The 112,095-nt window shown below is 67.4% G+C and carries 98 protein-coding genes and 1 riboswitch (1 of these 99 only partly in view); of the genes, 50 read left to right on the plus strand and 48 right to left on the minus strand.

Annotated elements, in window-relative coordinates; translation table 11 throughout:
* The 5 genes in view from ACM0M4_RS02060 to ACM0M4_RS02080 are tightly spaced (at most 36 nt apart) and all read right to left on the minus strand, a layout consistent with a single transcriptional unit that may run on beyond the window.
* Positions 1–91: the start of a hydrolase gene (locus ACM0M4_RS02060; protein ID WP_014602383.1), read on the minus strand. Its footprint begins 908 nt before the window's first position; only the first 91 of its 999 coding nucleotides appear in the window; the start codon lies at positions 89–91; its stop codon lies beyond the left edge, outside the window.
* A 36-nt stretch (positions 92–127) separates the two neighbouring features.
* Positions 128–694, minus strand: a complete 567-nt coding sequence (locus tag ACM0M4_RS02065; protein ID WP_003084491.1) for a hypothetical protein — start codon at positions 692–694, stop codon at positions 128–130.
* 2 nt (positions 695–696) lie between these two features.
* Positions 697–1,293, minus strand: coding sequence for a 16S rRNA (guanine(966)-N(2))-methyltransferase RsmD (gene rsmD, locus ACM0M4_RS02070; protein WP_221345477.1), 597 nt, complete (start codon positions 1,291–1,293; stop codon positions 697–699).
* On the minus strand, positions 1,293–2,780 hold the full coding sequence (locus tag ACM0M4_RS02075) for a M16 family metallopeptidase (protein ID WP_221345478.1): 1,488 nt from the start codon (positions 2,778–2,780) through the stop codon (positions 1,293–1,295). Before ACM0M4_RS02075 ends, rsmD begins: the two co-directional genes overlap by 1 nt.
* Positions 2,773–4,170 (minus strand): M16 family metallopeptidase, encoded by a 1,398-nt coding sequence (locus ACM0M4_RS02080; RefSeq protein WP_003084498.1) that lies wholly within the window; start codon positions 4,168–4,170, stop codon positions 2,773–2,775. The genes ACM0M4_RS02075 and ACM0M4_RS02080 overlap by 8 nt, the downstream gene beginning before the upstream one ends.
* A 120-nt stretch (positions 4,171–4,290) precedes the next feature.
* On the opposite strand from ACM0M4_RS02080, the gene ftsY reads away from it, so the two are divergent.
* From ftsY to ACM0M4_RS02105, 5 genes are all read left to right on the plus strand, one after another.
* Complete coding sequence (gene ftsY / locus ACM0M4_RS02085; protein WP_283903183.1) at positions 4,291–5,634, plus strand: signal recognition particle-docking protein FtsY; 1,344 nt, start codon at positions 4,291–4,293, stop codon at positions 5,632–5,634.
* Positions 5,631–6,302 (plus strand): cell division ATP-binding protein FtsE, encoded by a 672-nt coding sequence (ftsE, locus tag ACM0M4_RS02090; RefSeq protein WP_003084505.1) that lies wholly within the window; start codon positions 5,631–5,633, stop codon positions 6,300–6,302. Before ftsY ends, ftsE begins: the two co-directional genes overlap by 4 nt.
* On the plus strand, positions 6,302–7,309 hold the full coding sequence (gene ftsX / locus ACM0M4_RS02095; RefSeq protein WP_003084508.1) for a permease-like cell division protein FtsX: 1,008 nt from the start codon (positions 6,302–6,304) through the stop codon (positions 7,307–7,309). Before ftsE ends, ftsX begins: the two co-directional genes overlap by 1 nt.
* 113 nt (positions 7,310–7,422) lie before the next feature.
* Positions 7,423–8,277, plus strand: coding sequence for an RNA polymerase sigma factor RpoH (gene rpoH / locus ACM0M4_RS02100; RefSeq protein ID WP_003084510.1), 855 nt, complete (start codon positions 7,423–7,425; stop codon positions 8,275–8,277).
* 64 nt (positions 8,278–8,341) lie between these two features.
* Positions 8,342–8,947 carry a hypothetical protein gene (locus tag ACM0M4_RS02105; RefSeq protein ID WP_003084511.1) on the plus strand — a complete coding sequence of 202 codons (606 nt, stop codon included), beginning with the start codon at positions 8,342–8,344 and terminating at the stop codon, positions 8,945–8,947.
* Positions 8,948–8,951: 4 nt separating this feature from the next.
* Here the strand turns inward: ACM0M4_RS02105 and mtgA are convergent, their stop codons facing one another.
* Complete coding sequence (gene mtgA, locus ACM0M4_RS02110; protein ID WP_003100972.1) at positions 8,952–9,683, minus strand: monofunctional biosynthetic peptidoglycan transglycosylase; 732 nt, start codon at positions 9,681–9,683, stop codon at positions 8,952–8,954.
* Positions 9,684–9,719: 36 nt separating this feature from the next.
* Here mtgA and ACM0M4_RS02115 point away from each other — a divergent pair, with 36 nt between their 5' ends.
* From ACM0M4_RS02115 to ACM0M4_RS02135, 5 genes are all read left to right on the plus strand, one after another.
* Entirely contained in the window at positions 9,720–10,097 is a 378-nt protein-coding gene (locus tag ACM0M4_RS02115) for a DUF423 domain-containing protein (protein WP_003084513.1), read from the plus strand.
* Between the two features lie 102 nt (positions 10,098–10,199).
* On the plus strand, positions 10,200–10,400 hold the full coding sequence (thiS, locus tag ACM0M4_RS02120) for a sulfur carrier protein ThiS (RefSeq protein ID WP_003084514.1): 201 nt from the start codon (positions 10,200–10,202) through the stop codon (positions 10,398–10,400).
* A gap of 58 nt (positions 10,401–10,458) precedes the next feature.
* The gene (locus tag ACM0M4_RS02125) at positions 10,459–11,256 is read left to right on the plus strand and encodes a thiazole synthase (RefSeq protein ID WP_003142630.1); all 798 of its coding nucleotides are present in this window, start codon (positions 10,459–10,461) and stop codon (positions 11,254–11,256) included.
* A 153-nt stretch (positions 11,257–11,409) separates the two neighbouring features.
* A complete protein-coding gene (gene trmB, locus ACM0M4_RS02130; RefSeq protein ID WP_221345566.1) occupies positions 11,410–12,081 on the plus strand; it encodes a tRNA (guanosine(46)-N7)-methyltransferase TrmB in 672 nt (223 codons plus the stop codon).
* A 162-nt stretch (positions 12,082–12,243) separates the two neighbouring features.
* Positions 12,244–13,590 (plus strand): DUF1329 domain-containing protein, encoded by a 1,347-nt coding sequence (locus ACM0M4_RS02135; protein ID WP_034082444.1) that lies wholly within the window; start codon positions 12,244–12,246, stop codon positions 13,588–13,590.
* Positions 13,591–13,602: 12 nt separating this feature from the next.
* On the opposite strand, the gene ACM0M4_RS02140 is transcribed toward ACM0M4_RS02135, so the two are convergent.
* The 12 genes from ACM0M4_RS02140 to ACM0M4_RS02195 all read right to left on the minus strand — a co-directional run bounded on the left by ACM0M4_RS02140 (position 13,603) and on the right by ACM0M4_RS02195 (position 23,096).
* Positions 13,603–13,860: a hypothetical protein gene (locus ACM0M4_RS02140; RefSeq protein WP_003084524.1), complete on the minus strand. Its 258-nt coding sequence runs from the start codon at positions 13,858–13,860 to the stop codon at positions 13,603–13,605.
* A 61-nt stretch (positions 13,861–13,921) separates the two neighbouring features.
* Complete coding sequence (locus ACM0M4_RS02145; protein WP_003084525.1) at positions 13,922–14,245, minus strand: DUF3392 domain-containing protein; 324 nt, start codon at positions 14,243–14,245, stop codon at positions 13,922–13,924.
* 80 nt (positions 14,246–14,325) lie between these two features.
* Positions 14,326–15,480, minus strand: a complete 1,155-nt coding sequence (gene hemW / locus ACM0M4_RS02150; protein ID WP_023115711.1) for a radical SAM family heme chaperone HemW — start codon at positions 15,478–15,480, stop codon at positions 14,326–14,328.
* 121 nt (positions 15,481–15,601) lie between these two features.
* Positions 15,602–16,195 carry an RdgB/HAM1 family non-canonical purine NTP pyrophosphatase gene (gene rdgB / locus ACM0M4_RS02155; protein ID WP_003084527.1) on the minus strand — a complete coding sequence of 198 codons (594 nt, stop codon included), beginning with the start codon at positions 16,193–16,195 and terminating at the stop codon, positions 15,602–15,604.
* Entirely contained in the window at positions 16,192–16,611 is a 420-nt protein-coding gene (locus ACM0M4_RS02160; protein WP_003084528.1) for a DUF4426 domain-containing protein, read from the minus strand. The genes rdgB and ACM0M4_RS02160 overlap by 4 nt, the downstream gene beginning before the upstream one ends.
* Positions 16,612–16,742: 131 nt before the next feature.
* Positions 16,743–17,363 (minus strand): methionine biosynthesis protein MetW, encoded by a 621-nt coding sequence (gene metW, locus ACM0M4_RS02165; protein WP_003084530.1) that lies wholly within the window; start codon positions 17,361–17,363, stop codon positions 16,743–16,745.
* Between the two features lie 7 nt (positions 17,364–17,370).
* Positions 17,371–18,510, minus strand: a complete 1,140-nt coding sequence (gene metX / locus ACM0M4_RS02170) for a homoserine O-succinyltransferase MetX (protein WP_003084535.1) — start codon at positions 18,508–18,510, stop codon at positions 17,371–17,373.
* A gap of 88 nt (positions 18,511–18,598) precedes the next feature.
* Entirely contained in the window at positions 18,599–20,566 is a 1,968-nt protein-coding gene (locus ACM0M4_RS02175) for a dynamin-like GTPase family protein (RefSeq protein WP_003084539.1), read from the minus strand.
* 107 nt (positions 20,567–20,673) lie between these two features.
* Positions 20,674–20,970: a DUF167 domain-containing protein gene (locus ACM0M4_RS02180; protein ID WP_031628111.1), complete on the minus strand. Its 297-nt coding sequence runs from the start codon at positions 20,968–20,970 to the stop codon at positions 20,674–20,676.
* On the minus strand, positions 20,967–21,560 hold the full coding sequence (locus tag ACM0M4_RS02185) for a YggT family protein (RefSeq protein WP_003084544.1): 594 nt from the start codon (positions 21,558–21,560) through the stop codon (positions 20,967–20,969). Before ACM0M4_RS02185 ends, ACM0M4_RS02180 begins: the two co-directional genes overlap by 4 nt.
* A gap of 10 nt (positions 21,561–21,570) precedes the next feature.
* Positions 21,571–22,392 carry a pyrroline-5-carboxylate reductase gene (gene proC / locus ACM0M4_RS02190; RefSeq protein WP_003084546.1) on the minus strand — a complete coding sequence of 274 codons (822 nt, stop codon included), beginning with the start codon at positions 22,390–22,392 and terminating at the stop codon, positions 21,571–21,573.
* Between the two features lie 11 nt (positions 22,393–22,403).
* Positions 22,404–23,096, minus strand: coding sequence for a YggS family pyridoxal phosphate-dependent enzyme (locus tag ACM0M4_RS02195; protein ID WP_003084549.1), 693 nt, complete (start codon positions 23,094–23,096; stop codon positions 22,404–22,406).
* A 214-nt stretch (positions 23,097–23,310) separates the two neighbouring features.
* Here ACM0M4_RS02195 and pilT point away from each other — a divergent pair, with 214 nt between their 5' ends.
* Positions 23,311–24,345 carry a type IV pilus twitching motility protein PilT gene (gene pilT / locus ACM0M4_RS02200; RefSeq protein ID WP_003084552.1) on the plus strand — a complete coding sequence of 345 codons (1,035 nt, stop codon included), beginning with the start codon at positions 23,311–23,313 and terminating at the stop codon, positions 24,343–24,345.
* A 177-nt stretch (positions 24,346–24,522) separates the two neighbouring features.
* Positions 24,523–25,671 carry a type IV pilus ATPase PilU gene (pilU, locus tag ACM0M4_RS02205; RefSeq protein WP_003100959.1) on the plus strand — a complete coding sequence of 383 codons (1,149 nt, stop codon included), beginning with the start codon at positions 24,523–24,525 and terminating at the stop codon, positions 25,669–25,671.
* A gap of 7 nt (positions 25,672–25,678) precedes the next feature.
* Here the strand turns inward: pilU and czcD are convergent, their stop codons facing one another.
* The gene (gene czcD, locus ACM0M4_RS02210) at positions 25,679–26,578 is read right to left on the minus strand and encodes a CDF family zinc transporter CzcD (protein WP_003100957.1); all 900 of its coding nucleotides are present in this window, start codon (positions 26,576–26,578) and stop codon (positions 25,679–25,681) included.
* Positions 26,579–26,732: 154 nt separating this feature from the next.
* Here czcD and ACM0M4_RS02215 point away from each other — a divergent pair, with 154 nt between their 5' ends.
* The 3 genes from ACM0M4_RS02215 (at position 26,733) to ACM0M4_RS02225 (ending at position 29,934) form a co-directional block, all read left to right on the plus strand.
* Positions 26,733–27,137 (plus strand): NINE protein, encoded by a 405-nt coding sequence (locus ACM0M4_RS02215; protein ID WP_003084560.1) that lies wholly within the window; start codon positions 26,733–26,735, stop codon positions 27,135–27,137.
* A gap of 242 nt (positions 27,138–27,379) precedes the next feature.
* On the plus strand, positions 27,380–28,753 hold the full coding sequence (locus ACM0M4_RS02220; RefSeq protein ID WP_003100955.1) for a pyridoxal-phosphate dependent enzyme: 1,374 nt from the start codon (positions 27,380–27,382) through the stop codon (positions 28,751–28,753).
* The gene (locus ACM0M4_RS02225; RefSeq protein WP_003110017.1) at positions 28,750–29,934 is read left to right on the plus strand and encodes a cystathionine gamma-synthase; all 1,185 of its coding nucleotides are present in this window, start codon (positions 28,750–28,752) and stop codon (positions 29,932–29,934) included. The genes ACM0M4_RS02220 and ACM0M4_RS02225 overlap by 4 nt, the downstream gene beginning before the upstream one ends.
* A gap of 226 nt (positions 29,935–30,160) precedes the next feature.
* Here ACM0M4_RS02225 and ACM0M4_RS02230 read toward each other — a convergent pair whose 3' ends face one another.
* The 7 genes from ACM0M4_RS02230 to gshB form a co-directional block, all read right to left on the minus strand.
* On the minus strand, positions 30,161–31,432 hold the full coding sequence (locus ACM0M4_RS02230; protein WP_003114891.1) for a dihydroorotase: 1,272 nt from the start codon (positions 31,430–31,432) through the stop codon (positions 30,161–30,163).
* Positions 31,429–32,433 (minus strand): aspartate carbamoyltransferase catalytic subunit, encoded by a 1,005-nt coding sequence (locus ACM0M4_RS02235; RefSeq protein ID WP_003084569.1) that lies wholly within the window; start codon positions 32,431–32,433, stop codon positions 31,429–31,431. The genes ACM0M4_RS02230 and ACM0M4_RS02235 overlap by 4 nt, the downstream gene beginning before the upstream one ends.
* 23 nt (positions 32,434–32,456) lie before the next feature.
* Positions 32,457–32,969: a bifunctional pyr operon transcriptional regulator/uracil phosphoribosyltransferase PyrR gene (gene pyrR / locus ACM0M4_RS02240; protein ID WP_003084574.1), complete on the minus strand. Its 513-nt coding sequence runs from the start codon at positions 32,967–32,969 to the stop codon at positions 32,457–32,459.
* 111 nt (positions 32,970–33,080) lie between these two features.
* Positions 33,081–33,515, minus strand: coding sequence for a Holliday junction resolvase RuvX (gene ruvX, locus ACM0M4_RS02245; protein ID WP_003084575.1), 435 nt, complete (start codon positions 33,513–33,515; stop codon positions 33,081–33,083).
* Positions 33,515–34,084, minus strand: a complete 570-nt coding sequence (locus ACM0M4_RS02250) for a YqgE/AlgH family protein (RefSeq protein ID WP_003100947.1) — start codon at positions 34,082–34,084, stop codon at positions 33,515–33,517. The genes ruvX and ACM0M4_RS02250 overlap by 1 nt, the downstream gene beginning before the upstream one ends.
* 48 nt (positions 34,085–34,132) lie before the next feature.
* A complete protein-coding gene (locus ACM0M4_RS02255; protein WP_003162015.1) occupies positions 34,133–35,026 on the minus strand; it encodes an energy transducer TonB in 894 nt (297 codons plus the stop codon).
* A 146-nt stretch (positions 35,027–35,172) separates the two neighbouring features.
* Positions 35,173–36,126: a glutathione synthase gene (gene gshB / locus ACM0M4_RS02260; protein ID WP_003100943.1), complete on the minus strand. Its 954-nt coding sequence runs from the start codon at positions 36,124–36,126 to the stop codon at positions 35,173–35,175.
* A 254-nt stretch (positions 36,127–36,380) separates the two neighbouring features.
* Here gshB and pilG point away from each other — a divergent pair, with 254 nt between their 5' ends.
* The 10 genes from pilG to ACM0M4_RS02310 all read left to right on the plus strand — a co-directional run bounded on the left by pilG (position 36,381) and on the right by ACM0M4_RS02310 (position 51,302).
* Positions 36,381–36,788, plus strand: coding sequence for a twitching motility response regulator PilG (gene pilG / locus ACM0M4_RS02265; protein WP_003084583.1), 408 nt, complete (start codon positions 36,381–36,383; stop codon positions 36,786–36,788).
* A gap of 46 nt (positions 36,789–36,834) precedes the next feature.
* Positions 36,835–37,200, plus strand: coding sequence for a twitching motility response regulator PilH (pilH, locus tag ACM0M4_RS02270; protein ID WP_003084587.1), 366 nt, complete (start codon positions 36,835–36,837; stop codon positions 37,198–37,200).
* Positions 37,201–37,250: 50 nt separating this feature from the next.
* Positions 37,251–37,787, plus strand: a complete 537-nt coding sequence (locus tag ACM0M4_RS02275; RefSeq protein WP_003084590.1) for a chemotaxis protein CheW — start codon at positions 37,251–37,253, stop codon at positions 37,785–37,787.
* A gap of 84 nt (positions 37,788–37,871) precedes the next feature.
* Positions 37,872–39,920 (plus strand): chemotaxis chemoreceptor PilJ, encoded by a 2,049-nt coding sequence (pilJ, locus tag ACM0M4_RS02280; protein ID WP_003100940.1) that lies wholly within the window; start codon positions 37,872–37,874, stop codon positions 39,918–39,920.
* Between the two features lie 60 nt (positions 39,921–39,980).
* Complete coding sequence (pilK, locus tag ACM0M4_RS02285; RefSeq protein ID WP_003100938.1) at positions 39,981–40,856, plus strand: type 4 fimbrial methyltransferase PilK; 876 nt, start codon at positions 39,981–39,983, stop codon at positions 40,854–40,856.
* Positions 40,857–40,867: 11 nt separating this feature from the next.
* A complete protein-coding gene (gene chpA / locus ACM0M4_RS02290) occupies positions 40,868–48,286 on the plus strand; it encodes a chemotaxis signal transduction system protein ChpA (RefSeq protein WP_434323977.1) in 7,419 nt (2,472 codons plus the stop codon).
* Entirely contained in the window at positions 48,279–49,310 is a 1,032-nt protein-coding gene (locus ACM0M4_RS02295; protein WP_003106117.1) for a chemotaxis protein CheB, read from the plus strand. Before chpA ends, ACM0M4_RS02295 begins: the two co-directional genes overlap by 8 nt.
* Positions 49,307–49,813, plus strand: coding sequence for a chemotaxis protein CheW (locus tag ACM0M4_RS02300; RefSeq protein WP_003106119.1), 507 nt, complete (start codon positions 49,307–49,309; stop codon positions 49,811–49,813). Before ACM0M4_RS02295 ends, ACM0M4_RS02300 begins: the two co-directional genes overlap by 4 nt.
* A 7-nt stretch (positions 49,814–49,820) precedes the next feature.
* Entirely contained in the window at positions 49,821–50,615 is a 795-nt protein-coding gene (locus tag ACM0M4_RS02305) for an AraC family transcriptional regulator (protein WP_003106121.1), read from the plus strand.
* Positions 50,616–50,690: 75 nt separating this feature from the next.
* Positions 50,691–51,302 (plus strand): LysE family translocator, encoded by a 612-nt coding sequence (locus tag ACM0M4_RS02310; protein ID WP_003084610.1) that lies wholly within the window; start codon positions 50,691–50,693, stop codon positions 51,300–51,302.
* Positions 51,303–51,309: 7 nt separating this feature from the next.
* Here ACM0M4_RS02310 and ACM0M4_RS02315 read toward each other — a convergent pair whose 3' ends face one another.
* From ACM0M4_RS02315 to ACM0M4_RS02325, 3 genes are all read right to left on the minus strand, one after another.
* Positions 51,310–52,725: a hypothetical protein gene (locus tag ACM0M4_RS02315; protein WP_004346594.1), complete on the minus strand. Its 1,416-nt coding sequence runs from the start codon at positions 52,723–52,725 to the stop codon at positions 51,310–51,312.
* A gap of 34 nt (positions 52,726–52,759) precedes the next feature.
* Positions 52,760–53,482, minus strand: coding sequence for a 16S rRNA (uracil(1498)-N(3))-methyltransferase (locus tag ACM0M4_RS02320; protein WP_023086910.1), 723 nt, complete (start codon positions 53,480–53,482; stop codon positions 52,760–52,762).
* 92 nt (positions 53,483–53,574) lie between these two features.
* Complete coding sequence (locus ACM0M4_RS02325) at positions 53,575–54,978, minus strand: adenosylmethionine--8-amino-7-oxononanoate transaminase (protein WP_003117900.1); 1,404 nt, start codon at positions 54,976–54,978, stop codon at positions 53,575–53,577.
* A gap of 173 nt (positions 54,979–55,151) precedes the next feature.
* Between ACM0M4_RS02325 and ACM0M4_RS02330 the strand changes: the two genes are divergently transcribed.
* The 3 genes from ACM0M4_RS02330 to ACM0M4_RS02340 all read left to right on the plus strand — a co-directional run bounded on the left by ACM0M4_RS02330 (position 55,152) and on the right by ACM0M4_RS02340 (position 57,979).
* On the plus strand, positions 55,152–56,642 hold the full coding sequence (locus ACM0M4_RS02330; RefSeq protein ID WP_009315065.1) for a flavin monoamine oxidase family protein: 1,491 nt from the start codon (positions 55,152–55,154) through the stop codon (positions 56,640–56,642).
* 180 nt (positions 56,643–56,822) lie between these two features.
* The gene (locus tag ACM0M4_RS02335) at positions 56,823–57,392 is read left to right on the plus strand and encodes a cytochrome b (RefSeq protein ID WP_003106133.1); all 570 of its coding nucleotides are present in this window, start codon (positions 56,823–56,825) and stop codon (positions 57,390–57,392) included.
* A gap of 11 nt (positions 57,393–57,403) precedes the next feature.
* Positions 57,404–57,979, plus strand: a complete 576-nt coding sequence (locus ACM0M4_RS02340; protein WP_003084626.1) for a YceI family protein — start codon at positions 57,404–57,406, stop codon at positions 57,977–57,979.
* 68 nt (positions 57,980–58,047) lie between these two features.
* On the opposite strand, the gene mexR is transcribed toward ACM0M4_RS02340, so the two are convergent.
* On the minus strand, positions 58,048–58,491 hold the full coding sequence (gene mexR, locus ACM0M4_RS02345; protein ID WP_003114897.1) for a MarR family transcriptional repressor MexR: 444 nt from the start codon (positions 58,489–58,491) through the stop codon (positions 58,048–58,050).
* 274 nt (positions 58,492–58,765) lie between these two features.
* On the opposite strand from mexR, the gene mexA reads away from it, so the two are divergent.
* Genes mexA through oprM form a run of 3 tightly spaced genes read left to right on the plus strand, consistent with a single transcriptional unit; the run spans position 58,766 to position 64,532 of the window.
* Positions 58,766–59,917, plus strand: coding sequence for a multidrug efflux RND transporter periplasmic adaptor subunit MexA (mexA, locus tag ACM0M4_RS02350; protein WP_003118819.1), 1,152 nt, complete (start codon positions 58,766–58,768; stop codon positions 59,915–59,917).
* A gap of 15 nt (positions 59,918–59,932) precedes the next feature.
* Positions 59,933–63,073, plus strand: a complete 3,141-nt coding sequence (gene mexB, locus ACM0M4_RS02355; RefSeq protein WP_003107312.1) for a multidrug efflux RND transporter permease subunit MexB — start codon at positions 59,933–59,935, stop codon at positions 63,071–63,073.
* A gap of 1 nt (position 63,074) precedes the next feature.
* The gene (gene oprM / locus ACM0M4_RS02360; protein ID WP_003084633.1) at positions 63,075–64,532 is read left to right on the plus strand and encodes a multidrug efflux RND transporter outer membrane channel subunit OprM; all 1,458 of its coding nucleotides are present in this window, start codon (positions 63,075–63,077) and stop codon (positions 64,530–64,532) included.
* Between the two features lie 95 nt (positions 64,533–64,627).
* Here oprM and ACM0M4_RS02365 read toward each other — a convergent pair whose 3' ends face one another.
* From ACM0M4_RS02365 to ahcY, 5 genes are all read right to left on the minus strand, one after another.
* Complete coding sequence (locus tag ACM0M4_RS02365; RefSeq protein ID WP_003099895.1) at positions 64,628–66,547, minus strand: DEAD/DEAH box helicase; 1,920 nt, start codon at positions 66,545–66,547, stop codon at positions 64,628–64,630.
* 250 nt (positions 66,548–66,797) lie between these two features.
* Positions 66,798–67,868, minus strand: coding sequence for a hypothetical protein (locus ACM0M4_RS02370; RefSeq protein WP_003084637.1), 1,071 nt, complete (start codon positions 67,866–67,868; stop codon positions 66,798–66,800).
* Positions 67,869–67,937: 69 nt separating this feature from the next.
* On the minus strand, positions 67,938–68,786 hold the full coding sequence (gene metF, locus ACM0M4_RS02375) for a methylenetetrahydrofolate reductase [NAD(P)H] (RefSeq protein WP_003084639.1): 849 nt from the start codon (positions 68,784–68,786) through the stop codon (positions 67,938–67,940).
* 66 nt (positions 68,787–68,852) lie between these two features.
* On the minus strand, positions 68,853–69,407 hold the full coding sequence (locus ACM0M4_RS02380) for an HD domain-containing protein (protein WP_003118822.1): 555 nt from the start codon (positions 69,405–69,407) through the stop codon (positions 68,853–68,855).
* Positions 69,408–69,447: 40 nt separating this feature from the next.
* Positions 69,448–70,857: an adenosylhomocysteinase gene (gene ahcY / locus ACM0M4_RS02385; RefSeq protein WP_003099900.1), complete on the minus strand. Its 1,410-nt coding sequence runs from the start codon at positions 70,855–70,857 to the stop codon at positions 69,448–69,450.
* 22 nt (positions 70,858–70,879) lie between these two features.
* Positions 70,880–70,985: riboswitch (S-adenosyl-L-homocysteine riboswitch) on the minus strand.
* Positions 70,986–71,163: 178 nt separating this feature from the next.
* Here ahcY and ACM0M4_RS02390 point away from each other — a divergent pair.
* From ACM0M4_RS02390 to ACM0M4_RS02405, 4 genes are all read left to right on the plus strand, one after another.
* Positions 71,164–71,580: a DUF2946 family protein gene (locus tag ACM0M4_RS02390; protein ID WP_283903184.1), complete on the plus strand. Its 417-nt coding sequence runs from the start codon at positions 71,164–71,166 to the stop codon at positions 71,578–71,580.
* 125 nt (positions 71,581–71,705) lie between these two features.
* Positions 71,706–73,898 carry a TonB-dependent receptor gene (locus ACM0M4_RS02395; protein ID WP_003117910.1) on the plus strand — a complete coding sequence of 731 codons (2,193 nt, stop codon included), beginning with the start codon at positions 71,706–71,708 and terminating at the stop codon, positions 73,896–73,898.
* A gap of 10 nt (positions 73,899–73,908) precedes the next feature.
* A complete protein-coding gene (locus tag ACM0M4_RS02400; protein ID WP_003117911.1) occupies positions 73,909–75,387 on the plus strand; it encodes a PepSY domain-containing protein in 1,479 nt (492 codons plus the stop codon).
* An 84-nt stretch (positions 75,388–75,471) separates the two neighbouring features.
* On the plus strand, positions 75,472–76,092 hold the full coding sequence (locus ACM0M4_RS02405) for a TetR/AcrR family transcriptional regulator (RefSeq protein WP_003084655.1): 621 nt from the start codon (positions 75,472–75,474) through the stop codon (positions 76,090–76,092).
* A gap of 36 nt (positions 76,093–76,128) precedes the next feature.
* Here the strand turns inward: ACM0M4_RS02405 and ACM0M4_RS02410 are convergent, their stop codons facing one another.
* The 5 genes from ACM0M4_RS02410 to hydA all read right to left on the minus strand — a co-directional run bounded on the left by ACM0M4_RS02410 (position 76,129) and on the right by hydA (position 82,997).
* Complete coding sequence (locus ACM0M4_RS02410) at positions 76,129–77,400, minus strand: cytosine deaminase (protein ID WP_003084657.1); 1,272 nt, start codon at positions 77,398–77,400, stop codon at positions 76,129–76,131.
* On the minus strand, positions 77,390–78,640 hold the full coding sequence (gene codB / locus ACM0M4_RS02415) for a cytosine permease (protein WP_003084659.1): 1,251 nt from the start codon (positions 78,638–78,640) through the stop codon (positions 77,390–77,392). Before codB ends, ACM0M4_RS02410 begins: the two co-directional genes overlap by 11 nt.
* A 181-nt stretch (positions 78,641–78,821) precedes the next feature.
* Positions 78,822–80,099, minus strand: coding sequence for an NAD-dependent dihydropyrimidine dehydrogenase subunit PreA (gene preA / locus ACM0M4_RS02420; protein ID WP_003118829.1), 1,278 nt, complete (start codon positions 80,097–80,099; stop codon positions 78,822–78,824).
* Positions 80,096–81,463: an NAD(P)-dependent oxidoreductase gene (locus ACM0M4_RS02425; protein ID WP_003114904.1), complete on the minus strand. Its 1,368-nt coding sequence runs from the start codon at positions 81,461–81,463 to the stop codon at positions 80,096–80,098. The genes preA and ACM0M4_RS02425 overlap by 4 nt, the downstream gene beginning before the upstream one ends.
* A 94-nt stretch (positions 81,464–81,557) precedes the next feature.
* Complete coding sequence (gene hydA, locus ACM0M4_RS02430) at positions 81,558–82,997, minus strand: dihydropyrimidinase (RefSeq protein WP_003099919.1); 1,440 nt, start codon at positions 82,995–82,997, stop codon at positions 81,558–81,560.
* A gap of 615 nt (positions 82,998–83,612) precedes the next feature.
* On the opposite strand from hydA, the gene ACM0M4_RS02435 reads away from it, so the two are divergent.
* Positions 83,613–85,103 carry an NCS1 family nucleobase:cation symporter-1 gene (locus ACM0M4_RS02435; RefSeq protein ID WP_003084674.1) on the plus strand — a complete coding sequence of 497 codons (1,491 nt, stop codon included), beginning with the start codon at positions 83,613–83,615 and terminating at the stop codon, positions 85,101–85,103.
* A gap of 58 nt (positions 85,104–85,161) precedes the next feature.
* On the plus strand, positions 85,162–86,445 hold the full coding sequence (locus ACM0M4_RS02440) for a Zn-dependent hydrolase (protein WP_003084676.1): 1,284 nt from the start codon (positions 85,162–85,164) through the stop codon (positions 86,443–86,445).
* A 210-nt stretch (positions 86,446–86,655) separates the two neighbouring features.
* Here the strand turns inward: ACM0M4_RS02440 and ACM0M4_RS02445 are convergent, their stop codons facing one another.
* The gene (locus ACM0M4_RS02445) at positions 86,656–87,879 is read right to left on the minus strand and encodes a CaiB/BaiF CoA transferase family protein (RefSeq protein WP_003084679.1); all 1,224 of its coding nucleotides are present in this window, start codon (positions 87,877–87,879) and stop codon (positions 86,656–86,658) included.
* Between the two features lie 119 nt (positions 87,880–87,998).
* Complete coding sequence (locus ACM0M4_RS02450; protein WP_003084682.1) at positions 87,999–89,180, minus strand: acyl-CoA dehydrogenase; 1,182 nt, start codon at positions 89,178–89,180, stop codon at positions 87,999–88,001.
* A gap of 220 nt (positions 89,181–89,400) precedes the next feature.
* On the opposite strand from ACM0M4_RS02450, the gene ACM0M4_RS02455 reads away from it, so the two are divergent.
* Both ACM0M4_RS02455 and ACM0M4_RS02460 read left to right on the plus strand, forming a co-directional pair.
* Positions 89,401–90,309, plus strand: coding sequence for a LysR family transcriptional regulator (locus ACM0M4_RS02455; protein WP_003109731.1), 909 nt, complete (start codon positions 89,401–89,403; stop codon positions 90,307–90,309).
* Positions 90,310–90,460: 151 nt separating this feature from the next.
* A complete protein-coding gene (locus ACM0M4_RS02460; RefSeq protein ID WP_003084686.1) occupies positions 90,461–90,865 on the plus strand; it encodes an acyl-CoA thioesterase in 405 nt (134 codons plus the stop codon).
* 42 nt (positions 90,866–90,907) lie between these two features.
* Here ACM0M4_RS02460 and ACM0M4_RS02465 read toward each other — a convergent pair whose 3' ends face one another.
* On the minus strand, positions 90,908–92,530 hold the full coding sequence (locus ACM0M4_RS02465) for an inorganic phosphate transporter (protein WP_119522746.1): 1,623 nt from the start codon (positions 92,528–92,530) through the stop codon (positions 90,908–90,910).
* 379 nt (positions 92,531–92,909) lie between these two features.
* On the opposite strand from ACM0M4_RS02465, the gene ACM0M4_RS02470 reads away from it, so the two are divergent.
* From ACM0M4_RS02470 to ACM0M4_RS02480, 3 genes are all read left to right on the plus strand, one after another.
* On the plus strand, positions 92,910–94,241 hold the full coding sequence (locus tag ACM0M4_RS02470) for an NfeD family protein (protein WP_115288945.1): 1,332 nt from the start codon (positions 92,910–92,912) through the stop codon (positions 94,239–94,241).
* Positions 94,238–95,032 carry a slipin family protein gene (locus ACM0M4_RS02475; protein ID WP_034045491.1) on the plus strand — a complete coding sequence of 265 codons (795 nt, stop codon included), beginning with the start codon at positions 94,238–94,240 and terminating at the stop codon, positions 95,030–95,032. Before ACM0M4_RS02470 ends, ACM0M4_RS02475 begins: the two co-directional genes overlap by 4 nt.
* A 107-nt stretch (positions 95,033–95,139) precedes the next feature.
* The gene (locus tag ACM0M4_RS02480; protein WP_003099929.1) at positions 95,140–95,871 is read left to right on the plus strand and encodes a substrate-binding periplasmic protein; all 732 of its coding nucleotides are present in this window, start codon (positions 95,140–95,142) and stop codon (positions 95,869–95,871) included.
* On the opposite strand, the gene yccS is transcribed toward ACM0M4_RS02480, so the two are convergent.
* Together yccS and dbpA are read right to left on the minus strand one after the other, a co-directional pair.
* A complete protein-coding gene (gene yccS / locus ACM0M4_RS02485) occupies positions 95,868–98,069 on the minus strand; it encodes a YccS family putative transporter (RefSeq protein WP_434323990.1) in 2,202 nt (733 codons plus the stop codon). The genes ACM0M4_RS02480 and yccS overlap by 4 nt on opposite strands.
* Before the next feature lie 261 nt (positions 98,070–98,330).
* The gene (gene dbpA, locus ACM0M4_RS02490; RefSeq protein ID WP_054375861.1) at positions 98,331–99,707 is read right to left on the minus strand and encodes an ATP-dependent RNA helicase DbpA; all 1,377 of its coding nucleotides are present in this window, start codon (positions 99,705–99,707) and stop codon (positions 98,331–98,333) included.
* A gap of 347 nt (positions 99,708–100,054) precedes the next feature.
* Between dbpA and ACM0M4_RS02495 the strand changes: the two genes are divergently transcribed.
* Together ACM0M4_RS02495 and ACM0M4_RS02500 are read left to right on the plus strand one after the other, a co-directional pair.
* Positions 100,055–100,264 carry a cold-shock protein gene (locus ACM0M4_RS02495; RefSeq protein WP_003084710.1) on the plus strand — a complete coding sequence of 70 codons (210 nt, stop codon included), beginning with the start codon at positions 100,055–100,057 and terminating at the stop codon, positions 100,262–100,264.
* 150 nt (positions 100,265–100,414) lie between these two features.
* Complete coding sequence (locus tag ACM0M4_RS02500) at positions 100,415–100,939, plus strand: ATP-dependent zinc protease (protein ID WP_003099931.1); 525 nt, start codon at positions 100,415–100,417, stop codon at positions 100,937–100,939.
* Here the strand turns inward: ACM0M4_RS02500 and ACM0M4_RS02505 are convergent.
* On the minus strand, positions 100,933–101,307 hold the full coding sequence (locus tag ACM0M4_RS02505; protein ID WP_003099935.1) for a YkvA family protein: 375 nt from the start codon (positions 101,305–101,307) through the stop codon (positions 100,933–100,935). The genes ACM0M4_RS02500 and ACM0M4_RS02505 overlap by 7 nt on opposite strands.
* A 1-nt stretch (position 101,308) precedes the next feature.
* Positions 101,309–102,742, minus strand: coding sequence for a multidrug transporter subunit MdtD (mdtD, locus tag ACM0M4_RS02510; protein WP_003084717.1), 1,434 nt, complete (start codon positions 102,740–102,742; stop codon positions 101,309–101,311).
* A gap of 373 nt (positions 102,743–103,115) precedes the next feature.
* On the opposite strand from mdtD, the gene clpG reads away from it, so the two are divergent.
* Positions 103,116–105,914 (plus strand): AAA family protein disaggregase ClpG, encoded by a 2,799-nt coding sequence (gene clpG / locus ACM0M4_RS02515; protein ID WP_003117917.1) that lies wholly within the window; start codon positions 103,116–103,118, stop codon positions 105,912–105,914.
* Between the two features lie 101 nt (positions 105,915–106,015).
* Positions 106,016–106,594 carry a DUF2780 domain-containing protein gene (locus tag ACM0M4_RS02520; protein ID WP_003084725.1) on the plus strand — a complete coding sequence of 193 codons (579 nt, stop codon included), beginning with the start codon at positions 106,016–106,018 and terminating at the stop codon, positions 106,592–106,594.
* A 273-nt stretch (positions 106,595–106,867) separates the two neighbouring features.
* Here ACM0M4_RS02520 and ACM0M4_RS02525 read toward each other — a convergent pair whose 3' ends face one another.
* Positions 106,868–107,755: an acyltransferase gene (locus tag ACM0M4_RS02525; protein WP_003099939.1), complete on the minus strand. Its 888-nt coding sequence runs from the start codon at positions 107,753–107,755 to the stop codon at positions 106,868–106,870.
* Positions 107,756–107,897: 142 nt separating this feature from the next.
* Between ACM0M4_RS02525 and ACM0M4_RS02530 the strand changes: the two genes are divergently transcribed.
* The 4 genes from ACM0M4_RS02530 to creD all read left to right on the plus strand — a co-directional run bounded on the left by ACM0M4_RS02530 (position 107,898) and on the right by creD (position 112,065).
* Positions 107,898–108,407: an ATP-dependent zinc protease gene (locus ACM0M4_RS02530; RefSeq protein WP_003084733.1), complete on the plus strand. Its 510-nt coding sequence runs from the start codon at positions 107,898–107,900 to the stop codon at positions 108,405–108,407.
* 84 nt (positions 108,408–108,491) lie between these two features.
* Positions 108,492–109,181 (plus strand): two-component system response regulator CreB, encoded by a 690-nt coding sequence (gene creB / locus ACM0M4_RS02535; RefSeq protein ID WP_003084734.1) that lies wholly within the window; start codon positions 108,492–108,494, stop codon positions 109,179–109,181.
* Positions 109,181–110,605 carry a two-component system sensor histidine kinase CreC gene (gene creC / locus ACM0M4_RS02540; protein ID WP_003099942.1) on the plus strand — a complete coding sequence of 475 codons (1,425 nt, stop codon included), beginning with the start codon at positions 109,181–109,183 and terminating at the stop codon, positions 110,603–110,605. Before creB ends, creC begins: the two co-directional genes overlap by 1 nt.
* Positions 110,606–110,706: 101 nt before the next feature.
* On the plus strand, positions 110,707–112,065 hold the full coding sequence (gene creD / locus ACM0M4_RS02545; RefSeq protein WP_003099944.1) for a cell envelope integrity protein CreD: 1,359 nt from the start codon (positions 110,707–110,709) through the stop codon (positions 112,063–112,065).
* Positions 112,066–112,095 lie beyond the last annotated feature (30 nt).

Here is a 112,095-nt window from a genome sequence, read left to right on the forward strand (position 1 = left end):
TCGACCCGCGGCGGAAGAACGGGCTCCACAGGGTCTGCAGGTGCGGATTGGGCAGCCACCAGGCGGGCTGGAAGGTCGGGGACGCGGTCATGCGCAGGTCATGGGCGGTGGTGGTGTGGCCACCAGCTTACCAGCCGAACTCGTCGGCGAGGTCCTCCGCCCGCTGGCGCGAACCGAGGATCGGTTGCAGTTCGTCGACGAGCTGCTGCCGATAGCGGGGCGCGACGCTGCAGTCGTCCAGCAGGATGTCCTCGCCGGCGCCGCTCCAGACCTCGCCGAAGCAGGCCAGGCTGGCCGCCATCTGCCACAGGTCGTCGAAGCACGGCGCCGGGTCCCAGCCCCTGCCGCCATGCAGGTCGAAGAGTATGCGCCCGCTGCCGGTCTCGAGGATGAACGGGTCGGCGCCCTGGTCGGCCACCACCAGCCAGTCGTCCTGCCAGCCCGACAGGCGCTCGCCGCTGATGCCGTGCCAGCGATAGCCGGCCTGGCGCTGCCAGAGGCGGGCCAGGGACGGCAGGAAAAATGGGTTGCCGGCACTCTCCAGGGTGCAGTCGAGTGGGCCGACCTCGCGGTAGAAACGCTCCAGCTCGGCGGGCAGGGCGATATCGCCCTGCCAGTCGGCGGCGGGTTGCGCCGCGCAAGGCTCGCCAAGCGCCAGCAGGCGTTGGCGAATGCTCGCGGAAGCCGGGCTCATCCTCAGGCTCCCCGCTGCCAGAGCGCGTAATGTACGTTGCCGGCTTTCTTTTCCCGGTGCAGCCGCCAGTTTCCGGGCAGGCCGAGGGACGAGGGGACGCTCTCGCTCTCGGTATAGATCCAGGCGTCGGGGTTCAGCCAGCCGCGGGTTTCGAGCAGGCGGCAGGCGTCCTGCAGCAGGTTCTGATGGAACGGCGGGTCGAGGAACACCAGGTCGAAGGTGCTCGGAGCCTGGTTTCCCAGGTAGCGCACGGCATCGCCGAGGACCAGTTGGGCGGTGCCGCACTTGAGCGCGTCGAGGTGGTTGCGCAGGGCCGCCACCGCTTCGCCGTTGGTATCCAGGGCCAGCCCTTCGCGGGCGCCGCGCGACAACGCCTCGAGGAACAGCGCGCCGCTGCCGGCGAAGGGATCGAGCACCCGTGCGCCTTCGACATAGGGTGTCAGCCAGTTGAACAGGGTCTCGCGGACCCGGTCCGGGGTCGGTCGCAGGCCGGGCCCGTCGGGAAAGACGAAACGCCGGCTGCGCCATTCGCCACCGATGATCCGCAGCTGTCCCTGGCCGCCGTGGCGGCCGGGGGCTTTCGCAGTAGGTTTACTCATCAATGCTCCGGAACGCCGCTGGGTTGCTGGGCCGGCTTGGTGGTGGGTGGCGGCAGGGGTTTCTGCGGCACGCTCGGGCCGGCGCTGACGATGACGAAGGCGTCGGCGTCCAGGTGCTTGGCCATGGCGGTCCTGACCTGTTCGACGCTGAGTCCCTCGACCTGCTTGAGGAAGCTTTCCAGGTAGTCCAGCGGCAGGCCGTAGAAACCGATGGCGCCGAGCTGGCCGACGATGTCGGCGTTGCTCGCGGTGGACAGCGGGAAGCTGCCGGCCAGTTCGCGCTTGGCGTCGTCCAGTTCCTTCTGGGTCGGGCCGTTGGCCAGGTAGTCGCGGACGATGTCCTGGACCAGCTTCAGCGCCCCCTCGCTGAGTTCGGCGCGGGTCTGGAAGTTGATCATGAACGGACCGCGTGCCTGCATGGCGGTGAAGCCGGAATAGATGCCGTAGGTCAGGCCGCGCTTTTCTCGCACCTGGTCCATCAGGCGGGTGCCGAAGCCGCCGCCGCCGAGGATCTGGTTGCCCAGGTAGAGCGCCGCGTAGTCGGGATCCTGGCGGTCGATGCCAAGCTGGGCGAGCATCAGGTGGGTCTGCTCGGAGGGGAAGTCGATGTGCGTCAGGCCGGGCTTGGGCGTTTCCGGCTGGACGGTCTTGGCCAGCGCCGGGCCCTGGGGCAGCGCCTTGGAGACTTCCGCGGCGATCGCTTCGGCCTCCTGCCGCGAGAGGTCGCCGACCAGCGCGATGACCACGTTGCCGGCGGCGTAGGCCTTCTTGTGGAACGCCTGCAATTGTTCGCGGCTGATCGTTGGAACGGACTTTTCGTCGCCGTCGCTGGAGTGCGCGTAGGGATGCTCGCCATAGAGGCGCTTGAACAGCTCCAGGCCGGCCAGCTTGCCGGGGTTCTGCTTCTGGTACTCGAAACCGGCCAGGACCTGGTTCTTGATGCGTGCCAGGGCGTCCTCGGGGAAGGTCGGCTGGCCGATCACCTGTTCGAACAGCTTCAGCGCCTGGGTCCGCTTGTCGGCGTCGGACAGGCTGCGCAGGCCGGCCACCGCCATGTCGCGGTAGGAGCCGTTGCTGAACGAGGCGCCGAGGTCCTCGAAGCCGGCGGCGATGGCAGTGGTGTCCTTGCCTGGCACGCCTTCGTTGAGCATGGCGTTGGTCAGCATCGACAGGCCGGGGGTGCCGGCGTCCTGGCTGCTGCCGGCGGCGAAGGTCAGGCGCAGGTCGAACATCGGCAGTTCATGGGCCTCGACGAACAGCACCTTGGCGCCTTCGGCGGTCTTCCATTCCTGGATGTCCAGCTTGCGATGGACCGGCGCCTGCTTGGCGACGTCCTTCAGCGACTGCAACTGGTTTTCCTCGACCGCCGCGGCATGGGCCGCCGCCGGGGTCTGGGTGGGACGCGCGACGAAATAGGCCAGCGCGGCCAGCAACACGATGACGATCAGGCCGAGCAGGCCATAACGCAGCCCTGTGCGCTCACTCATGACGGGCCTCCTTTTCCTCGGCCTTCACAGGCAGCACTTGCGCCAGGGTCAGGCGCGACGGGGTGAAATAGGTGCGGGCGGCTTTCTGGATATCGTCCGGAGTCACTGCCTTGAGGGCCTCCAGGTCCTGGTCGATCAGCTTCCAGGACAGGCCGACGCTTTCCAGCTGGCCGATGCTGCTGGCCTGGGCGGCGATGGAGTCCTTCTCGTAGACCATCCCGGCGATCATCTGCGCGCGCACGCGCTCGATCTCCGCGGCGCTGGGCGGGTTCTGCTTGAGGTCGTCGAGCTGCTTCCACAGACCGGCCTCGACCTGCTCGAGGGTCTTGCCCTTCTGCACGTTCGGCGTGGCCGAGAGGACGAACAGGCTGTCGCCGCGGTTGAACGCGTCATAGTAGGTGGAGGCGCCGGCGACCAGCTCCTCGCCGCGCTCCAGGCGCGAGGCCAGGCGGGCGCTGTAGCCGCCATCGAGCAGCGCGCCGATCAGGCGCAGGGCGTTGACTTCGCGAGGGTTCTCGCTGCTGCCCAGGCTGGGCACGTTGAAGCCCATGATCAGGTTCGGCAGCTGGGTGCGTACGTACAGCTTGAGCCGGCGCTCGCCGGGCTCGGCCAGTTCCAGCGGCTTGCGCGCCGGCGGCAGCTGGCGCCAGGGGATCTCGCCGAAGTAGCGCTTGGCGAGGGTCTTGACCTCGTCGGCGGTGACGTCGCCGACCACTACCAGGGTGGCGTTGTTCGGCGCGTACCAGGATTCGTACCAGTGGCGCAGGTCGTCGATGGTCATGCGCTGCAGGTCGGCCATCCAGCCGATGGTCGGGGTGTGGTAGCCGCTGGCCGGGTAGGCGGCGGCCTTGAAGCGCTCGAAGGCGAGGGCGTTGGGATTGTCGTCGGTGCGCAGGCGGCGCTCCTCCTTGATCACCTCGATCTCGCTCTTGAACTGGTCGGCCGGCAGGCTCAGGTGGGCCATGCGGTCGGCTTCCATCTCCAGCGCCACCGGCAGGCGGTCGCGGGCCAGGACCTGGTAATAGGCGGTGTAGTCGTCGGTGGTGAAGGCGTTCTCTTCCGCACCCAGGTCGCGCAGCACCCGCGAGGCTTCGCCCGGGCCGAGCTTGCGGCTGCCCTTGAACATCATGTGTTCGAGGGCGTGGGACAGGCCGGTGAGCCCGGGTGTCTCGTAGCTGGAGCCGATCCTGTACCAGAGCTGGGAAACCACCACCGGGGCGCGGTGGTCTTCACGCACTATGACCTTCAGGCCGTTGTCGAGGCTGAACTCGTGGGTGGGCTGGGTTTCCGCCGCCTGGGCGAAAAGCGGGAGACAAAGGCTGGCTAGGAGCAGGCCGACGCGGCGGCGAGCTGGGGTTTTCATGGTGATCTGGACCTTTCGTGCCGCCACCGGGGTCTCAGGTCACTGCGGGGCAGGACCCTTAGCCCCGTCGGGCGAGGAGATGCTAGGATACCCATCCGTTTTCCGGGCGGCCACGTCCCGTGCCGCTCCCTTGAGATACAAGCATTCATGTTTGGTTCCAACGACGACAAGAAGGCCCCGCAGGGCGGGGAAAAGAAAGGTCTGTTCGGCTGGTGGCGGAAAAAGCCGCAAGCCGGCGAGCAGCCTGTCGAGCCGGTCTCCGAGACAGCGGCCGCCGAGCAGCGCGCGCCTGCCGATGACGTGGCGCAATCCCTGACAGAACAGCCAGGTCGGCAGCAGCCCTCCGCTGCCGAGCCGGCCGAGCCGCCGGCGCCGGTTGCCGAAGCGCCGCTCGCCGGTGACGAGCCAGCGTCGGCCGAGGAGCATTCGCCCCGCCCCGAGGCGCCCGTCGCACAACCCGAGCCTATCCTCGCTGCCGAGCCCGAGCCCGAGCCCGAGCCCGAGCCCGAGCCCGTTGCGCCGCTGGCCGCCGCTCCGGCAGTCAGCGAGCCGGCGACCAGGCCGGGCTTCTTCGCCCGCCTCCGGCAGGGACTGTCCAAGACCAGCGCCAGCATCGGCGAAGGCATGGCCAGCCTGTTCCTCGGCCGCAAGGAAATCGACGACGACCTGCTCGACGACATCGAGACGCGCCTGCTGACCGCCGACGTCGGCGTCGAGGCCACCACCCTGATCGTGCAGAACCTGACCAAGCGCGTGGCGCGCAAGGAGCTGGCCGACAGCGGCGCGCTGTACAAGGCGCTGCAGGAAGAGCTGGCCAGCCTGCTGCGCCCGGTGGAGCAGCCGTTGCAGGTCGACGTCGCGCGCGAGCCCTATGTGATCCTGGTGGTCGGGGTGAACGGCGTGGGCAAGACCACCACCATCGGCAAGCTGGCGAAGAAGCTGCAACTCGAGGGCAAGAAGGTCATGCTGGCCGCCGGCGACACCTTCCGCGCCGCCGCCGTGGAGCAGTTGCAGGTCTGGGGCGAGCGCAACCGCATCCCGGTGATCGCCCAGCACACCGGCGCCGACTCCGCCTCGGTGATCTTCGACGCGGTGCAGGCCGCCAAGGCCCGCGGCATCGACGTGCTGATCGCCGATACCGCCGGACGCCTGCATACCAAGGACAACCTGATGGAGGAGCTGAAGAAGGTGCGCCGGGTGATCGGCAAGCTGGACGAGACGGCGCCCCATGAGGTCCTGCTGGTGCTCGACGCCGGCACCGGGCAGAACGCCATCAACCAGGCCAAGCAGTTCAACCTCGCGGTGGAGCTGACCGGCCTTGCCCTGACCAAACTGGACGGCACCGCCAAGGGCGGGGTGATCTTCGCCCTGGCCAAGCAGTTCGGCCTGCCGATCCGCTATATCGGTGTCGGCGAGGGGATCGACGATCTCCGTACCTTCGAGGCCGACGCCTTCGTCCAGGCACTCTTCGCAGAGCGGGAGAACGCATGATCCGCTTCGAGCAGGTCGGCAAACGCTATCCCAACGGCCACGTAGGCCTGCACGAGGTGTCCTTCCGCGTGCACCGTGGCGAGATCCTCTTCGTCACCGGCCACTCCGGCGCCGGCAAGAGCACCCTGCTGCGCCTCATCCTGGCGATGGAGCGACCGACCAGCGGCAAGCTGTTGCTCGGCGGCCAGGACCTGGGGCGCATCACCACCGCGCAGATCCCTTTCCTGCGCCGGCAGATCGGCGTGGTGTTCCAGAACCACCAACTGCTCACCGATCGTACGGTGGCGGACAACATCGCCCTGCCGCTGCAGATCCTCGGCATGCCCAAGCCGGAGATCGCCAAGCGCGTGGCCTCGGCCCTGGAGCGGGTGAACCTGAAGGAAAAGGGCGAGGCGTTGCCTTCCGACCTTTCCACCGGCCAGCAGCAGCGGGTCGGCATTGCCCGCGCCATCGTCCACCAGCCGGCCCTGCTGCTGGCGGACGAACCCACCGGCAACCTCGACCCGCGACTCGCCTCGGAAATCATGGGTGTGTTCGAGGATATCAATCGCCTGGGCACCACCGTACTGATCGCCAGCCACGACCTGGCCCTGATCGCCCGTATGCGCCATCGCATGCTGACCCTGCAGCGTGGCCGGATCATCGCTGACCGTGAGGATGAGGCCTGATGAGCGCCAACGATCTTCCCCGTGGCCCCGAAGAGGGCGCACCGGAACGCAAGACCCGCGAGAAACCGAGCCAGGAGCAGACCGACTGGAGCGGCTCGTTCAGCGCCTACCTGGAAAGCCATCGCGCCAGCCTGGTGGACAGCCTGCGCCGGTTGTTCGGCCACCCGTTCGGCAGCTTCTTCACCTGCCTGGTGATGGGTATCACCCTGAGCCTGCCGATGGGCCTCTCGCTGCTGCTGAACAATGTCGAACGGCTCGGCGGCTCCTGGCAGCGGGCGGCGCAGATCTCCCTGTTCCTCGACCTGAAGACCAGCGAAAACCAGGGCCAGGACCTGCGCGAGCAGATCGAGCGCCTGCCGGACGTGATCGAGGCCCAATTGATCAGCCGCGAGCAGGCGCTCAGCGAATTGCAGGAACAGTCCGGCCTGGGCGAAGCGCTCAAGGAGCTGCCGGAGAACCCGCTGCCGCCGGTGATCTCGGTCACGCCCAAGCAGATCGACCGGGCCGGCCTGGAGGCACTGCGCCAGCAGCTCGCGGAGCTGCCTCATGTGCAGCAGGCGCAGCTCGACCTGGTATGGGTCGAGCGCCTGAGCGCGATCCTCAAGCTCGGCGAACGCTTCGTCTTCGGCCTGACCATCCTGCTGGTGCTGACCCTCTTGCTGGTGGTGGGCAACACCATCCGCCTGCACATCGAAAATCGCCGTAACGAAATCGAGGTGATCAAGCTGGTCGGCGGGACGGACGGATACGTGCGCCGGCCATTCCTGTACATGGGCGCGTTGTACGGCCTGGGCGCGGGCATCCTGTCCTGGGCGCTGCTGGCCTATTCGCTGAACTGGCTGAACGGTTCGGTGGTCAACCTTTCAGGGCTGTACGGCAGCGACTTCGGCCTGCAGGGCGTGCCGCTGGACGACGGCCTGTCGCTGACCGTGGGCGCGGTGCTGCTTGGCTGGGTCGGCGCCTGGCTGGCCGTGGCCCGCCACCTGCGCGAGCTGGCGCCGCGCTGAGGACAGGGGGATCACGACCGGCCAGCGGGTCGCTGTAAAGGAACTTATACACCCGCTTGCAGTCAGATATCCGAGTGCTACACTGCGCGAGTTTCGTGAATCGGAGGATTCGCATGACCACTTCTTTGCAACCTGTACATGCCTTGGTTCCAGGCGCAAACCTGGAAGCCTACGTGCACTCGGTGAACAGCATTCCGCTGTTGTCGCCGGAACAGGAGCGTGAACTGGCCGAACGCCTCTTCTATCAGCAAGACCTGGAAGCGGCGCGGCAGATGGTGTTGGCGCACCTGCGCTTCGTTGTTCATATCGCCAAGAGTTATTCGGGGTACGGCCTGGCCCAGGCCGACCTGATCCAGGAAGGCAACGTCGGCCTGATGAAGGCCGTGAAGCGTTTCAACCCGGAAATGGGCGTTCGCCTGGTGTCCTTCGCCGTGCACTGGATCAAGGCGGAGATCCACGAGTTCATCCTGCGCAACTGGCGGATCGTCAAGGTCGCCACCACCAAGGCGCAGCGCAAGCTGTTCTTCAACCTGCGCAGCCAGAAGAAGCGCCTGGCCTGGTTGAACAACGAGGAAGTCCATCGCGTCGCCGAGAGCCTGGGGGTCGAGCCCCGCGAAGTGCGCGAGATGGAAAGCCGCCTGACCGGCCAGGACATGGCGTTCGACCCGGCCGCCGACGCGGACGACGAGAGCGCCTACCAGTCGCCGGCGCATTACCTCGAAGACCACCGCTACGACCCGGCGCGCCAGTTGGAAGACGCCGACTGGAGCGACAGCTCCAGCGCCAACCTGCACGAGGCGCTGGAAGGCCTCGACGAGCGCAGCCGCGACATTCTCCAGCAGCGCTGGCTGTCCGAGGAGAAGGCCACGCTGCACGACCTGGCGGAAAAGTACAACGTTTCCGCCGAGCGTATCCGGCAGCTGGAAAAGAACGCCATGAGCAAGCTGAAAGGGCGGATTCTCGCCTGATCGCCGCGCCTCGCGAAAACCGCACCCCGCAAGGGTGCGGTTTTTTTCTGCCCGGAGGAATCCCATGCCGCGCAATACCCGCTGGCTGTTCTACCTGTCGCTGGCGGTCCTGACCTTCGTCGTCGGCGCCTGGCTGGTCCGTACGCCGGAACCGGCACGGCCGTTGCCGTGGCTGGCCGACTGGCAGGAGCAGGTGCTGGCGCCGTTGGCGGACAACGCCTTGACCCTGCGCCAGCTGCACGACGCGGTGGATGGCGAGTTGTGGGTGGACCCGCGCCTGGATGGCGTGCGCCTGGCCTTCCGTGGCCGCCTGCTGGGCGACGGCGGCCCCTGGCAGGTGGAAGGCGAGCTGGGCCTGAGCGCCGAGGAGCAACTGAGCCTGCAGCGGGCATCTGCGTTGCAGCCTGGCAGCGCGCCGCAGCCATTGAGCGCCGGATTGGAAGGACAGTTGGGCGACAAGCCGATCGTGGCGCTGAGCATGATTCCCGAAGGCAGGGTCGGTGCCGAGCGGCTGCTGGCCAGTCTCGGCCAGCCGCGCCTGCGCCTGCAACTGGCCCAGGGCGAGGCCTGGGTCTATCCGCAACTGGGCCTGACCGCGCACCTGCCGGACGACGACTTGCGACTGATGCTCGCGGTGCCGCGCCAGGCCCTGGAAAAACCGCCGCGTTGAGCTTTCAGCGCTCCAGGCGCAGCAGGTAGTCGTCGCCGCCCAACTGCCACATCTGCTGGCGAATCCAGGCCGCGCGCTGGCGCACGTAGGGGCCCGGCCTGGCCGCGCTCCATTTCAGCGGGCTGGGCAGCACCGCGGCGAGCTGGCTGGCCTGGGTGCGGCTCAGGCGCTCGGCGTCGAGGCCGAAGTGATAGCGTGCCGCAGCCTGCGCGCCGAAGACGCCCGGGCCCCATTCGGCGCTGTTCAGGTAGACCTCGAGAATCCGTTGCTTGGTCCAGAGCGTCTCGATCAGCAGGGTGAACCAGGCCTCCAGGCCCTTGCGCAGCCAACTGCGCCCGGACCAGAGGAAGACGTTCTTCGCCACCTGCTGGCTGAGCGTACTGGCGCCGCGGATACTGCCGCCGCGCTCGTTGTGCGCGAGGGCCTGCTGGATGGCCGGCAGGTCGAAGCCGTGGTGCTCGGCGAAGTGCTGGTCCTCGCCGGCGATCACCGCGACCTTCAGGCTGTCCGGCAACTGCTCCCAGGAGCGCCAGTCGCGCTGCAGGTCGATGGGCTGGCCGTCGACCCAGGAGCCGACCTTGCGTTCGACCATGACCATGGTCCCCGGTGGCGGCACCCAGCGCAGGACCGCGACCAGCACGACGCTGGCGGCCATGAACCAGAGCAGGTACTTGAACAGGCGGCGGAACAGGGATCGCAACATGCGCGGCTTGGCTTGGAAGAAGGGGGCGGCCATTATAGCGGGCTGGATGCTATCACCGGAGTCTTGTCCATGCTTCGTCCCTTCCTGTTGTTGGCGGCATTTTTCGGTTTCACCGGCGTGGCCCTCGGGGCGTTCGCCGCCCACGGCCTGAAGAAGCAGCTGAGCGCCGAGTACCTGGCGGTATTCCAGACCGGCGTGCACTACCAGTTGATCCATGCCCTGGCGCTGTTCGGCGTGGCGCTGCTCGCCACCCGCCTGGACGGCCGCCTGGTGAGCGCGGCGGGTGGCCTGTTCACGCTGGGCATCCTGCTGTTCTCCGGCAGCCTCTACCTGCTGACCCTCAGTGGCATCGGCAAGCTCGGCATCGTCACCCCGTTCGGCGGCGTCTCCTTCCTCGCCGGCTGGCTGTGCCTGGGGCTGGCCGCCTGGCGCCTGGGCAACGCCTGAGACCAGTTGCCTCAGGCGGCGCACTTGTCGACAAGGCGCCTTGGTCATCGGGGTGGATCGGGCTAGAATGCCGCTCCCTTTCACTTTCGTGACCGTCCAGCCATGCAGATTCAACTGAACGGCGAGCCCTTCGAGCTGCCCGACGCGCAGAGCGTCGCGGACCTGCTGGCCCGCCTGGAGCTTGGCGGCCGCCGCGTGGCCGTCGAGCTGAACCTGGATATCGTGCCGCGCAGCCAGCACGCCAGCACCGCGCTCAAGGATGGCGATCGCGTGGAGATCGTCCACGCCATCGGCGGCGGCTAGGCCTGGCCCCCGAACCCTTCCATCGGCCCCGCAAGCCTTTCCATCCAGGAGTCATCCGATGAGCCAAGCATCCAGTACCGATACCCCCTTCGTCATCGCCGGCCGTACCTATGGCTCGCGCCTGCTGGTGGGGACCGGCAAGTACAAGGACCTCGACGAGACCCGCCGGGCCATCGAGGCCTCCGGAGCGGAGATCGTCACGGTGGCGGTGCGGCGCACCAACATCGGGCAGAATCCCGGCGAGCCGAACCTGCTGGATGTGATCCCGCCGGATCGCTATACCATCCTGCCGAACACCGCCGGCTGCTATGACGCGGTCGAGGCCGTGCGCACCTGCCGCCTGGCCCGCGAGCTGCTGGACGGGCACAACCTGGTCAAACTGGAAGTCCTCGCCGACCAGAAGACCCTGTTCCCCAACGTCGTCGAGACCCTCAAGGCCGCCGAGCAACTGGTGAAGGACGGCTTCGACGTGATGGTGTACACCAGCGACGACCCGATCATCGCCCGCCAGCTGGCCGAGATTGGCTGCATCGCGGTGATGCCGCTGGCCGGCCTGATCGGCTCCGGCCTGGGCATCTGCAACCCCTACAACCTGCGCATCATCCTCGAGGAAGCCAAGGTCCCGGTGCTGGTCGACGCCGGCGTGGGCACCGCTTCCGATGCAGCGATCGCCATGGAGCTGGGTTGCGAGGCGGTGCTGATGAACACCGCCATCGCCCATGCCAAGGACCCGGTGATGATGGCCGAGGCCATGAAGCACGCGATCGTCGCCGGTCGCCTCGCCTACCTGGCCGGACGCATGCCGCGCAAGCTGTATGCCAGCGCCTCGTCGCCGCTGGACGGCCTGATCGACTGATACCGACTACCTGGGGCGGGCTGTCCGCCGGATGCGGGAAGCGTCCGGCAGGCAGCCCGCCCTTCTGTCTCTAGCAAGGTTTTCTTTTCCATGAGCGATACCCCGCAATCCCCGGCCCAGGACTCCCTGGCGGAACACGACGAAGCACGGCCGATGCGCACCGTGAAGAGCTTCGTGATGCGCGCCGGGCGCATGACCGAAGGCCAGCAGCGTGGCCTCGACCTGGGCTGGCCGAAGTTCGGCCTGGAACTGAGCGATGAGGTTCAGGACTTCGACGCGATCTTCGGTCGCCAGGCGCCGCGGACTTTCGAGATCGGCTTCGGCATGGGCCATTCCACCCTGGAAATGGCCGCCGCCGCGCCTGACATCGACTTCATCGGCGTCGAGGTGCACAAGCCGGGCGTCGGTGCGCTGCTCAACGGCCTGCTGACCCAGGGCCTGGGCAACGTGCGGGTGTATAGCTGCGACGCGCTGGAAGTGCTGCGCCACTGCGTGGCCGACGCCAGCCTCGATCGGCTGCTGCTGTTCTTCCCCGATCCCTGGCACAAGAAGCGCCACCACAAGCGGCGGATCGTCCAGCCGGAATTCGCCGAACTGGTGCGGCGCAAGCTGAAGGTCGGCGGCGTGCTGCACATGGCCACCGACTGGGAGCCCTATGCCGAGCACATGCTGGACGTCATGAGCGCGGCGCCGGGCTACCGCAACCAGGCCGAAGTCGGCCGCTTCGTGCCGCGCCCGCAAGAGCGTCCGGTGACCAAGTTCGAGCGGCGCGGGGAGCGCCTGGGACATGGCGTCTGGGACCTCAAGTTCGAGCGCGTCGACTGATCCACCGCACCAGCGACGTACCCCTGGCGCCGAACCGGCGCCGGGACTCCAAGCAGACCGGGAACACCCGGCGGACCTCACCTTCAAGCTGCACGTTTCCCGGCTTCGGCCGGATCCAATAATAAGAGCGGCACGGCTCGGCCGGCTGCAAAGGAGACTGCTGTGTTGAAGAAACTGGGCATCCTGTTGCTCGGGGCCGGTTGCGCCTGGGCGGCGCAGGCCAAGGTAGACGAAGTCCAGGTCGCACGCCTGGACCAGGACCTGACCCCGTTGGGAGCGGAGCGGGCCGGCAACGCCGATGGCAGCATCCCGCCCTGGACCGGCGGCATCACCCAGGCGCCGGCCGGCTACCGGCCCGGCATGCATCACCTCGACCCGTTCGCCGCCGATCGTCCGCGCCTGGTCGTCGACAGCCGCAACATGGCCGCCTACCAGGCGCTGCTGACGCCGGGCACCCAGGCCTTGCTGCAGGCCAACCCGGACTACCACCTGCGGGTCTTCCCCACCCGCCGCAGCGCATCCCTGCCGCAGCGCCTGTACGACGCTACCCGCGCCAACGCCAGCCGCGCCGAGCTGATCGCCGACGGCAACGGCGTGCAAGGCGCTGCCGCCGGCGTGCCCTTCCCCCTGCCGCAGAGCGGCCAGGAAGCGATCTGGAACCACATCATGCGCTACCGCGGCGAGCAACTGCACCTGCAGACCAACCAGGCGGCGGTGCTGGCCAACGGCAGCTACAACCTGCTCAAGCTCGACCGCTACCTGTACTTCGTCTATGGCCGCGAGGGGATGATCCCGGAGAACCTCGACAACACGTTGTTCTACTACAAGTACAAGGTGGTCGCGCCGGCGCGCCTGGCCGGTTCGGCGCTGGTGGTGCAGGAAACCCTCGACCAGGTGTTGTCGATCCGCAAGGCCTGGCGCTTCAACCGTGGCGAGCGGCGCGTGCGGCGCTTGCCGACCCTGGCCTACGACAGCCTGCAGCCGGATACCAACGGCATGGCCACGGCGGACACCGTGGATGTCTACAACGGCGCACCGGACCACTACGAGTGGGCGTTGCTCGGCAAGCGCGAGATGCTGGTGCCTTACAACAGCTACGCGGTGCACCAGAAGGGCCTCGCCTATGGCGACATCCTCAAGAGCCGCTTCATCAATCCCGACCTGCTGCGCTACGAACTGCATCGCGTCTGGGTGGTCGAGGCGACCCTGCGCAAGGGCTTCAGCCATCCCTACGCCAAGCGCCGCTTCTACCTCGACGAAGACAGCTGGCAAATCCTCGCCGCCGACATCTACGACAAGGATGGCGTGCTGACCCGGGCCCAGGAGGTCCATCCGATCAACTACTACGATGTGCCGCTGGTCTCCAGCACCCTGGAAGCGATCTACGACTTCAAGGGCGGCCGCTACTTCGTCGATGGGCTGGACAACAACGAGCCGATGTACGACTTCGGCGTGCAGGTCGGGCCGCGCGACTTCACCCCGCAGGCGCTGCGCCGGGAGGGTAACTGAGGCGGACGGCCCTCAGACGATCAGCTCGGCGCCGCGCAGCGTGCCGTCGTCGTCCAGGCGCGCCGGCGCCGGGCTGATCTGCAGATACTTGATGCTGTCCCGCGGAATCAGCAGCAGGTCGCCGTCGACCTCGACGCTGAGATAGGGCGTGTCCAGCTGCTGGCGGATACTGCGGGCGACCTCGGCCGGGTCGTCCTGCTGGCGCGGGAAGCGCAGCGACAGGCGCTGGCCGTCGGTGAAATGCAGGTAGAGGTGCTTGATCGGTTTCATGCGGGCTCCCGGAGGCCATGACGCTCTTGGGGACGGCGCTGGCCGCCGGGAGACCGGGGGCTCAGCTGCGATCGGCGATCATGCCGATCACGAAGAACACTAGCAGGAGCACGGGCGCCAGGGTGTAGTTGTTGAAGTAGCCGAGGCCCTTGGCCAGCCAGGGGGTGACGAAGACCATCGCCAGGCCGTAGCCGACCGCGCAGATCAGCACGAACAGCAGGGTGCGGAAGACGAAGTTGAGGCTGCCGATGCGCTGCTGTACCCAGGCGTTGATCGCCGGGCCGAACAGCACCAGCAGGGTGGCCATGATGGCCAGGGAAATGTCCGACAGGTGGCTGCGGCTCCAGCGCGACAGGGTGGCGATCAGGTCCAGCGCGTAATCCATCGAGGGTTCCTTGTAACGAATCGGCGTGTCGGTCGGCGGAGTTTACCTGCCTGCCGGCACGGATGGGCGTGCATCCGTCGTCACGGCAGGAAATGTTGCAGCAGGTCGTTGAGGAACAGCTGGCCGCGTTCGCTGGGACGCAGGCGCTGCGGGTCGTCGGCGAGCAGCCCGGCGTCGCGCGCGGCGGCGCAGGCATCGGCGATCGCCGCCAGCGGCTGGCCGGTGCGCTGCGGGTAGAGCGCGGCGGGGACGCCGTCGACCAGGCGCAGCACGTTCATCATGAACTCGAATGGCAGGTCGGCCGCTTCCAGCGGGCGCTCGCCGGCCTGGAAGGCCTTTTGCGGGTTGAGGTAGTCCTTCGGCAGGCGGGTCTTCCAGGTCCGCACGATGCGTCCGTCCGGCGCGCTCAGCTTGGCGTGGGCGCCGGCGCCGATGCCGAGGAAGTCGCCGAAGCTCCAGTAGTTCAGGTTGTGCCGGGCGCGCAGGCCGTCGCGGGCGTAGGCGGAGGTCTCGTACTGACGGTAGCCGTGCGCGTCGAGCAGGGCCTGGCCGGCTTCCTGGATGTCCCAGAGGATGTCGTCCTCGGGCAGCTCCGGCGGCTGGCTCCAGAACACCGTGTTCGGCTCCATGGTCAGTTGGTACCAGGAGAGGTGCGTGGGGGCCAGGGCGAGGGCCTGGCGCAGGTCGGCCAGGGCGTCGTCGAGGCTCTGCCCGGGCAGGCCGTGCATCAGGTCGAGGTTGAAGTTGTCGAAGCCGGCCTGGCGCGCCATGTCGGCGGCGCGCACTGCCTCGGCGCCGTCGTGGATGCGCCCCAGGGCCTGCAGCTTGTCGGCCTGGAAGCTCTGCACGCCGATGGACAGGCGATTGATGCCGAGGCGCCGGTAGTCGGCGAACTTGACCTGTTCGAAGGTGCCGGGATTGGCTTCCAGGGTGATCTCGATGCCGTCGGCGAAGCCGACCCTGCGCTCGACGCCTTCCAGTAGCCGGCCCAGGGCCTTGGCCGAGAACAGGCTGGGCGTGCCGCCGCCGAAGAAGATCGAACCCAGGCGCCGGCCGTGGACATGGCGCAGGTCTTGCTCCAGGTCGGCGAGCAGGGCGTCGACATAGGCCTCTTCGGGCAGCTCCGGGCCAGCGGCGTGGGAGTTGAAGTCACAATACGGGCACTTGCGCACGCACCAGGGGATATGCACGTACAGGGCCAGGGGCGGGAGCTGGAACGGGGTGGCTTGGGTCACGGCGGGGCGGGGCGAGGACGGTTTCGGGGCGCTATCGTGGCATGAGTTCGGCCAACCTCCAAGGCGGCCGGACGAAACGCCGTGCCGACGCCGCCCGGGGGCGGCAGCCGGCGGCTGCGGCTCAGAGACCCAGGCGCTGCTTGAGCAGGGCCATGGCGCGGGCCCGGTGGCTGAGGCGGTTCTTCTCCTCGGGCGCTAGCTCGGCGCTGGAGCAGTCGCGTTCCGGCACCCAGAACAGCGGGTCGTAGCCGAAGCCGTGGGCGCCGCGGGCTTCGCGGAGGATGCGGCCTTCCCAGATGCCCTCGCAGAGGATCGGCAGCGGGTCGTCGGCGTGGCGCACCAGCGCCAGCACGCTGACGAACTGTGCGCCGCGCTCGGCGTCCGGGACATCCTTCATGGCCTCCAGCAGCTTGGCGTTGTTCGCCGCGTCGCCCCGGCCGTCGGCATAGCGCGCCGAGTAGATGCCCGGCGCGCCGCCGAGGAAGTCCACCGCCAGCCCGGAGTCGTCGGCCAGCGCCGGCAGGCCGGAGAGGCGTGCGGCGTTGCGTGCCTTGAGGATGGCGTTCTCGACGAAGGAAAGACCGGTTTCCTCCGGTTCCACCTGGCTGAACTCGCCGATCGAGCGCACCTTCACGCTGGCGCCGAGCATGGCCTGGAGTTCCTTGAGTTTGCCGGCATTGTGGCTGGCCAGCACCAGCTGTTCGAGCTTGATCATTCGTCCGGGAAGATTTCCTTGTTGAAACTGAAGGTTTGCGCAGGTTCGCCCTTGGCCTCGACCTTGATGGTGAAGACCAGGGTCTCGCGCTGGCTGATCGGGAACTGCGCCAGGTTGTAGATGGCGCCTTCCTCGCTGACCCGGCGGAACTCCAGGGGGATGACCTTGCCGGTCAGGTCCTTGGCGGAGCCGGTCACGCTGGCCTCCACCGGCTTGCCTTTCTCCATCGGCACCACGTTGATCACGCCCTGCGCCTTGCTGCGTACCAGGCCGACCGCGCTGGCCACGTTGGGTTGGAGGAAGCTGGAGTTGAACACGTTGTAGTGGACGTCCAGGTCGCCGAAGCGCTGCACCTGCTCGGCGAGGACCGGCAGGCTCAGGCAGAGGCCGAGGACGAAAGCGGTGAAGCGGCGCATGGTGGTTTCTCCTGAAAGGTGGCATGGACGTTGTCCATGGTCTGCTGCCGGCGGCCTTGGCCGGCTTCGGCAGCGCTCTCCCGAGGACGAGCGGAGGGGCGCCCGGCCCTGGCCCGCAGCCTGGCGCGTTCCTAGACGGCGAGGTTGCGGGTCTGCACTCCGGGTCCGGTGACCCGGTAGATTCCAATCTCACCCAATAGATTAGGCCACAGCCGGCTGGCCCAGCCATGCCGGTGGTCACGGTCCACGGCCAGGCGGTCGAGCACGCGCATGCGCAACTGGCGGCACAGGCGCTCGAAGTCCTGGAAGGTGCAGAAATGGATGTTCGGCGTGTTGTACCAGGTATACGGCAGGAACTCGGAGACCGGCATCCGGCCGTTGCGCGCCAGGTACCAGCGGCAGCGCCAGTGGCCGAAGTTGGGGAAGGTGATGATGCAGGTCTTGCCGACCCGCAGCATCTCTTCGAGGATCTTGTCCGGATAGTGCACGGCCTGTAGCGCCTGGGTCATCACCACCACGTCGAAGCTGTCGCTGGCGAAGTTGCCCAGGCCCTTGTCGAGGTCCTGCTCGATCACGTTCACCCCGTTTTCGATGCAACGGGCGATGTTGTCGGGGTCGATCTCCAGGCCGTAGCCGCTGACCTGCTTGTGGTCGCGCAGCCAGGCCAGGAGTTCGCCGTCGCCGCAGCCGAGGTCGAGGACGCGGCTGCCGGCGGGAATCCATTCCTGGATGATTTCGAGATCGGCGCGCATCGGGTCCTCACACGCTGATGCGGTTCATGTAACCGCTGAAGGCTTGCAGGTACCGGGGGATCGGCATGAGGAAGGCGTCGTGGCCTTGCGGGGCGTCGATCTCCAGGTAGCTGACGTTCTTTTTCGCCGCGATCAGGGCGTCGACGATTTCCCGCGAGCGGGCCGGCGAGAAACGCCAGTCGGTAGTGAAGGACATCAGGCAGAAGTCCGCCTCGACGCCCTCCAGGGTGCGCACCAGGTCGTCGCCGTGGGCGGCGGCGGGGTCGAAGTAGTCCAGCGCCTTGGTCATCAGCAGGTAGGTATTGGCGTCGAAGCGGGTGGAGAACTCCTCGCCTTGGTAGCGCAGGTAGCTCTCGACCTGGAACTCGACGCTGTGCAGGTCGTAGTTGAGCTTCTCGGTCTTCAGTACACGGCCGAACTTGGCGCCCATGGCGTCGTCGGACAGGTAGGTGATATGGCCGACCATCCGCGCCAGCTTGAGGCCGCGCTTGGGAATCACGCCCTGCTCCTGGAAGTAGCCGCCGAGGAACTCAGGGTCGGAAAGAATCGCCTGCCGGGCGACTTCGTTGAAGGCGATGTTCTGCGCCGACAGCTTCGGCGCGCTGGCGATGCACAGGCAGTGACGGACGCGCTCGGGATAGCTGATGGTCCATTGCAGCGCCTGCATGCCGCCGAGGCTGCCGCCGACCACCGCGGCCCACTGGCGGATGCCGAGGCGGTCTGCCAGGCGCGCCTGGCTATGCACCCAGTCTTCCACCGTAACCATCGGGAAGTCCGCGCCGTAGACCTTGCCGGTCGCCGGATTGATGCTGGCGGGGCCGCTGGATCCGTTGCAACCGCCGAGGTTGTTGAGGGCGACGACGAAGAACTTGCGGGTGTCGATCGGCTTGCCCGGACCGATGCAGCTGTCCCACCAGCCCGGCTTGCGCTCGTCGACGCTGTGGTAGCCGGCGGCGTGGTGGTGGCCGGAGAGGGCGTGGCAGATCAGCACCGCGTTGCTCTGCGTGGCATTCAGCTCGCCGTAGGTTTCGATCACCAGGTCGTACTCGGCCAGGGACTTGCCGCTGGTCAGCTCGAGCGGTTCGTTGAAGTGCAGCGTCTGGGGGGAGACCAGACCGACGGAGTCGTCGGGGAAGACTGTGGGCATCGACCCTGCTCTCGAACAAAGGAGGGCGCCAGTCTAAAGAGCGTCGCCCCCAGCGGCAAGCGCGCTGGCGCGCGCCGTGGGAGCGGGGTCAGGCGCGCTGCGAGCCGGGCAGGTTGACCACCTTGGCCTGGCGCTGCAGGGGCGAGGGGCGGCGCAACTGGCGGAGGATGTCGCCGGCTTCGCGCAACTGTTCCTGCAATTCCTCGGCGAACCCGGCGAAGGCCTGGCTGCGCTGGCGTACCTGCTGGGTCTCCTGGGCCAGGCCCTTGAGGCGGAGCATGTGGCTTTCGAGCAACTGTTTGTTTTCCAGGGTGTGCTGCATCAGCGGCATCAGCGCGTCGTTGGCCCAGCGCTCGGTTTCCTCGCGCAGGCGCTGGTGCAGGCCGACCACCTCCTGCACCAGGGTGGCGAAGAAGCGCCGGGTCAGCAGGCGTTGCTCGGTAAGCACGGTCTTCAGCTGCAGGCGGAACTGGTCGCCCTTCTTCTTCAGTTGCAACAGTTCGCGCTGGTAGCGCTGGACCCGCAGCTGCGGCGCGTCGAGGGCGTAGAGCGGGTTCTCCTCGTTGTGCCGGCGGTAGATGGCGGCGACCATGCGGTTGGCCATGCCGGCTTCGTGCTCGAGGTTGTCGAGGTCGTGCTCCACCGCGCGGAAGAACGCCAGGATCGCCTGGTTGATGCCGACCGTGGTCAGGCTGCCGTTGAGGTTGCGCCGCACCTTCTGCAGGTGCTGTTCCATGCGTTCGCTGCGGATCGTCTCGCGCAGCGTCGCGCCCTGGTGCTGCAGCAGGCGCTGGTTGGTCTTCAGGTTGAGCAGGCGGCGGTGGTGGCGGCCGTGGTCGTCCTTGGTCTTCGCGGTCAGTTCGAACAGCAGTTGGCCGCTGTCGCGCTGCTTGTCGTCGAGCAGCGCGCGCTGTTCCTCGACCTTCTCCAGGCGCAGGCGCAGCAGATGCTGGCTGTTGTGCAGCAGGCCGAGGACCTGGCCGAGCACGGCGTTCTCCAGGAGTGCTTCCTTCTGCGCGACGATGCGCTCGCAGAGCAGCGCTTCCAGCCGATCCAGGCGACTGCGTTCGAGCAGCGCCGGTTCGCCGCGGACCTTGGCCAGCAGCGCCTGCTTCGCCGATAGCGGCAGCACGTCGCCGCGCTGCAGGCCGAGCTGGCGGGCCGTGCCGTCCTGGATCAGGCGGATGGCGTTCTGTACGAAGCGCTCGCCGGAGAGGTCGTCCCAGAGCACGTCGATCTTGTTCAGCACGGCGAACAGGCTGCTATGGCCGTCCTCGCGCAGTGGCTGGATGTACTTCTGCCAGATTTCCATGTCCGAGGCGGTGACACCGGCGTCGGCGGACAGCAGGAACAGGATCGCCTGGGCGTTGGGCAGCATCGACAGGGTCAGCTCCGGCTCGCTGCCGAGGGCGTTCAGGCCGGGCGTGTCGAGGATCCGCAGGCCCTGGCGCAGCAGCGGGTGGTCGAAGTTGACCAGGGCGTGGCGCCAGGCCGGGACGCGCACCTGGTCGGGTTCGTCGGCGGCTTCCAGGGCATCCGGATGGAAGCCGAGCTGGATCGCCTGTTCCACCGGCAGCGCCTTGGTCTTGGCGACCTGGGCGAAGGCCTGGGCCATGCCCTCCGGGTCGCCGGTGTCCAGCGGAATGTTCACCCAGTGGCGCGGCACGCGCTTGAACTGGGCGACGCTGGCGTCGGCCAGGCGCGTCTCGATCGGCAGCAGGCGGATGTAGCTGCGCTCGGCGCGCGGATCGTGGAACAGCTCGGTGGGGCACATGGTGGTGCGCCCGGCGTGGGACGGCAGCATGCGCTGGCCGTAGCCGGCGAAGAACAGGCTGTTGATCAGCTCGGTCTTGCCACGCGAGAACTCGCCGACGAAGGCCAGGGTGATGTGGTCCGCGCGCAGTTGGCGCAGGGCGCGTTCGAGCTTGGCCTCGACCGCCGGGCTGTTCAGCCGGCTGCGCTCCAGCCAGCCGCGATAGCGGGTGATTTCCCGCATCAGCTCGCGCTTCCAGGCGACGTAGGCGTCGATTTGATGGCTGAGTCTTTCCATGCTCATCCAGGGGCTCCAGGGCGCGGGACCGGCGGGGGAAGGATGGCGTGGATTATGCGGGGGAGCGGGGGAGCGTCAATTGGCCTGCTTCACATTCCTGCACGTAAGGTCGGTCAAGCGGGTCGAGCGGCGATCCCCAGTTCCTCCGGCAATCGGGTCGGACGGCGGATGCGCACCCGTTTCTGCCGGTTCAGCTCGCCGCTTTCGAGACTCACCAGGCTCTTGGCCACGCCGAAGGCCTTGCCGAGGAAGGCCAGCAGATGGGCGTTGGCCTTGCCCTCCACCGGCGGTGCGGTGAGGCGGATCTTCAGGCGCTCGCCGTGCAGCCCGGCGAACTCGTCGCGGCTCGCCTTGGGCTGCAGGTGGCAATCGAGGAGCAGGTCCTCGCCGTCCCAGCGGTAGAAGCTCAGAGGAAAATGCTCAACTGCTGGGGCATGCCGGTCATGGCCGCCAGGTTGTTGATCACCAGCATGTCGATCAGCTTCAGCGCGAGGAACGCGAAGATCGGCGAGAGATCCAGTCCGCCGAGGTTCGGCAGGAGCTTGCGGAACGGCATCAGCAGCGGTTCGCAGATCTGGTTCACCAGTTGCGCGCCGGGGTTGTAGCTGCCCGGGGCGACCCAGGAAAGGATCACGCTGATGATCAGGGCGAAGAAGAACACCTTCAGGAACAGCGAGGTGACGGCGATGATCGACCAGATCAGCAGTTGCATGATGAAGCCGCCGACGCCGTAGCCCATCAGCATCAGGATCAGGATCATCAGCACCAGCTGGATCAGGATCGCCAGCACCAGCGAGGCCAGGTCGATCCCGCCGAAGCCGGGGATGATCCGCCGCAGCGGGTTCAGCAGCGGCTTGGTGGCGCGCACGATGAACTGGCTGAGGGGGTTGTAGAAGTCCGCGCGGACCAACTGCAGGATGAAGCGCAGCAGCACGATCAGCAGGTAGAGGCTGCCGAGGGTCTGGAGGATATAGATAGCAGCGGTGTTGAGGCCGATCATCGACTACTCCTTATTGGCCAAGCTGTTCGGCCAGCTCGGCGGAGCGCTGGCTGGCGGCGTTCAGGGCCTGCTCCACCAGTGCTTCGAAGCCGTTGGCCTGGAAGGATTTGATCGCCGCCTCGGTGGTGCCGTTGGGCGAAGTCACCCGGCGCCGCAGTTCGGCCGGCTCGACCTCGCTGGACAGCGCCATCTGCGCCGCGCCGAGGGCGGTCTGCAGGGTCAGGCGCGAGGCTGTCTCGCGGGACAGGCCGAGCTTCTCGCCGGCGTCGGTCATGGCCTGCATCAGCAGGAAGAAATACGCCGGGCCGCTACCCGACACTGCGGTCACCGCGTCGATCTGCGCTTCGTCGTCCAGCCACAGGGCGATGCCTACCGCAGACAGCAACTGCCCGGCCTGCTCGCGTTGCGCGGCGCTGACCTGCGCGTTGGCGTACAGCCCGCTGGCGCCCTGGCGCAGCAGCGCCGGGGTGTTGGGCATGCAGCGGACCACCGGGCGCGGCTGGCCGAGCCAGGCTTCGAGGCTGGCGCAGGGGATGCCGGCGGCGATGGAGACGATCAGTTGCTCCGGCTTCAGCGCCGGCGCCAAGGCCTGGCACACGGCTTTCATGGCCTGCGGCTTGACCGACAGGACCACGACGTCGGCGTCGGCCACGGCCTCGGCGTTGGACTCGACCACGTCGATGGCGAACTCGCCGGCGATCTTCGCGCGTTGCTCGGCGCCCGGGTCGCTGGCGCGGATCTGCGCCGCCGGCACGCCTTGGGCGCGCAGGCCGCCGATCAGGCTGGCGGCCATGTTGCCGGCGCCGATGAACGCTATGCGGGGTGTGCTCATAGGGGATTCCTTCAAGAAGCCGGCGCGCCGTAGTCGCGGGCGCCGAACAGGGCGGTACCGATGCGGACCCAGGTCGCACCTTCGCCGATGGCTGCCTCGAGGTCGTCGCTCATGCCCATGGACAGGGTGTCCAGGCCAAGGTTCAGGTCCAGCAGCAGTTCGCGCAGGCGGGCGAACGCGGCGTGTTGCGCGGCGCGTTCGGCGGTGGGTTCGGGGATGGCCATCAGGCCACGCAATCGGAGGTTGGGCAGTTGCTTCACGGCCTCGGCCAGGGCCGGCAGGTCCTCGGGGGCGCAGCCGGACTTGCTGGCTTCGCCGCTGACGTTGACCTGCAGGCAGACATTCAGGGGCGGCAGCCCGGCCGGGCGTTGCTCCGACAGGCGCTGCGCGATCTTCAACCGGTCCACCGAGTGCACCCACTGGAAATGCTCGGCGATGGGCCGCGTCTTGTTCGACTGGATGGGGCCGATGAAGTGCCAGTTCAAGGGTAGGTCGGCCAGTTCGGCCTGCTTGCCGAGGGCCTCCTGCAGGTAGTTTTCGCCGAAGTCGCGAAGGCCGGCGGCGTGCGCCTCGCGCACCGCGGCGGCGGGCTTGGTCTTGCTCACGGCGAGCAGGCCGACCGTGGCCGGATCGCGCCCCGCAGCTTGCGCTGCCTCACGGATGCGCGCGGCAACCTTTGCAATATTCTCTGCTATCGTGGACATTACCTGCGCCCTATGGAAGTGCGGTCGGCGTCGGCTCGACGCCCTCGAAACCGCCGGCCTCGATGGCCATCTTCCTGTTCCAGTGTCGAGGTTCCGCGTCTGGCGCAGGACACCACGCGTGTCCTGGAAGCACCCTGGCTCATCCGGTGTTTTCCTTGTCCGAGACGGCGGCTTTGGCGGCATTCTACCTGCTTGCTTGTAATTGGGGAGTCCCATGGATATTACCGAGCTGCTCGCCTTCAGTGCCAAACAGGGCGCTTCGGACCTGCACCTCTCCGCCGGCCTGCCACCCATGATCCGGGTGGATGGCGATGTACGCCGGATCAACCTGCCACCGCTGGAACACAAGCAGGTGCATGCGCTGATCTACGACATCATGAACGACAAGCAGCGCAAGGACTTCGAGGAATTCCTCGAGACCGACTTCTCCTTCGAGGTGCCGGGCGTCGCGCGTTTCCGGGTCAACGCCTTCAACCAGAACCGTGGCGCCGGCGCGGTATTCCGGACCATTCCCTCCAAGGTACTGACCATGGAGGAGCTTGGCATGGGAGAAGTGTTCAAACGTGTTTCAGACGTCCCGCGCGGGCTGGTACTGGTCACCGGGCCGACCGGTTCGGGCAAGTCCACCACCCTGGCGGCGATGCTCGACTACCTGAACAACACCAAGTACCACCACATCCTCACCATCGAGGACCCGATCGAATTCGTCCACGAATCGAAGAAGTGCCTGGTCAACCAGCGCGAGGTGCATCGCGACACCCTCGGCTTCAGCGAAGCGCTGCGCTCGGCGCTGCGGGAGGACCCGGACATCATCCTGGTCGGCGAGATGCGCGACCTGGAAACCATCCGCCTGGCCCTGACCGCGGCGGAGACCGGCCACCTGGTATTCGGCACCCTGCACACCACCTCGGCGGCGAAGACCATCGACCGGGTGGTCGACGTGTTCCCGGCCGAGGAAAAGGCCATGGTCCGCTCGATGCTCTCCGAGTCGCTGCAATCGGTGATCTCGCAGACCCTGATCAAGAAGATCGGCGGCGGCCGGGTGGCGGCCCACGAGATCATGATCGGCACCCCGGCGATCCGCAACCTGATCCGCGAGGACAAGGTCGCGCAGATGTATTCGGCGATCCAGACCGGCGGCTCGCTGGGCATGCAGACCCTCGACATGTGCCTCAAGGGCCTGGTCGCCAAGGGCCTGATCAGCCGCGAGAACGCCCGCGAGAAGGCGAAGATCCCGGAAAACTTCTGATCCTGGCGCCGTTCCGCCGCGCTTCGCCCGAATCCCGGAACTGCGTCTAGGATTCAAGAGCGGGAGAGCGGTACCGTAGGCGCATTCCTACCTATCCTTGCCGGCGAGCGCGTCCAGCGCCCGCTCGCCCGCATCCGGCTCGCCGTCGCGGCGCGCCCCTGAGTGAGCGAGAACATCATGGAATTCGAAAAGCTGCTGCGCCTGATGGTGGAAAAGGGCGGCTCCGACCTGTTCATCACCGCCGGCGTACCGCCGTCGATGAAGGTCAACGGCCGGGTGATGCCGGTGACCAAGACGCCGCTGTCGCCGGAGCAGACCCGCGAGACCGTGCTAGGCGTGATGAACGAGCAGCAGCGCCGCGATTTCGCCGAGAACCATGAGTGCAACTTCGCCATCAGCGCCCGCGGCATCGGCCGCTTCCGGGTCAGTGCCTTCTACCAGCGCAACCTGGTGGGCATGGTATTGCGCCGGATCGAGACCAACATCCCGACCCTGGAAGAGCTGAAGCTCCCGGAAATCCTCAAGAAGCTGGCGCTGACCAAGCGCGGCCTGGTGATCTTCGTCGGCGCCACCGGCACCGGCAAGTCCACCTCGCTGGCGGCGATGATCGGCTACCGCAACAAGAACTCCACCGGGCACATCATCTCCATCGAGGACCCGATCGAGTACATCCACCAGCACCAGGGCTGCATCGTCACCCAGCGCGAGGTGGGGCTGGACACCGACTCCTTCGAGGTGGCGCTGAAGAACACCCTGCGCCAGGCGCCGGACGTGATCATGATCGGCGAGGTGCGCTCGCGGGAGACCATGGACCACGCCGTGGCCTTCGCCGAGACCGGCCACCTGTGCCTGGCGACCCTGCACGCGAACAACGCCAACCAGGCGCTGGAGCGGATCATCCACTTCTTCCCGGCCGACCGTCATGGCCAGGTGTGGATGGACCTGTCGCTGAACCTCAAGGCCATCGTCGCCCAGCAACTGGTGCCGACCCCCGACGGCAAGGGGCGGCGGGCGGTGATCGAGGTGCTGCTGAACACCCCGCTGGCCGCCGACCTGATCCGCAAGGGCGAGGTGCACGAGCTGAAGCCGCTGATGAAGCGCTCCACCGAGCAGGGCATGCAGACCTTCGACCAGGCGCTGTACCAGCTCTACACCCAGGGCGAGATCACCTACGAGGACGCCCTGGCCCACGCCGACTCGGCCAACGACCTGCGTCTGATGATCAAGCTCGGTTCGGAAAGCGACGCCGACCACCTGTCGAGCCTGACCCAGGGCCTGAGCCTGGAAATCACCGACGACGACCCTGCCGGCCGGCGCTTCCGCTGAACCGTCTTCAGTAGGCCAGCGGCTCCTCGGCCTGGGCGCAGGCCGAGGTTTCCAGTTGCAGGGTGCTGTGTTCGATCTCGTAGCGGTCGTGCAGCAGCGCCTTCACCGTTCCCAGCAGCGCCTCGGCATCGACCAGGGCCGGGTCGTACACCAGATGGCTGGTCAGGCTGATCTTGCCGCTGGTGATCGACCACACATGCAGGTCGTGCAGCCCGGTCACGCCGGGAATCCCCAGCAGCGCTTCGCGCAGCTCGGCCAACTGGATTTCCTTCGGCACCCCTTCGAGCAACACATGCAGGCTCTCGCGCAGCAGGATCCAGGTGCGCGGCAGGACCCAGAAACCGATCAGCACCGCCACCAGCGAGTCGACCCAGGCCCAGCCGGTGAAACGGATCACGATCGCGGCGACGATCACCCCCAGCGAGCCGAGCATGTCGCTCCAGACCTCCAGGTAGGCGCCCTTGACGTTCAGGCTGTTGCCCTGGGCCGGCGCCAGCAGGCGCATGCTGGCCAGGTTCACCAGCAGGCCGAGCACGGCGATCACCAGCATGCCCACGGACTGGATCTCCGCCGGCTGGTTGAGCCGCTCGTAGGCCGCGTAGAGGATATAGAAGGCCACGCCGAACAGGAGGAAGGCGTTGAACGCCGCGGCGAGGATCTCGAAGCGGTGGTAGCCGTAGGTCAGGCGATCGTTGGTCGGGCGCCTGGCGATGTTGATCGCGGCCAGGGCGATGGCCAGGGCCACGGCGTCGGTGAGCATGTGCGCGGCATCGGAGATCAGCGCCAGGCTGCCGGTGAGGATGCCGCCGACGACCTCGGCGACGAGGAAGCTTCCGGTCAGCAGCAACGCCCATTTCAGGCGGGTCGAGTTGGTCTGGGCGAAGCTGTGCTCGTGTCCGGCGCTCATGGCGGCTCCTGTGGGGCGGTGGCGGCAGCACCAGCCTACAGGATAGGCAATTGCAAAACTGTCATGCGCCGGGCCGCTCTGGCGCGGCGTCCGCCGCTCCGCTAACCTGCGGCTCAAGCGCGGCCGCAGCCGCGCACGGAACGAGGGGGGACGCATGACTCAACAGCACGACACCCATAGCAAGGCCATCGGCTACCTGCTGTGGATCTTCGGTTTCACCGGTTCGCACCGCTTCTATTACGGCAAGCCGATCACCGGGACGATCTGGTTCTTCACCTTCGGCCTGTTCTTCATCGGCTGGATCATCGACCTGTTCCTCATCCCGTCGATGGACCGCGAGGCCGACCGGCGCTTCCAGGGCGGCAACCTGGACTACAACGTGGCCTGGATCCTGCTGACCTTCCTCGGCGTGCTCGGCGTGCACAGGATGTACATGGGCAAGTGGATCACCGGGATCATCTACCTGTTCACCGGCGGCCTGTTCTTCCTCGGCGTGCTCTACGACTTCTGGACCCTCAACGGACAGGTGTCCGAGCGCAACGGGCCGCAGCGCATCTGAGGCTCGTCGCCAGGTGCGAGAAGCCCGCCATCCGGCGGGCTTTTTCATGGGTGGCGCCACGGTCGGCAGGGAATTCCTCCGGCGGGACTTAAGGAACCAAAGGTTCTAACGTTCTACCTGTAGGTTATTGGCGCCCGCGCGCGCCAGCCCCTATGGTCTGCAAGCCCCAGAACGGATAGGTGCAATGGCTCACGAGGCCGCGCACCGTATCGCTCCGTGCGGAAACACCGAAAGGAGAAAAGATGACTTCCGACTCACGTCCCGCCGTGCTCGACCTGATCGGCAATACCCCGCTGGTTCGCGTGACGCGCTTCGATACCGGCCCCTGCACCCTGTACCTCAAGCTCGAATCGCAGAACCCCGGCGGCTCCATCAAGGATCGCATCGGTGTCGCCATGATCGAGGCCGCCGAGCGTGACGGCCGCCTGCGGCCCGGTGGCACCATCGTCGAGGCCACCGCCGGCAACACCGGTCTCGGCCTGGCCCTGGTCGGCCGCGCGAAGGGCTACCGGGTGGTGCTGGTGGTGCCGGACAAGATGTCCACCGAGAAGGTCCTGCACCTGCGCGCCATGGGCGCCGAGGTGCACATCACCCGCTCGGACGTCGGCAAGGGCCATCCGGAGTACTACCAGGACGTTGCCGCGCGCCTGGCGCAAGACATTCCCGGCGCTTTCTTCGCCGACCAGTTCAACAACCCGGCCAACCCGCTGGCCCACGAGTGCGGCACCGGCCCGGAGCTCTGGGCGCAGACCGGCCACGATCTCGACGCCATCGTCGTCGGCGTCGGCTCCTCCGGTACCCTGACCGGCCTTACCCGGTTCTTCCAGAAGGTCCAGCCGGAGCTGGAGATGGTGCTCGCCGACCCCGAGGGCTCGATCATGGCCGAGTACTCCCGCTCCGGCACCCTGGGTACGCCGGGTTCCTGGGCGGTGGAGGGCATCGGCGAGGACTTCGTACCGGCCATCGCCGACCTCTCCAGCGTGCGCCATGCCTATTCCATCAGCGACGAGGAAAGCTTCGCCATGGCCCGCGAACTGTTGCGCGTCGAGGGCATTCCCGGCGGCTCCTCCACCGGCACCCTGCTGGCCGCGGCGCTGCGCTTCTGCCGCGAGCAGAAGGAGCCGAAGCGGGTGGTCAGCTTCGTCTGCGACACCGGCACCCGCTACCTGTCGAAGATCTACAACGACCAGTGGATGACCGACCAGGGCCTGCTGCAACGCAAGCACTACGGCGACCTGCGCGACATCATCGCGCGGCGCTTCGAGGAGGGCCGGGTGATCAGCGTCGGTCCGGACGACACCCTGCTCACCGCCTTCCAGCGCATGCGCCTGGCCGACGTTTCGCAATTGCCGGTGCTGGACGATGGAAAACTGGTCGGTGTGATCGACGAGTCGGATATCCTGCTCGGTGTCCACGCCGACGCGCCACGCTTCCGCGATGCGGTAAGCAGCGCGATGAACGCCGCGCCGGAGACCCTCGCGCCCGGCGCCAGCCTGGCCCAGTTGCAGGCGGTCCTGGACCGCGGCCTGGTGGCGATCGTTGCCGATGCCAGCGGCTTCCACGGCCTGATCACCCGTTTCGACCTGTTGAACCATTTGCGGAGAAAGCTCGCATGAGCCAGCACGACCAGCATCCCGACGCCCCGGCCCAGGCCTTTGCGACCCGGGTCATCCACGCCGGGCAGGCCCCCGATCCCTCGACCGGCGCGATCATGCCGCCGATCTACGCCAACTCCACCTATATCCAGGAAAGCCCCGGGGTACACAAGGGGCTCGACTACGGCCGCTCGCACAACCCGACCCGCTGGGCCCTGGAGCGCTGCGTGGCCGACCTCGAGGGCGGCGCCCAGGCCTTCGCCTTCGCCTCCGGCCTGGCGGCGATCTCCTCGGTGCTGGAGCTGCTCGACGCCGGTTCCCACATCGTTTCCGGCAATGACCTCTACGGCGGTACCTTCCGCCTGTTCGAGCGGGTCCGCCGGCGCAGCGCCGGGCATCGCTTCAGCTTCGTCGACCCGACCGACCTGCAGGCCTTCGAGGCCGCGCTGACCCCGGAAACCCGCATGGTCTGGGTGGAAACCCCGAGCAACCCGCTGCTGCGCCTCACCGACCTGCGCGCCATCGCCCAGCTCTGCCGCGCCCGCGGCATCATCAGCGTGGCCGACAACACCTTCGCCAGCCCCTACATCCAGCGCCCCCTGGAACTGGGCTTCGACGTGGTGGTGCACTCCACCACCAAGTACCTGAACGGCCATTCCGACGTGATCGGCGGCATCGCCATCGTCGGCGACAACCCGGACCTGCGCGAGCGCCTGGGCTTCCTGCAGAACTCGGTGGGCGCCATCTCCGGGCCGTTCGACGCCTTCCTCACCCTGCGCGGGGTGAAGACCCTGGCGCTGCGCATGGAGCGCCATTGCAGTAACGCCCTGGCCCTGGCCCAGTGGCTGGAGCGCCAGCCGCAGGTGGCGCGGGTCTACTACCCCGGCCTGGCTTCGCACCCGCAGCATGAGCTGGCGAAACGGCAGATGCGTGGCTTCGGCGGGATGATCTCCCTCGACCTGCGTTGCGACCTGGCCGGCGCCCGGCGCTTCCTGGAGAACGTGCGGATCTTCTCCCTGGCGGAGAGCCTGGGCGGGGTGGAAAGCCTGATCGAGCATCCGGCGATCATGACCCACGCCAGCATCCCGGCGGAAACCCGTGCCGACCTGGGCATCGGTGACTCGCTGATCCGCCTGTCGGTGGGCGTCGAGGCGCTGGAGGACCTGCAGGCCGACCTGGCGCAGGCACTGGCGAAGATCTGAGGCTCCGCAGGGAGCGGCGCCGACCGGCGCGTCTGCCGGCCATCGGGTGTTCCCGGCGAGCATGCCTCGGCGGATAACGCTCCGCGTTATTCGCCCTGCCGTTGAGGCGGGTTGGTGGCAGAGGCTGGGATAGGGCGCCCACCCCGGCAACGGATACGCCCCCGGAATCGCGAACGCGAAGATGAAAAAGCCCGCCGGATGGCGGGCTTTTTCGTGGTGGCAGGGATCAGCCCTCGTGGGTCAGGTGTCCGTCCACCAGGGTGTAGCGCACTCGTCCCGGCAGGCAGTGACCGACGAACGGGCTGTTCTGCCCCTTCGAGTACCAGCTCTCACCGGCCAGGGTCGAACCCTGCGGGTCGAACAGCACCAGGTCGGCGGCCTGGCCGACCGCCAGGCGCCCGGCAGGCAGGCGTAGTGCCTGGGCCGGGCCGTGGGAGAGGCGGGCGAGCAGGGTCGGCAGGTCGAGCAGGCCGTCCTGCACCAGCGTCATCGCCAGCGGCAGCAGCAGCTCGGCGCCGCTGATGCCCGGCTCGGTGGCGGCGAACGGCGCGTTCTTGGCGTCCGCCTCGTGGGGTTGGTGGTGGCTGGCGATGGCTTGTACCACGCCGTTCTTCACCGCCTCGCGCAGGGCTTCGCGGTCGGCCCTGGTGCGCAGCGGCGGTTGCACGTGGTAGAGGCTGGAGAAGCCCACCAGCGCTTCGTCGGTGAGGATCAACTGGTACAGCGCCACGTCGCAGGTCACCGGCAGGCCACGGGCCTGGGCCTGGGCGACGAGTTCGATGCCGCGGGCGCTGGTCAACTGGCTGAAGTGCGCGCGCACGCCGCTCTGTTCCACCAGCAGCAGGTTGCGGGCCAGGGCCACGGTCTCGGCGGTTTCCGGGATCCCCGCGAGGCCGAGAAAGCTGGCGGTCGGGCCTTCGTGGGCGAGGCCGCCTTCGGCGAGATCGGTGTCCTGCGAGGTGAAGATCACCGTCAGGTCGAAGGTCGCCGCGTACTCCAGGGCGCGCCGCAGGATGCGGTTGCTGGCGAAGCCATGCAGGCCATTGGTGAAGGCCACGCAACCGGTGTCGCGCAGGGCCACCAGTTCCGACAGTTGCTCGCCGCCGAAGCCGCGGGTCAGCGCGCCGATGGGGTAGACCTTGGCGTTGCCGGCCTCGCGGGCGCGGTCGAGGATCAGCTCGGCCACCGCCGGGGTGTCCAGCACCGGCCGGGTGTAGGGCGGGCAGCACAGGCTGGTGGTGCCGCCGGCCGCGGCGGCGCGGGTCTCGCTTTCGACGTTGCCCTTGCGTCCATAGCCCGGCTCGCGCAGGGCGACGCTCAGATCGACCAGTCCCGGCGCGGCCACCAGGCCGGCGCCGTCGAGGGTCTTCTGGGCGCTGAAGCCGGCCGGCGCGGCGCCGATGGCGACGATCTTGCCAGCCTCGATGTGGAGGTCGCCGACCTGGTCCAGGTCACTGGCCGGGTCGATGACGCGGGCGCCTCGGATACTGATGGTCATTCGGCGTCCTCCTGTTCCAGCTGGCGTTGGGTGTTCTGGCCGCTCATGGCCATGGACAGCACCGCCATGCGGATGGCGATGCCGTAGGTGACCTGGTTGAGGATCACCGACTGGGCCCCGTCGGCCACCGCCGACTCGATCTCCACGCCACGGTTGATCGGGCCAGGGTGCATGACGATGGCATCCGGCTTGGCCAGCTTCAGGCGCTTCTCGGTCAGGCCGTAGAGCTTGAAGAACTCGCCCTCGCTGGGTAGCAGGCCACCCTGCATGCGCTCGCGTTGCAGGCGCAGCATGATCACCACGTCGACGTCCTTCAGGCCTTCGTCGGCGTTGGTGAACACGCGCACGCCGTACTGCTCTTCCAGGCCGATCGGCAAGAGGGTGCGCGGGGCGATCACGCGGATGTCCGGGCAACCCAGGGTCTTGAGCGCCAGCATGTTCGAACGGGCTACTCGCGAATGCAGGATATCGCCGACGATCGCCACCGATAGCTGCTCGAAGTTCCCTTTGTGCCGGCGGATGGTCAGCATGTCGAGCATCCCCTGGGTGGGGTGCGCGTGGCGTCCGTCGCCGCCGTTGATCACCGCCACGTTGGGGCTGACGTGCTCGGCGATGAAGTGCGCCGCGCCCGAGTCGCTGTGGCGCACCACGAACATGTCGGCGGCCATCGCCTCCAGGTTGCGCAGGGTGTCGGTGAGCGTCTCGCCCTTGCTGGTGGAAGAGGTGGATACGTTCAGGCTGATCACGTCGGCCGACAGCCGCTGGGCGGCCAGCTCGAAGGTGGTGCGGGTGCGCGTGGAGTTCTCGAAGAACACGTTGCAGACGGTCTTGCCGCGCAGCAGCGGGACCTTTTTCACCGCGCGGGCGCCGACCTCCAGGAAGGAATCGGCGGTATCGAGGATTTCGGTGAGCAGCTCGCGGGGCAATCCGTCGAGCGAGATGAAGTGGCGCAGCTGGCCCTGGTCGTTGAGCTGCAGCGGGCGCTTGGCGTCTGTCGGCATGGGGCAGGCCCTAGTGAAGAGGATCAGGAAGCGGAGGAAAGGACCTTGCGCTCGAGGGCGAGCGGTGCGGGACCGACCAATTTTACCCGTTCATCGCGACCCAGGGACAGGGTCTGGCCGACCACGTCGGGGCGGATAGGCAACTCCCGGGCGTTTAGGTCGAGCAGGCAGACCAGGGTCACGCTGGCCGGACGGCCGTAGTCGAACAGTTCGTTGAGTGCGGCGCGGATGGTGCGGCCGCTCATCAGCACGTCGTCCACCAGCACCAGGTGCTGGCCGTCGATCTCGAACGGCAGCGCCGACGGGCGGACCTGCGGATGCAGGCCGTTCTGGGTGAAGTCGTCGCGGTAGAAGGAGACGTCGAGGGTGCCCAGCGGCTCTTGGTTGCCCAGTTCCCTCAGCAGCGCCTCGGCGACCCAGATGCCGCCGGTATGGATGCCGACGAAGCGCGGCCGCTCGATGCCGCGCTCGGCGAGATGGGCGCGCAGGTCGCTGGCCATGCGCGGCAGGAGTTCGGCGGGATTGGGTAGGCTCATGGTGGCTCCTCGCTGACATCGATGGGATGGCCGCCGGGAGAGCCCGCTGTAGGGAGGCGCCCGCGGTGGCGAAAGCATAATGGCAAACGGCGGCGTGCCGGCTGCCATGGGTCAATCCGGGTGTTCGGCCAGCCAGCCTTCCAGCAGCAGGGCGGCGGCCAGGGCGTCCACCGGTCGCTCGCGGTAGCCGTCGCGCTGGCCCTGGGCCAGGCGCTCGCCCTTGGCGGCGTAGGTCGTGAGGCGTTCGTCGTGGGTAAAGACCGGCAGGTTGAAACGGCCGTTGAGGCGGCGGCCGAACTTTTCCGCGCGCTCGCTCATCTCGCTTGGGCTGCCGTCCATGTTCAGCGGCAGGCCGACGACGATGGCGTCCGGCTGCCATTCCTTGATCAGCGCTTCCACCCGGTTCCAGTCCGGCACGCCGTTCTGCGCCTTCAATACGCACAGCTCGCGGGCCTGGCCGGTCACCGCCTGGCCGACGGCGACGCCGATCTGCCGGGTGCCGTAGTCGAAGCCCAGCAGCAGGCGCAGCGGCTTGTCGCTGGCCATCAGGCGTGACCGGCCTGGGCGGTGAGCAGGCTGAGGTTGACGCCCAGGCGCGCGGCGGCGGCGCTGAGGCGCTCCTCGGGCGGCAGGTCGAAGAGGATCGCCGGGTCCGCCGGGCAGGTCAGCCAGGCGTTGTCGCTCAGTTCGGCCTCCAGCTGGCCGGCTTCCCAGCCGGCATAGCCAAGGCTGATCAGGCTCTTTTCCGGGCCGGTGCCGGCGGCGATGGCGAACAGCACGTCCTGCGAGGTGGACATCGCCAGCTCGCCCAGTTCCAGGGTCGACTGGTAGCTCAGGCCGCTGGGGTGGAGGACGAAGCCACGGTCGGTCTGCACCGGGCCGCCGTTGTAGATGTCGATGTGCTGGCAGCGCGCCGGCGGCAGGGCGTCCGGCTTGAGCTGTTCGAGGACTTCCGCCAGGTTGAGGCCGCTGGGACGGTTGATCACCAGGCCCATGGCGCCCTGCTCGTTGTGTTCGACCAGGTAGGTCACGGTCTGGGCGAAATTGGGGTCGGCCATGTGCGGCATGGCGATCAGGAAATGATGCTTGAGGTAGGTTGGGCTGCTCTGTTTCATGGCCGCTAGTGTCCTGCTTCGGACGCGAGAAAGCCAGCCTTGCCGGCGCTACTTGCTGGACAGCCGGTCGCCGCGTTCGAAGCGCCAGGTACGGATGATCTCCAGCCGGTCGATGTCGGCCAGGTCGCCGCTGAACGGCGCATAGGGCGCGGCCAGGCGGACGATGCGCTGGGCGGCCTGGTCGAGGATCGGCTCGCCGGAAGACTCCAGCACCTGCACCTCGTAGATGGTGCCGTCGCGGTTGATCGACACCAGCAGCCGCAGGCTGCCGTAGAGCTTCTGCCGGCGGGCCTCGTCGGGGTAGTTGAGGTTGCCGATGCGTTCGATCTTCTTGCGCCAGTCTTCCTTGTACCAGGCGCCCTTGTCGCGCATGGTCGAGGCGGCGCTCAGGCGGTGGATGCGCGGGCGCTTGGCGTAGGCCTGCTGCTCCTTGGCCAGGTCGGCCTCGAGGCTGGCGATTTCCGCCGACAGCTGGGTTGAGTCGAAATGCGGCGCCGGCTTGGCGACCTGCTCGGCCTTCTGTGCCTGGGTCTTGCTCGGTGCCTTCTGCTGGCGCTGGCGGGTGGTGGTCACCGCGGCCTTGGGCGCCTCTTCGCTCCTGGCCTGCTTCGGCGTAGCCGGCGGCGCGACTTTCTTCACCTGGTTGTCCTGGAACGGCGCGACCTCGGTGGTCTTCGGCGCGGCCTTGTGCTCCAGGGTTCCGCTGCCCTGCTGGTTCATCTGCGCGAGGTAGTCGGCCTTCTCCGGCGCCTTGTCGCTCTTGAAGGTGGCCAGGGTGATTTCCAGGGTCTTGCTGATCTGGCTCGGCGCGGGCATGGAGAAGCCCACCCCGAGGATGAGGGCGACGTGCAGGATGGCTGCGATGAACAGGGTGAAGCCCAAACGGTCCGCCGGGCGGACGCCGGCAGCGGCGGAGGGGGACTTGAGGACGGCGGCGTTCATTGCGGATCGTGGTGGCTGGCGTGGGGCGAAGTCTGCCGATGGGGGGCGGAAAAGTCTATGACGCACTCCGCGCCTTGGACACGCGGTCGCTCGCCGTGGCGCATCGGGCGGGCCGAGGCGGGCGGACCGAGGCCCGCCCGCGCGATTCAGCGGGCAGCCAGCTGGGCGGCGATGGCGTCCATCAGCTTGTCGCCGATGCGGGTGTCGAAGGCCTGGTCGATCTCGCGGATGCAGGTCGGGCTGGTGACGTTGATTTCCGTCAGATAATCGCCGATCACGTCGAGGCCGACGAACAGCAGGCCGCGCTCGCGCAGGTGCGGGCCGACCTCGGCGGCGATCCAGCGGTCGCGCTCGCTCAGCGGCTGGGCCACACCGCGGCCGCCGGCGGCGAGGTTGCCGCGAGTCTCGCCCTGGGCGGGGATGCGCGCCAGGCAGTAGGGCACCGGTTCGCCGTCGATCATCAGGATGCGCTTGTCGCCGTCCTTGATTTCCGGCAGATAGCGCTGTGCCATGATCTGCTGGCTGCCATGCTGGGTGAGGGTCTCGAGGATCACCGAGAGGTTCGGGTCGCCTTCGCGGTGACGAAATATCGACGAACCGCCCATTCCGTCCAGGGGTTTGAGAATGATGTCACGATGCTCGGCGGCAAACTCGCGCAGAATATCGGATCGCCGGCTGACCATCGTCGGCGGAGTGCACTGGGTGAACTGCGTGGCGAAGAACTTCTCGTTGCAGTCGCGCAGGCTCTGCGGCCGGTTCACCACCAGGGCGCCGGCACGCTCGGCCTGTTCCAGCAGGTAGGTCGAATAGACGAATTCGTTATCGAAGGGCGGGTCCTTGCGCATCAGGATCACGTCCAGTTCGTGCAGCGGTTGGTCGCTTTCCGCTTCCAGTTCGAACCAGCGGGAGGCATCGTTGAAGACCTTCAGCGGGCGCATGCGTCCACGCGCGACGCCGGCCTTCTGGTAGAGGTCCTGCTGTTCCATGTAGAACAGCGACCAGCCGCGGGCCTGGGCAGCCAGCAGCATGGCGAGCGAGCTGTCCTTCTTGAAGTTGATGCGCGCGATGGGGTCCATGACGATCCCGAGGCGTACGCTCATGGGAATTCCTCCGAAAGGGGGGGGGTTGTCCGGTCGCGGCGGGGAGGCCGCGTGGCAAGCGGGTTTGACGCTCAGGTTGGCGCCCCGTTTGCGCTTGGTCAAGGAAAAAGCCGGCCTGTTCCGGGCATTATGGATAGAGTTGCGTCGAGTGTGCTAAAAAGGCCCGCGATTGGGTCGCAGCCCGTCGGTGACAGGGCGTTAGCGCACTGAAGAAAACACAGAAGAATGATTCACCGAGTCGATATAGGGCGAACATGGAACAGCAATCCGACGGTTTGAAAGTGATGGTGATCGACGATTCGAAAACGATTCGTCGCACCGCCGAAACACTGCTGAAAAAGGTCGGTTGCGACGTGATCACGGCAATCGACGGCTTCGATGCCCTGGCGAAGATCGCCGATACCCATCCGAACATCATTTTCGTCGACATCATGATGCCGCGCCTGGATGGCTATCAGACCTGCGCCCTGATCAAGAACAACAGCGCGTTCAAGTCCACCCCGGTGATCATGCTGTCCTCCAAGGACGGCCTGTTCGACAAGGCCAAGGGGCGCATCGTCGGCTCCGACCAGTACCTCACCAAGCCGTTCAGCAAGGAAGAGCTGCTGGGCGCGATCAAGGCACACGTACCCAGCTTCACCCCGGTGGACGCCGTTTCCTGATATCCGGCCGCATGGCCGTTGATGCTTATTTCGTGATGGGGATCCCATGGCTCGTATTTTGATTGTTGATGACTCTCCGACCGAGATGTACAAGCTGACCGCCATGCTGGAAAAGCATGGTCACCAGGTACTCAAGGCCGAGAACGGCGGCGACGGCGTCGCCCTGGCCCGCCAGGAAAAGCCCGACGTGGTCCTGATGGACATCGTCATGCCCGGCCTCAACGGCTTCCAGGCGACCCGTCAATTGACCAAGGACGCCGAGACCAGCGCCATCCCGGTGATCATCGTCACCACCAAGGACCAGGAGACCGACAAGGTCTGGGGCAAGCGCCAGGGCGCTCGCGACTACCTGACCAAGCCGGTGGACGAAGAGACCCTGCTGAAAACCATCAATGCGGTGCTGGCGGGCTGAGCCCGTCGCAGCGCATCGCTCACCCTGACCCCGGAAAGACCAGGCCCCGCATGTCGGACGTTCAGACCCCCTTCCAGCTCCTCGTCGACATCGATCAGCGCTGCCGACGCCTGGCCGCCGGCCTGCCGGCCCAGCAGGAGGCGGTGCAGAGCTGGAGCGGGATCGGCTTCCGCATGGGCGGGCGGTTCTTCGTCGCCCCCATGGGGGAGGTCGGCGAAGTCCTGCACGAACCGCGCTACACCCAGTTGCCGGGCGTGAAGACCTGGGTCAAGGGGGTGGCCAACGTACGTGGCCGCCTGCTGCCGATCATGGACCTCTGCGGTTTCCTCGGCACCGAACTGTCGCCCTTGCGCAAGCAGCGGCGGGTGCTGGTGGTGGAGCACCTGGACGTGTTCGCCGGCCTCATCGTCGATGAGGTGTTCGGCATGCAGCACTTCCCGGTGGACACCTTCAGCGAACAGCTGCCGCCACTAGAAGCGGCACTGCAACCCTTCATTCATGGCGTCTTCCATCGAGAGCAGCCGTGGCTGGTGTTCAGCCCGCATGCGCTGGCGCAACACCAGGGCTTCCTCGACGTCGCCGTATAAACAGCTTCACCGGTTGGGCCGGTCTGCCGGCCCGTGTCGTGACATGGAAATCGTAATCGTGGTCGGTCCGGGCGGGGGCCAAATATGAAGAAAATCAACGCAGGCAATCTTTTCGCGGGCATGCGCAGCAGCTCGGTGATCGCGGGGCTGTTCATCGTCCTCATCGTCTCGATCGTGTTGCTGTTCGCCAACTTTGCCTACCTCAACACCCAGTCGAACCATGACAAGCAGTACATCGGCCATGCCGGCGAACTGCGCGTCCTGTCGCAGCGGATCGCGAAGAACGCCACCGAAGCGGCGGCGGGCAAGGGCGAGGCGTTCAAGCTCCTGAAGGATGCGCGCAACGACTTCGAGAAACGCTGGAACATCCTGGTCAACGGCGACGAGAGCACATCCCTGCCGCCCAGCCCCGAAGCGGTGAAGCCGCAGATGGACGTGGTGCAGCAGGACTGGGATGGCCTGCGCAAGAACGCCGACTCCATCCTCGCCAGCGAACAGACCGTACTGTCCCTGCACCAGGTGGCCTCGACCCTCGCCGAAACCATCCCGCAGCTGCAGGTGGAATACGAAGAGGTGGTCGACATCCTGCTGGAGAACGGTGCCCCGGCCGACCAGGTCGCGGTCGCCCAGCGCCAGTCGCTGCTCGCCGAACGTATCCTCGGCTCGGTGAACAAGGTGCTGGCCGGCGACGAGAACTCGGTGCAGGCCGCCGACAGCTTCGGCCGCGACGCCAGCCTGTTCGGCCGCGTACTGAAGGGCATGCAGGAAGGCAACGCGGCGATGAGCATCTCCAAGGTGACCAACGCCGAGGCGGTGGATCGCCTGAACGAGATCGCCGAACTCTTCGAGTTCGTCTCCGGTTCGGTGGACGAGATCCTCGAGACCTCGCCCGACCTGTTCCAGGTCCGGGAAGCGGCGAACAACATCTTCAGCGTTTCGCAGACCCTGCTGGACAAGGCCTCGCAACTGGCCGACGGCTTCGAGAACCTGGCCGGCGGGCGCAGCATCAACCTGTTCGCCGGTTACGCCCTCGGCGCCCTGGCCCTGGCCTCGATCATCCTGATCGGCCTGGTGATGGTGCGCGAGACCAACCGCCGGCTGGCCGAGACCGCCGAGAAGAACGACCGCAACCAGGCCGCGATCCTGCGTCTGCTCGACGAGATCGCCGACCTCGCGGACGGCGACCTGACCGTGGCCGCGACCGTGACCGAGGACTTCACCGGCGCCATCGCCGACTCGATCAACTACTCCATCGACCAGCTCCGCGAACTGGTGGAGACCATCAACCAGACCGCCGTGCAGGTGGCCGCAGCGGCCCAGGAAACCCAGTCCACCGCGATGCACCTGGCCGAAGCCTCCGAGCACCAGGCGCAGGAAATCGCCGGCGCCTCGGCGGCGATCAACGAAATGGCGGTGTCGATCGACCAGGTATCGGCGAACGCCTCGGAATCCTCGGCGGTAGCGGAACGTTCGGTAGCCATTGCCAACAAGGGCAACGAGGTGGTGCACAACACCATCACCGGCATGGACAACATCCGCGAGCAGATCCAGGACACCTCGAAGCGAATCAAGCGCCTCGGCGAATCGTCCCAGGAGATCGGCGACATCGTCAGCCTGATCAACGACATCGCCGACCAGACCAACATCCTCGCCCTGAACGCCGCGATCCAGGCGTCGATGGCCGGGGACGCGGGCCGCGGCTTCGCCGTGGTAGCGGACGAGGTACAGCGACTGGCGGAACGTTCCTCGGCGGCGACCAAGCAGATCGAGGCGCTGGTGAAGACCATCCAGACCGACACCAACGAAGCGGTGATCTCGATGGAGCAGACCACCTCCGAGGTGGTCCGCGGCGCGCGCCTGGCCCAGGACGCCGGTGTGGCCCTGGAGGAGATCGAGAAGGTATCCAAGACCCTCGCGGCGCTGATCCAGAACATCTCCAACGCCGCCCGTCAGCAGGCATCGTCGGCCGGCCACATTTCCAACACCATGAACGTCATTCAGGAGATCACCTCGCAGACCTCCGCCGGTACCACCGCCACCGCACGGAGCATCGGCAACCTGGCGAAGATGGCGAGCGAGATGCGCAACTCGGTATCCGGCTTCAAACTGCCGGAGGGCGTGGAGCAGGCCTGAGCATAGGCGCGGCGGCCGCCTGGCGGGCGCCGCGTCGACACCTTGGACGAGGGGCACGGCATGCAGGCGAACGGCGTCTGGTCACTGCAGCCGCTGGCCGATATGTCGGCAGCGGAGTTCCGCGACTGGCAGGTCCTGTTGGAGAACCGCACCGGCGTGGTGCTCAACGAGCAACGCCGGACGTTCCTGCAGGCCAGCCTGACCGCGCGCATGCGTGAACTGGGCATCGGCGACTACCACAGCTACTACCGCCAGGTGACCGACGGTCCGCGTGGCGCAGTGGAGTGGGCGACCCTGCTGGACCGCCTGACCGTCCAGGAAACCCGTTTCTTCCGTCATCCCCCGTCTTTCGAGCTGCTCGAGCGCTACCTGGGCGAGCGCCTGCGCCGCGAAGGCATGCCGCGGCCCTGGGCCCTGTGGAGCGTCGGCTGCTCCAGCGGCGAGGAACCCTACTCGCTGGCGATGTGCGCCGCGCAGGTGTTGCGCGGGCAGGAACGGGAAGATTTTTTCGGCGTCACCGGGACGGATATCAGCCTTCACGCCCTGCAGCGGGCGCGGCAGGCGAACTATCCGGCCCGCAAGCTGGAGCAACTGGAGGCCGGGCTGGTCGAACGCTATTGCGAACGCCAGGCCGACGGCAGCTTCAGCGTGAAAACGATACTGACCGAGCGCGTCTGCTGCGCCCGGCTGAATGTGCTGGACCTGGCGAAGGCGCCCTGGTCCGGCATGGACGTGATTTTTTGTCAGAACCTGCTGATCTACTTCCGTCGCTGGCGACGGCGCGAGATCCTCAACCGGTTGGCCGAACGGCTGGCGCCGGGAGGCTTGCTGGTGATCGGGGTCGGCGAAGTGGTCGACTGGAGCCATCCGGAGCTCGAGCCGGTCGCCGACGAGCGGGTCCTGGCCTTTACCCGTAAGGGGTACTCAGGCACATGAATGGAGTGGCTATGGGTGACCGGCACGACTACGTCGCTCTGGAGTGGGTGAAAGGCGAGATCGCCGAAACCCTGAAACAGGCGCGCCAGGCGCTGGAAGCGTTCGTCGAGAACCCGCAGGACCCGACCCGCATGCGGTTCTGCCTGACCTACGTGCACCAGGTGCAGGGCACCCTGCAGATGGTCGAGTTCTACGGCGCGGCCCTGCTCGCCGAGGAAATGGAGCAGTTGGTCCAGGCCTTGCTGGACGGTCGCGTGCCGAACCAGGGCGAGGCCCTGGAAGTGCTGATGCAGGCGATCCTGCAACTGCCGGTCTACCTCGACCGGATCCAGACCGCCCGGCGCGACCTGCCGATGGTGGTCCTGCCGCTGCTCAACGACCTGCGCGCCGCGCGCGGCGAGAAGCTGCTCTCGGAAACCAGCCTGTTCGCGCCCGACCTGTCGCAGCGCCAGCCGCAACTGGACGGCGAGGCCATCGCGCAACTGCGCACCGACGAACTCGGCGGCTTGCTGCGCAAGCTGCGCCAGACCCAGCAGATGGCCCTGGTCGGCCTGCTGCGCAACCAGGACGTGGCCACCAGCCTCGGCTACCTGGCGCGTGTCTATGCGCGCCTGGAGGGCCTGTGCCGCGAGGCACCGTTGGGGCCGCTGTGGAGCATCGCTTCCGGCCTGGTCGAGGGCCTGGCCAACGGTAGCGTGGTCAACAGCGCCTCGGTGCGCACCCTGCTGCGCCAGCTCGACCGCGAACTCAAGCGCCTGGTCGAGCAGGGCGCCGACGGCCTGAACCAGGCCGCGCCGGACGAGCTGGTGAAGAACCTGCTGTTCTACGTGGCCAAGGCGCCTTCGCAGTCGCCGCGGATCCGCGCTCTGAAGGAACAGTACCGCCTCGACGAGGCGCTGCCCGACCACGAGACGGTGGACGCCGAGCGCGCCCGCCTCGCCGGACCCGACCGCGACGCGATGCGTTCGGTGGTTGGTGCCTTGTGCGAGGAACTGGTGCGGATCAAGGACAGCCTCGACCTGTTCGTGCGCAGCGACCGTGGCCACCCCTCGGAACTGGACGCCCTCCTGGCGCCGCTCAAGCAGATCGCCGATACCCTGGCGGTACTCGGCTTCGGCCAACCGCGCAAGGTCATCCTCGACCAGTTGGACGTCATCCACGCCCTGGCCCAGGGCCGCCGCGAGCCGAGCGACGCGATCCTGATGGACGTCGCCGGCGCGTTGCTCTACGTCGAGGCCACCCTGGCCGGCATGGCCGGTCCCGGCGACGAGCGCAACAGCGAGGAAAGCCGCCTGCCCACCACCGATGTGGCGCAGATCCACCAGTTGGTGATCAAGGAAGCGCGCAACGGTCTGGAGCAGGCCAAGGACGCGATCATCGAGTTCATCGCCTCGCAGTGGAACCACGAGCACCTGGCCCGCGTGCCGGAGCTGCTGACCCAGGTCCGCGGCGGCCTGGCGATGATCCCGCTGGAGCGCGCCGCGACCCTGCTGGAAACCTGCAACCGCTATATCCAGGAACAGCTGCTGGCGCGCAAGGCGGTGCCGGACTGGCAGAGCCTGGATACCCTGGCCGATGCCACCACCAGCGTCGAGTATTACCTGGAGCGCCTGAGCGAGGACCATGCCAGCCAGAGCGACCTGATCCTCGACGTCGCCGAGGACAGCCTGGCGAACCTCGGCTATACGCTGAAACCGAATTCGTCGGCCCCGGCCGAGCCTGGCCTGTCCGGGCCCGCTGCCATCGAGTCCCCGGCTGCCGAGCCGGAGAGGCCGGAGGCGGTCGTCGAGGTCGCCGAGACAGCGGAGCAACCGCCCGCCGACACGGCTCCTGCCGAGGCGGCGAGGGAAGATGCCCCGCAGTTGGCCAGCGACGACAACTGGACCCTTGGCGAAGTCGCGCCCGACGCCGGCGAGCCGTCCCTCGACCTGGCCCTGGACCTGCCGCTGGACGATTCCGCCGAAGTGCCGCCGGCGTTGCCGGAGGTGGTCGAGGAGAGCGGCCAGCCGCAGTCGACCCCGGCGCCTGCCCGCAGCCTGGACGATTTCAGCCTCGACGAGATCGATCTCTCCGGCCTCGACCTGCCCGCCGATGCGGCCCCGGCCTCCGGGCCGGCGGCCCTGGCGGACTGGTCGCTGCCGGAGCAGTGGGGGCTCGGCGATGACCTGGCGCAGCCGGCGCAGGCCGGCGAGACGTTGGATCTGAGCCTGGAGGAGCCGGCGTTGTCCTTCGACGCGCCGCTGGAAAGCCTCGAGCCGTTGCCGGCGCTGGAGCCTTTCGATGGCTCCGCTGAACAGGAGCTGGTTCTCGATGCGCTCGATCCGCTGCCGCTGGATGTAGCCTTGCCGGAGGCGGAGGGCGAGGTGTCCGCCTGGGAGGGCTCGAGCCTGGAGGAACTGGATCTTTCCGACCTCGATCTCCCCGAGGTGCAATTGCCCGAGGCTGAGGCCGAGGCGCCGCCTGCCGCCGAGGCGCTCGCCAGCGAAGCGCCGGCCCTGTCTCTGGCCGAGGTGATGGCTGCGCCGGTGCAGCCGATCAACCCGCCGGCGCAGAACGTTCCGGTCAGCCTGCTGCCACCGCCGGCCGACGAGGAACCGGTGGACGAGGAACTGCGCGAGGTCTTCATCGAGGAGGCCGGCGAGGTCCTGGAGACCATCGGCCGCTACCTGCCGGCCTGGAAAGCCGACCACGACGACCGCGAAGCGCTGACCGAGGTGCGCCGTGCCTTCCATACCCTCAAGGGTAGCGGGCGGATGGTCCGTGCCCTGGTGATCGGCGAACTGGCCTGGTCGATAGAGAACCTGTTCAACCGCGTGCTCGATCGCAGCATCGCCGCCAGCGAGCCGGTGCAGCGAGTGGTGGACCAGGTCGTGGCCCTGTTGCCGGAGCTGGTCGAGGAGTTCGCCGCCAATGCCCAGCGCCAGCGCGACGATGTCGACCTGCTGGCGGCCACCGCGCATGCCCTGGCCAAGGGCGAGCCGCTGCCGGAACCGCCGGCGCCGGACGACGGCGGAGTACCGCCGGAAGCCGGGGCGGAGCAGCCGTCGAGCCTGGACAACGGCGTCCAGGCGCCGCCATTGGCCGACGCGCCGCAGGCCGCTGCCGAGGCGCAGAGCGACGTCGAACTGCTCGATCCGCAACTGCTGGAGATCTTCACCAACGAGGCGGAAACCCATCTCGAGGCCCTGGTCGGCTTCCTCGCCGACTGCGCCCGCGAACTGCCGCAGCCGGTCACCGATGCCTTGCAGCGTGCCCTGCATACCCTCAAGGGCAGCGCACACATGGCCGGCATCCTGCCGATCGCGGAGATCGCCACGCCGCTGGAAAAACTGGTCAAGGAATACAAGTCCAACCTGCTCGCCTTCGACCTGCGCGAAGCGGAGTTGCTGCACGACGCCGAGCAACTGTTCCGCATCGGCCTGGAGCAGGTCGGCGCGCAACGGCCATTGAACCCGATCCCCGGCAGCGACGCGTTGCTGGAGCGTATCGAGGCACTGCATCAGGAACGCATCGCCTCGCTCGAGGCCGAGCGCTACAGCGATGCCGGCGAGCGCCGCGATCCGTTGCTGATCGAGGCGTTCCTCGTCGAAGGCATGGACATCCTGCTGGACGCCGAGGACCTGCTCGAGCGCTGGCACGAGCATCCGCAGGAGCGCCAGGAACTGAGTGCGCTGCGCGAGGAGCTCAGCACTCTGGACCGGGGCGCCCGGCATGCCGAGCTGCCACAGGTGGAAGAACTCTGCCAGGCCTTGCTGGCGCTCTACGATGCCGTCGAGGAAGGCCGCCTGGCGGTCAGCCCGGCGTTCTTCGAGGAAGCCCGCCAGGCCCACGAGGCGCTGATCGGGATGATGGACCAGGTCGCCGCCGGCCTGCAGGTCACGCCGCGTCCGGAGCGGGTCGCGGCCCTGCAGGAGCTGTTGGAAGCGCCCGCCGCCGAGGCCGTTCCGTTCATCGACCCGGAGAGCCTCGGCGCCGACGATTTCCCCCCGGAAGACGAAGAACCGGCCCTCCCCGAGGCGGTCTTCGAAGAGGCCGGGACGCCTGCCGAGGAGACCGTACCGGCAGCGCCTGCACCGGCTCCCGGCCGCGAGCTGGACGAGGAAATGGTGTCGATCTTCCTCGAAGAGGCGGTGGACATCCTCGAAAGCGCCGGCCAGGCACTGGCCCAATGGCAGGCCGAGCCGGGCGCGCTGTCTTCGCTCAGCGCCCTGCAGCGCGACCTGCATACCCTCAAGGGCGGCGCACGGATGGCCGAGATCGCCGAGATCGGCGACCTGGCCCACGAGCTGGAGGCCCTCTACGAAGGACTGGTCGACCGCCGTTACCAGCACTCCCCGCAACTGGCCGGATTGCTGCAAGCCTGTCACGACCGCCTGGCCGAACAGCTCGACCAGTTGAGCGCCGGCCAGCCCCTGGCCGACCCGCACGACCTTATCCAGTCGATCCGCCGGTTCCGCCAGGGCCCGGTGGCCGAGGCCGCGACACCGGGCGAGGCGGAAAGCCCTGTCGAGGAACTCGTTGCACCTGCCGTCGAGGAGCCCGCCGCGCCTGCTGCGGAGGCGTTCGAAGAGCGCGATCCCGAACTGGTGGAGATCTTCCTCGAGGAAGGCTTCGATATCCTCGACAGCGCTGCCGCCGCGTTGCAGCGCTGGATGGACGACGTCGACAACACCATCGAACTGGAAGCCTTGCAGCGCGACCTGCATACCCTCAAGGGCGGTGCGCGGATGGCCGAGATCGGCGAGATCGGCGACCTCGCCCATGAGCTTGAATTCCTCTACGAAGGCCTCTGCGGTGGACGCCTGCGCGCCAGCCCGGCCTTGTTCGGCCTGCTGCAGCGCTGCCACGACGAGCTGGCCGAGATGCTCGAGGCGGTGCGTGGCCACCGCACGCTGCCCGACGGGCAGGCGCTGATCGCGGAGATCAGGCGCCTGCGCAGCGATCCCGACGAGCAACTGAGCGTACCCACCAGCGTCAGCCTCAAGCCGCTGGCGGCGAAGGGCGCGGCGGCCGACGAGAGCGAGATCCTCGACATCTTCCTCGAGGAAGCCGACGACCTGCTGGAGAACCTCGAACTGGCGCTCGGCCGCTGGGACGGCGGCAACGGCGACGCCCAGCCGCTGGACGACCTGCTGCGGATCCTGCACACCCTCAAGGGCGGTGCGCGCCTGGCCGGACAGACCGAGCTGGGCAACCTGGCCCACGACCTCGAGCAGCATCTCACCGATGCGCAGCAACAGGGCGCGCCGTGGCCGGACAGCCTGCTGCTGGATGCGCAGTTGGGGCTGGAAGGCCTGCAGCGGCAGGTCGACCTGTTGCGCGAGCGGCTGGCCGAGGACGACGAGGCCGGTGAGCGGCCCGAGCCCGCCCAGGCGCTGGTCCAGGCCGACGATACCGACCGCGCGGTGGCCTCCGCGCTGGCAGAGCTGACCCGCCTGGCCCCGGCGGCCGGCGCGATCATGGCGGCCGAGGCGGCGCCTCCGGCCGCCCCGGCCACCACCCTGCCGTTCGTGCGCAAGGCCCAGGAGGCGGCCCAGGAGGCCGCTTCCCGACGTGCCCCGCAGGAGCTGGTGAAGGTGCCGGCGGAACTGCTGGAGAACCTGGTCAACCTGGCGGGCGAGACCTCGATCTTCCGCGGCCGGGTCGAGCAGCAGGTGAGCGACGTCGGCTTCACCCTCGGCGAGATGGAGTCCACCATCGAGCGGGTGCGCGACCAGTTGCGCCGCCTCGACACCGAGACCCAGGCGCAGATCCTCTCGCGTCACCAGGCCGATGCCGAACGCGCCGGCTACGAAGAGTTCGACCCGCTGGAAATGGACCGCTATTCGCAGTTGCAGCAGCTCTCGCGCGCACTCTTCGAATCGGCCTCCGACCTTCTCGACCTGAAGGAAACCCTGGCGGCGAAGAACCGTGACGCGGAGACCCTGCTGCTGCAACAGGCGCGGGTCAACACCGAACTCCAGGAAGGCCTGATGCGCACCCGCATGGTGCCGTTCGATCGGCTGGTACCGCGTTTGCGGCGGATCGTCCGGCAGGTGGCCGGCGAGCTTGGCAAGCAGGTCGAATTCGTGGTCGGCAACGCCGACGGCGAGATGGATCGTACCGTCCTCGAACGCATCGTCGCGCCGCTGGAGCACATGCTGCGCAACGCCGTGGACCACGGCATCGAGTCCGGCGAGACGCGCCGCGCGGCGGGCAAGCCGGAGCACGGTACGATCCGCCTGAACATCGGCCGCGAGGGCGGCGACATCCTCCTCACCCTCTCCGACGACGGCGCCGGCATCCGCCTCGACGCGGTACGGCGCAAGGCCATCGAGCGTGGCCTGATGAGCGCCGACAGCGACCTCAGCGATCATGAAGTGCTGCAGTTCGTGCTCGAGTCCGGTTTCTCCACCGCCGAAAAGGTCACCCAGATCTCCGGGCGCGGCGTCGGCCTCGACGTGGCCAACTCCGAGGTCAAGCAGCTCGGCGGCTCGGTGAGCATCCAGACCGAGCCGGGCCAGGGCACCCGCTTCAACGTGCGGCTGCCGTTCACCGTGTCGGTGAACCGGGCGCTGATGGTGCTATCCGGCGAGGATCTCTACGCGGTGCCGCTGAACACCATCGAGGGCATCGTGCGGGTTTCGCCCTACGAACTGGAGGCGCTCTACGACCAGCGCGGCGAGGCGGGGCTGGATACGCCCAGCTTCGAATACGCCGGGCAGTCCTACGAACTGAAGTACCTCGGCGAGCTGCTGAACAACGGCCAGGAACCCAAGCTGGTCGGCCAGTCGCTGCCCTTGCCGGTGATCCTGGTGCGCTCCTCGGAGCATGCGGTGGCGGTGCAGGTCGACTCGCTGGCCGGTTCCCGCGAGATCGTGGTGAAGAGCCTCGGTCCGCAGTTCGCCGGGGTCGCCGGGATTTCCGGGGCGACCCTGCTCGGCGATGGCCGGGTGGTGGTGATCCTCGACCTGCTGGCGACCATCCGCTCCCGGCACGCGCTGCTCGGCCAGGAAAGCCGTCGCGAACGCCTGGCGCTGCGCCAGGAAATGGCGGCGAGCGAAAGCGAGCAGCAGCGGCCGCCGCTGGTCATGGTGGTGGACGACTCGGTCACCGTGCGCAAGGTCACCACCCGCCTGCTGGAGCGCAACGGCATGAACGTGTTGACCGCGAAGGACGGCGTGGACGCCATCGCCCAGCTCCAGGAGCACCGTCCGGACATCCTCCTGCTGGACATCGAGATGCCGCGCATGGACGGTTTCGAGGTCGCCACCCTGGTGCGTCACGACGAACGCCTGGGCAACCTGCCGATCATCATGATCACCTCGCGGACCGGCGAGAAACACCGCGAGCGCGCGCTGGGCATCGGCGTCAACCAGTACCTCGGCAAGCCTTACCAGGAAACCGAGCTGCTCGAAGCCATCCAGTCCCTGGTCGGCCAGCATGAGTGAGCGCGCCACGCCACGGGTCGCGGTGATCGCCGACACCTCGTTGCAGCGCCACGTGTTGCAACAGGCGCTGCTCGGCCATGGTTACGAGGTGGTGCTCAACGCCGACCCGGCCAGGGTCGACGACGCCGCGCTGGAGTGCGCGCCCGACCTGTGGCTGGTGGACCTGACCCAGCAGGACGACTCGCCGCTGCTGGACAGCCTGCTGGAGCAGGACCGTGCGCCGGTGCTGTTCGGCGAGGGCCACGCGCCGGAGCGGCATACCGAACATTACCCGCGCTGGGAACGGCGGCTGATCGGCAAGCTGAAGCGCTTGATCGGCGACCCCAGTGATGGCGTTGGCGACAGCCTCGGCGCATTGCTCGACGAGGAGCGTCCGCCGCGCCTGGAGATTCCCGGCGACCTCGCGGCGATGCCGCTGCAGGCCGGCGAAGCGGCCCGCGAGGTGTGGCTGCTGGCGGCCTCGCTCGGCGGCCCGGCGGCGGTGAAGGCATTTCTCGACGCCTTGCCCGGCGGCCTGCCGATCGGCTTCCTCTATGCCCAGCACATCGATGCCAGCTTCGAGCAGAACCTGCCGCAGGCAGTCGGCCGGCACAGCCAGTGGCATGTGAAGAACGTCCGCGACGGTGAAGCGCTGCGTTGCGGCGAGGTCATGGTGGTGCCGGTGCTGCACGAGCTCGGTTTCCACCACGACGGGCGACTGAAATGCAGCCAGCGTTCCTGGCCGGAACCCTACACCCCGTCCATCGACCAGATGATGCTCAACCTGGCCCAGCAGTTCGGCCCCGACTGCGGGGTGATCGTTTTCAGCGGCATGGGTAGCGACGGCAGCGCCGCTGCCGCCTACGTGCGGCGCCAGGGTGGCGAGGTATGGACCCAGCGCGCCGACAGTTGCGTCTGTTCGAGCATGCCGGACAGCTTGCGCGAAGCCGGTTACAGCAGTTTCAATGCCAGCCCCCGCGAACTGGCCGAGGCATTGGTCAAGCATCTGGCCGCACGCTGCGCGCCGACAGGAGTCGAAACATGAACCAGGCCGTGATCGAGCAGGATGGCATGAGCCGGAACACCCCAGCCAACCCGACCCCGGACAGCCTCACCGGGCTGCTCCTGCCGCTGAGCGACCGCACCCTGCTGTTGCCCAACGTCGCCGTGGCCGAACTGATCGCCTATCGCAACCCGCAGGTCGCCGCCGGCCTGCCGCAGTGGTACCTGGGCCAGGTGGCCTGGCGCGACCTGCGCCTGCCGCTGCTGTCCTTCGAGGCGGCCTCCAGCGGCGAACAGCAGCCGGTACTCGGCAGCAGCGCGCGGGTGGTGGTCATCAACGCCCTCGGCGGACGACCCCATGTGAAATTCCTCGCCCTGCTGGTGCAGGGCATTCCGCGCTCGGTGCGGCTGGACGCCAATCTCGCGAGCACCGCCGCGCCGCTGGCGGCGCTGGAACTGGCGGCGGTGGACATCGGCGGCGAAACCGCACGGATTCCGGACCTGGCCGGGCTCGAAGAGAAGCTCGCCGACGCCGGCCTGATCTGAGCCGTCCATGGCCGGCCTGCAGCACGCGCGGATCGGCGCCTTCCTCGAGGTCGCCAGCGCCAGCCTGGCCGGGCACCGCTTCGAGAAGCACAGCCACGACGAGTTCGTCATCAGCGCCAACCTCTGCGGATTGGAAGATGTCTGGCTGGATGGCCGTACCTTCCAGGCCGACAGCGGCGACCTGACCCTCTACAACCCGGGGCAGATCCAGGGCGGCGGCGTCCGCGACGGCCAGCCCTGGCGCTTCGCCAGCCTCTATCTGCCTGCCGCCGAACTGGCGAGCAGCCTGGATCTTTCCTCCGTCGAGTTCGACCGCCCGCTGCTGCGCAGTCCGGCGCTGGGCCGCGAGTTGGCCGCCAGCATCGAAGCCTTGCTGGCCAGCGACCGTTTCGCCCGCGAACGGGGCGAGGAGCGCCTGCTGGATTTCCTTGGCCGCCTGCTGGCGGCGAGCGGCACCCGCCTGCCGCAGAGGGCCGATCCTGGGCGCCCGGCTGTCGCCCGCCTGCAGGCGCTGCTCGCCGAGCGCCTGGCCGAACCGCCGGACCTGGATGAGATGGCGGAGCAGGTGGGCCTGTCGAAATACCACCTGCTGCGGGCGTTCAAGAAGGCCACCGGGCTCAGCCCGCGCCAGTGGAGCATGCAACTGCGCACCCGCCGCGCCCTCGGCCTGTTGCGCCGTGGCCTGGCGGTGGGCGAGGTGGCCCACGCCCTGGGCTTCGCCGACCAGAGCCACCTGACCCGTTACTTCACCAGCGCCTACGGCATTTCGCCGGGCCGCTACCAGCGCGCCGTGCGCGGCTGAACTGCGCAATCCGGTTCAAGTCGGCGGAGCCGCCGGCCGGGATAATCCGACGTCCCACCACGGAGTCGTCGTTCCATGCTCGCCATCTTCCTCGCCGCCTTGCTGTTCGGTTTCGCCTTCAATGTTTCCCCTGGCGCGGTGTTCAGCGAAACGCTGCGCCGCGGTTTGACCGGCGGCTTCCGCCCGGCGTTGCTGGTGCAACTGGGGTCGCTGATCGGCGATGCCGTCTGGGCCCTGCTCGGGCTTACCGGACTGGCGCTGCTGCTGGGCTACGAGCAGGTGCGGATTCCCCTGACCCTGGCCTGTGCCGCCTACCTGGCCTGGCTCGGCGTGCAAGGCTTGCGCGACGCCTGGAGTCCGCCGCTGGCGGCGGAGGATGCCGGCGAGCAGGGGCGCAACGCCTTCGGCGCCGGCGCGGCGATCTCCCTGTCCAATCCGAAGAACGTGGTCTACTGGGGTGCCCTCGGCAGCGCCCTGGCGGGGATCGTCGACGGCACGCCGAACCAGGCGCAGTCGCTGGTGTTCTTCGCCGGTTTCATGCTCTCGTCGCTGATCTGGTGCTTTTGCTGCGCGGCGCTGGTGGACTGGCTGCGGCGCAACACCTCGCTGTTCTGGCACCGCGTCAGCTACGCCGGTTGCGGCGTGCTCCTGCTCGGCCTGGCGGGACTGGCGCTGCGCGGGCTGTAGACGCGCCTCAGGCCGGCGCCAGGCGCCGCCGCAGCAGGCGTTGGCGCAGGCTTTCGAACCTGCCGAGGTCGACATGCCGGGCATGGTCGCCGACGACGATCCGGCCGTCGGGCAGCTCCGCCCAGTGCTGTAGTCCGCCCTCCAGGTCCAGTTCGCCGTAGCGGATGCGCAGCGCCCGGCCGGATTCGAGGTGCCAGAGCTGGGCGAGGTCCCGCGAGCGATGCGGTTCCAGCCACGGCGCCAGGAGCAGCCAGCCTCCGTCCAGGGCCTGGAGCTTCAGGTAGGGGCCTTCGGCCAGGCCGTCCAGCGAGTGGCTGCGGATCTCGCCGCTGTCGAGCCGGCCTTCGCAGAGCGTTTCACGCTCCAGCCAGACGATGGTCCCGGGCGCCGCCGAGGTCGGTTGCGCCGGATCGGCGGGCAGATCCTTGCCGACGGGGAACGGCAGGGGCTGGATGCGTGCCTCGCGCCATTCGAAGAACTGCCCGCGGGAGAGCAGGCAGACGCGCTGGTCCGGAGTGGTGAAGACCGCCGGCGGATTCTCGATGGAGCGCCGCGCTTGCGGCACCTCGAAGAGCAACCGCGGTTCGTCGTTGCCCTGGGCGAAGCCCGGATAGAGGAAGAACAGGCCGCGGTCGGCCAGGAGCAGGTCGTCCCCGGCCAGGCCGATGGCAAGTTCCGGGGTGCGGCGTTGGCGCAACGACTGCGCCGGCGGCAGCGGCAAGGGCGGTAGTTCGGGCGTCAACGAGGCGAGGTCGCGGGAGCGATGCAGCCAGGCGTAGGGGCTTCCCGAACGGGTCATCCTGACCCAGGCGTGCAGGCCGTCCGCCGAACTGGCCCGGCAGAGCAACGCGCCCTGGGTTTCCTCCGCGCCATCGGGCAGGCGTTGCAGCCTGGGCCATTGGCGCAGGTCCAGCAGGTCGCGGCTGTCCTCGCCCGGCAGGCGGGCGATGGCCAGGCCGGGCGCCAGGTGCTCGGCGTGTTCGAGGCAGATGTAGGCCGAAGCCGGCGCCAGGCCGGCCGGCGCGGCGGCGGGGAGGGCCGCCCGGGCGCCCTCGGGGGCGTTTTCCTGGCGCAGCGTGCGGGCGTTGTGGCCCTGCGCTGCGAGTGCATCGAGGAGGCGCTGGCTGTGGGGGGCGCCGACCACGTACAGGTTCAGGCTGTCGTCTTCGTCCAGGCGTTCCACCAACGCCAGTCCGAGGGATTCCAGCTCCTGGCCGAGGGCTGGCAGGAAATCCTCGGGAAGGTCGTCGCGCAGGCGCTCCAGCAGCGTCTCCAGTGCGGCGGAGGCCAACTGCGGGAAGCGTCCGGCATAGTCTCGGCGGAGTACGCCGAGCACGTCGGGCAGGCGGATCTTCCAATCGAAGGTAACGGGCGTGTCCATGCGTGCGATCCGTTGCGAAGTGGGTTGCGCAACGGTATTCACTGGCTGTCGCCGTTGTAAAGCGGCGGGAGGGATATCAGGTGAAGTCGCCCCAGAGTTGCTGGGCCACCGCCAACGCTACCACCGGCGCGGTCTCGGTGCGCAGCACTCGCGGGCCGAGGCGCGCGGAGTGGAAACCGGCCGCCTGAGCCTGCTCCACCTCGGCATCGCTCAGGCCGCCTTCGGGACCCACCAGGAAGGCCAGGCGCGACGGCGGCGCATGGCTGGCCAGGGGGGCGGCCACAGGGTGCAGGACCAGCCTGAGGTCATCGTCCCGCCCGCGCAGCCAGTCCTCCAGGGCCAGAGGCGGATGGATCAGCGGCAGGCTCGAACGGCCGCACTGCTCGCAGGCGCTGATCGCCACCTGGCGCCAGTGCTGCAGGCGCTTGTCGGCGCGCTCGTCCTTCAGGCGCACTTCGCAACGCTCGCTGACGATCGGGGTGATTTCCGCCACCCCCAGCTCGGTGGCCTTCTGGATCGCCCAGTCCATCCGCTCGCCGCGCGACAGGCCTTGCCCCAGGTGGATACGCAGGGGCGAGTCGGGCTGGCCGGCGAACTGCTCGCGGAGTTCGACGCGGACATTCTTCTTGCCGACCTCGACCAGCTCGCCGAGGTATTCCCGGCCGCTGCCGTCGAACAGTTGCACGGCGTCGCCCGTGGCGTGCCGCAGCACGCGGCCGATGTAGTGGGCCTGGGCCTCGGGCAGGTCGTGCTGGCCGAGGGAGAGAGGCTGGTCGACGAAGAAGCGGGACAGGCGCATGGCGATTCGAGGGTAGTGGCGACAGGCGCGCAGTTTACTGCCTGCCGCGGGGCGCTGGAACCGGCCCCCTCGGAACGAAGGGGCGGCGACGTTCAGCCCGGATCGCGGTGGTCCGGGTGGAAGTCGCTGACCGCCACGCTGACCGCGTCGCGGGTGGCGATGTCGATGCCTTCGCTGGCCACCTCGGCGAGGAAGTCGATCTGCTCCGGGGTAATCACGTAGGGCGGCAGGAAATACACCACGCTGCCCAGCGGGCGCAGCAGCGCGCCGCGCTCCAGGCCATGCTGGAAGACCTTCAGGCCGCGGCGCTCCTGCCAGGGGTAGGGCGTCCTGGATGCCTTGTCCTGGACCATTTCGATGGCCAGGACCATCCCGGTCTGGCGCACCTCGGCGACATGCGGGTGGTCGGCCAGGTGCGCGGTGGCCCTGGCCATGTGGGTGGACAGCGCGCGGTTGGCCTCGATCACCTTGTCTTCCTCGAAGATGTCCAGGGTCGCCAGGGCGGCGGCGCAGGCCAGCGGGTTGCCGGTATAGGTGTGCGAGTGGAGGAAGGCGCGCAGGGTCTGGTAGTCGTCGTAGAAGCCCCGGTAGACGGTCTCGCTGGTCAGCACCGCGGACATCGGCAGGTAGCCACCGGTGAGGGCTTTGGACAGACAGAGGAAATCCGGGGCGATGCCGGCCTGCTCGCAGGCGAACATCGTCCCGGTGCGGCCGAAGCCCACCGCGATCTCGTCGTGGATCAGGTGCACGCCATAGCGGTCGCAGGCTTCGCGCAGCAGCTTGAGGTAGACCGGGTGGTACATGCGCATGCCGCCGGCGCCCTGGATCAGCGGTTCGACGATGACCGCGGCGATCTCGTCGTGCCCTTCGGCCAGGGTGCGCTCCATGTGGGCGAACATGTTCCGCGAATGTTCTTCCCAGCACATGCCGTCCGGACGCAGGAAGCAGTCCGGGCTGGGCACCTTGATGGTGTCGAGCAGCAGCGACTTGTAGGTTTCGGTGAACAGCGCCACGTCGCCCACCGACATCGCCGCGATGGTTTCGCCGTGGTAGCTGTTGGTCAGGGTGACGAAGCGCTTCTTGCGCGGCCTGCCGCTATTGAGCCAGAAGTGGTAGCTCATCTTCAGCGCGACCTCGATGCCCGCCGAGCCGCTGTCGGCGTAGAACACCCGGTCGAGCCCCGGCGGGGTGATCTTCACCAGTCGCTCCGACAGCTCGATCACCGGCTGGTGGCTGAATCCGGCGAGGATCACGTGCTCCAACTGGTCGACCTGGTCCTTGATGCGCTGGTTGATGCGCGGGTTGGCGTGACCGAACACATTGACCCACCAGGAACTGACTGCGTCGATGTAGCGCTTGCCTTCGAAATCCTCCAGCCAGACGCCTTCGCCGCGGCGGATCGGGATCACCGGCAGGCGTTCGTGGTCTTTCATCTGGGTACAGGGATGCCAGAGTACGTTCAGGTCGCGCTGCATCCAGTCGGCGTTAAGGCCCATGGGCTGTCTCCTCGGATCGATCGGCAAAGCCTATGCAATGGGGGTGAGATGAACAACCCGGCGGGTTGGGACACATCCGACAGCAGCCGCCGACGGACTCCTATGGTGGCCCAAACGGCTCTGGCGTATGCTGCGCGCCGTTGCGTCTTTGCTTTTTTCCTGGGGAGTCCGGTATGTCGTTAAGGTGGCTGCGCGCCGCGGCGTTTCTCATGTTGGGGGTGTTCAGCGCGGTGGCGCTGGGCAAGGATAGACAGCCTACGGCGATCGTCGTCGGCGCGGGCCTGGCAGGCCTGAGCGCGGCCTACGAATTGCAGAAGGACGGCTGGCAGGTCACGGTGCTCGAGGCGCGGCCGCAGGTGGGCGGGCGTTCCGGCCTGGCCACCAGCGAATGGGTCGGCAACCAGAAGGTCCAGCCCACGCTCAATGCCTACCTGGACACCTTCAAGCTGAAGCCGGTGCCGGCGCCGGACTTCGTCCGCACCCCCAGCTACCTGATCGACGGCCTGTACTACAGCAGCAGCGATCTCGCGCTCAAGCAGCCGAACGTCGCCGCCGACCTCAAGCGCTTCGAGTCGACCCTGGACGATCTCTCGGCATCGATCTCCGACCCGCTCAACCCTGCCTCGAGCAATACCCTGTTCGCCCTCGACCAGATGAACGCCGCGCGCTGGCTGGACAAGCTGAACCTGTCGCCGACCGCGCGCCTGCTGGTCAACCAGCGTATCCGCTCGCGCTACGACGAACCGTCGCGCCTGTCGCTGCTCTACCTCGCCCAGCAGGGCCGCGCCTACCGTGGCGTCGATGACCGCGACCTGCGCGCGGCGCGCCTGCCCGGCGGCAGCCAGGTGCTGGCGGAAGCCTTCGTCAAGCAGATCAAGACGATCAAGACCAAGTCCAAGGTGTCGAGCATCGTCCAGGCCAAGGACGGCGTCGCCGTCAAGGCCGGCAGCGAGACCTACAAGGCCGACTACGTGGTTCTCGCCGTGCCGCTGAAGGCGCTCGGCCAGATCCAGATGACCCCGTCCCTGAGCGGTACCCAGATGTCCGCGCTGAAGGGCACCAACTATGGCTGGCGCGACCAGATCCTGCTGAAGTTCAAGCGCCCGGTGTGGGACGACAAGTCGCGCCTCTCCGGCGAGATCTTCAGCGACCAGGGCCTGGGCATGATCTGGGTCGAGCCGGCGCTGAAAGGCGGCGCCAACGTGCTGATCAACCTGTCCGGCGACAACGCCCGCGTGCTGCAGGCTTTCGGCGACCGGCAGATGGTCGACCAGGTGCTGATCCGCATGAACAAGTTCTATCCGAAGATGCGCGGTGCCTTCGCCGGCTACGAAATTCGTCGCTACAGCGCCGATCCGGGTACCGGTGGTTCCTACCTGGCCTACGGTCCGGGCCAGGTGACGCGTTTCTGGCGGATCTGGGAACAGCCGCTGTCGCGGGTCGCCTTCGCCGGCGAGCACACCGATGCGCTGTACCCCGGCACCATCGAGGGCGCGCTGCGTAGCGGCAAGCGCGCGGCCAGCCAGGTGCGCGACCTGTATGCCGGCAAGACGCCGGTGATCGAGGGCGCGCCGATGGTGGCGAAGGCCGAGAAGGTGGCCGCACCGACGACCGGCGGCGAGAAGAAGAACCCGTTCGCCTGGTTCACCCGCCTGTTCGATTGATCCCCTTCGCCGGCGCCGGAAGCTCCGGCGCCTTGCGCTTCCCGGTTCGCAGCGCAATCCAGGGTTTTTTCTTAGCCTGCGAACCTATCTTGTGAATCGATGTTTCAAAGCAGAATTTTCTGCTTTAACTCGATGGATTTGCCGCTAGTCTTGAGGCTTCGCTTTTCAAGGAAGTTTTTCATGCAGTGGCGCAATACCTCATCCCGTTACGGCGTATTCAGCCTGTTCCTGCACTGGGGCAGCGCGCTGGTGGTCTTCGGCCTGTTCGGCCTGGGCCTGTGGATGCGCGAACTGAGCTATTACGACCCCTGGTACCACCCCGCGCCGGCGCTGCATAAAAGCATCGGCATCCTGCTGGCCATTGCCCTGCTGGTGCGGATCGTCTGGCGTTTCGTCAGCCCGCCGCCGCCGGCGCCGGCCAACCACGGTCCGCTCACGCGGGTAGCGAGCAAGCTTGGCCACCTCGCGCTGTACGGGCTGCTGCTGGCGGTGATCGTCGCGGGCTACCTGATTTCCACCGCCGACGGCGAACCGATCAGCGTGTTCGGCTGGTTCTCCGTGCCGGCAACCCTCAGCGGGCTGCCCGACCAGGCAGACGTCGCGGGTGAAATCCATCTCTACCTGGCCTGGGCGCTGGTGGTCTTCGCCGTCCTCCATGCCCTGGCCGCCCTCAAGCATCACTTCGTCGACCGCGACCCGACCCTAAAGCGCATGCTCGGTCGCTCGTCGAATGATCAACAACCACGTTAAGGAGAATGTCCATGCTGAAGAAGACCCTTGCCGCGCTGGCGCTCGGCTCCGCACTGTTCACCGCCGGCCAGGCAATGGCCGCGGACTACAAGATCGACAAGGAAGGCCAGCACGCCTTCATCGAGTTCCGCATCAAGCACCTGGGCTATAGCTGGCTGTACGGCCGCTTCAACGACTTCGACGGCAGCTTCACCTTCGACGAGAAGAACCCGTCGGCCGACAAGGTCAAGGTGACCATCAACACCAACAGCGTGGACACCAACCATGCCGAGCGTGACAAGCACCTGCGCAGCGGTGATTTCCTCAACGTCAGCAAGAACCCGACCGCTACCTTCGAATCCACCGAAGTGAAGGCCAACGGCGACAGCGCCGACATCACCGGCAACCTGACCCTGAACGGCGTGACCAAGCCGGTCACCATCAAGGCCAAGCTGATCGGCCAGGGCGACGACCCGTGGGGCGGCTACCGTGCCGGCTTCGAAGGCAGCGCCACCCTGAAGCTGAAAGACTTCGGCATCAAGATGGACCTCGGCCCGGCATCCCAGGAAGTCGAGCTGCTGCTCTCCGTCGAAGGCATTCGCCAGTAAGCGGATACCTGAAACGAAAAACGCCGGCGATCGCCGGCGTTTTTCATTGTGCTTCGAAAAGAATGTTCTTAAATATCCTCAAGCGGTTGCGCGGCCAGGCACTGGTCGAGGAGATGCACCAGGGTGGCCTGTTCCACCGGGGTGAGCGGGGCAAACAACTCGTCATGCACGCGTGACATGATGGCCTCCGCATGCTGGTGGATGGCCAGCCCCTCGTCGGTGAGGAAGAGCTGGAAGCTGCGCTGGTCGCTGGGGTTGCGCTCGCGGCGGACCAGGTTTCTTCCCTCCAGCTCGCGGATCTTCCGGGTGATCAGTGCCTTGTCGCGGCACATCTGGCGTCCCAGGTCCTGCAGGTTCAGCCCGCGTTGTTCGTCGATAAGCTTCAATACATGGACGTCGGGCGGGGTCAGGTCGAGTCGCTGGCAATCGAGCTCGCTCTGGATGCGCGTCCGCACATGCTGGAAGACCGCCATCAGCGCGGGCATCAGGTCGGGATTCACGGGGTAGTTCATTGGTTTGGCCGAGTAAACCTAATGTAAATGTGGTTGATCCAGTCAACTATTTTGCTTATTTTAGTTGACCTTATCAACCTTGTTTCAGGTTCTGAATATGGGCCATGGCGCCGGGTGGATAACCGGCCATCGAGCTAAAACGTTTCAGGTGTTTTCACGCGAGGCTTTCGGACGTTTACAAACACCTATGAATGTAAGTATTTTGCCTGCCTTCTTCGAGCCGGTGCAGCGCCTTCACGCTGCATCGGCCGCTTTCGCTCATGAGGACAACGCTATGCAACGAACGCCAGCCATGCGTGTACTGGTTCCGGCCCTGCTGGTCGCGATTTCGGCCCTTTCCGGGTGCGGAAAAAGCGAGGCGCCGCCGCCGGCGCAAACGCCGGAGGTCGGGATCGTGACCCTGGAAGCGCAGACGGTGACCCTGAATACCGAGCTGCCGGGCCGGACCAATGCGTTCCGCATCGCCGAGGTGCGTCCCCAGGTGAACGGCATCATCCTCAAGCGCCTGTTCAAGGAAGGCAGCGACGTCAAGGCCGGGCAGCAGCTCTACCAGATCGACCCCGCCACCTACGAGGCCGACTACCAGAGCGCCCAGGCCAACCTGGCTTCGACCCAGGAACAGGCCCAGCGCTACAAGCTGCTGGTCGCCGACCAGGCCGTGAGCAAGCAGCAGTACGCCGACGCCAATGCCGCCTACCTGCAGTCCAAGGCGGCGGTGGAGCAGGCGCGGATCAACCTGCGCTACACCAAGGTGCTGTCGCCGATCTCCGGCCGCATCGGCCGTTCCGCGGTGACCGAAGGCGCCCTGGTGACCAACGGCCAGGCCAACGCGATGGCCACCGTGCAACAGCTCGACCCGATCTACGTCGACGTCACCCAGCCGTCCACCGCCCTGCTGCGCCTGCGCCGCGAACTGGCCAGCGGCCAGTTGGAGCGCGCCGGCGACAACGCGGCGAAGGTCTCCCTGAAGCTGGAGGACGGTAGCCAATACCCGCTGGAAGGTCGCCTCGAATTCTCCGAGGTTTCCGTCGACGAAGGCACCGGCTCGGTCACCATCCGCGCCGTGTTCCCCAACCCGAACAACGAGCTGCTGCCCGGCATGTTCGTTCACGCGCAGTTGCAGGAAGGCGTCAAGCAGAAGGCCATCCTCGCTCCGCAGCAAGGCGTGACCCGCGACCTCAAGGGCCAGGCTACCGCGCTGGTGGTGAACGCGCAGAACAAGGTCGAGCTGCGGGTGATCAAGGCCGACCGGGTGATCGGCGACAAATGGCTGGTTACCGAAGGCCTGAACGCCGGCGACAAGATCATTACCGAAGGCCTGCAGTTCGTGCAGCCGGGTGTCGAGGTGAAGACCGTGCCGGCGAAGAATGTCGCGTCCGCGCAGAAGGCCGACGCCGCTCCGGCGAAAACCGACAGCAAGGGCTGATCAAGGGGATTCGTAATGTCGAAGTTTTTCATTGATAGGCCCATTTTCGCGTGGGTGATCGCCTTGGTGATCATGCTCGCGGGCGGCCTGTCGATCCTCAGTCTGCCGGTCAACCAGTACCCGGCCATCGCCCCGCCGGCCATCGCCGTGCAGGTGAGCTACCCGGGCGCCTCGGCCGAGACGGTGCAGGACACCGTGGTCCAGGTGATCGAGCAGCAGATGAACGGGATCGACAATCTGCGCTACATCTCCTCGGAGAGTAACTCCGACGGCAGCATGACCATCACCGTGACCTTCGAACAGGGCACCGACCCCGACATCGCCCAGGTCCAGGTGCAGAACAAGCTGCAACTGGCCACCCCGCTACTGCCGCAGGAAGTGCAGCGCCAGGGGATCCGGGTGACCAAGGCGGTGAAGAACTTCCTCATGGTGGTCGGTGTGGTTTCCACCGACGGCAGCATGACCAAGGAAGACCTGTCGAACTACATCGTTTCCAACATCCAGGACCCGCTCTCGCGGACCAAGGGCGTCGGTGACTTCCAGGTGTTCGGCTCGCAGTACTCGATGCGCATCTGGCTCGACCCGGCCAAGCTGAACAGCTACCAGCTGACCCCCGGCGACGTGAGCAGCGCGATCCAGGCGCAGAACGTGCAGATTTCCTCCGGCCAGCTCGGCGGCTTGCCGGCGGTCAAGGGCCAGCAGCTCAACGCCACCATCATCGGCAAGACCCGCCTGCAGACCGCGGAGCAATTCGAGAACATCCTGCTCAAGGTCAATCCCGACGGTTCCCAGGTGCGCCTGAAGGACGTCGCCGATGTAGGCCTGGGCGGCCAGGACTACAGCATCAACGCGCAGTTCAACGGCAGCCCGGCGTCCGGTATCGCGATCAAGCTGGCCACCGGCGCCAACGCGCTGGATACCGCCAAGGCGATCCGCCAGACCATCGCCAACCTGGAACCGTTCATGCCGCAGGGCATGAAGGTGGTCTACCCGTACGACACCACCCCGGTGGTCTCGGCCTCGATCCATGAGGTAGTGAAGACCCTCGGCGAGGCGATCCTCCTCGTGTTCCTGGTGATGTACCTGTTCCTGCAGAACTTCCGCGCCACGCTGATCCCGACCATCGCCGTACCGGTGGTGCTGCTGGGGACCTTCGGCGTGCTCGCCGCGTTCGGCTTCTCGATCAACACCCTGACCATGTTCGGCATGGTGCTGGCCATCGGCTTGCTGGTGGACGACGCCATCGTGGTGGTGGAGAACGTCGAGCGGGTGATGGCCGAGGAAGGCCTGTCGCCAAGGGAGGCGGCGCGCAAGTCCATGGGCCAGATCCAGGGCGCGCTGGTCGGTATCGCCATGGTGCTCTCGGCGGTATTCCTGCCGATGGCGTTCTTCGGCGGCTCCACCGGGGTGATCTACCGGCAGTTCTCCATCACCATCGTGTCGGCCATGGCCCTCTCGGTGATCGTGGCGCTGATCCTCACCCCGGCGCTCTGCGCGACCATGCTCAAGCCGATCGAGAAAGGCGACCATGGCGAGCACAAGGGCGGCTTCTTCGGCTGGTTCAACCGGATGTTCCTTTCCACCACCCACGGCTACGAGCGGGGCGTGGCGTCGATCCTCAAGCATCGCGCGCCGTACCTGCTGATCTACGTGGTGATCGTGGCCGGGATGATCTGGATGTTCACCCGCATTCCCACCGCGTTCCTCCCCGACGAGGACCAGGGCGTACTGTTCGCCCAGGTACAGACCCCGCCGGGCTCCAGTGCCGAGCGTACCCAGGTGGTGGTGGACTCGATGCGCGAATACCTGCTGGAGAAGGAAAGCTCTTCGGTCAGCTCGGTGTTCACCGTGACCGGCTTCAACTTCGCCGGCCGCGGCCAGAGTTCGGGCATGGCGTTCATCATGCTCAAGCCCTGGGAAGAGCGTCCCGGTGGCGAGAACAGCGTGTTCGAACTGGCCAAGCGCGCGCAGATGCACTTCTTCAGCTTCAAGGACGCGATGGTGTTCGCCTTCGCGCCGCCGTCGGTACTGGAACTGGGTAACGCCACCGGCTTCGACCTGTTCCTCCAGGACCAGGCGGGTGTCGGCCACGAAGTCCTGCTCCAGGCGCGCAACAAGTTCCTCATGCTCGCCGCGCAGAACCCGGCGCTGCAACGCGTGCGCCCCAACGGCATGAGCGACGAACCGCAGTACAAGCTGGAGATCGACGACGAGAAGGCCAGCGCCCTCGGCGTGTCCCTTGCCGACATCAACAGCACCGTGTCCATCGCCTGGGGTTCCAGCTACGTCAACGACTTCATCGACCGTGGCCGGGTCAAGCGGGTCTACCTGCAGGGCAGGCCGGACGCGCGGATGAACCCGGACGACCTGAGCAAGTGGTACGTGCGCAACGACAAGGGCGAGATGGTGCCGTTCAACGCCTTCGCCACCGGCAAGTGGGAATACGGTTCGCCGAAGCTGGAGCGCTACAATGGCGTGCCGGCGATGGAGATCCTCGGCGAGCCGGCGCCCGGCCTGAGTTCCGGTGACGCCATGGCGGCGGTCGAGGAGATCGTCAAGCAATTGCCGAAAGGCGTTGGCTACTCCTGGACCGGCCTGTCCTACGAGGAGCGCTTGTCCGGCTCGCAGGCGCCGGCGCTGTATGCGCTGTCGCTGCTGGTGGTGTTCCTCTGCCTGGCGGCCCTGTACGAAAGCTGGTCGATTCCGTTCTCGGTGATGCTGGTGGTGCCGTTGGGCGTGATCGGCGCGCTGCTGGCGACGTCCATGCGCGGCCTGTCCAACGACGTGTTCTTCCAGGTGGGCCTGTTGACGACCATCGGCCTGTCGGCGAAGAACGCCATTCTCATCGTGGAGTTCGCCAAGGAGCTGCACGAGCAGGGCAAGGGCATCGTCGAGGCGGCCATCGAAGCCTGCCGCATGCGTCTGCGGCCGATCGTGATGACCTCCCTGGCGTTCATCCTCGGCGTGGTCCCGCTGGCGATCTCCACCGGCGCCGGCTCGGGCAGCCAGCATGCGATCGGTACCGGCGTGATCGGCGGCATGGTCACTGCGACCGTCCTGGCGATCTTCTGGGTACCGCTGTTCTACGTGGCGGTCAGCACGCTGTTCAAGGACGAGGCGTCCAAGCAGCAAGCGTCCGTCGAAAAGGGGCAATGATATGAAACGGTCCTTCCTTTCCCTGGCGGTAGCCGCTGTCGTTCTGTCCGGCTGCTCGCTGATCCCCGACTACCAGCGCCCCGAGGCGCCGGTAGCCGCGGCCTACCCGCAAGGGCAGGCCTACGGGCAGAACACCGGCGCGGCGGCCGTTCCGGCCGCCGACATCGGCTGGCGCGAGTTCTTCCGCGACCCGCAGTTGCAGCAACTGATCGGCGTGGCGCTGGAAAACAACCGCGACCTGCGGGTCGCCGCGCTGAACGTCGAGGCCTTCCGGGCGCAGTACCGCATCCAGCGGGCCGACCTGTTCCCGCGGATCGGCGTGGACGGTAGCGGCACCCGCCAGCGTTTGCCGGGCGACCTGTCGACCACCGGCAGTCCGGCGATTTCCAGCCAGTACGGGGTGACCCTGGGCACTACCGCCTGGGAACTCGATCTCTTCGGCCGCCTGCGCAGCCTGCGCGACCAGGCCCTGGAGCAGTACCTGGCGACCGAACAGGCGCAGCGCAGCGCGCAGACCACCCTGGTGGCCAGCGTGGCGACCGCCTACCTGACGCTGAAGGCCGACCAGGCGCAGTTGCAGCTGACCAAGGACACCCTGGGCACCTACCAGAAGAGTTTCGACCTGACCCAGCGCAGCTACGACGTCGGCGTCGCCTCCGCGCTCGACCTGCGCCAGGCGCAGACCGCCGTGGAAGGCGCCCGCGCGACCCTGGCGCAGTACACCCGCCTGGTAGCCCAGGACCAGAATGCGCTGGTCCTGCTGCTGGGCTCCGGGATCCCGGCGAACCTGCCGCAAGGCCTGGGCCTGGACCAGACCCTGCTGACCGAAGTGCCGGCGGGTCTGCCGTCGGACCTGCTGCAACGGCGCCCGGACATCCTCGAGGCCGAGCACCAGCTCATGGCTGCCAACGCCAGCATCGGCGCCGCGCGCGCGGCGTTCTTCCCGAGCATCAGCCTGACCGCCAACGCCGGCACCATGAGCCGCCAACTGTCCGGCCTGTTCGACGCCGGTTCGGGTTCCTGGTTGTTCCAGCCGTCGATCAACCTGCCGATCTTCACCGCCGGCAGCCTGCGTGCCAGCCTGGACTACGCGAAGATCCAGAAGGACATCAACGTCGCGCAGTACGAGAAGGCGATCCAGACGGCGTTCCAGGAAGTCGCCGACGGCCTGGCCGCGCGCGGTACCTTCACCGAGCAGTTGCAGGCGCAGCGTGATCTGGTCAAGGCCAGCGACGAGTACTACCAGCTCGCCGACAAGCGCTACCGCACGGGGGTGGACAACTACCTGACCCTGCTCGACGCGCAACGCTCGCTGTTCACCGCGCAGCAGCAACTGATCACCGACCGCCTCAATCAGCTGACCAGCGAGGTCAACCTGTACAAGGCCCTCGGCGGCGGCTGGAACCAGCAGACCGTGACCCAGCAGCAGACCGCGAAGAAGGAAGATCCCCAGGCTTGATCGCCTTCCGCGCCATGCAAGAACGCCGACCCTAGGGTCGGCGTTTTTTTATCCTCGCGGAAGTCGGCGGGTCCGCGTCACGGACCCGCTCGGCCTTAGCGGTTGCGGGTCAGCAGTGCGGGGCGCTCGCCCTTGCGCCGCGGTTCCAGCTCGTCGAGCTGCTCGGCGGTGGGGAAGCGATCCATGCGCACCAGGTCGCGCTTGTTGATCACCACCGGCTGGCGGCTCGGCTGCTTGCCGGTGCCATACTCGGACGGCTCGCGCAGCGGCGCGTCGCTCATCCGCGAGGCATTCTCGCGACCCTGGCCGCGCGGCTTGCCGGCGCGCGGTTTCTTCGCCTTGCCCTGGCCGGCACCCTGACCGCGAGCGCCGCCTTGAGCGGCGCCCTGGCTCTTGCCGCGAGCTTGGCCCTGGCCTTGGCCACGACCCTGCTGGCCGGTGCCGCCCTGGGGTTTCTGCTGGCCACCGCGGCGTCCGCGTCCCTTGTTTTCCTGGCCCTGGTAGGGGCTGACGTAGTCGGCGCGGTTGCCGAAATTGTCGAAGTCGTCGTCGAGGAACTCTTCCGGATCGCGATTACCGTCGACTTCCGGCGGCCGATTGGGCTTGGCCGGACGCGCTTCGCGGCTCTGCCGCGGCTGCTGCGCTTGGCCGGCCTCGCGGTTTTCCTTGTTCTTGCCTCCGCGACGGCGGCGCTTTCCAGCCGGCTTCTCGGTACCGTCCTGGGCGGCAGCGACATTGCTGTCGGGGTTGCTCGCCTGGGCGTCTTTCGGCTTGCGCTCGCGGCTGCTGCGCCGTTCCTTGTCGCGGCGCGGCTGCTTCTGCGGCGCTTCGCGGGGCTCCGGCTGGGCCACCTCGGGCAGCACGGCCTCGGGGTCGAAACCCTGGGCATCGCCATCGGGAATACGCTGTCTGGTCATCTTCTCGATGGCCTTGAGCAGCTTCTCTTCGTCCGGCGCCACCAGCGAGATCGCCTCGCCGCTGCGTCCGGCTCGGCCGGTACGGCCGATGCGGTGGACGTAGTCTTCCTCGACGTTGGGCAGCTCGTAGTTGACCACATGGGGCAACTGGTCGATATCCAGGCCGCGGGCGGCGATGTCGGTCGCCACCAGGATGCGCACGTCGTTGGCCTTGAAGTCGGCCAGCGCCTTGGTCCGCGCGTTCTGGCTCTTGTTGCCATGGATCGCGGCGGCCGGCAGGCCGTGCTTGGTCAGGTACTCGGCGAGACGGTTGGCGCCGTGCTTGGTACGGGTGAAGACCAGCACCTGTTCCCAGGCGCCGACGGTCACCAGGTGCGCCAGCAGGGCGCGCTTCTGCGGCGCCGGCAGGCGGAACACGCGTTGCTCGATGCGCTCGACCGTGGTGTTCGGCGGCGTTACCTCGATGCGTTCCGGGTTGTGCAGGAGCTTGTTGGCGAGGTCGACGATGTCTTTCGAGAAGGTTGCCGAGAACAGCAGGTTCTGGCGCTTGGGCGGCAGCTTGGCGAGAACCTTCTTCACATCGTGGATGAAGCCCATGTCGAGCATGCGGTCGGCTTCGTCGAGGACGAGGATTTCCACGTGGGACAGGTCGACCTTGTTCTGCCCGGCCAGGTCGAGCAGGCGGCCGGGGCAGGCGACGAGTACGTCGACGCCCTTGGCCAGGGCCTGGATCTGCGGGTTCATGCCAACCCCGCCGAAGATGCAGGTGCTGTTCAGCGGCAGGTCGCGGGCGTAGACCTTGAAGCTGTCATGCACCTGGGCGGCCAGCTCACGGGTCGGGGTCAGTACCAGCACGCGCGCCTGGCGCGGGCCGTGGCGGTGTTCGCGGTCGGGATGACCGGCGGGGAACAGGCGCTCCAGTACCGGCAGGGCGAAACCACCGGTCTTGCCGGTGCCGGTCTGTGCCGCAACCATCAGGTCGCGACCTTGCAACACGGCGGGAATCGCCCGCTGTTGCACGGGAGTGGGCTGGCTGTAGCCCGCAGCCTCCACAGCGCGGGCAAGCGCCTCGGAGAGTCCGAGGGAAGAAAAGGACATGCGGGTTTTCCTATATGGGCCGGGGCGAGGCCGGCTGCTGTGAAATCACCAAGTTCTGCGAACTCCTGTCTACCTTCGGGCCCTGTCGGCCAGGGCGGAAGGTCTGGCCGCGGCGCTGCGTATGCGCTCGGTGGCCGGTGTCGAACGGGTGCCCTCGCGGGCATGGCCGCGCACCTGGTCGGGGGCGCTGGCCGGTTCGCTCCCGGCCCTGGGTGGGGGGGCCGGGGGCAGCGTCAACGGAGGGCTGCGGTCAGAGCAGGTCACGCTGGCGCAAATGCTGGCGGATCTCGTTGGCCCGGGAGCCAAGGAGGTTGCGCAGCAAGCTGTGATTCAGCCAATCCTCGATTTGTTCCGCAATCGGTTCCTGCGGATAGCGTTCGATGGCATTGGTCGCGGCTTTCTCCCACCAGACGGGGCCGCAGGCCCGGTCGAACTCGTTACTGTATTCGTGGCAACCGTAGAGCAGTTCGATACTGAACTGGCGCATCGGAGCCGGCAACGGCAGGGTTCCCAGCTTGTACAGCAGACGCTTGGCACGCGGTGGGCGTGGCAGTCGATCGGTCACCTTGAGGGTGTCGTCGAGGGCTGCAGCGCTGAGAAGGGAGGAACCGTGCTTGCACAACCAGGCCTGGATCTTCGCGCGGAACAGCTGTTTCCGGCTCCAGTAATGGTGGATCAGGTCGGTACAACCCACCAGCTCCAGCCGCTTGTGGGCGGCGACGGCCAGGACGAATTCCTCAAGAGTATAGGCACCGTTGGCAATTGGATAGAGTTCATCCATTAATTCCAACGAACGGTCGAGTATTTTCGCCTCTTCCCGAGGCAGGCCGATGACGCCGGAGTTGAGCTGGTGCATCTCGTCGTCGGCCCAGCCGCGCTCGAACAGGTAGGGCGAGAGGTCGCGGTAGAGCGGGAAGTTACGGTGTTCGCCATAGCGCGCGCCGATCGCGTTGCACAGCAGGCTGCCGGGCTGGATGCGGTCGAACAGGCGCAGGGGCGAACTGTGGAAGAAGGTATCGGTGTCGATCAGCAATGCCTGGTCGGCGTCTTCCAAGGCGTCGCGCAGGGCCACGTGCTTGGCGCGGAAGTGATAGCCGTGCGGTTGGCACCAGGCGACCAACTCCTCGGCCGTCACTTCGCGGACCTGCACCGGCAGGCCGGCGTAGGGACTGGGGTCGTCGGTATAGACCCTGACCGTCAGGCCATGCGCCGCCCCGTCGCGGAGGTGGGCGAAGGCGCTGGCGATGCTGAACAGGGCTTCCTGGTGGTAGGTCTGTCGCCCGTAGACCAGATAGATCAGATGCTTGCGTGAGTTGGCCATGTCTGTCGTGGATCGCGTGAGAGGCTTCCCTGCCGGTATACGCTGCCGGGCCGAACCGCGTGGGCGGTATCAGCGTGGCAGCTGGAGATTCTTCCAGATCGCCAGGCTCGGATCGGCCTGGTTCAAAGTATAGAAATGCAGTCCCGGTGCGCCGCCCTCCAGCAGGCGTTCGCACATCTCGCTGATGACCTGCTCGCCGAAGGCCTGGATGCTGCGGCTGTCGTCGCCGTAGGCTTCCAGTTGCTTGCGGATCCAGCGCGGCAGTTCGGCGCCGCAGGCGTCGGAGAAGCGCGCCAGCTTGGAGTAGTTGGTGATCGGCATGATGCCGGGGACCACCGGGATGTCCACGCCGAGCTTGGCGACCCGCTCGACGAAGTAGAAATAGGCATCGGCGTTGAAGAAGTACTGGGTGATGGCGCTGCTGGCGCCGGCCTTCACCTTGCGCACGAAGTTCGCCAGGTCATCCTCGAAGCTGCGCGCCTGGGGGTGGACTTCCGGATAGGCGGCGACCTCGATGTGGAAGTGGTCGCCGGTCTCGGTGCGGATGAAGTCCACCAGTTCGTTGGCGTAGCGCAGTTCGCCGCTGGCCATGCCCATGCCCGACGGCAGGTCGCCGCGCAGGGCGACGATGCGGCGGATGCCGGCCTCGCGGTAGCGGCCGAGCAGTTCGCGCAACTCGGCTTTCGAGTCGCCGACACAGGACAGGTGGGGCGCGGTCGGCACCTTCACCTCGCCGTCCAGTTGCAGCACGGTACTCAACGTGCGGTCGCGGGTGGATCCGCCGGCGCCGTAGGTGCAGGAGAAGAAGTCGGGCTTGTAGCCCGCCAGGTTGCGGGCGGTGGCCAACAGCTTTTCATGGCCGGCCTCGGTCTTCGCCGGGAAGAACTCGAAGCTGAAACGGCGTTCGCTCTGACTCATGATCGGTTCCTTGGACGCGACCACGGCCGCGCCTCTTCTTGTTGATTCCGACTAGCGCCGGGTACTTCAGTAGTACTGGCGGTAGTGCTCGATTTTTTCCCGCAGGCGTCGGGCCGTCGCGGCGTGGGCATGGCCGAGGCGAGCGAGGATCAGCTGCGACTCCTGGTGGTAGTTCGCGATCTTGTCCTGGTTCCAGGTCTGCGGCGGTGGCTGCAGGTTGGTGATGCGGTCGCACAGCTTGACCAGGGCGTACTGCGCCGGGCCCTCGGCAAGCGCCTGGAGATAGTCGTCGAGGGAACGCTTGGGGCCGTCGCCGACGCGCTTGCTCAGGGCCTGCACGCCGGCACAGACGAACTCGCCGAACTGTTGCCGCAGCTCCTCGGGTGAGGTCGCCGTGTCTTCCAGGGTGTCGTGCAGAACCGCGATCTGCAGGGTTTCCCCGAGCCGTTCGATGGCACCGTCGCGATCGGCGGCCAGCAGCTCGTTGGCGACCATGCCCAGGTGCACCAGATAAGGCAGCGGCGAGCCGCTGAGGGTCTGGTTGCGGTGGGCGCGGGCGGCGAACAGCCAGGCCTGGTTGTAGCGATCGGCGAGGTGCGTGGACATCGTGGGAGCGCTCATGCGAACGGGGCAGGCGCATGGCGCCTGCCCCGTGGTCCGCTTAGTAGCGATAGGTGTCCGGCTTGAACGGGCCTTCCACGCTCACGCCGATGTACTCGGCCTGTTTCGGGGTCAGCTGGGTGACCACGCCGCCGAAGCCCTTGACCATCTCCAGGGCCACTTCCTCGTCGAGCTTCTTCGGCAGCACTTCGACGCTCAGGCGCTTGGCCTTCTCGGCGGCCGGCAGGTCGGCGTACTTCTGCTCGAACAGGTGGATCTGCGCCAGCACCTGGTTGGCGAAGGAACCGTCCATGATCCGGCTCGGATGGCCGGTGGCGTTGCCCAGGTTGACCAGGCGGCCTTCGGCGAGAAGGATCAGGTAGTCGTCGTTGTGCGCGTCGAAACCGTCCTTGCCGGTGCGGTGGATCTTGTGCACCTGCGGCTTGACCTCTTCCCAGGCCCAGTTCTTGCGCATGAAGGCGGTGTCGATCTCGTTGTCGAAGTGGCCGATGTTGCAGACCACCGCGCGCTTCTTCAGCGCCTTGAGCATGTTGGCGTCGCAGACGTTGACGTTGCCGGTGGTGGTGACGATCAGGTCGATCTTGCCCAGCAGCGCGGCGTCGATGCTGGCCTCGGTGCCGTCGTTGATGCCGTTCTTGTACGGCGAGACGACTTCGAAGCCGTCCATGCAGGCCTGCATGGCGCAGATCGGGTCGACTTCCGCGACCTTGACGATCATGCCTTCCTGGCGCAGCGACTGCGAGGAGCCCTTGCCCACGTCGCCGTAGCCGATCACCAGGGCCTGCTTGCCCGACAGCAGGTGGTCGGTGCCGCGCTTGATGGCGTCGTTGAGGCTATGGCGGCAGCCGTACTTGTTGTCGTTCTTGCTCTTGGTCACCGAGTCGTTGACGTTGATCGCCGGGACTTTCAGGGTGCCGTTCTTGAGCATGTCGAGCAGGCGGTGGACCCCGGTGGTGGTCTCTTCGGTGATGCCGTGGATGCGCTCGAGCATCTGCGGGTATTTCTTGTGCAGGATCTCGGTCAGGTCACCGCCGTCGTCCAGCACCATGTTGGCGTCCCACGGCTGGCCGTCCTTGAGGATGGTCTGCTCGATGCACCATTCGTACTCTTCCTCGGTCTCGCCCTTCCAGGCGAACACCGGGATGCCGGCTGCGGCGATGGCGGCGGCGGCCTGGTCCTGGGTGGAGAAGATGTTGCAGCTCGACCAGCGGACTTCGGCGCCCAGCGCGACCAGGGTCTCGATCAGCACGCCGGTCTGGATGGTCATGTGGATGCAACCGAGGATCTTTGCGCCTTTCAGCGGCTGCTGGCCGGCATACTTGCGGCGCAGGCCCATCAGTGCGGGCATTTCCGATTCGGCGATGATCAGCTCGCGGCGGCCCCAGGCGGCCAGGGTGATGTCGGCGACCTTGTAGTCGGTGAAACCGGCGGGCGTCATGACAGCGCTCATGCGTAACTCTCCATTCGTTGTCTGCGAATGGGCGCCGTTGGTGCGTTGACAGACCGGCGAGACCGGCCTGAGAGCGCGCTCCGTTCGAGCCTGACAGGCCTAGGCCTGCTGCAGCGCCCCTCGAACGGAAGGCGGGAGCGACCCGAAGGGCCGCCTGAGCGGGCGATTATAGCGGCGCCACATGAAACTCCCAAGTCACCCCTGATACGCCGCTCGTCGCCGTGCGTCGCGTCCTCGGGCTGCGGCGATGCACCGCAGCGCAGAAGCGCGGGGAATTTGCGGGTCAGGATGCTAGAGTGCGCGGTCATGAGAATCGCTCCCATCTCCCGCTCGCCGCTGCTGCAGTGGCTGAGCTTCGCCCTCTGTGCCTGCGTGCCGGTCAACGCGCTGGCTTGCGGCGTCCTGCACCTGCAGGCGCTGGGAGTGGGCAGCGACAAGGGGCAGAAGGCCAGCGTCGGGCTGTTCTGCGTCGCCGGTGCCAGCCAATGGCTATCCCTGGATCCCGACGACGGGTCCGCCGGCGATCCGGCACCGGTCAATCCCCAGTTGCCGATGAGCTGCCCGATGTGCAGCGCCCTGGTGCTGTTCGTCGCGCTCGGGGTGATCTGGTCCTGGCGCTTGCAACGGCGACGCCAGGCACGTTTCCGCCCGCCCGCCACGCGCGAGCCGGTGCCGCCCCGGTACGTCTGGCCGCCGGCCAACCCGCGCGCTTCCCCCGCCTGATCCTGAACGCCCGCCGCGCCGGGCATTTGCATCCGTCGCCCGTCCTGCCTCGTCCGCGCAGCGCTCGCCGCTGTCCATCCGGGCGAGGCGGGCGTGCCCACCATGCCTTGCTTCAGGATCGCTCGATGAAAAAGCACTCCACGGCCCGCCGCGTCCTCGCGCTGGGTCTCAACCTCACCCTGGCCGGCGTTCCGGCCTTGCTCTGGGCCGATGAGGAACCCACCGAACTGCCCGCCCTCACCGTCAGCGCCGGCGCCGCCGGGGAAACCCCGCCGGCCCTCGATCTCGACGACAGCGCCGGCGGCGGCTCGCGCCTGGGCCTGAGCCTGCGCGAGACTCCCGGCTCGGTAAGCGTGGCCAACCGTGCCAGCTTCGAGCGGCGCGGCCTGCGCAGCACCCAGGACATCGCCAACAGCCTGCCCGGCGTGAACGCCTCGGCGCCGCCCGGCTTCGGCGGCTTCGTCACCTACCGCGGCTTCAGCTCGAACCAGGTCAACCAGTTGTTCAACGGCATTCCGGTGCAATACAGCAGCGCCATGCGTCCGCTGGACGACTGGATCGTCGACCGCGTCGAGCTGGTCGGCGGTCCGTCCTCCTTCCTCAACGGCGCCGGTGCCGTCGGCGGCTCGCTGGACTACATCAGCAAGCTCGCCGACCGCTACGGCGATTTCATGGAAGGCCGGGTGCGCTACGGCAGCTACGACGATTCGGAAGTCGCCTTCGGCTTCAACCAGGCCCTGGGCATCGGCCCCGAGCCGAAGCACTTCGTGCGCCTGGACGTCAGCCGCAGCGGCGGCAACGGCTACGTCGACCGCAATTCGCGCGAATCGTGGAACGTCGCTTTCTCCCTGCTCAGCGACCTGACCCCGGACCTTTCCCACACCCTGGCCCTGGAGTACCAGGACGAGCAGGAAGACAGCCCCTACTGGGGCACGCCGGTGCTCAATCCCTACGCCGGCGAGCTGAAGATCGACAAGAGCCGTCGCCGCGAGAACTACAACGTCGCCGATGGCCGCTACGAACAGCGCGTGCGCTGGCTGCGCTCGATCCTCGAATACCGGGTCAGCGACAGCACGCGCTGGCGCAACACCTTCTACCACTACGACGCCGAGCGCGATTACCGCAACCTCGAGACCTACCGCTACAACGCCGACAACAGCGGGGTGGTGCGCTCCAACGCATTCCTCCAGCGCCACGACCAGCAGCTCAACGGCAACCGCTTCGAGCTACAGCACAGCCAGCCGCTGTTCGGACTGGCCAGCGACTGGGCGCTGGGCTTCGACTACAGCATCAACAAGCAGACGCGCTTCCCGAGTACCGCCTCCGGGCCGTTCGGTACGGTCGATCCGGCCAGTTTCGAGCCGGGCCACTTCTACGACCTGCCGGGCATGCGTCCCGGCCACCGGAAGGACCGCAGCAACGAGGTGCGCACCAGCGCGTTGTTCGCCGAGAACCGCCTGGGCCTGACCGACGAGCTGTCGCTGGTCACCGGGCTGCGCTACGACCACCTCGACCTCGACGTGCGCAACCATCGGACGGTGACCGCCAGCGATCCTGCACACTTCGAACGGCGCTGGGACGTGCTCACCGGGCGCGCCGGGCTGGTCTACCAGTTCACTCCGCACGCCAACGTCTACCTGCAATACAGTACCGCCGCCGACCCGCCGGGCGGGGTGCTGACCAGCGCCAGCTTCGGCCAGGTCCGCGACTACGACCTGTCCACCGGCGACCAGTGGGAGCTGGGCAGCAAGTTCGATTTCCTCGAGGGTCGCGGCAGCGCCACCCTGGCCGCCTACCGCATCGTCCGCCGGGACTTCTCGGTGGCCGACCCGAACAACCCCAACCTCAGCGTGCCGGTGGGCCAGCAGACCTCCAGGGGCATCGAGGCCGCCGCCTCCCTGCGGATCACCCCGAAGCTTCTGGCCGAGGGCAATTTCGCCTGGGTCGACGCGCAGTACGACGAGTTCACCGAGAACGTCGGCGGCGTCGCTGTCTCGCGCAAGGGCAAGACGCCGCCGAACGTGCCGGAGCGGGTCGGCAACCTGTGGCTGACCTACGACTTCGACCCGGCCTGGCAGGGTGGGGTGGACGCGCGCTACGTGTCCTCGGTGTACGCCAACAACGCCAACACCTGGCACGTGCCGTCCTACACGGTCTACGGGACTTTCCTCAGCTACCGGCTGGACGAGCGCACGCGGATCACCGGGCGCGTGCGCAACCTCACCGACGAGGTCTACGCACGCTTCGTGCAGAGCACGCCGCTGTACTACGTCGGCGACCCGCGCACCTTCGAGCTGAGCGTGCAGACGCGCTTCTGAGGAGTCGTCGATGAAACGCTACCTGTACCTGTGGCACCGCTGGCTGGGCATCGGCTGCTGCCTGCTGATGGTGCTCTGGTTCGTCTCCGGCATGGTCATGCTGTATGTCGGCTATCCCAAGCTGACTCCGCTGGAACGCCTGGCCCACCTGCCCGAGCTGGACGGCTGCGAGGACTGCGTACCGCTGCGGACGGCCCTCGCCGGCGGCGACGGAAAGACCCCGCGGAGCATCCGGCTGGCCAGCGTAGGAGGCCTGCCGACCTACCTGCTGGACGATGCCGACGGACGCACGCGTGCGCTGGCGGCGCGCGACGGCCGACCGCTGGCGGTGGACGCGGACAGGGTGCTGGCTTCGGCCCGTGCTTTCAGCGGCGAAGTACCGATGCAGTTGCAAGGGCGGATCGAGGAAGACGCCTGGACCCATACCCGCAACCTCGATCCGCACCGGCCGCTATGGCGGGTGCAGACCGCGGACGAGCAGGGCCGGCTGCTCTACCTGTCCTCGCAGACCGGCGAGGTGGTACGCGACGCCAGCCGCCGGGAGCGCGCCTGGAACTGGCTCGGCGCCTGGCTGCACTGGCTCTATCCGCTGCGCGGCGGCTGGTTCGACGGGCAGTGGGCGAACCTGGTGATCGGCCTGTCGCTGCTGGCGACCCTGGCGACCGTCCTCGGCATCCTCGTCGGCCTGCTCCGCTGGCGCTTCCGCAAGCCTTATCGCAGCGGCTCGCGCTCGCCCTATGCGGGCGGTTTCCAGCGCTGGCACCACCTCGCCGGCCTGCTCTTCGGCGCGCTGGTGCTGAGCTGGATCTTCAGCGGGCTGATGTCGATGAATCCGTGGAATCTGTTCGGCCGCGGTACGCCGCTCGACCTCGCGGCCTACCAGGGCGGTAGCTGGGACCGGGCGCTGCCCGCCGGACTGGAGGCGGACGCTGTCCTGCGGCGCTTGCGTGCCGCCGGGTTGCGGGTGCGCGAGCTGGAGTGGCGGGCGCTCGACGGCGAGCCCTATGCGCTCGGGCGCAGCGCCAGCGGCAACAGCCTGCTGCTGACGGCGGATGGCGAAATCCTCCGCGAGCTACCCGCGGATCGCCTGCTGGCGGCGGCTCGCGCGCTGCTGCCGGGCGTGCCGATGCAGGCCGAACGGTTGGAACGCTACGACTTCTATTACTACCCGCGCGAAGAACACAGCATGATGGGCTACCTGGAGCGGCGCCTGCCGGTCTGGCGCCTGCGTTTCGACGATCCCCGGCATACCTGGGTGCACCTGGATCCCTACAGCGGCGCGGTGGTTGGCGTGCTCGACGACGGTCGGCGCGGCAGCCGCTGGCTGTTTTCCCTGTTGCATAGCTGGGACTGGCTGCCGCTGCTGACCCGGCGTCCGCTGTGGGACCTGTGGATGCTCGGTTTCAGCCTCGGCGGCCTGGTGGTCTGCGCCAGCGGCTGCTGGATCGGCTGGCGTCGCCTGCGCGGCCGCCGTCCGAAGCGTCGCTGAGAGGGGCTACCTGGCAAGACTGGGCGTCGCCGCACGCCCGGATTTGCTGGTAGCCTTGGTTGAATTCGCAGTAATGGATCGCACATGGGCACACACAAGATCGAGATCCGCCGCCGCAACGTCGAGAAGATTCTCCTGGCCGCCGAAAAAGTCTTCGCCGAAAAAGGCTACGCCGGCACCTCCATGGGCAACATCGCCGAAGAAGCCGAACTGCCGCGCTCCAACCTGCACTACTACTTCAGCACCAAGGACGAGCTGTACCGCGACGTCCTCCTCGGCCTGCTCGAGGTCTGGAAGCAGGACGCCCTCTGCTTCGAGATGTTCGATGACCCAAGGGTGGTATTGACCAGCTATATCCGCGCGAAGATGAACCATTCGCGCACCCGCCCGCATGGCTCCAAGGTCTGGGCCAACGAAATCATGCATGGCGCGCCGCTGCTCGGCGCCACCCTCGACGACAGCCTCTACGAATGGGCCAAGATGAAGGAGGCGAAGATCCGCCAGTGGGTCGAGGAAAAGCGCATCCTGTCGATCGAACCGAGCAGCCTGCTCTACATGATCTGGGCCTCCACCCAGCACTACGCCGACTTCGGCTACCAGGTCGAGGTGCTCAACGGCCACCAGCCGCTCAGCGACATGCAGTTCGAAAGGGCGGTGCAGACGGTGACCAGCGTGGTCCTGCGCGGAATCGGATTGGAGCCCTGAGCAGCGGAGCCTTCGCTAGAAGGCTCCGGCGAAGGCTCAGCTGGCGCGGGTGAAGTCCACCGCTTCCGCCTGTTCGAGGAACACCGTGGTCTGCGCCGGGACCGTCTCGGCGAGCAGCCGTCCGCCGCGGATCGAGTAGCGCACCGGGACCTGCCGGCGCACCGCGTCGAAGCCGTCGCGGGCCGGCAGCACCAGCAGGTTGGCCGGATGGCCGACCTCGATGCCGTATTCCCGCAGGCCGAGGGTGCGGGCGCTGTTGCGGGTGATCAGGTCGAGGCCGCCGTCGATCTCGTCGTAGCCCATCATCTGCGTCACGTGCAGGCCCATGTGCAGCACCTGCAGCATGTTCGCGGTGCCCAGCGGGTACCAGGGGTCGAACACGTCGTCGTGGCCGAAGCAGGTGTTGATCCCGGCGCCGAGCAGTTCCTTGACCCGGGTGATGCCGCGGCGCTTCGGGTAGTCGTCGAAGCGACCCTGCAGGTGGATGTTCACCAGCGGGTTGGCGACGAAGTTGATTCCCGACAGTTTCAGCAGGCGGAACAGCCGCGAGGTGTAGGCGCCGTTGTAGGAGTGCATCGCCGTGGTGTGGCTGGCGGTGACCCGTGCGCCGAGGCCGTCGCGATGGGCGAGCATGGCCAGGGTCTCGAGGAAGCGCGACTGCTCGTCGTCGATCTCGTCGCAATGCACGTCCACCGGCAGGTCGTAGCGCTTGGCCAGGTCGATGGCCTTGTGCAGCGACTCGACGCCCAGCTCGCGGGTGAATTCGAAATGCGGGATCGCCCCCACCACGTCGGCGCCCAGGCGCAGCGACTCCTCCAGCAGTTCCAGGCCGTTGGGGTAGGAGAGAATGCCCTCCTGAGGGAAGGCGACGATCTGCAGGTCGACCCAGGGCGCCACTTCGCCGCGCACCTCGAGCATGGCCTTGAGCGCGGTGAGGGTCGGGTCGGAGACGTCGACGTGGCTGCGCACGTGCTGCACGCCGTTGGCGATCTGCCATTTCAGGGTCTGCCAGGCGCGCTGCTTGACGTCCTCGTGGCTGAGCAGGGCCTTGCGCTGGGCCCAGCGCTCGATGCCTTCGAACAGCGTGCCGGAGCGGTTCCACTCCGGCTGGCCGGCGGTCTGGGTGGTGTCGAGATGGATGTGCGGCTCGATGAACGGCGGCACGGCAAGACCGCCGGCGCCGTCCAGGCGCTCGCCGGCGTCGTCGGCGGCCTGTTCCATCGGTACCAGGGCGGCGATACGGCCATCGGCGACGCGCAGTTGCCAGAGACCTTCGCGGCCGCGCAGGCGCAGGTTGTCAATCAGCATGGAGGACCTCTTCTGGTTTGTTCGGGCTGCGGCTCAGCAGGGGATTGAGCAGCAGGTAGGCGATGGCGGCGCCGAGCACCGCGTTGACCGGCACTATCCCCGGCAGCCAGTGGCCGGCGGCGGTGCCGCAGGCGACGGCGAGGATCGCCGCCCAGTTGATCGCCTGGATGTCCGCGCAGGGGTGCTGGCGGTAGCGCCGGCGGCGACTCAGGTAGTCGGCGATGATCACCCCGCCGATGGGCGGGATGGCGGCGGAGAGGAAGGTCAGCCAGCCGACGAAGTGGTTGTACAGCCAGAGCGCGGCGAGGGTGCCGAGGGCGCCGTTGAGCATCGCCAGGAAGCGGCTGGAGAGGCCGGTGATGTTGGCGAAGCCGAGGCCGGAGGCATACAGCGCGTTGTCGTTGGTGGTCCAGATGTTCAGGCCGAGGACCAGGATCGCCGGGATCAGCAGGCCCTGGGCGATCATCACGTCGGAGATGTCCGACTTGCCCACCGCCGCCGCGCCGGCCGCGCCGAAGATGAACATCAGCGAGTTGCCGAGGAAGAACGCCACCAGGCACACCACCACGGCGGTACGCGCGCTGCGGCCGAAGCGGACGAAGTCGGCGGTGAGGGTGCCGGCGCTGACGAACGAGCCGACCACCAGGGCGATCGCGGTCGAGAGGCTCAGCGGCGCGCTCGGCGTCACCTGCTGCAGCGCCGCCAGGCCGCCGGCGTCGCGCACCGCGAGCCATACCGAGTAGCTGCCGAGAACGACGATCGCCGGGACCGCGATGGCCGACAGCAGGGTCAGACCGGCGATGCCGAAGAACACCGTGAGGGTCATCAGCGCTCCGGAAACCAGGATCAGCAGGTTGACGTCGAGGCCGGTGGCCTTGGCCACCGGGATGGCGAACATCGCTACGCCGACGCCGAACCAGCCGACCTGGGTGCCGCCGAGCAACGCCGAGGGCAGCCAGGAGCCCTTGCTGCCGAACGAGTAATGCGCCAGCAGGTGGGTGGAAAGGCCGGTGCGCGCGCCGATGAAGCCGAGGATCGCGGTGTACAGGCCGAGCATCAGGTTGCCCAGCAGCACGGCGAGGAAGAAGTCGTCGTAGCTCAGGCCGGTGCCGAGGGTGCCGCCGGTCCACATGCTGGCGGAAAAGAAGGTCAGGCCGAGCATCACCACGCTCAGGGCCAGCGCGCTCTTGCGCGCTGCCAGCGGGACCGGTTGCTGGCTGTAGTTGCTGTCTGCGGACATGCGCGAGTCTCCGTGGGGCGCCGGCCGTCCGGGAGCGTCGGCCGGGCCGCGGCGAATGGTAGTCGAAGGCGGGTCGATCCGACAGACGCCGTTGCGCGTCGTCGGACCGCAGCGGCACGCAGGAAGCGTGCCGGCGCGCGGCAGGGCGGCGTCCGCCGGGGATGCGGGCGCCGCCCTGCGTTCAGGAGGCTTCGCGGTAGGGGTTGCGCGGATCCTGGGTCCAGTTGAGATAGGGCTTGCCGGTGTCCTGCGGCACCATTTCGATGCAGTTCTCCACCGGACAGGTGATCTGGCACAGGTTGCAGCCCACGCACTCGGCGTCGATCACTTCGTAGCGGTGCGTACCGTCGGCCCGGGGCAGGCTGGCGATGGCCTGGTGCGAGGTGTCCTCGCAGGCGATATGGCAGCGGCCGCAACCGATGCAGGCGTCCTGGTCGATGCGGGCGATCACCTGGTAGTTGATGTCCAGGTACTTCCAGTCGGTGGTATTGCCCACCGCGCCGCCGCTGAAATCGGACAGCCGCTGGTAGCCATGGCTGTCCATCCAGCGCGCGAGACCGTCCTGCATGTCCTCGACGATACGGAAGCCGTGCAGCATCGCCGCCGTGCATACCTGCACCGCGCCGCAGCCGAGCGCGACGAATTCCGCTGCGTCGCGCCAACTGCCGATACCGCCGATGCCACAGATCGGCAGGCCGCGGGTCTGCGGGTCGCGGGCGATCTCGGCGACCATGTTCAGGGCGATCGGCTTCACCGCCGAGCCGCAGTAGCCGCCGTGGGTGCTCTGGGTGCCGACCACGGGCAGGGCGACCATGCGCTCCAGGTCGACGCTGGTGATCGAGTTGATGGTGTTGATCAGCGACACCGCGTCGGCGCCGCCACGATGGGCGGCGCGCGCCGACTGGCGGATGTCGGTGATGTTGGGGGTGAGCTTGACGATCACCGGCAGCGAGCAGTGGGTCTTGCACCAGCGGGTGACCATCTCCACGTACTCCGGTACCTGGCCCACCGCCGCGCCCATGCCGCGCTCGGGCATGCCGTGGGGGCAACCGAAGTTCAGCTCGATACCGTCGGCGCCGGTGGCTTCCACCAGCGGCAGGATGTATTTCCACGACTCCTCGACGCAGGGCACCATCAGCGACACGATCAGCGCGCGGTCTGGCCAGTCCTTCTTCACCTGGGCGATCTCGCGCAGGTTGATCTCCAGCGAGCGGTCGGTGATCAGCTCGATGTTGTTGATCCCCTGCACCTGGCGGTTCGGTCCGAAGTGCGCGGAATAACGCGACGACACGTTGACCGCCGCGGGGTCTTCGCCGAGGGTCTTCCAGACCACCCCGCCCCAGCCCGCCTGGTAGGCGCGGACCACGTTGTAGGCCTTGTCGGTGGGCGGCGCGGAGGCCAGCCAGAAGGGGTTGGGCGACTTGATGCCGGCGAATTCGATAGACAGGTCGGCCATCACGCAGCCTCCACGTTGAGCATGAGTTGGGCGTGGATCGCTTCCGCCGCCAGTTTGCCGTGCTGCACCGCCTGCACGGTGAGGTCCTCGCCGAGCGCCACGCAGTCGCCGCCGGCGTAGATGCCGGGGATGCTGGTGCGCATCTGTCCGTCGACCTGGATGCGCTCGCCGTCGCGCCGCAGTTGCGCTGCCAGCGGATCGCCCAGGCTGGCGCCTTCGAAGGCCTGGCCGATGGCCTTGAAGATGGCGTCGGCGGCCAGTTCGAAGTGCTCGCCGGTGTCGCCCAGGCGACCGTTCTCCAGGCGCGTGCGGGCGAAGCGCATGCCGCGCACCCGGCCGTGCTCGTCGAGCAGTACCCGTTCCGGTCGGGCCCAGGTCAGCAGGCGCACCTGGCTGGCCTTGGCGATCTCCTGCTCATGGCCGGTGGCGCCCATTTCCTCGAAGCCACGGCGGTAGACCAGGTTGACGTCGCGGGCGCCGAGCCGGCTCATCTGCACCGCCATGTCGATGGCGGTGTTGCCGGCGCCGATGACGATGCAACGGTCGGCGACGGGCAGGTCGAGCAGGTCGTCGCTCTGCCGCAGTTCGCGGATGTAGTCGGTGGCGGCGAGCAGGCCGGGGGCGTCCTCGTCTTCCAGGCCGAGGCGCTTGCTGGCGGCCAGGCCGATGCCGAGGAACACCGCGTCGTACTCGTCGTGCAGGGCGCCGAGCGCCAGGTTGTCGCCGAGACGCTGGCCGTGGCGCAGTTCGATACCGCCGATCTGCAGGAGGAATTCCACTTCGCGCCGGGCGAAGTCGTCCACCAGCTTGTAGCGGGCGATGCCGTACTCGTTGAGGCCGCCGGCCTTGGTGCGGGCCTCGAAGAGCACCACGTCGTGGCCGTGCATGGCCAGGCGGTGGGCGCAGGACAGCCCGGCCGGCCCGGCGCCGACCACGGCGATGCGCTTGCCGGTGGCCGGCGAGCGCTTGAACGGATGTTCGTCGAAGCCGGCGTGGTCGAGGGCGTAGCGTTGCAACTGGCCGATCAGCACCGGTGCGCATTCCTGGGCGTTGTTGCGTACGCAGGCCCGCTGGCAGAGGATTTCCGTGGGGCAGACGCGGGCGCAGCTGCCGCCGAGGATGTTCGCCGAGAGGATCTTCTGCGCCGCGCCCTGGACATTCTCCTGGGCGATGCTGCGGATGAACCCGGGGATGTCGATCTCGGTCGGGCAGGCGTTGACGCAGGGCGCGTCGTAGCAGTACAGGCAGCGGGCGCTTTCCAGGGCGGCCTGGCGGGCGTTGAGCGGCGGCGCGAGGTCGGCGAAGCGCTCGGCGAGCGTGTCCGCGCCGGCGTCCGGACGGGGGAGGTGGTTCAGGGAATCGATCACGGTTGTAGCCTCTCTTCTGGTTTCTTCTCGGGGCAGTCAACGGCAATACGGCACCGTCCGGCCTCTACGGGCCGGTCCGGTATTGCGGGAAGGATCAGCGCTCGACGGCGACCGGGCGCTGGCGTTCGGCGCGGCGGCCGAGCACTTCGTACACCGACGGGTAGGCCGGGCGCTCCACGTAGCGTCCGGCGCCGGGTTCGGCGCGCAGGTCGCCTGCGGCCCAGAGCAGCTTGCCCTGGCTGATGGTGTGGCTGGGAATGCCGCGCACGGTGCGACCTTCGAAGATGTTGAAATCGACCCGCTGGTGATGGGTGGCGGCCGAGAGGGTGCGGCTGCCCTGCGGGTCCCAGAGCACCAGGTCGGCATCCGCGCCGACGCGGATCGCGCCCTTGCGCGGGAACAGGTTGAAGATCTTCGCGGTGTTGGTGGAGGTCAGCGCGACGAACTCGTGCATCGACAGGCGCCCGCTGTTGACCCCGGCGTCCCACAGCAGCGCCATGCGGTCCTCGATGCCGGCCGTGCCATTGGGAATCTTGCTGAAGTCGTCGCGGCCCATGGCCTTCTGCTCGGCGCAGAAGCAGCAGTGGTCGGTGGCGGTGGTATGCAGGTTGCCGGACTGCAGGCCGCGCCACAGCGCTTCCTGGTGTTCGACGGGACGGAACGGCGGGCTCATCACGTAGCCGGCCGCGGTGGCCCAGTCCGGGTGGCGGTAGACGCTGTCGTCGAGCAGCAGGTGCCCGGCCAGCACCTCGCCGTAGACCGGCTGGCCCTTGGCGCGGGCATAGGCGATCTCGTCCAGCGCCTCGCGGCTGGAAATATGCACCAGGTACAGCGGCGTACCCAGCGTCTCGGCGATGCGGATGGCGCGGCTGGCGGCCTCGCCCTCGACTTGCGGCGGACGCGACAGCGGATGCGCCTCGGGGCCGGTGAGGCCCTGGGCGAGGAGTTTCTGCTGCAGGTGGAAGACCAGTTCGCCGTTCTCCGCGTGCACCGTCGGCACCGCGCCCAGCTCCAGGCAGCGCTCGAAGCTGGCCACCAGGGTATCGTCGGCGGCCATGATGGCGTTCTTGTAGGCCATGAAGTGCTTGAAACTGTTCACCCCGTGCTGTGCCACCAGCTCGCCCATTTCCCGGGCGACCTCGTCGCTCCACCAGGTGATGGCGACGTGGAAGCCGTAGTCCGCAGCGGATTTCTGCGCCCAGCCGCGCCAGGTGTGGAAGGCCTCCAGCAGCGACTGTCGCGGGTTGGGGATGACGAAGTCGATGATCGAGGTGGTCCCTCCGGCCAGCCCGGCCGCGGTGCCGCTGAAGAAGTCCTCGCTGGCCACCGTGCCCATGAAGGGCAACTGCATGTGGGTATGGGGGTCGATGCCGCCCGGCATCAGGTACTGGCCACCGCCGTCGAGGACGTCGCAGCCGGAGGGGGTTTCGAGGTTCTCGCCGATGGCCTGGATGAGGCCGTTGGCACAGAGCACGTCGGCTCGATAACTCTCTTCGTGAGTAACCACGGTGGCGCCACGGATCAACAGGGACATGCCGTCTTTCCTCGCAGGCTGACCGGTCGTTGCCGGTTCTTGAAATTGTTTTTTCGCCATGCGCCGAGGACTTTTGTAATCCTGTCAGCGCTGACAGGATTCGAATCTAGATGCTGATCATTGATTGAGCAAGATTATTTTCAAATGGTTGTTTGAGTTTGTAACTTATTGATTTTAAATAATTAAAAATAAATATCACCAAAATGGTGAGGGTTCTCACCATTTTGACGCGCTTGACAAGAATTCAAAAAGGTCGAGATTTCCCATGCAAAATCAGCCGCTTGAAAGCCGTGTTCGAACGGTTGTGGGGAGATGAAAAAAGTTCGCCTGCACTCCTTTGGTTCCTGACCGGGGCGACAGGCTCGCGCATTTCCCCCGGTGACACGCCGGACTGCCCGTCGGCGTGTCACCGACGTTGTCGATGAAGTGTTTCAGATCAGTCGGTTACCTCCAGTAGACCGGCCTGCCCAGTGACGTCGCGGGGTTTTCGGCACGCTTATTGAATGCCGCCCGCCACGGCATTGTCCGGACCGGAGGTGCAGTACTGGTGGTGCGGTACTCCGGCCATCGCATTAGCCCGATGAGCGAATAACTAAAAGAATTCTGGAGAGGCCCATGCAACAGAGCAGATCGGAAGTGACCGAGCGCGACGGCTTGGTCGAGCTGTCCGCCGGCAGCGACGTACTCGACAGCCCCCGCTACAACCACGACATCGCCCCGACCCGGGTGGAACAGCGTACCTGGAACAGGTGGCACATCACCGCGCTGTGGATCGGCATGTCCATCTGCGTGCCCACCTACACCCTCGGCGGCGTCCTCACCGCCTACTTCGGCCTCAGCGTCGGCGAAGCGCTGCTGGCGATCCTGCTGGCCAACCTGGTTGTGCTGATCCCGCTGACCCTCAATGCCTTCGCCGGCACCCGCTACGGCATTCCCTTCCCGGTGCTGCTGCGCGCTTCGTTCGGCATCATCGGCTCCAACGTGCCATGCCTGATCCGCGCCGTGGTCGCGTGCGGCTGGTTCGGCATCCAGACGCTGTTCGGCGGGCTGGCGATCCATCTCTTCCTCGGTTCGATCTTTCCCGCCTGGAAAGCCCTCGGCGGCACCGGCGAGGTGATCGGTTTCCTCCTGTTCTGGGGGCTGAACCTGTGGGTGGTGCTGCGCGGCGCGGAGTCGATCAAATGGCTGGAGACACTCTCGGCACCGCTGCTGGTGCTGGTCGGCCTCGGCCTGCTGGTGTGGGCGCTGCCGCACATATCGGTCAGCGAACTGCTGGCGCAGCCGCCGAAGCGCCCGGAAGGCGCCAGCGTCACCGGCTACTTCATGGCCGGGCTGACGGCGATGGTCGGCTTCTGGGCCACGCTGTCGCTGAACATCCCCGACTTCAGCCGCTATGCGCGTAGCCAGAAGGACCAGATACTCGGGCAGATCTTCGGCCTGCCGCTGACCATGTTCCTGTTCGCCGCCCTCGGCGTGGTGATGACCGCCGCCTCGGCTTCGCTGGTGGGCGAGACGGTTTCCGACCCGGTCAGCCTGATCGGCCACATCCCCAGCCCCGGCTGGGTGGCGGTGGCGATGGCGTTGATCATCGTCGCCACCCTCTCGACCAACACCGCGGCGAACATCGTCTCGCCGACCAACGACTTCCAGAACATCGCACCGAAACTCATCGGCCGCACCCGCGCCGTCTGGCTCACCGGTTTCATCGGCCTGGCGCTGATGGCCCACGAGTTGCTGAAGAAGCTCGGCTGGATCGTTTCCGACCTCAGCCTGGAAAGCGTCTACTCCAACTGGCTGCTCGGCTACTCCAGCCTGCTCGGGCCGATCGCGGGGATCATGGTGGTGGACTACTTCCTGGTGCGCAGGCAACGCCTCGACCTCGCCGGACTCTACCGCGACGACGTCTACCCGGCCTGGAACTGGCCCGGCTTCGCCGCCTTCGCGGTGCCGGTGGCGCTGACCGTCATGGCCCTCGGCAACCGCCAGTTCCACTGGTTCTACGACTACGGCTGGTTCACCGGCTCGCTGCTCGGCGGCGCGCTCTACTACGGCCTCTGCGGCCGCCGTGCGCGGAGCCCGGCGGCATTGGCCAAACCGCTGCCCTGATGGGCATACAGGCGGCCGGCGAGCCGCCGACACCTACTCCAAGCCTGAGGAGACGACAATGAGCACTGCCCGGAACGTCCTGCAATCCACCCAGCGACACATCGATGGCCAGCGCCTCTGGCAATCGCTGATGGATCTCGCCCGCCTCGGCGCCACCGCCAAGGGTGGGGTCTGCCGCCTGGCCCTGAGCGATCTCGACCGCCAGGCCCGCGATCTCTTCGTGCAATGGTGCGAAGCGGCCGGCTGCACGGTCAGCGTCGATCGGGTCGGCAACATCTTCGCCCGTCGTCCCGGGCGTAACCCGGACTTGCCCCCGGTGATGACCGGTAGCCACATCGACACCCAGCCCACCGGTGGCAAGTTCGACGGCTGCTTCGGGGTGATGGCCGGCCTCGAGGTGATCCGCACCCTCAACGACCTCGGGGTGGAAACCGAGGCGCCGCTGGAGGTGGTGGTGTGGACCAACGAGGAAGGCTCGCGCTTCGCGCCCTGCATGATGGGCTCGGGCGTATTCGCCGGGAAGTTCACCCTGGAGGAGACCCTGGCCAAGCGCGATGCCGACGGTGTCAGCGTAGGCGAGGCGCTGGACGCCATCGGCTACGCGGGAGCGCGCGATTGTCTCGGACATCCGGTGGGCGCCTATTTCGAGGCGCACATCGAACAGGGGCCGATCCTCGAGGACGAGGAGAAGACCATCGGCGTGGTGCTCGGCGCGCTCGGGCAGAAATGGTTCGACCTGTCCCTGCGCGGCGTCGAGGCACACGCCGGGCCAACGCCGATGCACCTGCGCAAGGACGCCCTGGTCGGTGCCGCGGCGGTGGTCGAGGCGGTCAATCGCGCGGCCCTCGGCCATCAGCCGCATGCTTGCGGCACGGTCGGCTGCCTGCACGCCTATCCCGGTTCGCGCAACGTGATACCCGGCGAAGTGAAGATGACCCTGGACTTCCGCCATCTGCAACCGGAGCGCCTGGACTCGATGATCGCCGAGGTCCGCCAGGTGATCGCCGCTACCTGCGAGAAGCATGGCTTGCAATACGAGCTGGTGCCGACCGCCGATTTCCCGCCGCTGTACTTCGACCAGGGATGCGTCGGCGCGGTGCGCGAGGCGGCGCAGGCGCTGGGCATGCCGCAGATGGACATCGTCAGCGGCGCCGGCCACGACGCGATCTTCCTCGCCGAACTCGGTCCGGCGGGGATGATCTTCGTGCCCTGCGAGAACGGCATCAGCCACAACGAGATCGAGAACGCCAGCCCCGACGACCTGGCCGCCGGCTGCGCGGTGCTGTTGCGGGCCATGCTCAAGGCCTCCGAGGCGATCGCCGGCGGCCGCCTGGCGGCCTGAGTGGCGCTTCCATCGAGGCGCCGGCATCGACCGCCTTCTACACGGGTACGGGAGGGCGAATAACGCCCGGGGCGCCATCCGCCGATGCGCGGCTGGGCCGGCGGATAACCGCGTTGCGGTTATGCGCCCTACGTCGCGGTGTTGCGCGGTGTTGCGCGGGGTACGGTGGGGCGTTATCCGCCGATGCGTCGCTGGGGCGGGGCGCGGGGCTCAGATCACCTTGCCGTCGCGCAGCCTTTCCAGCGCGGCCGCGTCCAGGCCGAGGAGCGTCTCGAGGACCTCGTCGGTGTGCTGGCCGAGGGTGGGCGGCGGGTTGCGGTATTCCACCGGCGTCTCGGACAGGCGGATCGGGCTGGCTACCTGCGGCACCGTCCCGGCCAGCGGGTGCGGTAGCTCCACGCGCAGGCCGCGGGCCTGCACCTGCGGGTCGGCGAACACCTGCGCCAGGTCGTTGATCGGCCCGCAGGGCACGCCGGCGCGCTCCAGGGAAAGAATCCACTCGGCGGTGGTGTGCAGCACCGTGGCCTGGCGGATCAGCGGGATCAGCACCTCGCGGTTGGCCACCCGCGCCTTGTTGGTGGCGAAGCGCGGGTCGTCGGCCCATTCCGGGTGGTCTGCCAGCTCGGCGAACTTGCGGAACTGGCTGTCGTTGCCGACCGTGAGGATCATGTCGCCGTCGGCGGTGGGGAAGTCCTGGTACGGCACGATGTTCGGGTGTGCGTTGCCCAGGCGCCGCGGCGGCACGCCGGTGGTCAGGTAGTTGAGGGTCTGGTTGGCCAGGCAGGCGACCTGCACGTCGAGCAGGGCCATGTCGATGTGCTGGCCGATGCCGCTGACGTCGCGGTGGGCGAGGGCGGCGAGCACCGCGGTGGAGGAGTACAGCCCGGTGAGGATATCGGTCAGCGCCACGCCGACCTTCACCGGACCGGCGCCTTCCTCGTTGTCGGCGCGCCCGGTGAGGCTCATCAGGCCGCCCAGGCCCTGGATCATGAAGTCATAGCCGGCGCGCTTGGCATAGGGGCCGGACTGGCCGAAGCCGGTGATCGAACAGTAGATCAGCTTCGGGTTGACCTGCTTCAGCGATTCATAGTCGAGGCCATAGGCCTTGAGCCCGCCGACCTTGAAGTTCTCCAGCAGGATGTCGGCCTTGGCCGCCAGTTCGCGAACGATGCGCTGGCCTTCCGGCTGGGTGAAGTCCACCGTCACCGACTTCTTGTTGCGGTTGGCCGACAGGTAGTAGGCCGCCTCGCTGGTGTCGTTGCCTTCGGCATCCTTGAGGAACGGCGGGCCCCAGGCGCGGGTGTCGTCGCCGCTGCCGGGGCGCTCGATCTTGATCACCTCGGCGCCGAGGTCGGCGAGGATCTGCCCGGCCCAGGGGCCGGCCAGGACACGGGACAGGTCGAGTACGCGGATATGGGAAAGGGCGCCGGGCATGACGGTTCTCGCTGCTGGGGGCTGGAAACGGAAATGGCCGGGAAGACGGGTTCCTTGCCCGTCTCCCCGGCGGCCGGCGCGCTACCGTGAAAAAGCGCGCCGGGGTGTTGCTCGGTGGCTCAGAAGAATGCCTGGATGCCGGTCTGCGCGCGGCCGAGGATCAGCGCGTGGACATCGTGGGTGCCCTCGTAGGTGTTCACCACTTCCAGGTTGACCAGGTGGCGGGCGATGCCGAATTCGTCGGAGATGCCGTTGCCGCCCAGCATGTCGCGGGCCAGGCGGGCGATGTCGAGGGCCTTGCCGCAGCTGTTGCGCTTCATGATCGAGGTGATTTCCACCGCCGCGGTGCCTTCGTCCTTCATCCGCCCCAGGCGCAGGCAGCCTTGCAGGGCCAGGGTGATCTCGGTCTGCATGTCGGCCAGCTTCTTCTGGATCAGTTGGTTGGCGGCCAGCGGGCGGCCGAACTGCTGGCGGTCGAGCACGTACTGGCGGGCGGTGTGCCAGCAGAATTCGGCGGCGCCCAGGGCGCCCCAGGAGATCCCGTAGCGCGCCGAGTTCAGGCAGGTGAACGGACCGCGCAGGCCGCGCACTTCGGGGAAGGCGTTCTCTTCCGGAACGAACACGTTGTCCATCACGATCTCGCCGGTGATCGAGGCACGCAGGCCGACCTTGCCATGGATCGCCGGGGCGCTCAGACCTTCCCAGCCCTTCTCGAGGACGAAGCCGCGGATCTGCCCTTCGTCATCCTTGGCCCAGACCACGAAGACGTCGGCGATCGGGCTGTTGGTGATCCACATCTTGCTGCCGCTCAGGCGATAGCCGCCGTCGACCTTCTTCGCCCGGGTGACCATCGAGCCCGGGTCGGAACCGTGGTTCGGCTCGGTCAGGCCGAAGCAGCCGATGTATTCGCCGCTGGCCAGCTTGGGCAGGTACTTCTGCCGGGTGGCTTCGTTGCCGAATTCATGGATCGGCACCATCACCAGCGAGGACTGCACGCTCATCATCGAGCGATAGCCGGAGTCGACGCGCTCGACTTCGCGAGCGATCAGGCCATAGCAGACGTAGTTGAGGCCGCTGCCGCCGTAGGCTTCGGGAATGGTCGCGCCGAGCAGGCCGGTCTCGCCCATCTCGCGGAAGATCTTCGGGTCGGTCTGTTCGTGGCGGAAGGCTTCGAGCACGCGCGGGGCCAGCTTGTCCTGGGCGAACTGCTGGGCGCTGTCGCGAACCATGCGCTCTTCTTCGGTGAGCTGCTGGTCCAGCAGCAGGGGATCTTCCCAGTTGAAGCTAGCTTTGGTGGCCATGCGTACATCCTCGTCAAGCGGTAGCGGAGGCTGGCGTGGGCCAGCCGGAATGGAAGCATCCTAAGAGCCTAGCGAATGGGGCGGCAAACGAGGAATTCGCACGCACTTGTGCTATTTTCTCACTCCGAGAAAATGAGTCTCGTATTTCATGCCCTTGAAGAGGCGCGAGGAATCGTGACCTGGGCGTCATAGATGCGAAACCGGCACTCCGGAGTCCTCCATGCGACGCAAGATCCCTTCCACCGCCGCGCTGGTCAGCTTCGAATCCGCCGCGCGCCACGAGAGCTTCACCAAGGCGGCGGAGGAGTTGTCCCTGACCCAGAGCGCGATCTGCCGGCAGATCGCCACGCTCGAGGAGTTCCTCGGTGTCGAGCTGTTCCGTCGCTCGCGGCGCGGGGTCAAGCTCACCGAGGCCGGGCTGTCCTATAGCCGGCGGGTGGCGGTACGCCTCGACGCGGTGGAGCGCGACACCCTGGCGGTGATGGGGCACCAGGGCGGCGGCGCGATCGAACTGGCGGTGGTGCCGACCTTCGGCACCCAATGGCTGTTGCCGCGGCTCAAGCGTTTCCAGCGGCTGCACCCGGAGGTCACGGTCAACCTGACCAACCGCACCCGCCCGTTCCTCTTCGCCGACACCGAGTTCGACGCCGCGCTGTACTTCGGCGACGCCGACTGGTCGGGTACCGTCTCGCATTTCCTGATGCGCGAGAATCCGGTGCCGGTGTGCAGCCCGGAGCTGCTGGGCGGGCGTCGAACGCTGAGCGCCGAGCAGGTCGCCGGGCTGCCGCTGATGCAGCAGAGCACCCGGCCCTACGCTTGGCGCCAGTGGTTTCACTCCCAGGGACTGAACGTCGCCCACGACATGAGCGGGCCGCGCTACGAGCTGTTCTCCATGCTTGCCCAGGCGGCCATGCACGGCATGGGCGTGGCCCTGATACCGCCCTTCCTGATCCAGGACGAGCTGGCCGACGGAAGGCTTATCGTGCCCATGCAACATGCCTATTTGAGCGAGAATGCGTATTACCTGATCATTCCCGAGCGCAGGGTCGAATCGGCGATGCTCAATGCCTTCCGCGACTGGCTGGTGGAAGAGGCCAGGCAGTACCGCGAGGCCAACGGGCTGGGCTGAACGCGCAGGAACATCGGGTGGCGCAGGCAGGACGCGCCGCCCCGGGACCGGGCCGATCCGCCGGGTCCCGCGGAGCCGCGGCGGCGATACCGCCGGGCATCCTCCACGACGGCCAGGATGGCGGCCGTGGGGCACCACACCAGGAGTTCACATGAATTTCCACACCCGCAAGTGGGTCAAGCCAGAAGATCTCAACCCCAACGGCACCCTGTTCGGCGGCAGCCTGCTGCGCTGGATCGACGAAGAAGCGGCGATCTATGCGATCATCCAGCTGGGCAACCAGCGCGTGGTCACCAAGTACATTTCCGAGATCAACTTCGTCAGCTCGGCGCGCCAGGGCGACATCATCGAGCTGGGCATCACCGCCACCGACTTCGGTCGTACCTCGCTGACCATGACCTGCCACGTGCGCAACAAGATCACCCGCAAGAGCATCCTCACCATCGACAAGATGGTCTTCGTCAACCTCGGCCCGGACGGCCTGCCGGCGCCCCACGGCAAGACCGAGATCACCTACATCAAGGACCAGTTCAAGGAAGACGAAGTCCTGCCCTGATCGGCGCGACGAGCGGCCGGCACCCGTGCCGGCCGCCGTGTTTCAGAACAGCCGGGTGAGCAGCCAGTAGAGCGAGGCTGAGAGCAGGATCGCCGCCGGCAGCGTCAGCACCCAGGCCATCAGCAGGTTGCGGATGGTCTTCCACTGTAGTCCCGAACCGTTCGCCGCCATGGTCCCGGCCACCCCGGAAGACAGTACATGGGTGGTGGATACCGGCAAGCCATACAGGTCCGCCGCGCCAATGGTCAGCATCGCCACGGTTTCCGCCGAGGCGCCCTGGGCGTAGGTCAGGTGGGTCTTGCCGATCTTCTCGCCGACCGTCACCACGATGCGTTTCCAGCCGACCATGGTGCCCAGGCCGAGGGCGATGGCCACGGCGATCTTCACCCATAGCGGGATGAACTTGGTGGCGTCGTCGATCTTCCGCTTGAACGCCTGCAACTTGCCGCGGGTGTCTGCGTCGAAGCGGCCGACGTCGTCCTTGTCCATCAGGCGGATCGCCTCGGAGGTCAGGTACATGTCGTTGCGCACGTTGCCCATGGCTTGCGCCGGTACCCGCGAGAACGCGCCATAGCCTTTCACTTCCTGGCCGATCGAGCCGGTCAGGGCGGCCAGCGCCGGGATCAGCTCAGGCGATGCCTGCTTGCTGCGCACGTAGTCGGAGAGTACCTGGCGCGGATCGGCCGGCGCCGGTTGCGGCGCGCTCTTCACCAGCGCTTGCTGGGTGACCTCGGCGACGGCGGCGAACTGCACTGCCTGGTCCGCCGGCATGGTGCGGTTCAGGGCGTAGGCCATCGGCAGGGTGCCGACCAGGATCAGCATGATCAGGCCCATGCCTTTCTGCCCGTCGTTGGAGCCGTGGGCGAAGGACACCCCGGTACAGGTCAGGATCAGCAGGCCGCGGATCCACCAAGGCGGCGGCGCCTTGCCCTTCGGCGCCTTGTACAGCGCGCGGTTCTTCACCAGCAGGCGCAGCGCCAGGAGCAACAGGGCGGCGCAGGCGAAGCCGATCAGCGGCGAGAGCAGCAGGGAATAGCCGACCTTGGTTGCCTGGCCCCAGTCCACCCCGCTGGTGCCGTCGCGCCCGAGCATCAGCGCGTTGGCCACGCCGACGCCGATGATCGAGCCGATCAGGGTGTGCGAGGACGACGCCGGCAGGCCCAGCCACCAGGTCCCGAGGTTCCACAGGATGGCGGCGATCAGCAGGGCGAAGACCATGGCGAAGCCGGCCGAGGAACCGACCTGCAGGATCAGTTCCACCGGCAGCAGGGCGATGATGCCGAAGGCCACCGCGCCGCTGGAGAGCAATACGCCGAGAAAGTTGAAGCAACCCGACCAGACCACCGCGAAGTGCGGCGGCAGCGAGTGGGTGTAGATCACCGTGGCCACCGCGTTGGCAGTGTCGTGGAAGCCGTTGACGAACTCGAAGCCGAGGGCGATCAGCAGGGCCACGCCGAGCAGCAGGAAGGGCGTCCAGGTGGTGATCGCGGAACCGACGTCATCGACGTCCTGCATCAGGCTGTAGGCGCTGAACAGCAGTCCGGTGGCGAGCACGGCGAAGAATACGAGGGCGGTGAGGCGGCCGGGACGCTGCTCGAGATGGGGCTTGTGCGCGTTGCCGGCGGCACTGACGACGGCGTCGGCGGGAAGGACATCGGAGGTCATGGTGCGGGTCCGCGCTGGGGATGACCGGCACATGATGGGCAGGCGATTGTGACAAGTTATGTCTTGCGCATACCGGCTTCGTCTGGCGAAGAAAGGACAAGGGCCGCGGGAGGCCGCCGGAAGCCGGATGGGGTCGGGCGCCAGGCGGCCTGCCCGCTGCGGCCGCGAAGATTAATGAATTCCTGTGGCGAGTGCCATCATTTCGTCGCTAAAAAGTTGGCATGTTGAGGGATTTGCCGATCCGGACACGCGCGGGGAAGGCGAGAGCCACTGAACTAGACTGAGAAGTGCGCGGCGGGGCCGGTCGCTTGCCGGCCCGGTGCGCGGGACGAGCACCTTCGTCCCGGGGTGGCCCGGCCGGGCGGTCGGGGAGGTCGATATGCGGATGCTGTGCCGGCTCGCGCTGGCGCTGTTGCTGTGCTTCGCCGGCCCGGCCTGTCTCGCGGCCTCCGGACCGGTTCGGGTGCTCTCGGTGGATGGTGCGATCGGCCCGGCCAGCGCCGATTACCTGGTGCGCGGCATTGAGCGTGCCGCCGAGGACGGCGCGCAACTGGTGGTGCTGGAACTGGACACGCCCGGCGGCCTGGACGCATCGATGCGGCGCATCGTCAAGGCGATCCTCGCCAGCCAGGTGCCGGTCGCCGGTTTCGTCGCGCCCAGCGGGGCGCGGGCGGCGAGCGCCGGCACCTACATCCTGTATGCCTGCCATATCGCGGCGATGGCGCCGGGGACCAACCTCGGCGCCGCCACCCCGGTGCGCCTGGGGACGCCGGACAAGCCCGCAGAGAAGCCCCCGGTGCGGGACGCCGAACCCATGGCGCGCAAGCAGGTCAACGACGCCGCCGCCTATATCCGTGGCCTCGCGCAGTTGCGCGGGCGCAACGTCGAATGGGCCGAGCGCGCGGTGCGCGAGGCGGTCAGCCTGGCGGCGCACGAGGCGGCGGCGCAGAAGGTGATCGACCTGCAGGCCCGCGACCTCCCCGACCTGCTGCGCCAGCTCGACGGCCGCAGCCTGCGCGTCGGCGAGCGCGCGCTTACCCTGGCTACCGCCGGCGCCACGGTCGAGCGCCAGGCACCGGACTGGCGCGCGCGGTTGCTGGCGGTGCTCACCGATCCCAGCGTGGCGCTGATCCTGATGATGATCGGCATCTACGGGCTGATCTTCGAACTGGCCAATCCCGGCATGGCGTTGCCCGGCGTGCTCGGCGGCATCTGCCTGCTGCTTGGCCTGTACGCCCTGCAGATGCTGCCGGTCAACTACGCCGGGCTGGCGCTGATCGCGCTGGGCCTGGCGTTCATGGTGGGCGAGGCGTTCGTCGCCAGCTTCGGCGTGCTCGGCATCGGCGGAATCGTCTCGTTCGTGGTCGGCGCGCTGATCCTGATCGATACCGAGGTGCCCGGCTACGGCATTCCGCCCGGCCTGGTGGTGGCCTTGGCGTTGCTCAGCGCCGCGCTGATCGTCGGTCTGCTGGGCATGGCCCTGCGTACTCGCCGGCAAGCGGTGGTAAGTGGCACCGCCGGATTGGTCGGCAGCCTGGCGACGGTGGCGGCGGTGGATTCCGAACAACCCTGCGCAGGCTGGGTGCTGCTCCAGGGCGAGCGCTGGCGGGTGCTCGCCGCGCGGCCGCTGGCGGTGGGCCAGCCGGTCTGGGTGCTGGCGCGCAAGGGCCTGCTCCTGGAAGTCGCGCTGGCCGATGAAGGAGGTGGATGATGGGTATTTCCTATGGTTTGGCGATGTTGCTGGTGTTCCTCGCGCTGCTGCTGTTCAGCGCGCTGCGCATCCTCCGCGAGTACGAGCGCGGCGTGGTGTTCCAGCTCGGGCGGTTCTGGAAGGTCAAGGGGCCGGGGCTGGTGCTGGTGATCCCGGCGATCCAGCAGATGGTGCGCATCGACCTGCGCACCATCGTCCTCGACGTGCCGCCGCAGGATGTGATTTCCCGCGACAACGTTTCGGTGAAGGTCAACGCGGTGGTGTACTTCCGCGTGCTCGATCCGCAGAAGGCGATCATCCAGGTGGAGAACTACCTGGCCGCCACCAGCCAGTTGGCCCAGACCACCCTGCGCGCGGTGCTGGGCAAGCACGAGCTGGACGAGATGCTCGCCGAGCGCGAGCGCCTGAACCTGGATATCCAGCAAGTGCTCGATGCGCAGACCGACGCCTGGGGCATCAAGGTGGCGAATGTGGAAATCAAGCACGTCGATCTCAACGAATCGATGGTTCGCGCCATCGCCCGGCAGGCCGAGGCGGAGCGTGAGCGCAGGGCCAAGGTGATCCATGCCGAGGGCGAGCTGCAAGCCTCGGAGAAACTCATGCAGGCGGCGCAGATGCTCGGCCGGCAGAGTGGCGCCATGCAGTTGCGCTACATGCAGACCCTCGGCGCGATCGCCGGCGACAAGAGTTCGACCATCGTCTTCCCGATGCCGATCGAACTCTTCGGCGGCAAGTACGCAGGTGCCGCGCCGCGGAACGAAAAGGCCGCCGGAGAGGAAGAGGATAGGTGAACGCGTGCGGTTTGTGATGGAAATATCATCGAGCCGCGACACGGGGACATGCGTGCCCGGGGTCGGGATGGCTATGCTGTGGCGATCCACTCCCGGGACGCTCCTTCATGCTGCGATGCGCACTCCTGCTGCTGACATTGCTCCTCCCTTGCGCGCTGCCTGCCGCCAACCTGCGCCTGGTCGGCGACTCCTGGCCGCCTTTCGTCGATTCGCGCCTGCCTGGCAACGGCCTGGCGGTGGAACTGGTGACCACCGCGCTCAAGCGCGCCGGCTTCGACTCGAGTTTCCAGCAGGTACCCTGGTCGCGTGCCCTGTACGGCGTGCGCAGCGGCGACTACGACATCGCCCTGAGCGCCTGGTACGAGCCCGCCCGCAGCCTCTACGGGCAGTTTTCCCGCGCCTACCTGAGCAACCGCATCCGCCTGCTGCAACGCAAGGGGCGGGGTATCGAGTTTTCCCGCCTGAGCGACCTGCGTCCCTACCGCATCGCGGTCGTGCGCGACTATGCCTACGCGCCCGAATTCGACCGTGACAGCCGTCTGCAGAAGGTCAACGTGACCAGCTTCGCCAACGCCGCGCGGATGCTCGAGGCGGGGCGGGTCGACCTGGCGGTGGAGGACGAGCTGGCGCTGGGGGTCGCCTTCAAGGGCGAACTGGCCGATTTGCGCGACAAGCTGGAGGTACTGCCCATCCCGCTTGGCGAGAACGGCCTGCACCTGCTGGTGAGCCTGAGGAATCCCCGGCATGACGAGATCGTCGACGGCTTCGACCTGGCCATCCGCGGCATGCGCGACGACGGCAGCTACCAGCGCCTGCTGGAGCGCTACGGCGCGCGCTAGGGCTGGCCTGGCAGTGGCTGCGCGCCGGCCAGTTCCTTCTTCAGCAAGTGCGCGGCCAGGGTGCGCAGCGGGGCGAGCTGGCGGCAGATGTGCGCCAGTTGGGTCTGTACCAGGCGATGGCTGTCGTCCATGTCCTCGGGCATCTGCTCCAGTTCCTTGGCCAGCGCTTCCTCCTCTTCGCTGTAGATGGCGACCGGGCGTTTCTGTTCCAGGCTCGCGGCGATTTCCTCGAGGCTGGCGGAGAGCCGCTCGGCGGCGCGCTCCAGGAGGCCGTCGCTGGCGTCCTCGGGCAGGCTTTCGCGGTGCGCGCCGAGACCGGATAGATAGCTGAGCAGGGTGTGCGAGAGGACCAGGAAGCGGAAGCCGATCTCGGCGTCCTTCCTGAAGTGGCCGGGTTCCAGGAGCATGTTCGACAGGGTGGTCGAGAGCGCCGCGTCGGCGTTGTGCGCGTTGCGCCGGGCGGTGCGGTAGTCGAGGTTGTCGCGCTTGCCGGTGGCGTACTGCTGCATGATCTGCCGCAGGTAACGGCTGTTGCAGGCGAGGGTGTTGGCGAGCATGCGGTTGAGCCGGCGGCCCTGCCAGTCGGGCAGCACCAGGAACACCGCGAGGCCGGCGATCAGGCTGCCCAGCAAGGTATCGAACAGGCGGGGCAGGATCAGTCCGTAGCCATCGCCGACCTGGTTGAAGCAGAACAGCACCAGCAGGGTGATCGCCGCCGTCGCCAGGGTATAGCGACTGCTGCGGGTGGCGAAGAAGGCGACCCCGGCGGCGACCGCGAACAGCGACTGCACCAGCGGGCTGGGGAACAGGTCGATCAGCGCCCAGCCGACCACCAGGCCGACCACCGTACCGAGGATCCGCTGCACCAGGCGCAGGCGGGTCGCGCCATAGTTGGGCTGGCAGACGAACACCGTGGTGAGCAGTATCCAGTAGCCCTGGGTCGGATGGATCCAGTGCAGCACGCCGTAGCCGGCGGTCAGCGCCAGGGCCATGCGCAGGCCGTGGCGGAACAGCAGCGAGGTCGGGGTGAGCTGCTGGCGCAGGCGCTCGAAGGCGTCCTTCAGGCTGCGCGGCGAGCGGTCGAGCAGGGCGCTGTCCTGTTCGTCGGCGATGGCGTCCGGGTTGCTCGCCCCGGCCAGCTTGCGGTCCAGCGTGGTGAGGTTGGCGGCCAGGGCGCCGAGCGAGCGCAGCAGGCCCTTCCAGGCCGGGTTGCTCTGCTGGCGCAGGTGTTCGAGCGAGGCCTGGAGGTCCTCCAGGGCCAGCTCGCGGTCGGCGTAGTCGAACGGCTGGCGCAGGCGGATAGCCCGCGCCAGGGCCTGGCAGGCCTTGCCCTGCTGGTTGAGCAGGCGCTGGCAGCGGAACAGCACGTCGCTGTGGAAGAACGCCTCGGCCAGCCGGTTGTACGGGTAGTGCGAGGAACTGGCGCGCTCGTGGACGTCCTGGGCGATGAAATAGAGCTTCAGGTAGCGGCTCACCTTGGGGCCCGGCCGGCCATGGCCGAGGCGGTTGAGAATGGTCTCCTTGGCCTGGTTCAGCGCCACCACCACCTTGCCGTTCTGCCTTGCCAGGGCGAGGCGCTGGCCCTCCACGTCGAGCTGGCGCAACGGTTCGAACAGGCTCGACTTGATCCTCAGGTATTCGCCCAGCTCGAAATACAGGCGGGAAAGACTCTGCTGCACCGGCTGGTTGGAGAACAGCGCGTTCCACAGTACCGAGAGCAGCCCGTACCAGGCCGCCCCGGCCACCAGCAGCAGCGGTTCGTGCCAGACATCGGCGACCTCGCCGCCGCGCTGGTCCACGCCGATCATGGTGTAGATCGAGAGGATCAGGGTCGCCGAGGCGATCGCCGCATAGCGCTCGCCGAGGGCGCCGAGGAGGATCATGCCGAACGCCGACAGCGCCATCCCGGAAACGAACAGCCAGGGATAGGGGAACAGCAACTCGACGGCGAAGGCGGCGACGCTGAAGCACAGCAGGGTCACCAGCAGCGCTTGCAGGCGGCCGAGCCAGTTGTCGTCGGTCTCCGCCAGGGCGCTGGCGATGATCCCGAGGAACAGCGGGATCAGCAGCTCGATGCGGTCCTGCCACCAGCACAGCAGCAGGGCGCCGGCCAGGGCGATGAATACCCGCAGGCTATAGGCGAACTTGTCGAGGGCCCAGAGGCGGCGGAGCGTGTGTGTCAACGAAGAGGGCGGCATGGGGGCGGAGTGCTATCCGATGGTCCGTGGTTCAGCCTATGTGGCCTGTCCGGCTAATTCAATCGGCCGATTTCGCGCGACTGGAAGTCCGCTGCCCGCCGCAGTCGCAGGAAACGCTGCCGTGGGCAACTCGGTCGAGCCGGGCATCTGGCGGATGCAGGCTTCGTGCCTGCGAACGCTAAGACGTCGTCGCCGCGCCGAACGTTACCCGGCGGCGATATCGCGCGCCGGAGCGGGCCCGGCGAGCGAAGCGGCGGCGCGCTAAAGCAGGCGGACCTTGAACGAGCGACCCTTGATCTTGCCTTCGCTCAGGCGCTTGAGGGCCTGGTGGGCGAGGCCGCGCTCGATGGCGACGAAGGCCTGGAAGTCGAAGATGGCGATCTTGCCCACCGCGCTGCCGGGCAGCCCGGCGTCGCCGGTGAGGGCACCGAGCAGGTCGCCGGGGCGCACCTTGTCCTTGCGTCCGCCGGCGATGCACAGGGTGCTCATCGGCGGCAGCAATGGTTCCGGGCTGGCCTTCAACTGGCCGAGGGCGTACCAGGCCAGCGGCTGCTTCTGCAGGTCCTCGATGGCCTGCGCGCGGCTGGCCTCGGCCGGCGCCACCAGCGACAGGGCCAGGCCTTTCTCGCCGGCGCGACCGCTGCGTCCGATGCGATGGATGTGGACCTCCGGGTCACGCGCCAGCTCGACGTTGATCACCGTTTCCAGGGCGGCGATGTCCAGCCCGCGGGCGGCCACGTCGGTGGCCACCAGTACGTTGCAACTGCGGTTGGCGAACACCGTCAGGACCTGGTCGCGCTCGCGCTGCTCCAGGTCGCCGTGCAGGGCCAGGGCGGAAATCCGCTGCGCCTTCAGTGCGTCGGCCAGCTCCTGGCACTGCTGGCGGGTCTGGCAGAAGGCCACGCTGGACTGTGGCCGGAAATGCTGGAGCAGGCGTACCACGGCGTCCATGCGCTGTTTCGGATCGATCTCGAAGAAACGTTGCTCGATCTGGCTGTCGGCGTGCAGCGACTCGACCCTCACCTGTCGCGGATCGCGCATGAAGGTCTTCGCCAGCTTCTCGATGCCGTACGGGTAGGTGGCGGAGAACAGCAGGGTCTGCCGGCGCTCGGGGAGCTGGCCGATGATCTCGGCGATGCTGTCGTAGAAGCCCATGTCGAGCATCCGGTCGGCTTCGTCGAGGACCAGGGTATTGAGCCCGTCGAGGACCAGGGTGCCCTTGCGCAGGTGCTCCTGGATGCGCCCCGGGGTGCCGACCACCACGTGCGCGCCGTGCTCCAGCGAAGCCACCTGCGGGCCGTAGGGGACGCCGCCGCAGAGGGTCAGGACCTTGATGTTGTCGGCGGCGCGGGCCAGCCGGCGGATCTCCTTGGCGACCTGGTCGGCCAGTTCGCGGGTCGGGCACAGCACCAGCGCCTGGCAGCCGAAGTAGCGCGGGTTCAGCGGGCTGAGCAGGGCGAGGCCGAAGGCCGCGGTCTTGCCGCTGCCGGTCTTGGCCTGGGCGATCAGGTCGTGGCCCTGGAGGATCAGCGGCAGGCTCTGCGCCTGGATCGGCGTCATCTCCCGGTAACCGAGGGAGTCGAGATTGGCCAGGAGGTCCGCGGAAAGCGGCAGCGAGGAGAAAGCGGTGGAGGTCACGGGGCAGGGCTCGGCAGGCGATACGAGCGGCTAGTCTAGCAGCCTGCGGCGGCTTGCCGCGTGCGATCGCCGCCGGAGCAGCAGCGACAGGCAATGTATCTTTGGCCAGTACCGTTCGTCCGAAAAACGAAAAAAGCGCGTTTCTGTATTTTTATACAGGTTCGCTTTCCTCAGTTTTTTGTCGTAGAGTGCTGACACTGTGTTTGCATGGGTCGCCGTCGATCGTGACCTGATGCGGTCGGAAATTCCAGCCCGTCCTGCTCGACTCCTTGTAACTCCTTGCAACTCAGTTACCGGCTACGATTTCGTGGCTAAATCAATACCCATAGTTCCAAGGAGAACTTGCAATGTCCCGTCAGAACGGCACCGTTAAGTGGTTCAACGAAACCAAAGGCTACGGCTTCATTACCCCGGAAAGCGGCCCGGACGTTTTCGTTCACTTCCGTGCCATCGAAGGTAACGGCTTCAAGACCCTGGCCGAAGGCCAGAAGGTCAGCTTCGAAGTCGTACAAGGCCAGAAAGGCATGCAGGCCGAGCGCGTTCAGGTGATCAACTAAGATCCCTGGGCCCCAGCCCGAAGAACCCGGATGGAAGCATCCGGGTTTTTTATTGCCCGGAGAAAACCGTCACACTGTCTTCGCCTGCCGTTCACCCTGTCTTGACGAGTTCCCGCCCAGAGTGGCCCGGTCCCGTTCGGAGTCGTTTCGATGAAGCCTGTGCAATCCCGTCGTCTGGCCTTCGCCGCGCTGTTGTCGCTGTCGTTCTCTTCCGCGTCCTGCCATGCCGCCACCGAGCACTGGGGCTGGATCGAGCAGTCCTGGCTGATGCCCGAGCGCATGCAGGCCAAGGCCAAGCTGGATACCGGCGCGCTGACCTCGTCGCTGGACGCGAGGAATATCCATCGCTACAGGAAGGACGGCGAGCGCTGGGTGCGCTTCGATGTCGTGCTGCCCACCGCCGACAGCAAGGCGCCGGTCAGCGTGACCTTCGAGCGCAAGGTGCTGCGGCTGATCAAGGTACGCGGCGCCGGCGGCAGCGACAGCCGTCCGGTGGTGGCGATGGACATCTGCCTGGGCGCCAAGCTGCTGCGCGAGCAGTTCTCCCTGCGCGACCGCGGCAACATGAACTATCCGGTGCTGCTTGGTCGCCGCACGCTCGAACACCTCGGCGCGGTCGACGTGTCCCGAACCTTTACCCGCAAACCTACCTGCAGCGCGCTCGCCGCTCAGTAGAAGAACCAGCGCAGCAGTCCAGCGCCCAGCGCCACCCAGAACAGCACGATCAGCGCAGCCATCCACAGGTTGCGCGGGTGCGTCTCGACCTCGCGAGCCCGCGCGCGGCACTCGGCGAGCAGCGTGGGTGGGGTGAGGCGGATCGCCAGCCAGATCCCCAGCGGCACCAGCAACAGGTCGTCGAGGTAGCCGAGCAGCGGTATGAAGTCCGGGATCAGGTCGATCGGACTCAGCGCATAGGCCACCACCAGCAGAGCCACCAGTCGGGCCAGCCAGGGCATGTGCGGATGGCGGCTGCACAGCCAGAGGGCGATGACCTCGGTCTTCAGCTCGCGAGCCCAGCGCTTGAGCGTAGCGATCCAGGCCATCCTAGAGGTCCGGGTCCTTTTCCGGATCGACCCGGCGCGGGCTGGTGCGACCGTCCTCGCTGCCGAGCTGGAAGAAGATCGCCGCGGCCAGCATCGACATCAGGCCGACGCTGACATAGGTGGCGTGGAAGGCGCCGAGTACGGTGTCCTGCCCCGTATCCAGGTCGGTCTGGAAACCGCCCAGCAACGCCGCCGCGCAAGCCACGCCGAGGCTGATCGACAACTGCACGACCACCGACATCAGGCTGTTGCCGCTGCTGGCGTTGCTGTCCTGCAGGTCGATCAGGGTGAGGGTGTTCATCGCCGTGAATTGCAGGGAGTTCACCGCGCCGAGCAGGCTCAGGTGCAGCAGCAGCCAGACGTAGGGGGTGTCCTGGTCGACCAGGCCGAAGCCGGCGATCAGGCAGCCGAGGATCAGGGTGTTGCCGACCAGCAGCTTGCGATAGCCGAAGAAGTCCAGCAGTGGCTTGGCCATCGGCTTGGCGACCATCGCGAACAGCGCCAGCGGGATCATGGTCATGCCCGCGGTGGAGGGCGGGTAGCCCAGTCCCACCTGCAGCAACAGCGGGGTGAGGAAGGGCAGGGCGCCGCTGCCCAGGCGGGCGAACAGGTTGCCGAGGATGCCGACGGCGAAGGTCCGCGCCTTGAACAGGCTCGGTGGGAACAGCGGCTTGTCGATGCGTAGCGCGCGCAGCCAGTAGGCGGTGAGCAGGACCAGTCCGCCGATCAGCAGCAGGACCACGCGCAGGTGCGACAGGTGCAGCTCGCCGAGTCCTTCCAGGGCGATGGAGATCAGCACCATGGAGCCGCCGAAGAGCAGGAAGCCGATGCTGTCGAAACGGCTCGGCACCGGGCTGCGCAGGTCCGGCATCAGCTTCATCGCCACCAGGCAGCCGAGCAGGCCGACCGGCAGGTTGATCAGGAAGATCCAGTGCCAGGAGGCGTACTCCACCAGCCAGCCGCCCAGCGTCGGTCCCGCCAGCGGGCCGAGCAGGCCGGGAATGGTGACGAAGCTGAGCACCCGCACCAGGTCCTGGCGCGGGTAGACGCGCAGGATCACCAGCCGTCCCACCGGCATCATCAGCGCGCCGCCGACGCCCTGTACGATGCGCGCGCCGACCAGCAGTTCGAGGCTCGGCGACAGCGCGCAAAGCAACGAGCCGAGGCTGAACAGCAGTACCGCGCCGAGGAACACCCGGCGCGTGCCGAAACGGTCGGCGATCCACCCCGAGGCCGGTATCAGCAGGGCCACCGTGAGCAGGTAGGCGATCACCACCGCCTGCATGCGCAGCGGGTTTTCGTTCAGCGAACTGGCCATGCTCGGCAGCGCGGTGTTGAGGATGGTGCCGTCGAGGGCTTGCATGAAGAAGGCGACGGCAACCAGCCAGGGCAGTTGGCGGGCGATGCGGGGGGTGAGCTGGAACGGCTCGCTCATGGACGGGCTCCCTCGGGCGGACAGGGCCCAAGCATAGAGAAGTTCTCGCCGCGATGGGACGGCCGGCGACCGGATCGGGGCGAACAGCGGGCATTGCGGCGGAAGTCGCGGCCAGAGAGGTCGCCTTTCATTGTCCTGGGTCAAGCCGAAGCGCTGGCGCTCGCCGGCTGCTGTGCTAGTACTCAAGAGTCACCCCGTCAGTGGCTGCGGATGCGACGTCGGCGCTTCGTCATCGCACGGACATGTCCCGCGTTGCATGCTCGACGGCGCGTGCTTCACCGCCTTGTCGCGATGTTCTCCACGCAGCGCTCGGCGACCCCGGTCGCCGCTGCCGTCGCCGAAGCCCACCTTCCGTGGAAACAGGAGTCCTCCCATGGCCCAGGAACTTTGCGCTATCTGCCACGAACGTCCCGCCGTCGCCCGCGTCAGCCTGGTACAGAACGGCCAGCGCCGCGAACTCGCCCTCTGCGAACTGCACTACCGCCAGTTGATGCGCCAGCAGCGCATGCGCTCGCCGCTGGAGTCGCTGTTCGGCGGCGGCAGCCCGTTCGACGAGATCTTCTCCGGCTTCGGCGAGCAGAGCCCGGTCACCCCGGTGCGCGCCCGCGAGCCGGAGGCGGTGGACATCGCCGAGTACTTCAGCAAGCAGACCACCGAGTACCTGCAACGCGCCGCGCAGGTCGCCGCCGAATTCGGCAAGCGCGAAGTGGACACCGAGCACCTGCTCTACGCCCTGGCCGACGCCGACGTGGTGCAGGCGGTGCTCAAGCAGTTCGGCCTGTCGCCGGCCGACCTCAAGCAGTACATCGAGGCCAACGCCGTGCGCGGCGCCAGCAAGGGCGAGGCGAGCGAGGACATGACCATCTCGCCGCGGGTGAAGAGCGCCTTGCAGCATGCCTTCGCCCTGTCCCGCGAACTCGGCCACAGCTATGTCGGCCCCGAGCACCTGTTGCTCGGCCTGGCGGCGGTGCCGGACAGCTTCGCCGGGACGCTCCTGAAGAAGTACGGCCTGACCGAGCAGGCGCTACGGCAGAAAGCGGTCAAGGTGGTCGGCAAGGGCGCCGAGGACGGCCGCGTGGACGGCCCGAGCAACACTCCGCAACTGGACAAGTTCAGCCGCGACCTGACCCGGCTGGCCCGCGAAGGCAAGCTCGATCCGGTGATCGGCCGCTCGAAGGAAGTCGAGACCACCATCGAGGTTCTCGCCCGGCGCAAGAAGAACAACCCGGTGCTGATCGGCGAGCCCGGCGTCGGCAAGACCGCCATCGTCGAAGGCCTGGCCCAGCGCATGGTCCAGGGCGAGGTGCCGGAGGTGCTGCGCGACAAGCGCCTGGTCGAACTGAACATCAACGCCATGGTCGCCGGCGCCAAGTACCGCGGTGAGTTCGAGGAACGCCTCAAGCAGGTGATGGACGAACTGCAGGCGGCGCAGAGCGAGATCATCCTGTTCATCGACGAGGTGCACACCATCGTCGGTGCCGGCCAGGGCGGCGGCGAAGGCGGGCTGGACGTGGCCAACGTGCTGAAGCCGGCGATGGCGCGCGGCGAGATGAACCTGATCGGCGCCACCACCCTCAACGAGTACCAGAAGTACATCGAGAAGGACGCCGCGCTGGAGCGGCGCTTCCAGCCGGTGTTCGTCCCCGAGCCGACGGTGGAGCAGACCATCTCCATCCTCCGTGGCCTGCGCGACAAGCTCGAAGGCCACCACAAGGTGACCATCCGCGACGAGGCCTTCGTCGCCGCCGCCGAGCTGTCCGATCGCTACATCGGCAACCGCTTCCTGCCGGACAAGGCCATCGACCTGATCGACCAGGCCGCCGCCCGCGTGCGCATCGCCAGCACCTCGCGGCCGGCCGAGATCCAGGAACTGGAGGCCGAGCTGGCGCAGCTCAAGCGCGAGCAGGACTACGCCGCCAGCCGCAAGTGGTACGACGAGGCGAAGGTCTTCGAGAAACGCATCCAGGAACGCAAGGAACACCTCGAGCAGATCACCGAGCGCTGGCAGCAGACCCAGGGGTCGAAGACCGAGGAGGTGCGGGTCGAGGACATCGCCGAGATCATCTCCAGGCTCACCGGCATCCCGGTCACCGAACTGACCGCCGAGGAGCGCGAGAAGCTCCTGCAGATGGAAGAGCGCCTGCACCAGCGGGTGATCGGCCAGCAGGAAGCGATCACCGCGGTCAGCGACGCCGTGCGCCTGGCCCGCGCCGGGCTGCGCCAGGGCAGCCGGCCGATCGCCACCTTCCTGTTCCTCGGCCCGACCGGGGTGGGCAAGACCGAGCTGGCCAAGGCCCTGGCCGAGGTGGTGTTCGGCGACGAAGACGCGATGATCCGCATCGACATGAGCGAATACATGGAGCGCCACGCGGTGTCCCGGCTGATCGGTGCGCCGCCGGGCTACGTCGGCTACGACGAGGGCGGCCAGCTCACCGAGCGGGTGCGCCGGCGGCCTTACAGCGTGATCCTGCTCGACGAGATCGAGAAGGCCCACGCCGACGTCAACAACATCCTCCTGCAGGTGTTCGACGACGGCCGCCTGACCGACGGCAAGGGGCGCGTGGTGGACTTCACCAATACCATCATCATCGCCACCAGCAACCTAGGCTCCGAGCTGATCATGAAGAACGCCCAGGCCGGCGAGTTCGCCCAGCCGCCGGAGAAGCTCAAGCGCGAACTGATGACTACCCTGCGCGGACATTTCCGCCCGGAATTCCTCAACCGCCTCGACGAGGTGATCGTCTTCGAGTCGCTGAGCAAGGCGCAGATCGAGGACATCGTGCGCCTGCAACTGGAGCGGGTGAAGCGCGCCGCGCACGCTCAGGACATCTACCTGCACATCGACGACAGCCTGGTCGGCCACCTCGCCGAAGAGGCCTACCAGCCGGAGTTCGGCGCCCGCGAGCTGAAGCGGCAGATCCGCCAGCAACTGGAGACGCGCCTGGCCACGGCGATGCTCAAGGGCGAGGTGAAAGAGGGCGAGACGGTCACCTTCTTCTACGACGCCAAGGACGGCGTCGGCTACCGCAAGGGCGCCGCGCCGAAGCCGGCGGCACGCAAGAAATCCGGCGCCGGCGAGACGCCCAAGGGCCGCGCGACGGCGGCGAGGAAGCCGGCGGCGAAGAAAGGCGCCGCCGCCAAGGGCAAGGCCGACAAGCCGAAGGCCAAGTGACCCGACCAAGGTTGGGGAACAAGGCACCGGCCGGTCGGTCGAAATCTCACCCCGGCCTGCGAATGCGGCCGGGGCGTTCGATATCTCATGAGGAATTGCCGATGCGCGTCACCACCCACGCTACCCTGGCCGCGGCCCTGCTGCTCAGCGCCGCCTCCGCGTTCGCCTTCAATCTCGGGGATGCCGCCAAGGCGGTCGCCGGGGCGTCCCAGGGCGACTCCGCCCAGGTAGCCACCACCCCGCAGACCAGCGGTCTGCTCGGCGCACTCACCGGTCAGCTCGGGGTCAGCCAGGAGCAGGCGGTCGGCGGTACCGGCGCCCTGCTCGGCCTGGCCAAGAACCAGTTGGCCGGCAACGATTACTCGCAACTGGTGAAGACCATCCCGGGCCTCGACAAGCTGGCCGGCAACAACGCCCTGGCCGGTCTCGGCGGGCTCGGCAACGTGCTCGGCAAGAGCGGCGGCGACAGCAAGGGCCTCGGTTCGCTGCTCGGCAATGCGGACAGCATGGGCGACGTGAACAAGGCCTTCGGCACCCTGGGCATGGATAGCGGGATGACCGAGAAGTTCGCCCAGGTGCTGGTCGACTACTTCGGCAAGCAGGGCGCCAACAGCGAGCTGCTGGGCAGCCTGAGCAATCTCTGGGGAGTGAGCAAGGCGGGCGGCTCGTCGCTGCTCTGATCTGCCGCCAGCGGATCGGCGGATAACCGCGCTGCGGTTATTCGCCCTACGAAGTGGGTGCGGCGCCCGGATATTCGTTGCCCGCACCGGTAGGGCGAATAACGCCCCCGGCGTTATCCGCCGCCGCTCCGTGGAAACGGCGGATAACCGCGTTGCGGTTATTCGCCCTACGAGGTGGGTGCGACCCCCGGGTATTCGTTGCCCGCTCCGGTAGGGCGAATAACGCCCCCGGCGTTATCCGCCCTACGAGATGGGTGTGCTTCGGCCGGTACTTCAGCGCAGTTGCCGCAAGCGGGCGATGCGTTCGTCCTTTTCTTCCCACATGCGCGAGACCCATTCCTGCACGTACTGGCGGAACACCGGGTCGTTCTCGTAGTCGCCCTGCCACAGGGCGGGATCGATCGGGCGGGTCTGGATGTCGACGATCACCTTCGGCACCCGTCCGCAGAGCAGGTCCCAGAATCCCGGCACCTTGTCGCTCGGGTAGACCACGGTGACGTCGAGCAGGGCGTCCAGTTGCTCGCCCAGCGCGGCGAGGACGAAGGCCACCCCGCCGGCCTTGGGCTTGAGCAGGTGGCGATAGGGCGACTGTTGCCGGGCCTTCTTCTGCTCGCTGAAACGCGTGCCTTCCAGGTAGTTCACCACGGTCACCGGGATGCGCTTGAACTTCTCGCAGGCGGCCTTGGTGATCTCCAGGTCCTTGCCCTTGAGTTCCGGGTGCTTCTCCAGGAAGGCCTTGGAATAGCGCTTCATGAACGGATACTCCAGCGCCCACCAGGCCAGGCCGAGGAAGGGCACCCAGATCAGCTCCTTCTTGAGGAAGAACTTGAAGTACGGGGTGCGCCGGTTGAACACCTGGATCAACGCGGGGATGTCGACCCAGGACTGGTGGTTGCTCACCACCAGGTACGAGGTGTCCTGGCGCAGGTCGCCGGCGCCGCGCACGTCCCAGACCGTCGGCGTGCAGGTGGCGAAGATCCACTTGTCGATCTCCGCCCAGGTCTCGGCGATCCACATCACGCCCCTGGAGCAGAGGTCCTTCAGGCGCTGGCCGGGGAGCACCAGCTTGAGCAGTGCGATCAGCATCATCGGGCCGATCAGGATCAGCGTGTTGAGAAGCAGCAGAAGGCTGCTGGTCAGGCCGGTCAACAGTTCCCGCATGGTTGGTTTCCCTGTCCTGGGTGTGGGTCGACGCGGCCCATCATACGCATCCGCGCCGCGCCGCCCAAGCCGCCGGCGTGGCGAACGAAACCGCGCCGTGCTAGTCCTATGTGGACCTCGTATCACTTCAGGAGATGCCCGCGTGAAGCGTGCCCTTGCCTTGCTCTCGCTGTTCGCCCTGCCGGTCCTCGCCGCCGAACCCAACCTCTACGGCCGCTACGAATGGGTCTCCCTGCCGGAGCTGGACCGCACCCTGCAGGCGAAGATGGACACCGGCGCCTACACCTCCTCGCTGTCGGCCAAGGACATCGAGTTGTTCCAGCGCGACGGCGAGGAGTGGGTGCGCTTCCGGCTGGCCACCAAGGAGGCCGACGGCTCTGTGTTCGAGCACAAGCTGGCGCGCATCGGCAAGATCAAGAACCGCGCCGACAACCGCAACGGCGAGGACGAGGATGAGGACCGCCTGAGCGAACGCCCGGTGATCGACCTGCAGGTCTGCCTGGGCGGAGCGATGAAGACCATCGAGGTCAACCTCACCGACCGCAGCGCCTTCAACTATCCGTTCCTGATGGGCACCAAGGGCTTGCGCAAATTCCACGTCGCGGTCGATCCCTCCGAGCGCTTCGTCGCCGACAAGCCCACCTGCAAGTAAGCGTCCTACGCCACCGGCGGCGCGATTGACGCGCGCGCCGGCTTGCGGCACCGTTCCGGCATTCCCGTCAGCCGCCGTCACGCCATGCCGCATATCCTGATCGTCGAAGATGAAGCCGCGATTGCCGACACCCTGCTCTACGCCCTGCAGGCCGAAGGCTTCGCCACCACCTGGGTGACCCTCGCCGGCGAGGCGCTGGCGTTGCAGGAGCGCCAGCCGGCGGATCTGCTGATCCTCGACGTCGGTCTGCCGGACATCAGCGGTTTCGAGGCCTGCAAGCGCCTGCGGCGGTTCTCCGAGGTGCCGGTGATCTTCCTCACCGCGCGCGATGCCGAGATCGACCGCGTGGTCGGCCTGGAGATCGGCGCCGACGACTACGTGGTCAAGCCGTTCAGCCCGCGCGAGGTGGCGGCTCGGGTCAAGGCCATCCTCAAGCGCATGGCGCCGCGCCCGGCGGCGCTGGAAGGGGCCGCGCCGAGCGGGCCGTTCCAGGTCGACGAGGAGCGCGTGCGGATCCACTACCGCGACACCCCGCTCAACCTCACCCGCCACGAGTTCCGCCTGTTGCAGACGCTGCTCGGGCAGCCCGAGCGGGTATTCAGCCGCGAGCAGTTGCTCGACGCCCTCGGCGTCGCCAGCGAGGCCGGCTACGAGCGCAACATCGACAGCCACATCAAGAGTCTGCGCGCCAAGCTGCGCCAGGTGAACGAACGCGGCGAAGCGATCCAGACCCATCGCGGCCTGGGCTACAGCTACAGCCCGGACCACGCCTGATGCCGCTCGGCGTTCGGATCTTCCTGGTCTACTTCCTGTTCGTCGGTCTCACCGGCTACTTCGTGCTGAGCACGGTGATGGACGAAGTGCGCCCCGGCGTGCGCCAGTCCACCGAGGAAACCCTGGTGGACACCGCCAACCTGCTCGCCGAGATCCTCCGCCAGGACGTGAAGAACGGCACCCTGGCACAGAGCGACCTGCCGGAGATGCTCGAGGACTACGGCAAGCGGGTGCCGCAGGCGGATATCTGGGGCTTGCGCAAGGAGGCGGTGAACCACCGCATCTACGTCACCGACGCCAGCGGCAAGGTGCTGCTGGACTCCGCCGGGGTGGCCGTCGGCCAGGACTATTCGCGCTGGAACGACGTCTACCTGACTCTCCGGGGCCAGTACGGCGCGCGCTCCAGCCGCGAAGACCCGGACGACCCGGATTCCTCGGTGATGTACGTGGCGGCGCCGATCAAGGATGCCGGGAAGATCATCGGGGTGGTTTCGGTGGCCAAGCCGAACAGCAGCCTGCAACCCTACATCGACCGCTCGCAGCGGCGCCTGGCCTGGCTCGGTGCCGGGCTGATCGCCCTCGGGCTGCTGGTCGGCGGCCTGCTCTCCTGGTGGCTCAGCGGCGCGCTGCGGCGCCTCACCCAGTACGCACAGGCGGTCAGCGAGGGGCGCCGCGCCGAGCTGCCGCGCTATCGCGGCGGCGAGATGGCGCAACTGGCCGACGCGGTGGAACGCATGCGCACGCAACTGGAAGGCAAGGACTACGTCGAGCGCTACGTGCATACCCTGACCCACGAACTGAAGAGCCCATTGGCGGCGATCCGTGGCGCCGCCGAGTTGCTCGACGGCGAGATGCCGGCCGAGCAGCGGGCGCGCTTCGTCGGCAACATCGCCGGCGAGAGCGAGCGCCTGCAACAACTGATCGAGCGCCTGCTGAGCCTGGCCCAGGTGGAGCAGCGGCAAGGCCTGGAGGAGGTCGGCAAGGTCGACCTGCGGGAGATCGCCGCGTCCCTGCTGGAAGGCCAGGCGGCGCGTATCCAGCGCCAGCGATTGCGGGTGGAGAACCGCCTGGAAGGTCCCTGCGAGGTTCGCGGCGAGCAGTTCCTGCTGCGCCAGGCGCTGGCCAACCTGCTCGACAACGCCCTCGACTTCACCCCGCCCGGCGGCATCCTTCGCCTGCTCGCCGAGGCCGACGGCGAGGGTATCGCCTTGCGCCTGTTCAACCAGGGGCCGGCGATTCCCGACTACGCCCTGGCGCGCCTCACCGAACGCTTCTACTCGCTGCCGCGCCCGGCCAGCGGGCGCAAGAGCACCGGGCTGGGACTGAACTTCGTCGCCGAGGTGGCGCAACTGCATGGCGGCCGGTTGCTGGTCGGCAACCGCGACGACGGCGTCGAGGCGCTGCTCTGGCTGCCGCGCGGCTGAGGCGTCTCCACGGAAACTCCATCGACTCTCCACACGGCGACCCGAAGCCCGCCATCGCGGCGCCGCAGACTTTCCGCCATCACCCCGACGGAGAGTCCCCCATGAACCGCACGCTGGCCTACAAGCTCGGCGCCATCGCCCTACTCATCCTGCTATTGCTGATTCCCCTGTTGATGATCGACGGCCTGATCCGCGATCGCCAGGAGGTTCGTGACGGCGTGCTGCAGGATATCGCCCGCAGCTCCAGCTACAGCCAGCGCCTCACCGGCCCGCTGCTGGTGGTGCCGTACCGCAGGACGGTGCGCGAGTGGGTCACCGAGGAGAAGACCGAGAAGCGCGTGTTGCAGGAGCGCGAGCAGCGCGGCGAGCTGTACTTCCTGCCCGACCGCTTCGCCCTCGACGGGCAGATGCGCACCGAGCTGCGCTACCGCGGCATCTACCAGGCGCGCCTGTACCACGTCGACAACAAGGTTGCCGGCTACTTCCAGGTGCCTGCGCACTATGGCATCGAAGAAGACCTGGAGGACTACCAGTTCGAAACGCCGTTCCTGGCGATGGGCATCAGCGACATCCGCGGCATCGAGAATGCCCTGCGCCTGTCCCTCAACGGTGCCAGCGTCGACTTCGAGCCGGGTAGCCGGGTCGGCCTGCTCGGCAGCGGTGTGCACGCACCGCTGCAAGGCGTCGACGGGCGCCAGGCGCAGCGCCTGGAGTACGCCTTCGACCTGTCGTTGCTCGGCAGCGAGCGGCTGGACATCGTGCCGGTGGGCCGCGACAGCCAGGTCATCCTGAAGGCCGACTGGCCGCACCCGAGCTTCGGCGGCGAGTTCCTGCCCAGCGAGCGGGAGATCACCGCCCAGGGCTTCACCGCGCGCTGGCAGACCAGCTTCTTCGCCACCAACATGGAAGAGGCGCTGCGCAGTTGCGTGGAGGAGCAGCGTTGCGACGGCTTCCAGGCGCGCGCCTTCGGCGTCGGCCTGGTCGATCCGGTGGACCAGTACCTGAAGGCCGACCGCGCGATCAAGTACGCGCTGCTGTTCATCACCCTGACCTTCGCCGGCTTCTTCCTCTTCGAGGTGCTCAAGCGCCTGGCGGTACACCCGGTCCAGTACGCGCTGGTCGGCCTGGCGCTGGCGTTCTTCTACCTGCTGCTGCTGTCGCTGGCCGAGCACGTCGGCTTCGAGCTGGCCTACCTGGTCTCCGCCGGAGCCTGCGTCGGCCTGATCGGCTTCTACCTGTGCTTCGTCCTGCGCAGCGTGGCCCGAGGGCTGGGCTTCAGCGCCGGCCTGGCAGGGCTGTACGGCCTGCTCTACGGCTTGCTGAGCGCGGAGGACTACGCCTTGCTGATGGGCTCGCTGCTGCTGTTCGCGGTGCTTGCCGCGGTGATGGTGCTGACCCGCCGCCTGGACTGGTACGGGGTCGGCCGCAAGGACTTCCCGGCGGTACCCGCCAGGGCCTGACGACGAAGGCGGCGGCGCCGGCCGCCGCCG

The sequence above is a fragment of the Pseudomonas sp. 18-147 genome (genome assembly GCF_051048045.1).
Classification (GTDB): domain Bacteria; phylum Pseudomonadota; class Gammaproteobacteria; order Pseudomonadales; family Pseudomonadaceae; genus Pseudomonas; species Pseudomonas aeruginosa.

Excerpts from the sequence above, each read along its gene's own strand:
- ACM0M4_RS02065 (WP_003084491.1), bottom strand. The coding sequence starts at position 694 with ATGAGCCCGGCTTCCGCGAGCATTCGCCAACGCCTGCTGGCGCTTGGC.
- rsmD (WP_221345477.1), bottom strand. The coding sequence starts at position 1,293 with ATGAGTAAACCTACTGCGAAAGCCCCCGGCCGCCACGGCGGCCAGGGA.
- ACM0M4_RS02075 (WP_221345478.1), bottom strand. The coding sequence starts at position 2,780 with ATGAGTGAGCGCACAGGGCTGCGTTATGGCCTGCTCGGCCTGATCGTC.
- ftsY (WP_283903183.1), top strand. The coding sequence starts at position 4,291 with ATGTTTGGTTCCAACGACGACAAGAAGGCCCCGCAGGGCGGGGAAAAG.
- ftsE (WP_003084505.1), top strand. The coding sequence starts at position 5,631 with ATGATCCGCTTCGAGCAGGTCGGCAAACGCTATCCCAACGGCCACGTA.
- ftsX (WP_003084508.1), top strand. The coding sequence starts at position 6,302 with ATGAGCGCCAACGATCTTCCCCGTGGCCCCGAAGAGGGCGCACCGGAA.
- rpoH (WP_003084510.1), top strand. The coding sequence starts at position 7,423 with ATGACCACTTCTTTGCAACCTGTACATGCCTTGGTTCCAGGCGCAAAC.
- ACM0M4_RS02105 (WP_003084511.1), top strand. The coding sequence starts at position 8,342 with ATGCCGCGCAATACCCGCTGGCTGTTCTACCTGTCGCTGGCGGTCCTG.
- mtgA (WP_003100972.1), bottom strand. The coding sequence starts at position 9,683 with ATGGCCGCCCCCTTCTTCCAAGCCAAGCCGCGCATGTTGCGATCCCTG.
- ACM0M4_RS02115 (WP_003084513.1), top strand. The coding sequence starts at position 9,720 with ATGCTTCGTCCCTTCCTGTTGTTGGCGGCATTTTTCGGTTTCACCGGC.
- thiS (WP_003084514.1), top strand. The coding sequence starts at position 10,200 with ATGCAGATTCAACTGAACGGCGAGCCCTTCGAGCTGCCCGACGCGCAG.
- ACM0M4_RS02125 (WP_003142630.1), top strand. The coding sequence starts at position 10,459 with ATGAGCCAAGCATCCAGTACCGATACCCCCTTCGTCATCGCCGGCCGT.
- trmB (WP_221345566.1), top strand. The coding sequence starts at position 11,410 with ATGCGCACCGTGAAGAGCTTCGTGATGCGCGCCGGGCGCATGACCGAA.
- ACM0M4_RS02140 (WP_003084524.1), bottom strand. The coding sequence starts at position 13,860 with ATGAAACCGATCAAGCACCTCTACCTGCATTTCACCGACGGCCAGCGC.
- ACM0M4_RS02145 (WP_003084525.1), bottom strand. The coding sequence starts at position 14,245 with ATGGATTACGCGCTGGACCTGATCGCCACCCTGTCGCGCTGGAGCCGC.
- rdgB (WP_003084527.1), bottom strand. The coding sequence starts at position 16,195 with ATGATCAAGCTCGAACAGCTGGTGCTGGCCAGCCACAATGCCGGCAAA.
- ACM0M4_RS02160 (WP_003084528.1), bottom strand. The coding sequence starts at position 16,611 with ATGCGCCGCTTCACCGCTTTCGTCCTCGGCCTCTGCCTGAGCCTGCCG.
- metW (WP_003084530.1), bottom strand. The coding sequence starts at position 17,363 with ATGCGCGCCGATCTCGAAATCATCCAGGAATGGATTCCCGCCGGCAGC.
- metX (WP_003084535.1), bottom strand. The coding sequence starts at position 18,510 with ATGCCCACAGTCTTCCCCGACGACTCCGTCGGTCTGGTCTCCCCCCAG.
- ACM0M4_RS02175 (WP_003084539.1), bottom strand. The coding sequence starts at position 20,566 with ATGAGCATGGAAAGACTCAGCCATCAAATCGACGCCTACGTCGCCTGG.
- ACM0M4_RS02185 (WP_003084544.1), bottom strand. The coding sequence starts at position 21,560 with ATGATCGGCCTCAACACCGCTGCTATCTATATCCTCCAGACCCTCGGC.
- proC (WP_003084546.1), bottom strand. The coding sequence starts at position 22,392 with ATGAGCACACCCCGCATAGCGTTCATCGGCGCCGGCAACATGGCCGCC.
- ACM0M4_RS02195 (WP_003084549.1), bottom strand. The coding sequence starts at position 23,096 with ATGTCCACGATAGCAGAGAATATTGCAAAGGTTGCCGCGCGCATCCGT.
- pilT (WP_003084552.1), top strand. The coding sequence starts at position 23,311 with ATGGATATTACCGAGCTGCTCGCCTTCAGTGCCAAACAGGGCGCTTCG.
- pilU (WP_003100959.1), top strand. The coding sequence starts at position 24,523 with ATGGAATTCGAAAAGCTGCTGCGCCTGATGGTGGAAAAGGGCGGCTCC.
- czcD (WP_003100957.1), bottom strand. The coding sequence starts at position 26,578 with ATGAGCGCCGGACACGAGCACAGCTTCGCCCAGACCAACTCGACCCGC.
- ACM0M4_RS02215 (WP_003084560.1), top strand. The coding sequence starts at position 26,733 with ATGACTCAACAGCACGACACCCATAGCAAGGCCATCGGCTACCTGCTG.
- ACM0M4_RS02220 (WP_003100955.1), top strand. The coding sequence starts at position 27,380 with ATGACTTCCGACTCACGTCCCGCCGTGCTCGACCTGATCGGCAATACC.
- ACM0M4_RS02225 (WP_003110017.1), top strand. The coding sequence starts at position 28,750 with ATGAGCCAGCACGACCAGCATCCCGACGCCCCGGCCCAGGCCTTTGCG.
- ACM0M4_RS02230 (WP_003114891.1), bottom strand. The coding sequence starts at position 31,432 with ATGACCATCAGTATCCGAGGCGCCCGCGTCATCGACCCGGCCAGTGAC.
- ACM0M4_RS02235 (WP_003084569.1), bottom strand. The coding sequence starts at position 32,433 with ATGCCGACAGACGCCAAGCGCCCGCTGCAGCTCAACGACCAGGGCCAG.
- pyrR (WP_003084574.1), bottom strand. The coding sequence starts at position 32,969 with ATGAGCCTACCCAATCCCGCCGAACTCCTGCCGCGCATGGCCAGCGAC.
- ruvX (WP_003084575.1), bottom strand. The coding sequence starts at position 33,515 with ATGGCCAGCGACAAGCCGCTGCGCCTGCTGCTGGGCTTCGACTACGGC.
- ACM0M4_RS02250 (WP_003100947.1), bottom strand. The coding sequence starts at position 34,084 with ATGAAACAGAGCAGCCCAACCTACCTCAAGCATCATTTCCTGATCGCC.
- ACM0M4_RS02255 (WP_003162015.1), bottom strand. The coding sequence starts at position 35,026 with ATGAACGCCGCCGTCCTCAAGTCCCCCTCCGCCGCTGCCGGCGTCCGC.
- gshB (WP_003100943.1), bottom strand. The coding sequence starts at position 36,126 with ATGAGCGTACGCCTCGGGATCGTCATGGACCCCATCGCGCGCATCAAC.
- pilG (WP_003084583.1), top strand. The coding sequence starts at position 36,381 with ATGGAACAGCAATCCGACGGTTTGAAAGTGATGGTGATCGACGATTCG.
- pilH (WP_003084587.1), top strand. The coding sequence starts at position 36,835 with ATGGCTCGTATTTTGATTGTTGATGACTCTCCGACCGAGATGTACAAG.
- ACM0M4_RS02275 (WP_003084590.1), top strand. The coding sequence starts at position 37,251 with ATGTCGGACGTTCAGACCCCCTTCCAGCTCCTCGTCGACATCGATCAG.
- pilJ (WP_003100940.1), top strand. The coding sequence starts at position 37,872 with ATGAAGAAAATCAACGCAGGCAATCTTTTCGCGGGCATGCGCAGCAGC.
- pilK (WP_003100938.1), top strand. The coding sequence starts at position 39,981 with ATGCAGGCGAACGGCGTCTGGTCACTGCAGCCGCTGGCCGATATGTCG.
- chpA (WP_434323977.1), top strand. The coding sequence starts at position 40,868 with ATGGGTGACCGGCACGACTACGTCGCTCTGGAGTGGGTGAAAGGCGAG.
- ACM0M4_RS02295 (WP_003106117.1), top strand. The coding sequence starts at position 48,279 with ATGAGTGAGCGCGCCACGCCACGGGTCGCGGTGATCGCCGACACCTCG.
- ACM0M4_RS02300 (WP_003106119.1), top strand. The coding sequence starts at position 49,307 with ATGAACCAGGCCGTGATCGAGCAGGATGGCATGAGCCGGAACACCCCA.
- ACM0M4_RS02305 (WP_003106121.1), top strand. The coding sequence starts at position 49,821 with ATGGCCGGCCTGCAGCACGCGCGGATCGGCGCCTTCCTCGAGGTCGCC.
- ACM0M4_RS02310 (WP_003084610.1), top strand. The coding sequence starts at position 50,691 with ATGCTCGCCATCTTCCTCGCCGCCTTGCTGTTCGGTTTCGCCTTCAAT.
- ACM0M4_RS02320 (WP_023086910.1), bottom strand. The coding sequence starts at position 53,482 with ATGCGCCTGTCCCGCTTCTTCGTCGACCAGCCTCTCTCCCTCGGCCAG.
- ACM0M4_RS02325 (WP_003117900.1), bottom strand. The coding sequence starts at position 54,978 with ATGGGCCTTAACGCCGACTGGATGCAGCGCGACCTGAACGTACTCTGG.
- ACM0M4_RS02330 (WP_009315065.1), top strand. The coding sequence starts at position 55,152 with ATGTCGTTAAGGTGGCTGCGCGCCGCGGCGTTTCTCATGTTGGGGGTG.
- ACM0M4_RS02335 (WP_003106133.1), top strand. The coding sequence starts at position 56,823 with ATGCAGTGGCGCAATACCTCATCCCGTTACGGCGTATTCAGCCTGTTC.
- ACM0M4_RS02340 (WP_003084626.1), top strand. The coding sequence starts at position 57,404 with ATGCTGAAGAAGACCCTTGCCGCGCTGGCGCTCGGCTCCGCACTGTTC.
- mexR (WP_003114897.1), bottom strand. The coding sequence starts at position 58,491 with ATGAACTACCCCGTGAATCCCGACCTGATGCCCGCGCTGATGGCGGTC.
- mexA (WP_003118819.1), top strand. The coding sequence starts at position 58,766 with ATGCAACGAACGCCAGCCATGCGTGTACTGGTTCCGGCCCTGCTGGTC.
- mexB (WP_003107312.1), top strand. The coding sequence starts at position 59,933 with ATGTCGAAGTTTTTCATTGATAGGCCCATTTTCGCGTGGGTGATCGCC.
- oprM (WP_003084633.1), top strand. The coding sequence starts at position 63,075 with ATGAAACGGTCCTTCCTTTCCCTGGCGGTAGCCGCTGTCGTTCTGTCC.
- ACM0M4_RS02365 (WP_003099895.1), bottom strand. The coding sequence starts at position 66,547 with ATGTCCTTTTCTTCCCTCGGACTCTCCGAGGCGCTTGCCCGCGCTGTG.
- ACM0M4_RS02370 (WP_003084637.1), bottom strand. The coding sequence starts at position 67,868 with ATGGCCAACTCACGCAAGCATCTGATCTATCTGGTCTACGGGCGACAG.
- metF (WP_003084639.1), bottom strand. The coding sequence starts at position 68,786 with ATGAGTCAGAGCGAACGCCGTTTCAGCTTCGAGTTCTTCCCGGCGAAG.
- ACM0M4_RS02380 (WP_003118822.1), bottom strand. The coding sequence starts at position 69,407 with ATGAGCGCTCCCACGATGTCCACGCACCTCGCCGATCGCTACAACCAG.
- ahcY (WP_003099900.1), bottom strand. The coding sequence starts at position 70,857 with ATGAGCGCTGTCATGACGCCCGCCGGTTTCACCGACTACAAGGTCGCC.
- ACM0M4_RS02390 (WP_283903184.1), top strand. The coding sequence starts at position 71,164 with ATGAGAATCGCTCCCATCTCCCGCTCGCCGCTGCTGCAGTGGCTGAGC.
- ACM0M4_RS02395 (WP_003117910.1), top strand. The coding sequence starts at position 71,706 with ATGAAAAAGCACTCCACGGCCCGCCGCGTCCTCGCGCTGGGTCTCAAC.
- ACM0M4_RS02400 (WP_003117911.1), top strand. The coding sequence starts at position 73,909 with ATGAAACGCTACCTGTACCTGTGGCACCGCTGGCTGGGCATCGGCTGC.
- ACM0M4_RS02405 (WP_003084655.1), top strand. The coding sequence starts at position 75,472 with ATGGGCACACACAAGATCGAGATCCGCCGCCGCAACGTCGAGAAGATT.
- ACM0M4_RS02410 (WP_003084657.1), bottom strand. The coding sequence starts at position 77,400 with ATGCTGATTGACAACCTGCGCCTGCGCGGCCGCGAAGGTCTCTGGCAA.
- codB (WP_003084659.1), bottom strand. The coding sequence starts at position 78,640 with ATGTCCGCAGACAGCAACTACAGCCAGCAACCGGTCCCGCTGGCAGCG.
- hydA (WP_003099919.1), bottom strand. The coding sequence starts at position 82,997 with ATGTCCCTGTTGATCCGTGGCGCCACCGTGGTTACTCACGAAGAGAGT.
- ACM0M4_RS02435 (WP_003084674.1), top strand. The coding sequence starts at position 83,613 with ATGCAACAGAGCAGATCGGAAGTGACCGAGCGCGACGGCTTGGTCGAG.
- ACM0M4_RS02440 (WP_003084676.1), top strand. The coding sequence starts at position 85,162 with ATGAGCACTGCCCGGAACGTCCTGCAATCCACCCAGCGACACATCGAT.
- ACM0M4_RS02445 (WP_003084679.1), bottom strand. The coding sequence starts at position 87,879 with ATGCCCGGCGCCCTTTCCCATATCCGCGTACTCGACCTGTCCCGTGTC.
- ACM0M4_RS02450 (WP_003084682.1), bottom strand. The coding sequence starts at position 89,180 with ATGGCCACCAAAGCTAGCTTCAACTGGGAAGATCCCCTGCTGCTGGAC.
- ACM0M4_RS02455 (WP_003109731.1), top strand. The coding sequence starts at position 89,401 with ATGCGACGCAAGATCCCTTCCACCGCCGCGCTGGTCAGCTTCGAATCC.
- ACM0M4_RS02460 (WP_003084686.1), top strand. The coding sequence starts at position 90,461 with ATGAATTTCCACACCCGCAAGTGGGTCAAGCCAGAAGATCTCAACCCC.
- ACM0M4_RS02465 (WP_119522746.1), bottom strand. The coding sequence starts at position 92,530 with ATGACCTCCGATGTCCTTCCCGCCGACGCCGTCGTCAGTGCCGCCGGC.
- ACM0M4_RS02470 (WP_115288945.1), top strand. The coding sequence starts at position 92,910 with ATGCGGATGCTGTGCCGGCTCGCGCTGGCGCTGTTGCTGTGCTTCGCC.
- ACM0M4_RS02475 (WP_034045491.1), top strand. The coding sequence starts at position 94,238 with ATGATGGGTATTTCCTATGGTTTGGCGATGTTGCTGGTGTTCCTCGCG.
- ACM0M4_RS02480 (WP_003099929.1), top strand. The coding sequence starts at position 95,140 with ATGCTGCGATGCGCACTCCTGCTGCTGACATTGCTCCTCCCTTGCGCG.
- yccS (WP_434323990.1), bottom strand. The coding sequence starts at position 98,069 with ATGCCGCCCTCTTCGTTGACACACACGCTCCGCCGCCTCTGGGCCCTC.
- ACM0M4_RS02495 (WP_003084710.1), top strand. The coding sequence starts at position 100,055 with ATGTCCCGTCAGAACGGCACCGTTAAGTGGTTCAACGAAACCAAAGGC.
- ACM0M4_RS02500 (WP_003099931.1), top strand. The coding sequence starts at position 100,415 with ATGAAGCCTGTGCAATCCCGTCGTCTGGCCTTCGCCGCGCTGTTGTCG.
- ACM0M4_RS02505 (WP_003099935.1), bottom strand. The coding sequence starts at position 101,307 with ATGGCCTGGATCGCTACGCTCAAGCGCTGGGCTCGCGAGCTGAAGACC.
- mdtD (WP_003084717.1), bottom strand. The coding sequence starts at position 102,742 with ATGAGCGAGCCGTTCCAGCTCACCCCCCGCATCGCCCGCCAACTGCCC.
- clpG (WP_003117917.1), top strand. The coding sequence starts at position 103,116 with ATGGCCCAGGAACTTTGCGCTATCTGCCACGAACGTCCCGCCGTCGCC.
- ACM0M4_RS02520 (WP_003084725.1), top strand. The coding sequence starts at position 106,016 with ATGCGCGTCACCACCCACGCTACCCTGGCCGCGGCCCTGCTGCTCAGC.
- ACM0M4_RS02525 (WP_003099939.1), bottom strand. The coding sequence starts at position 107,755 with ATGCGGGAACTGTTGACCGGCCTGACCAGCAGCCTTCTGCTGCTTCTC.
- creB (WP_003084734.1), top strand. The coding sequence starts at position 108,492 with ATGCCGCATATCCTGATCGTCGAAGATGAAGCCGCGATTGCCGACACC.
- creC (WP_003099942.1), top strand. The coding sequence starts at position 109,181 with ATGCCGCTCGGCGTTCGGATCTTCCTGGTCTACTTCCTGTTCGTCGGT.
- creD (WP_003099944.1), top strand. The coding sequence starts at position 110,707 with ATGAACCGCACGCTGGCCTACAAGCTCGGCGCCATCGCCCTACTCATC.